Genomic DNA, 109,668 nt, shown 5'->3' on the forward strand with positions numbered 1-109,668 from the left:
TCCCGACCGGCGGCGGCCTCCAGGTCGGCGGCGACTGGTACGACATGATCCCGCTGCCCGGCGGCATCTCCCGCACGGAGCCCGGCGGCGGCCGCTTCGCCCTGGTCATCGGGGACGTCCAGGGCCATGACGTCCGGGCGGCCGGCCTGATGGGCCAGCTCCGCATCGCCCTGCGCGCCTACGCCGCCGAGGGCCACCGCCCCGACGCGGTCCTCTCCCGCGCCTCCCGCTTCCTCAACGGCATGACGTACGGCGTCGACGACCCCTCCGACATGCGCTTCGCGACCTGCCTGTACGTCGAGGTCGACCCGGTGACCGGGGTCCTGGAAGTGGCCCGGGCGGGCCATCCCGACCCGGCGACCCGCAAGGCCGACGGCACGGTCCTGGCCCGCCGCACGGCCGGCGGCCTCCCGCTGGGCATCGACCCGGACGCCGACTACCCCACGACCCGGATCGTCCTGGAACCCGGCGAAACGCTGCTGCTGTGCACCGACGGACTGATCGAGACCGGCGGCCACGACTTCGAGACCGGCTGGAAACGCATCCGCTCCATCCTGGAGAGCCACGACGGCGACCTGGAGGAACTCGCCGACGCCCTGGTCCAGGCCGTCCACGGCCCCTCCTCCCACCACACCACCGGCCCCCTCGCCGACCGCCGCGAGGACGACATCGCGGTCCTGCTGCTGTGCCGGCAGGGCGGGGCCTGCGGCGGGGACACGGCCGTCGCGGCACCGGTGGTCCGCCGCACCATGCTCTCCGTCGCCCAGGCCGAACCCGAACGGATCGGGGTGGCCCGCCAGCAGCTGCGCGAACTGCTGCACGACTGGCCCTCCGCCGACCAGGTCGACTCGGCGGTCCTGCTGCTGTCCGAGATGCTCACCAACGTCCTGGTCCACACCGACGCGGACGCCCTGCTGCTCGCCGAGGTCCGCGGTGAGGCGGGCGAGCGCCGGATGCGCATCGAGGTCACCGACACCAGCGACGACCTCCCGCACCAGCGCCGACCCGGCGAACTGGCCTCCTCGGGCCGCGGCGTGATGCTGATCGAACTCCTCGCCGACGCGTGGGGCGTGGACCCCCGGGGCGAGGGCAAGAGCATCTGGTTCGAGCTGTACGAGTAGCCCGGTGGCACGCGCGTGAAAAGGCCCGAAGCCGCCATCCCGACGTGCGGCTTCGGGCCTTTCCCGCCCTACTGGTCCTCGCGGCCCTTACAGGCCGCCCTCCGACATCCCGTGCACGGCGGGGATCGTCCCCAGCCGTCCCTTCTGGAAGTCGTCGAACGCCTGCTGGAGCTCCTCGCGGGTGTTCATGACGAACGGGCCGTAGTGGGCCATCGGTTCACGGATCGGCTCTCCGCCGAGGAGGACGACCTCCATGTCCGGCGTGTTGGAGTCCTGCTTCTCGTCCGCGCGGACGGTCAGCGAGCCGCCGGCCCCGAAGACCGCCGTCTGGCCCAGGTGGATCGGACGGCGCTCCGCGCCCACCGCACCGCGTCCCGCCAGCACGTACGCCAGTCCGTTGAAGTCCTCACGCCAGGGCAGCGTGATCTCCGCGCCCGGCGCCAGCGTGGCGTGGATCATGGTGATCGGGGTGTGGGTGATACCGGGACCCTGGTGGCCGTCCAGCTCACCGGCGATGACACGGAGCAGCGCGCCGCCGTCGGGCGTCGACAGCAGCTGCACGTTGCCGCCCCGGATGTCCTGGTACCGAGGCGCCATCATCTTGTCCTTGGCAGGCAGGTTCACCCACAGCTGGAGGCCGTGGAAGAGACCGCCGGACATGACGAGCGCCTCCGGCGGGGCCTCGATGTGGAGCAGCCCCGAACCGGCCGTCATCCACTGGGTGTCGCCGTTGGTGATGGTGCCGCCGCCGCCCTGCGAGTCCTGGTGGTCGAAGATCCCGTCGATGATGTAGGTGACGGTCTCGAAGCCCCGGTGCGGATGCCAGGGCGTGCCCTTCGGCTCGCCGGGCGCGTACTCCACCTCACCCATCTGGTCCATCATGATGAACGGGTCGAGATGGCGGTAATGGATCCCGGCGAACGCCCGGCGGACCGGGAATCCCTCTCCCTCGAAGCCACTCGGCGCGGTCGTCACGCCGAGGACGGGACGGGCCACCGCGTCCGCCGTCGCGGCCACGCGCGGCAGGGTCAGCGGGTTGTCGACAGTCACTGCAGGCATGTCGGTACCTCCTTGTGGATCGAGTTTAGTTGAGCGTTGAACTTTCTGCCACCCCAACGACAGAAGCCCGGAGGGAATTCCCTCCGGGCGTTCCGTACGGCCGTTCCGTGTCAGTTGCTGAAGTACAGGTACTTCCATGCCCCGTACGTCGTCGAGTTCACGGTGTCGCCGGAGGAGCCGTTGACGTACACCGACCGCATCCGCGCCCGGATGCCGGACTCACCGGCCGCCGGGAGCGTGACGGCCGACTTTCCGTTCGAGCCGATCGGGAAGTACTCCGAGTCCGCCGAGTACCAGGTGCCCTGGTAGTAGACCTGGAGGTCGAAGCGCTGCTCGCGGCCCGGGTAGTAGGTCATCGTCGTGGTGAGCAGCGGGTCGGTGTTCTTGTGGAACCAGTAGTACGAGGTCGAGCCGATCTTGGCAGTCTTGTAGTGCTTGGAGACGGCCGTGGAGATCTTGACCCGGGCGTACGCCGTGGACGCCACCGTCCTCGGCTTGTAGCGGGCGTCGCCCGAGAAGACCGCGGTGACCTTCGTGTCGCGGGTCATGTCGACCACGGCGGAGATGTTGCCGTCGGCGTTGACCGTGCCGGTCTTGATCAGCTTCTTGGGCTTGTCGCCGCCGAAGGGGTCGGCGTAGATCGAGACCGAACGGTTCTTGTACGTCGTGCCCAGGTGGGCGGTGAACCGGACGTCGGTGCCGTAGTTGTACAGCTTGCCGTTGTTGTTCAGGCTCAGCGAGGTGGCCGCGCGGGAGACCTCGACGCTGTCGGAGGCGGTGACCGCGGTGTGCGTGGCGTCGCCCGCGTACTTCACCGTGTACGTCACCTTGCCGCCGGCCGGCGGGGTGTTGCTGAAGGAGTACGTGCCGTCGGCCTTCACCGTGACGGCCGGCAGCGCCTTCCCGCTCGGGCTCTCCAGGTCGGTGCGGGTGACCGAGAGCCGGGCCCCGGCGGGCAGCGGCACCGTCGCCGAGAGCTTGCCGGTGACGGTGAGCGCCTTGGCGCGGGTGGCGGTGGCGGGCGCGTTGACCGTGAGGGTGGGGACGTAGAGGTTGGGGTCGGTGAGCACCTTGACCGTCCAGCCGGTGCTGCCCGCGACGAGGGCGAAGACCCGGGAGGAGTCGCCGGCCCAGACCACGTCGGCCGCGGGCTGGGTGCCGGTGCTGTAGGTGCGGACCGGCTGCGTGGCGTTCGGCCGGTAGATCGCGACCTTGGTGCCGGTGACCTGGGCGATCAGGCCGCTGCGTCCGACGTCCGCCTGCTGCCCGGCCGGGTAGGCGCCGGCCTTGGTGAGGGCGCCGTTCGCGTAGGCGTGCCGGTCGGTGCCGTTGACGAGCACCTGGTCGTCGCCGGCGACGAGGTCGATGTCGCCGACGCCGTCGTTCAGGGCGTACGAGTCGTCGTTCCAGGCGATCACCTTGGGCGTGCCGCTCGACACGTCGAGGACGGCCTCGGTGCCCGTGGAGTCCCCGGTCTCGCCGACGGCCAGCAGGCCCGGCCGCAGCGGGTCGGTGTCCAGCAGGGCCTGCCCCCACAGCCCGACCCCCGTTCCCTCGGTCGGGATCTGGGTCAGCGCCACCGGGTCGGCGCCGGTCGCCGGGTCGACCGCCGGGTCGACCGAGCCCAGGTCGCCGTCCCACTGGTCGCCGTAGGAGAACCAGACCTTGCCCCCGGCGAAGGCCACGTGGCGTGGGCCGGTGCCGGTGGCGACCGGGTAGCGGGCCTTGACCTGGAGGTCGGCCGCGTTCAGGGCGACGATCTCGTGGCTGGCGGGCAGGGCCGCGTAGAGGGTGGCGCCGTCGTCGGAGACGGCGAGGTCGCCGGCGTTGTCGAGGCCCGAGGCCTGTGCGACGAGGGTGCCGTTGTAGTCGGTGGCCAGGATCTGGCCGTCGGCCTGGTCGCTGACGAAGACCCGCCGGAGGGCGTCGTCCACGACGAGGCCCCCGGGGCTGGTGACCACGGCGGAGGCGGCCGACGCGGTGCCGGCCGCGGCGACGCCGAGCGCCACCGAGCTGAACATGACCGCGAGCGCCGTCGCGGTCGAGGTGCTGCGCATGCGCACAGTGATGAACCCCCACAGAGAATCCCGGGGATGCCGGGAGAGCTGAAGCGCCGCGCGGCGTCCGGACGCGAACCGCTGGAAGGCGGTGGCGTGCGGGGCGCGGCTGCCGTAGGGAACTCTATGGCATGACAGTGACAATCGAACGGGGTTTTCGCCTCGTGACGCGACGGCTACCCGTACATCCGCCGCATCGCGAACTCGACCATCTGCTCCACGGCCTTCGCGTCGAAGACGATCCGGTGCTCGCCCTCCATGTCGAGGACGAAGCCGTAGCCCGTCGGCAGCAGGTCGAGGACCTCGGCGCCGGTGATCACGAAGTACTTGGACTCCTTGCCCGCGTACCGCCGCAGCTCCTTGAGGGTGGTGAACATGGGGATCACCGGCTGCTGGGTGTTGTGCAGGGCGAGGAACCCGGGGTTGTCGCCGCGTGGGCAGTAGACCTTGGACGTGGCGAAGACCTGCTGGAAGTCCTCCGCCGTCAGCTGCCCGGTGGTGAAGGCCCGCACCGCGTCCGCGAGGGAGGGCGGGGACGGCTCGGGGTACAGCGGCGGCTGCTGGCCGTACCCGCCGCCGGCCATGGGCTGCTGCGGTGGGACGCCGTACTGCTGCTGGGCGCCGGCGTTCTGGTCGTAGCCGTACATGGGCGTAAGCGTACCGAGCAGGGCGCGGGCCGTGGGCGGCTACCGGCAACCGGGAAACCGACAGCGACCCGACAGCCGCCGGCTCTGGGCCCGCGGGGGCCGCCGCTCGTAGCGTCGGTGCATGCGCCGACACCACGACGACGAGAGCCACGAGCACGACAGAGGGCTCTCCTACGACCTTCCCGTCCTCGCCCGCCGGCGGATGATCCGGCTCATGGCGGGAGCGGGGGTGGGGGCGGCCCTGGTGCCCCTGGCGGGCTGCACCGCCGACGCCACCTCCTCCGCGGCGGCGGACTGCGCGACGGTCCCCGAGGAGACCGCCGGCCCCTACCCCGGCGACGGTTCGAACGGCGTGAACGTACTGAAGGAGAGCGGGGTCGTCCGCGGCGACATCACCCGCAGCTTCGGCGACTCCGCGGGCGGCACCGCCGAGGGCGTGCCCCTGACGCTCACGCTCACGGTGATGGACGCGGCCTCCGGCTGCGGGACCCCGAAGAAGGGGGCCGCGGTCTATGTCTGGCACTGCGACCGGGAGGGCGGCTACTCCCTCTACACCGAGGGCGTCACCGACGAGAACTACCTGCGCGGCGTCCAGGAGACCGACGAGAAAGGGCAGGTCAATTTCACCAGCGTCTTCCCCGGCTGTTACACCGGCCGCTGGCCGCACATCCACTTCGAGGTCTACGGCAGCCTCCGGGACGCGACGCGTGCCACCGCGATCACGAACACGTCGCAGCTGGCGCTCCCGAAGGACGTCTGCGAGACGGTGTACGCCACCGAAGGCTACGAGCGCAGCGTGACCAACCTCGGCCGGCTCTCGCTGGAGTCGGACATGGTCTTCAGGGACGGCCACGACCAGCAGCTCGCGGCGGTGGAGGGAAGCGTCGGGGAGGGGTACACCGCGACGCTGACCGTCACGGTGTGAACCGTCACAGATGGCGGGATCGGGGTTGCGGCTTATTACCGACGGGTAGCATCATCGTAGCTACTTGTTGGTACGTGAACTAGCGCGAGGAACCAAGTGCCTCGCCGAACTCTTAACGGAGCCGTCGCCATGGGGCACTACAAGTCGAATCTGCGCGACATCGAGTTCAACCTCTTCGAAGTACTGGGCCGCGACAAGCTGTACGGCACCGGCCCCTTCGCGGAGATGGACGTCGACACCGCGAAGAGCATCCTGGAGGAGCTGACCCGCCTCTCGGAGAACGAGCTGGCGGAGTCCTTCGCGGACGCCGACCGCAACCCGCCGGTCTTCGACCCCGAGACGAACACCGCGCCGGTACCGGCCTCCTTCAAGAAGAGCTACAAGGCCTTCATGGACTCCGAGTACTGGCGGCTCGGCCTGCCCGAGGAGATCGGCGGCACCACCGCGCCCCGCTCCCTCATCTGGGCCTACGCGGAGCTGATCCTCGGCGCCAACCCGGCCGTGTGGATGTACTCCTCCGGCCCGGCCTTCGCGGGCATCCTCTTCGACGAGGGCAACGACGTGCAGAAGCACATCGCGAAGATCGCCGTGGAGAAGCAGTGGGGCTCCACCATGGTCCTCACCGAGCCGGACGCCGGCTCGGACGTGGGCGCCGGCCGCACCAAGGCGGTCCAGCAGGAGGACGGCTCCTGGCACATCGAGGGCGTCAAGCGCTTCATCACGTCCGGTGAGCACGACATGGAGGAGAACATCCTCCACTACGTCCTCGCGCGTCCCGAGGGCGCCGGTCCCGGCACCAAGGGGCTGTCCCTCTTCCTCGTCCCCAAGTACCTCTTCGACTTCGAGACCGGCGAGCTGGGCGAGCGCAACGGCGTCTACGCCACCAACGTCGAGCACAAGATGGGCCTGAAGGCCTCCAACACCTGCGAGATGACCTTCGGCGACCGCCACCCCGCCAAGGGCTGGCTGATCGGCGACAAGCACGACGGCATCCGTCAGATGTTCCGCATCATCGAGTTCGCCCGCATGATGGTCGGCACGAAGGCGATCTCCACGCTCTCCACCGGCTACCTGAACGCGCTGGAGTACGCCAAGGAGCGCGTCCAGGGCCCGGACCTGGCCAACTTCATGGACAAGACCGCGCCCAAGGTCACCATCACCCACCACCCCGATGTACGCCGCTCGCTGATGACGCAGAAGGCGTACGCGGAGGGCATGCGCGCCCTGGTGATGTACACCGCGGCCCTCCAGGACGAGATCCAGGTCAAGGAGGCGGCCGGCGAGGACGTCTCCACCGAGAACGCCCTCAACGACCTGCTCCTGCCGATCGTGAAGGGCTACGGCTCCGAGAAGGCCTACGAGCTGCTCGCCCAGTCCCTCCAGACCTTCGGCGGCTCCGGATTCCTCCAGGAGTACCCGATCGAGCAGTACATCCGGGACTCCAAGATCGACACCCTGTACGAGGGCACCACCGCGATCCAGGGCCAGGACTTCTTCTTCCGGAAGATCGTCCGCAACCAGGGCGCCGCGCTGAACTCCCTCGCCGAGGACATCAAGAAGTTCCTGGCGCTCGGCACCGGCGGCGAGGAGCTCGCGGGCGCCCGTGAGCACCTGGCCAAGGCGGCCGTCGAGCTGGAGGCCATCGTCGGCCTGATGCTGACCGACCTCGCGGCCACCGAGCAGGACGTCAAGAACATCTACAAGGTGGGCCTCAACACCACCCGCCTGCTGATGGCCTCCGGTGACGTCGTCGTCGGCTACCTGCTCCTCAAGGGCGCCGCGATCGCCGCCGAGAAGCTGGAGACGGCGTCGGCCAAGGACAAGTCCTTCTACACCGGCAAGATCGCCGCGGCGAAGTTCTTCGCGGCCAACGTCCTGCCCGGCGTGACCCTGGCCCGCAAGGTCGCCGAGGGCGTCGAGCTGGACCTGATGGACCTGGACGAGGCCGCGTTCTAGGACACACCAGTACAGCTGCACACCGTCCTCGTGAGAGCCCGCTCCCATCGCCGGGAGTGGGCTCTCGTACGTCGTTAAGGTGAACCCATGAGCGCACCCCACCGCCTCGACCGCGGCCACACCGACGACCTCATGACCTTCCTGGCGGCGAGCCCCACGCCGTACCACGCCGTGGCGAACGCCGCCGAGCGGCTGGAGAAGGCAGGCTTCCGCCAGGTCTCGGAGACGGACGCCTGGGACGGGTCGAGCGGCGGCAAGTACGTGCTGCGCGGCGGCGCGATCATCGCCTGGTACGTCCCCGAGAGCGCGGCGCCCCACACGCCGTACCGCATCGTCGGCGCGCACACCGACTCCCCGAACCTGCGGGTCAAGCCGCTGCCGGACAGCGGGGCGCACGGCTGGCGCCAGGTCGCCGTGGAGATCTACGGCGGTCCCCTGATGAACTCCTGGCTGGACCGCGACCTGGGCCTGGCCGGCCGGCTGACCCTGCGGGACGGTTCGACGCGGCTGGTGAACGTGGACCGGCCGCTGCTGAGGGTGCCCCAGCTCGCCATCCACCTGGACCGCGCGGTGTCGTCGGACGGGCTCAAGCTCGACAAGCAGCGGCACCTCCAGCCCGTCTGGGGTCTCGGCGACGACGTGCGCGACGGTGACCTGATCGCCTTCCTGGAGGAGGAACTGGGGCTCGGCGCGGGCGAGGTGACCGGCTGGGACCTGATGACGCACTCCGTGGAGGCGCCCGCCTACCTGGGCCGGGACAAGGAGCTGGTGGCCGGGCCCCGGATGGACAACCTGCTGTCCGTGCACGCGGGCGTGGCCGCCCTGGCCGCGGTCTCCTCCGGTGAACTGCCGTACATCCCCGTCCTCGCCGCCTTCGACCACGAGGAGAACGGTTCGCAGTCGGACACCGGCGCGGACGGCCCGCTGCTCGGCGGGGTCCTGGAGCGCTCGGTGTTCGCGCGCGGCGGGTCGTACGAGGACCGGGCGCGGGCCTTCGCGGGGACGGTCTGTCTGTCCTCCGACACCGGGCACGCCGTGCACCCCAACTACGCGGAACGGCACGACCCGACGCACCACCCGCGGGTCAACGGCGGCCCGATCCTCAAGGTCAACGTCAACAACCGCTACGCCACGGACGGTTCGGGCCGGGCCGTGTGGGCCGCCGCCTGCGAGAGGGCGGGCGTGCCCTTCCAGTCCTTCGTGTCCAACAACTCCATGCCCTGCGGCACGACCATCGGCCCGATCACCGCGGCCCGGCACGGCATCAAGACCGTCGACATCGGTGTGGCGATCCTCTCGATGCACAGCGTCCGGGAGTTGTGCGGCGCGGACGACCCGCATCTGCTGGCGAACGCTCTGGTGGCCTTCCTCGAAGGGTAGTTCGGGGAAGTGGGGGTACCCGGGATTCCGGACCGGAACTACCGGACCGGACAGGGAGGCGACACTCATGGGCCTCGGCGGGTGCATCATCCTCATCGCCGTGGGAGCAATCCTCACGTTCGCCACCGACTGGCACATGCAGGGGGTCAACCTCGACCTGGTCGGTGTGATCCTGATGATCGTGGGGCTGATCGGTGTGACGACGTTCAGCAGCATCGCCCGGCGCCGGCGCGTGGTGGTACCGCCCACGACGTCGACGGTCGTCGAGGAGCGGCGGGACGGATACTCCGACGGATACGGCGTGTAAGGGACATCAGGCAGGCGGGCGGACGCACAGGGCGACGACGGACAACCGTGAGCAATCCGTAATCACGATTGCCTTGTCCGCTTGTGTGGAAATAGTGAAAACTCGGGAGTCTTGAGAGCCCGGGGGGTCTGCAGTGCCGGGCGTGACCCACCAGCACTCCCGGGGGCTCCCCGTGCTCCACTCCACGACGACACTCACGGCGCACCCTCCGGGATCACCGCGCCCCCACCGGCATGCCGCCCGCCGCGCCCACGCCGCCCCCGACGAACTCGACGGCCCCACACGCCTGGTCGCGCTGATACCGGCCCACAACGAACAGGACCGCATCGCCGACGCGATCCAGGGCCTGTGGCGGCAGACCCGGCGCCCCGACCTGATCGTCGTGGTCGCCGACAACTGCACCGACGCCACCGCCGAGATCGCCGTGGCGCACGGCGCCCAGGTCTTCGCCACCGAGGACAACACGCACAAGAAGGCCGGTGCCCTCAACCAGGCCATCGCCTGGGTGCTGCCCCATCTCGAGGACCGCGACCTGCTGTTGGTGCAGGATGCCGACACCGTGCTCAACCCCTGGTTCAGCGAGACGGCCATCGGCACCTTCAACCGCAAGGTCGGCGCCGTCGGCGGGGTCTTCTACGGCGAGGACGGCGGCGGTCTGCTCGGACTGCTCCAGCGCATGGAGTTCCACCGCTACGCCTGGGAGCTGGAGCGCACCGGCGGCAAGGCCCAGGTGCTCACCGGCACCGGCACCATGTTCCGTGCCCGCGTCCTGCGCGAGGTGCGCGCGGCCCGCCTCGAGGGGCGGATCGGCGGCGGACACGCCTACTACAGCCTCGCCTCGCTCACCGAGGACGACGAGATGACCAAGGCGGTCAAGACCCTCGGCTACCGGGCCATGTCCCCGGCCGGCTGCGAGGTCACCACCGAGGTCATGCCCACCCTGGGCAAGCTCTGGCACCAGCGGCTGCGCTGGCAGCGCGGCGCCCTGGAGAACCTGCGCGACTACGGCTGGACACGTGTCACCGCCCGCTACTTCATGCAGCAGCTCCTCATGGGCTTCGGCGCGCTGTCCTTCCTGGTCTATCTGACCTACATGGTCACCTACACCACGCTGTACGGCTGGCCCGGCTTCTCGCCCTTCTGGACGGCCATCGGGCTGGTCTTCGTGGTCGAGAAGACGGTCTCCGTGCGCAGGGCGGGTCCACGTGCCGTGCTGGTGGCGGCGCTGATGATCCCGGAGATGCTCTACGACCTTTTTCAGCACGCCGTCTACTTCACCTCGCTGTGGGGCCTGTTGCGCCGCAGCGAGGAGAAGTGGGTGGCTACGTAACCCTCATGGAAACCCACACAGGAGAAGCGCGATGTACGGAAGAGTGATCGGCGCCGGTACCACCGGGGCCGGAGGCGCCACGCTGGCGGCGACCGGGCTGTGGCTCAACAGCATGGCGATGGTGGTGGCCGCGACGACGTTGGTGGCGGCGGGAGTCGCCCTGTTCAAGCTGGTCCCGCGCAGGCGGTAGGCCGTCGGACGGGTCACCGGTGCAGCGCGTGGCCCGTCGTCGCGTCCACATGGGCCGGGATCTCGTCGTGGCGGTCGCCGACCGTCGAGGTGCCGGTCGGTTCGAGCAGCAGGATGTCGGTCGGGACGGGGGCGTACGGCTTGTGTTCGACGCCCCGGGGGACCGTGAAGACGGACAGCCTCGGCAGCACGACCGTGCGCTCGCCGGCCGGTTCCCGCAGCGAGATGTGCAGCTCGCCCTCCAGGACCAGGAAGAACTCGTCGGTGTCGTCGTGGACGTGCCAGAGGTGCTCGCCCTCGACGTGCGTGACGCGCACGTCGTAGTCGTTGACGGCGGTGACGATACGGGGACTCCACTGCTCGGTGAAGGAGGCCAGCGCGGCGGGCAGGGAGACGGGTTCGGTTGTCATGACGTCATCGTGCGGGCGCCGCGGCCGCCGTACGAGTGCTAGAAATCGCACATGGCGCAAGAATCCTCTCACCGCGTCGTCCTGCTGGTCGACGAGAACTCCAACCCGTTCGAAATGAGCTGCGCCATCGAGGTCTTCGGGCTGCGGCGGCCGGAACTGGGGCGGGAGCTGTACGACTTCACCCTGTGCGCCGCCGGGCCGAGCACCCGGATGCGGGACGGCTTCTTCACCCTGACCGGGGTCGCCGGTCTGGAGGCGGCGGACGAGGCGGACACGCTGATCGTGCCGAACCGGCCCGACACCGACACCCCGCGCTCGCCCCGCGTCCTGGACGCCGTCCGACGGGCACACGCGCGTGGCGCCCGGCTCGTCGGTTTCTGCTCGGGCGCCTTCACCCTGGCGGAGGCCGGGCTGCTGGACGGGCGGCGGGCCTCCTGTCACTGGATGTGGGCCGACTCCTTCCGGGCCCGCTTCCCGCGCGTCCGGCTCGAACCCGACGTCCTCTTCGTCGACGACGGCGACATCCTCACCGCGTCCGGCAGCGCCTCGGCGCTCGATCTGGGGCTGCACCTCGTCCGCCGGGACCACGGCGCCGAGATCGCCAACCACGTCTCCCGCAGGCTCGTCTTCGCCGCCCACCGCGACGGCGGACAGCGGCAGTTCGTGGAACGGCCCGTGCCCGATGTACGGGACGAGTCGCTTGGCCCGCTGCTCGCCTGGGCGCAGGAACGGCTGGGGGAGCCGCTGACCGTGGCCGGCCTGGCGACCCGCGCCGCCGTCTCCCCCGCGACCCTGCACCGCCGCTTCCAGGCCCAGCTCGGTACGACTCCGCTCGCGTGGCTGACGGGGGAGCGGGTGGCACTGGCGTGCCGGCTCATCGAGCGGGGGGAGGAACGGCTGGACGTGGTGGCCGCGAGGAGCGGTCTGGGGACCGCCGCGAACCTCCGCGCGCGCGTGCGGCGCGAGACGGGACTCAGCCCGTCGGCCTATCGACGGCGTTTCGGGACCGGCGCCGGGGAAGCGGTAACGGCATGAGATTCCTCGTACGCGACCGGCTGCTCGGCATCGGTGACGACTACTGGATCGAGGACGACCGGGGCAACAAGGTCTTCCTCGTCGACGGCAAGGCCATGCGGGTCCGGGACACCTTCGAGCTGAAGGACACCCAGGGGCGGGTCCTGATCGACATCCGCCAGAAGATGTTCGCCCTGCGCGACACGATGGTGATCGAGCGGGACGGCGAGCCGCTGGCGAAGATCAAGCGGAAACGCCTGTCGCTGCTGCGCAACCACTACCGGGTGGCCCTCGCCGACGGCAGCACCGAACTCGACGTCAGCGGCAAGATCCTCGACCGGGAGTTCGCCGTCGAGTACGACGGTGAGCTGCTCGCGGTGGTCTCACGGCGCCGGCTGCACGTCCGGGAGACCTACGGCGTCGACATCGTCCGGGACGACGCGGATCCGGCGCTGCTCATCGCGGTGGCGGTGTGCGTGATCCACCTCGCCGAGAAGGAGCGGGAGGACGACTGAGCCGGCGCCCCGGAGGATCAGAGCACCCGGTCCTTCAGGGCCGGGAACTGCTCCCTCGTCACGGCCACCTTCCCGGGGTCGAACTCCACCGTGAGGACCTCCTCGCCGGCGCCCGCCTCCGCGAGGACCTCGCCCCACGGATCCACCACGATCGAGTGACCGGCCTGCGGAACTCGCGCGTGCGTCCCGGCCGTTCCACAAGCGAGCACGAACGCCTGGTTCTCGACCGCCCGCGCCCGGGCCAGCAGCGTCCAGTGCGCCCGGCGGCGCTCCGGCCAGCCCGCCGGGATCACCAGGGTCTCGGCGCCCGCGTCGACGAGACCGCGGAAGAGTTCGGGGAAGCGGAGGTCGTAGCAGGTGGCGAGGCCGACGGTCGTCTCCGGCAGACGGACCGTCACCAGGTCCTCGCCGCGGCCCATCAGGACGGCCTCGCCCTTGTCGAAGCCGAAGCGGTGGATCTTGCGGTAGGAGGCGGCCTGTTCGCCGGAGGGGGAGAAGAGGAGGGAGGTGTTGTAGAGGGTGCCGTCAGGGGCCCGCTCGGGGATCGAGCCCGCGTGCAGCCACACGCCCGCGTCGCTCGCGGCCTTCGCCATGACCTCGTGGGTCGGCCCGTGCAGCGGCTCGGCCTCGCTCGCGAACTCCTCGAAGGCGAACGCCCCGGTGGTCCACAGTTCCGGCAGCACGACGAGGTCGGCTCCGGCCTGGTCCCGTACCAGTGACGCCACGCGCCGCCGACGCGATTCGACCGATTCGCCCTCATCCACGGCGATCTGGATCAAAGAGGCGCGCACACTACCACCGTCCTGGCATTCGAGCCGTCCCTTACGGGCCTACGATCGTCACACGAAAGCACTGCCGGGGTGCCTCACAGCAGCGTAACTTAGCGTTCCAAGACACCCGCCGACAGCCACCACTCCACTGGCAACGCCGCCATCACCAGCCCGTGCTCCGACCGCCGAGGGGTCCCGTTCCGTGAGTCTGCATCCCACCCTCCAGCCCTACGCCGACGCCTGGACCCACTCCATCGACGCGATATCCGAGCTGGTGACCCCCCTCGTCGAGGGGGAGTGGAATCGCCGTACGCCCTGCCCGGGCTGGTCGGTGCGGGATGTGGTGTCCCATGTCATCGGGCTGGACTGCGAGATGCTGGGCGACCCGCGCCCCATCCACACCCTCCCCCGCGACCTCTTCCACGTCACCAACGACCACCAGCGGTACATGGAGATGCAGGTCGACGTTCGCCGCCACCACACGGCGCCGGAGATGACCTCCGAGCTGGAGTACGTCATCATCCGCCGCAACCGCCAGCTGCGGAACGAGTCCCGCGACCCCGGCACCAAGGTGCGCGGCCCGCTCGGAACCGAACTGACGCTCGCGGACTCCATGCGCCAGCACGCCTTCGACGTCTGGGTGCACGAGCAGGACCTGCGCACCGCCCTCGGCCGGCCCGGCAACCTCGACTCCCCCGGCGCGCACATCGCCCGGGACATCCTCCTCGACGCGCTGCCCGACATAGTGGCCGTCAAGGCCGACGCGCCCCGCAGTTCGGCGATCGTCTTCGACGTGCACGGCCCCGTCGAGTTCCTGCGCACGATAAGGGTCGACATCCAGGGCCGCGGCACGCTGGAGACCGCCCCCGCGCTCGGCCCCGCCGCCACGCTCAGCCTCGACTGGGAGACCTATGTGCGCCTGGCCTGCGGCCGGGTGACCCCGGAGGCGGTGGCGGACCGCGTGAAGGCGGAGGGCGACCCGGAACTGACGTCGGCGATCCTGCGCAACTTCACGGTGACGCGGTAGGAATCGGGTGCGCGTGACCCGCGTGGCTACGCGGGGACGTGCACCGTCTCCACCCGGCTCGCCACCAGCCGCTCCCGCTCCCTGCGCGCCGCCCGCCCGCGCAGCCGCAGGATCTGGCTGACGCCGAGCGCCTGGAGCACGAAGACGGAGGAGAAGGCGACGGTGTAGTCGTCGCCGGTCGCGTCCAGGAGCACACCGACGGCGAACAGGGTGGTCATCGACGCGACGAAGCCGCCCATGTTGGTGATGCCGGAGGCGGTGCCCTGCCGCTCCGGCGGGTTCGCCGGGCGCGCGAAGTCGAAGCCGAGCATCGACGCGGGACCGCAGGAACCGAGCACCACGCACAGCACGATCAGCAGCCACATCGGGGCCCGCTCGCCGGGGTAGGCCAGCGTGGCCGCCCACAGCAGCGCCGTCGCGCCCACGGTGCCGAGCGCCAGCGGCAGCCGTGCGCCGTGGTGCCGGGCGACGACCTGGCCGTAGACCAGGCCGACGACCATGTTGGACAGCACGACGAGAGTGAGCAGTTCGCCCGCCACCGCCCGGGAGAGCCCCTGCGCCTCGACGAGGAAGGGCAGGCCCCACAGCAGCAGGAACACCATCGCCGGGAACTGGGTCGTGAAGTGCACCCACAGCCCGAGGCGGGTGCCGGGTTCCCGCCAGGACGCGGCGATCTGGCGCCGTACGTAGGCCGCTCCCTGGTGCGGGAACGGTTCCGGCTCGTGGCCTTCCGGGTGGTCCTTGAGGAAGAGCAGCAGCAGGACCAGGACGACGACTCCCGCGAGCGAGCTGCCCGCGAACGCGGCCGTCCAGCCGACGCCGTGCAGCAGCCGGGCCAGGACCAGCGTGGAGACCAGGTTGCCCGCCATGCCGGCGAGCCCGGCGAGCTGCGCGACCAGCGGTCCGCGCCGGGCCGGGAACCAGCGGGTGCCGAGCCGCAGCACGCTGATGAAGGTCATCGCGTCGCCGCAGCCGAGCAGGGCGCGCGAGGCGAGGGCGGTGCCGTACGACGGTGAGAACGCGAAGCCGAGCTGCCCCGCCGTGAAGAGCACCACGCCGAGCGTCAGCACCTTCTTGGTGCCGAGCCGGTCGACCAGCAGGCCGACGGGGATCTGCATGCCGGCGTAGACGAGGAGCTGGAGGATCGAGAAGGTCGACAGGGCCGAGGCGTTCACATGGAAGCGGTCGGCCGCGTCGAGGCCGGCGACCCCGAGGGACGTACGGAAGATGACGGCGACGAAGTAGACCGAGACGCCGATGCCCCACACGGCCATCGCACGCCGGCCGCCCGGTGGGTCGCCCGGGAGAGGGGACCTGCTCATCGGACCTCCCCCCGGGCCAGGTGGGAGAACCACTCGACGTGTCCGTGGATCAGGCCCACGACCGCCTCCGCGTCGCCGGAGCGCAGTGCCTGAAGGATCTGCTCGTGCTCGACGAGGGTCTTGGTGATGCGGTCCGGGTGGGCGTGCATCACGGCGACGCCCATCCTGAGCTGACGGTCGCGGAGCTGGTCGTAGAGCCGGCTGAGGATCTCGTTGCCGCCGCTGCGGACGATCTCCGCGTGGAAGCAGCGGTCGGTGACGGCGGCGCCGGCCAGGTCCCCGGCGGCGGCCTGCTCCTTCTGCCGCGCCAGCAGCTCCTCGAGGCGCGCGATGAGCTGCGGGGACGCCGGTACGGCCTTGCGGGCGGCGTGTCCCTCGACGAGCTGCCGGGTCTCGACGACGTCGGCGATCTCCTGGGCGGAGACGGGCAGGACCAGCGCTCCCTTTTTCGGGTAAAGCTTGATCAGCCCCTCGACCTCGAGACGCAGCAGCGCCTCTCGCACGGGCGTACGGGAAACTCCGACGGCCTCACCGAGCTCGCCCTCGGTGAGCAGGGTCCCGCCCTCGTAACGGCGGTCCAGGACGCCCTGCTTGACGTGGGCGTAGACGCGGTCGGCGGCGGGAGGCTGTTTCACGGCCAGGCTCATGCCGACAGCATAGATACAACACGTACGCATGAAGGACCGCCGTCCAGCATGCGGTCCCCTCTGTATCAACGGTGTCACAGAAGCACGACCCGCCTCATCCGGCGCACAACCATTCGTGCTAGATACGTGTCACAGACATGCGGCTCGCATTCTTTTCTCCCATCAACTTGGCCGCATCTCAGGGGCATTCGACGTAATCGGGGTATTTCAGTTGATTACCGCCATCATCGGCACCAAGGGCAGCCGCTTCCGCAAGGCCGCCGCGGTCAGTGTCACCGCAGGCGCCGTGCTCGCGTCCGGAGCCTTCGCCGCGGCACCCGCGCAGGCTGTCACCGCGCCTTCGATCGTGGCCAAGGGCGGCTACGTGATGAACAACGCGAACGGCAAGACGCTGTACACCAAGGCGGCGGACACCAAGCGTTCCACGGGCTCCACCACGAAGATCATGACCGCGAAGGTCGTGCTGGCGCAGTCGAACCTGAACCTGGACAAGAAGGTCACGATCCAGAAGGCGTACAGCGACTACGTCGTCGCCAACAACGCCTCGCAGGCCCACCTCATCGTCGGCGACAAGGTCACCGTCCGTCAGCTGCTGTACGGGCTGATGCTGCCGTCGGGCTGCGACGCCGCGTACGCGCTGGCCGACACGTACGGCACCGGCTCGACGCGGGCCGCGCGCGTGAAGTCCTTCATCAGCAAGATGAACAGGGCCGCCACGTCGCTCGGTCTGACGCACACGCACTTCGACTCGTTCGACGGCATCGGCAACGGCAACAACTACTCGACGCCGCGTGACCTGACGAAGATCGCCAGCAGCGCGATGAAGAGCGCCACGTTCCGCGCGGTCGTGAAGACGAAGAAGTACACGGCGAAGACCATCACCAAGACGGGCTCCACCCGCACGATGGCGGCGTGGACCAACACGAACGGGCTGCTCAGCAGCTACAGCGGCACCATCGGCGTGAAGACCGGCTCCGGCCCCGAGGCCAAGTACTGCCTCGTCTTCGCCGCCACCCGCAACGGCAAGACCGTCATCGGCACGGTCCTCGCCTCCACCTCGATCCCCAACCGCGAGGCGGACGCGAAGAAGCTCATGAACTACGGCTTCTCGACCATCTGACATCGCCTGCCACGAAGGGGCCCGTCGCCTGTGGGCGACGGGCCCCTTCGTCGCGGTGGACGAGGACCGCGGGTCACGCCCAGGTGATGAGTTTCTTCGGCTGTTCCAGGATCGCTGCGACGTCGGCGAGGACCTTGGAGCCCAACTCCCCGTCGATCAGACGGTGGTCGAAGCTGAGGGCCAGGGTGGTGACCTGGCGGGGCTTGACCTTGCCCTTGTGGACCCAGGGCTGGAGCTTGATCGCGCCGACGGCGAGGATCGCGGACTCGCCGGGCGGCAGGATCGGGGTGCCGGTGTCGACGCCGAAGACGCCGACGTTGGTGATGGTCACCGTGCCGCCCTGCATCGCGGCCGGCGAGGTGCGGCCCTCCTTCGCGGTGGCCACCAACTCACCCAGTGCCTCGGCCAGTTGCGGGAGCGTCTTGGCGTCTGCGTCCTTGATGTTCGGGACGATCAGGCCGCGCGGGGTGGCCGCGGCGATGCCCAGGTTGACGTAGTGCTTGAGGACGATCTCCTGGTTGGCCTCGTCCCAGGACGCGTTGACGTCCGGGTTCCGCTTGATCGCCACCAGGAGGGCCTTGGCGATCAGCAGGAGCGGGTTCACGCGCAGGCCCGCGAAGTCCTTGTCGTGCTTGAGCTCCTCGACCAGCTTGAGGGTGCGGGTGACGTCCACCGTCACGAACTCGGTGACGTGCGGGGCGGTGAACGCCGAGCCGACCATCGCCTGGGCGGTGGCCTTGCGGACGCCCTTGACGGGGATACGGGTCTCGCGGGCCGCGTCGTACGAGGCGGCGGGCGCCGCCGGCACCGCCGGGGCCTGCGTGACCGGCACCGGGGCCGGTTCGGCGGGCGTGGGTGCCTGGGTCGGGGTGGCCGCCGCGTGGACGTCCTCGCGGGTGATGATGCCGTCCGGGCCGGACGGGACCACCTGGGTCAGGTCGACGCCCAGGTCCTTGGCCAGCTTGCGGACCGGGGGCTTGGCCAGCGGGCGGGACTGCGCCTCCACCGGGGCCGGCCCATGGCCGTTCAGCTCGCTCGGCACGGCCGGCGCCGCCTGCTGGAGCGGCACCTCGGGGCCCTTGCGAGGGCGCCGCTTGGTGGAGGAGGCGGCCACGCCGTAGCCGACCAGGACCGGCTGGCGGCCCTGCGGCTTCTTCTCGTCAGCGGCGTCGGCCACCGGAGCCTCGGCCTCGGCCACCGGGGCCTGCACGGCCTCGGCAGGAGCCTCAGCCTGCGCCGCCCCGCCGCTCACGTCGATCGCGATGATCGACGTGCCCACGTCCACCGTGGTGCCCTCGGGGAAGTGCAGGTCGCGCACCACCCCGTCGTAGGGGATGGGCAGTTCGACGGCCGCCTTGGCCGTCTCGACCTCGCACACCACCTGCCCGTCGGTGACCGTGTCACCGACCTGGACGTACCACTTGAGGATCTCCGCCTCGGTCAGACCCTCGCCCACGTCGGGCATCTTGAACTCGCGTACGGACGTGTCCGTCATCGTCGTCACGGCCCTCTCCTCAGTACGCCAGAGCGCGGTCGACGGCATCCAGTACCCGGTCCAGACCCGGCAGGTACTCCTCCTCCAGGCGGGCCGGCGGATAGGGGGCGTGGTAGCCGCCCACCCGCAGCACCGGCGCCTCCAGGTGGTAGAAGCACCGCTCGGTGATCCGGGCGGCGATCTCCGCGCCGGAGCCGAAGAACACCGGCGCCTCGTGCACCACGACCAGACGGCGGGTCTTCTCCACGGAGGCCTGGATGGTGTCGAAGTCCAGGGGGGAGACCGAGCGCAGGTCCACCACCTCCAGGTTCTTGCCCTCCTCGGCGGCCGCGTCGGCGACCTCCTGGCACAGCTTGACCATCGGGCCGTAGGCGACCAGGGTCAGGTCGCTGCCCTCACGGACCACCCGCGCCTTGTGCAGCGGGCCGGGGATGGCCTCGGTGTTGACGTCGCCCTTGTCCCAGTAGCGGCGCTTGGGCTCGAAGAAGATCACCGGGTCGTCGCTCTGGATGGCCTGCTGCATCATCCAATAGGCGTCCGACGCGTTCGACGGCGAGACCACCTTCAGCCCCGCCACGTGCGCGAACAGCGCCTCCGGGGACTCCGAGTGGTGCTCGACGGCGCCGATGCCGCCGCCGTAGGGGATGCGCACGACGACCGGCATCTTGACCTTGCCCAGCGAGCGGGCGTGCATCTTGGCCAGCTGGGTGACGATCTGGTCGTAGGCCGGGAACACGAAGCCGTCGAACTGGATCTCCACCACGGGCCGGTAGCCGCGCAGCGCCAGCCCGATCGCGGTGCCCACGATGCCGGACTCCGCGAGCGGGGTGTCGATGACCCGGTCCTCGCCGAAGTCCTTCTGCAGGCCGTCGGTGACGCGGAAGACGCCGCCGAGCTTGCCGACGTCCTCGCCCATCACCAGGACCTTGGGGTCGGCGTCCAGAGCCCGGCGCAGCGACTCGTTGATCGCCTTGGCCAGGGCCATGTTCTTGAACGTCACAGTCTCCGCCGCCATGATCAGGCCCCTTCCCCGTCCGCGAACGACGCCTGGTAGGCGGCGAACGCGGCCCGCTCCTCGTCGACGAGCGCGTGCCCGTCCGCATACGCGTGCTCGAAGAGCGCGAAACGATCCGGGTCCGGCATCGCACGCACCACCTCACGCACTCGCCTGCCCAACGCCTCGGACTCCGCCTCCAGTTCCGCGAAGAATCCCTCGTCCGCGTGGTTTGAGGCCTCCAGGTACCGGCGCAGGCGCAGGATCGGGTCCTTCGCCTCCCACGCCTCGCGCTCCTCGTCGGCCCGGTACTTGCTCGGGTCGTCGGAGGTGGTGTGGGCGCCCATCCGGTACGTGTACGCCTCGACGAGCGTCGGCCCCTCACCCGCGCGGGCCCGCTCCAGCGCCCACTTGGTGACGGCCAGCGAGGCGAGCACGTCGTTGCCGTCGACCCGGACGCCCGGGAAGCCGAAGCCCTGCGCGCGCTGGTAGAGCGGGACGCGGGTCTGCTTCTCGGTCGGCTCGGAGATGGCCCACTGGTTGTTCTGGCAGAAGAACACCACCGGGGCGTTGTAGACCGCGGAGAAGGTGAACGATTCGGCCACGTCGCCCTGGCTGGAGGCGCCGTCGCCGAAGTACGCGATGACCGCGGAGTCGGCGCCGTCCTTGGCGATGCCCATCGCGTAGCCCGTGGCGTGCAGGGTCTGGGAGCCGATGACGATCGTGTAGAGGTGGAAGTTGTTGCTGTTCGGGTCCCAGCCGCCGTTGTTCACCCCGCGGAACATGCCGAGCAGGTTGGTCGGATCGACCCCGCGGCACCAGGCCACGCCGTGCTCGCGGTAGGTGGGGAAGACGTAGTCGTCGTCGCGCAGCGCCCGTCCCGAACCGATCTGGGCGGCCTCCTGGCCGAGCAGCGAGGCCCACAGGCCCAGTTCGCCCTGGCGCTGGAGGGAGGTGGCCTCGGCGTCGAAACGACGGGTGAGCACCATGTCGCGGTACAGGCCGCGGAGCTCTTCGGGGGTGATGTCGGCGACGTACTTGTCGTACTCCGCGTTCTTGACGCGCTTGCCCTCGGGCGTCAGCAGCTGAACCAGTTCGGGCTTGGTGCTCGGGGACTTCCTCGTCCCGGCGCTGCGTCGCGGCTTGCGCGCGGCAGTGCTCTCCACGGTCACGTGTGCTCCTCCGTCGGTCCGGCCCCCGGGGTTGCCGGGTGTACCAGTGCGGCTCACCTGTTGCCGACACCCGTGCACGGGGTGGGTGCCACTCGGCCGGAACAGGCGTGACAGGTGCCCCGGCGAGCGCCCTGCAAGAATCACGTTACCCAGTGCTCCACATTTCTGTGAAACCCCCTTTGACCTGGGATTTTGCTTGGATTTCCAAGTAAATCGAAAAAGGCCCGAAGGGATGCTGGTCACAGCCTTGCAGGAGGCCGGAGCAACGGCACGTTATCCCGTCTACCCAGGTCACCGGAAGAGTTTTCGTGTCCGACTTGCCGAGGGCGCGAAGAATGAAAAGTCAGGGCATTCCGCTTCGGCGCGACACTTCGAGGACGTCCCCATGACCGAAGGAGACCGAGCGCGACTTACTGTGGCGGTCTGTGACGTCCTGTGACAACGCCCAGCTCACGGCCCTGCCCGGTGCCCTAGCATCTGGCGCGTGCCGCGCTCTCCCGTACCACCCCTGATGCCTCACGCGCCCCCGCTGGGCGCCCTCCTCCGCCAGTACGCCGCCGGAACCGCCCTCGCCTGCGATCCGGTCGACCAAGGCCTCCTCAACCGCGGCTACCGGCTCCGTACGACCCGCGGCCGCTACTTCCTCAAGCACCACTTCGACCCCGAGACGGCCGCCCCCGAGTCCATCGCCCGCCAGCACCGCGCGACCCAGCGCCTGGCCGCCCTCGGCGTCCCGGTCGCCCCGCCCCTCCCCGTCCACGACGGCCGCACGGTCGCGGTCGTCGGCGGCCACGCCTACGCCCTGCACCCCTGGATCGAGGGCCGCCACCGCCACGGCGCCCAGCTCACCGCCGAACAGTGCGGACGCCTCGGGGCCCTGCTGGGAGTGGTCCACGCGAGCCTGGAGCGGGTGATGCCGGTAGAGGGGGGCGAACGGGCGGAGAAGGGTGCGCCGACAGCCGGGGGCGCGCGCACCGGGGGATGCGCCGAGAAGCCGGACGCCGCTCATCGACCGCCCGACCGGGACACCGGGGCCGCGCCCCCTGACGCGAGCCCCGTCGACGCCGGTGCCGACCCCGCCGCCACCTTCGCCCTCATCGACGACCTCCTCGCGCGCGTACGCCGGCACCGGCCCGCCGACTCCTTCGACGAGCTGGCCCGGCACCGGCTCCTGGAGCGGCGCGCGCTGCTCGAACAGCACAGGGGACGGCGGCCTCCGCACGGCGGGCCGGTGGGCTGGGTGCACGGGGACTTCCACCCCTTCAACCTGCTCTACAAGGGCGACGCTCCCGCCGCGATCGTCGACTGGGACCGGCTCGGCGTGAAGCCCCGCGCCGAGGAGGCCGTACGCGCCGCCGCGATCTTCTTCGTACGGCCCGCGGGGACGCTCGACCTGCCGAAGGTGCGGGCGTACGCGCGCGCGTACCGGCGTACGGCGGGCGCCGCGCCCTCGGAGCTCGCGGCGGCCGTGCACCGGGTGTGGTGGGAGCGCCTCAACGACTTCTGGATGCTGCGCTGGCACTACGAGCGCGGCGACACCCGCGCGGACCCGCAGTTCCCGGCGGCCTCGGCGCTGGTGGTGTGGTGGACGCGGGAGTACGACGCGGTGTGCGACGCGTTCGTGGACTGACGTCCCGGAGGTGCTGCGACGAGCACGCGCGCGTGAGGTCGGTTCCGGGCTCACGCGCGCGAGGACTCAGGAGTCGCCGCCCCCGCCGCCGTCGGTGACGCCGCCGACGACTCCGTCGCCGGTCGGCTCCGCCGTGTTCGTGGGCTGTGCCGTGTCCGTGGGCTCCGCCGAGTCCGTCGGTTCCGTCGCCGTCTCGGACGGCTGCGTCGCCGAGGGCGAAGGCGTGTAGGAGGGCGTGTACGACGGCGTGTAGGACGGCGTGTAGCCGGAGCCGCCCGAGCTGCCGCTGTCGTCCGTGGACGTGTCGGTCTCCTGGCTCGTCGCCTCGTCGCTCGGCGTCTCGCTGGGCGACGGGTCGTCGGTGGTCTGCGAGGTGGTCGGCGACACGGAGGTGCCGGTGCCGCCACCGTCTCCGCCACCGCCCCCGCCGTTGAGCGCCAGGGCGACGCCCGCCGCGACGGCGATCACCGCGAGAACGGCGAGGATCCACAGCTTGCCGCGGCCGCTGCCGCGGTTGCCGTGCCCCTCGAAGCCGCCGTCGTCCCCGCCGCCGTAGCCGCCCGGCAGGATCGGCTGGGGGATCTGGGTGGTGCCGGAGGCGGCACCGGGGTGCGGAAGCACACTGGTGCTCGCGAAGCCCGCGACCGGCGCTCCGCGGCCGTCGTGCGCCGTCACCGGGCCGGTGTTCCAGGTGCCGGTGTGGCCGCCCTGGTCGTACAGCATCTGCAGGCCGTACTGGACGAGCCCGCGCATCTCCTCGGCGGTCTGGAAACGGTCGTCCGGTTCCTTGGCGAGCGAGCGCATGACCAGGCCGTCGAGCTCCGGCGGGACGGAGTCGGAGACCTGCGACGGGGGCGTCGGGATGTCCTGGACGTGCTGGTAGACCACCGACAGCGGGGTCTCGCCGGTGAACGGGGGCCGCAGCGCGAGGAGTTCGTAGAGGAGACAGCCCGTCGCGTACAGGTCGGAGCGGTGGTCGACCGCCTTGCCGAGAGCCTGCTCCGGGGAGAGGTACTGCGGGGTGCCCATGACCATGCCGGTCTGGGTCATCGTCGTGGACGCGCCGTGCAGGGCGCGGGCGATGCCGAAGTCCATGACCTTGACCGCGCCGTTGTGCGTGATGATCACGTTGGCGGGCTTGATGTCACGGTGCACGATGCCGTGCTGGTGCGAGTAGGCGAGCGCCTCCAGGACACCGGAGACGATGATCAGGGCCTGCTCGGGCCCGGGCGCCTCGGCGTTGAGCAGCAGGTCGCGGATCGTCCGCCCCTCGACGATCTCCATGACGATGTACGGCACCGACTGGCCGCCCACGAAGTCTTCGCCGGAGTCGTACACGGCGACGATCGCATGGTGGTTGAGGCCCGCCACGGACTGGGCCTCGCGCGTGAAGCGGGCCTTGGAGGTCGGGTCCTCGGCGAGGTCGGCCCGGAGCAGCTTGACCGCCACGGTGCGGCCGAGCCGTACGTCCTCGGCCGCGAACACCTCGGCCATACCGCCCCGGCCGAGTCTGCGGGTCAGCCGGTACCGGCCGTCCCCCACCAGTCCGCCGTTACCCCACAGCTCCGGCGCATCTGACATTCCGCCGCCAGTCGCCTCGGGGTCGGACGGGCCCTGAGCGCGCTGCTGCTGTGCCATCGGTCCTCGCCGTCGTTTCTGCCCGCGGTGCGCGCGGTGTTGTTACGGTCTCCGTCGGCCACGCTACAGCCTTCGCGCAAGCCGCCGGTCCGGGATGAGCCCGGGGACCGGCCCGAGACGGACCGGCCATCAAACCTGTACTACGTCTCGGCGTGCAAATTCTGTGTACCGGCCGTAGGGCAGCTGTAACGCCTGCGCCACCTTTCTTTCGCGTACGGTCACGGAACGGGCACCTCGCCGACGCGTCGCCTCCGCGGGAGCGGGCGGGCCGTCGCGGCACCCCGTGGCCAAGGTCACGTCGGCCGATCCGCAGGTCACCGACCCGGACCCAGGCCCGCGAGGCAAGAGAACCCGAACGAGCGCTTCCGGGCGGGGACGTGAAAGGGCCCGGCAGCGTCGGCTGTCGGGCCCTTCTGCGTCGGGGAGTTACAGGTACGGTCCGCCCGAGCGGCCGCCCGCGCGCGGGTCGATGCCGTCCTCACCGCCGCCTACGCCCGGCGGGAGGGCGCGGCGCATCTGTTCCAGCTGGGCCCGCGCGGCCATCTGCTGGGCGAACAGGGTGGTCTGGATCCCGTGGAACAGGCCCTCGAGCCAGCCCACCAACTGGGCCTGCGCGATACGCAGTTCCGCGTCGCTCGGGGTCGACTCCTCGTTGAAGGGCAGGGAGAGCCGCTCCAGCTCCTCCACGAGCTCGGGGGCGAGTCCGTCCTCCAGCTCCTTCACCGAGCTGTGGTGGATCTCCTTGAGCCGGGCCCGGCTGGCCTCGTCGAGGGGAGCCGCGCGCACCTCTTCGAGCAGCTGCTTGATCATGCTGCCGATCCGCATGACCTTCGCGGGCTGCTCGACCATCTCCGTGACCGGGACCTCGCGGGACTCGTCGTCACCCCCGCCGCCCAGTGCCATCCCGTCCTGGCCCACGACCAGGATCTGGGGACTTTCCGGCGAACCTTCGTTCCTCGGCATCTCCATGCCGCCATTCTCTCGCACCCGTACACCTCCTCAGTGGGGTGCCCCCGCTATGCGCTGATCCACCGCCCCGGAAGCAGTTCGCCCCCATGGCGTCACCCGGAATGCCGGTGTCCTACCTGAATGCCAGTCTTGTCCCGTGACTCCTTGGCTGCGCGCGACGGTACTGGCGATCGTGGTGGGCGCGAGCGCGACCACCGTGCCGCCCGTCGTACGCCACCAGGGGCACCAGGGGCCGCATCAGGGGTACGTCACCGAGCAGGCGTACGCCTCCGTCCGGCCCCACACCGACGCCGACGTACGGTCGGACCCGACACCGGTGCACACGGCCGCGATCGCTTCCGGCTCCGGCTTGCGGCCGGCTGCCCGGGCGCCGGGTGCGGCGGAGCGGCTGTCCGCCCCAGGGGTGCCGCCGATCATGCGGACCGACGCATCGAGCGGACCGTCACCGGGGCCGGCTCACCGGCCGTCGCACGGGGCGGGGCGGCCGTACGGCCCGGGGGTGCCGCCGATCATGCGGGCCGTCTCGTGGAGCGGACCGTCACCGGGGCCGGCTCACCGGCCGCCGCACGGGGCGGGGCGGCCGTCCGCCCCGGGGGTGCCGCCGGGTACACGGGCCGACTCGTCGAGCGGACTGGCAGCGGGGCCCGGCCACCGGCTCCTGCGCGGGGTGGAGCCGCCGCACTCCCCGGGGACCCCGACGACCGTGCGGGCCGTCTCTTGGAACGGGCCGTCGACCAGGTCGACTCCCCGGCCGCCGCACGGGACGAAACCGCCGTACGCCCCAGGAACCCCGCCGAACACGCAGGCCGGCCCGCGGAGCGCGTCGGCGCCGGTGCCGGACCGGGGGCGGGCCGGCACCGCGGTGCCCTCGCCGAACGCGTCGGCCTCGGCCTCAGGTCGCCCGGCGAGTCCCGTGCCGGCTCATGGGCCGCGCCGGGCCACGACCGACCCGGCGCCTTCGTCACCGGGCTCCCCGGCCGCCCATGGGCCGCACCGCGCCTCCCCCTCGGCCTCCCTCGCCCCCTCTCCTTCCGCCGCAACCCCCTCGCGGGCCGGGAGCAGAGCCGGTGAGGGGCGGGAGCGGCCCGGGCGGCGGGAGGAACCGGTACCGGAGGACGCGGACGTCGCCGACACCGGCAGCGGTGACGGCGACCTCACCGCCGTGTCCGAGCCGCCCCACGAGACCGCCGCCGCTCCGCCGCGGTCCGCGCAGCGGGCGCCGGCCCGGGCCAAGGTGTTCATCCTGCCGCTCGGCACCGGGCTGGTGCTGGTGGGGCTGGGGCTCGGGCTCGGCCTGTTCGCGCTGCGGGTGCGGCGCGGGTAGGGCCGGGGCGGAACGCCTACCGCGTGACCAGCAGGACCTTGCCGATGTGGCCGCTCTCCTCGACGACCCGGTGCGCGGCGGCCGCGTCGCTCATCGGCAGCTCGCGGTCGACGACGGGACGGATGTGCCCGGCGTCCAGCAGCGGCCACACATGCTCGCGCACGGCCGCCACGATCGCCGTCTTCTCGGCCGCTGGCCGTGCCCGCAGCGAGGTCGCGCTGATCGCGGCCCGCTTGCCCAGCAGCGTGCCGATGTTCAGCTCGCCCTTGACGCCGCCCTGCATGCCGATGATCGCGAGCCGTCCGTTGACGGCGAGGGCGTTGACGTTGCGGTCGAGGTACTTCGCGCCCATGTTGTCGAGGATGACATCGGCGCCCGCTCCGTCGGTGGCCTTCCTGACCTCCTCGACGAAGTCCTGTTCCCGGTAGTTGATCAGGATGTCCGCGCCGAGCTCGGCACAGCGTTCCAGCTTCTCGGGCGTGCCCGCGGTCACCGCGACCTTGGCGCCGACGGCCTTGGCGAGCTGGATCGCCATCGTGCCGATGCCGCTGGAACCGCCGTGCACGAGCAGGGTCTCGCCGGGGCGCAGGTGGGCGACCATGAAGACGTTCGACCAGACCGTGCAGACCACCTCGGGCAGCGCGGCCGCCCGCTTCACGTCGAGGCCCTTGGGCACGGGCAACAGCTGTCCGGCCGGTACGGCGACCTTCTCGGCGTATCCGCCGCCCGCGAGCAGCGCGCAGACCTCGTCGCCGACGGCCCAGCCGGAGACGCGGGGGCCGATCGCGGCGATCCGTCCGGAGCACTCCAGGCCGGGGTAGGGGGAGGCGCCGGGCGGGGGGTTGTAGAAGCCCTGCCGTTGCAGGATGTCGGCGCGGTTGACGGCTCCGGCCACCACCTCGACCAGCACCTCGCCCTCGCCGGCCTCGGCATCCGGGACCTCGCTCCAGACCAGCGCCTCGGGTCCACCGGGTTCGGGAATCGTGATCGCATACATGGGCCCGACGCTACTCCCAGCCGACGGTGACCCCCGCGACCCGGCCGTCCCCGAAATTCCCTGTGCGCGACCGATGAGTTCGCGCGACGGTAAAGGTCTCCCCATGCGTAGCCCAAGCACGCGGAAGGAACCCCGCCCATGAGCCAGCACACGTCATCCCTGGCGATCGAGACCGCGGGCCTCGTGAAGACGTTCGGCGAGACCAGGGCCGTCGACGGAGTGGACCTCGCGGTGCCGGCCGGCACGGTCTACGGCGTCCTCGGCCCGAACGGCGCCGGCAAGACCACCACCGTGAAGATGCTCGCCACCCTCCTGCGGCCCGACGGCGGCGAGGCCCACGTCTTCGGCCACGACGTCGTCCGCGAGGCCGACGAGGTCCGCGGCCGGGTCAGCCTCACCGGTCAGTACGCCTCCGTCGACGAGGACCTCACCGGCACCGAGAACCTGGTCCTGCTGGGCCGTCTCCTCGGCCACCACAAGAAGGCCGCACGCGTGCGTGCCGGGCAGTTGCTGGAGGCCTTCGGTCTCTCGGAGGCGGCCGGAAAGCAGGTCAAGCACTACTCGGGCGGCATGCGGCGCCGTATCGACATCGCCGCGTCCATTCTCAACACCCCCGAGCTGCTCTTCCTCGACGAGCCCACCACGGGTCTCGACCCGCGCAGCCGCAACCAGGTCTGGGACATCGTGCGCGCGGTCGTCGCCCAGGGCACCACGGTGCTGCTGACCACGCAGTATCTGGACGAGGCCGACCAGCTGGCCTCCCGGATCGCCGTCATCGACCACGGCCGGGTGATCGCCGAGGGCACCAAGGGCGAGCTGAAGGCGTCCGTGGGCGCCGGGACCGTACATCTGCGCCTGCGGGACGGCGGGCGGCGGCCGGAGGCGGCGGAGATCCTGCGGCGGGCCCTGGACGCCCAGGTGGAGCTGGAACCGGACTCGGTCGCGCTCACCGCCCGGCTCGGTTCCGCGGCCGGTGACACGGCCGCCGAACAGGCCTCCCGCGCGCTCGCCGAACTGGCCCGCACCGGCATCACCGTCGACAACTTCTCGCTGGGCCAGCCCAGCCTGGACGAGGTGTTCCTCGCCCTCACCGGACACCCCACCGACGGCACCGACGGCACCGACGACACCGACGCCGAGGAGATGGCGGCATGAGCACCGCGACACAGTCCCAGACCGGCGCAGCCCAGGACCTCGCCCCCGTCAGCACCGAGTCGCTGGCCGCGCTGCTCGTCGCCGGGGAGCGGCCGCCGCGGCCGAGCGCGCTGTCGGCCTCGCTGACCTTCGGCTGGCGGGCGATCCTCAAGATCAAGCACGTGCCGGAGCAGCTCTTCGACGTCACCGCGTTCCCGATCATGATGGTGCTGATGTACACGTACCTGTTCGGGGGCGCCCTGGCCGGGTCCCCGGAGGAGTACATCCAGTTCCTGCTGCCGGGCATCCTGGTGATGTCGGTCGTGATGATCACGATGTACACCGGCGTCTCGGTCAACACCGACATCGAGAAGGGCGTCTTCGACCGCTTCCGCTCGCTGCCCATCTGGCGGCCGGCGGTGATGGTCGGCTATCTGCTCGGCGACGCCCTGCGCTACACGATCGCGTCCGTGGTGATGCTCACCGTCGGCGTGATCCTCGGCTACCGCCCGGACGGCGGGGTCGGCGGTGTGGCCGCCGGGATCGCGCTGCTGGTCGTCTTCTCGTTCGCGTTCTCGTGGATCTGGACGATGTTCGGGCTGCTGCTGCGGACCGAGAAGTCGGTGATGGGCGTCAGCATGATGGTGATCTTCCCGCTGACCTTCCTCTCCAACGTCTTCGTCGATCCGAGGACCATGCCGGGCTGGCTCCAGGCCTTCGTCAACAACAGCCCGATCACCCATCTGTCCTCGGCCGTGCGCGAGCTGATGGCGGGCGACTGGCCCGCCGACGAGATCGCCTGGTCGCTGGGGTGGGCGGGGCTGTTGGTCGCGGTCTTCGGCCCGGTCACCATGCGGCTGTACAACCGCAAGTGATCAACTCGACGGCATCGGGGGCAGCGGGCGGGCGTCGGGTGCCACCTGGGTGCCCGGCGACGCCCGCACGATCGTGATGAGACGGTCCGTCAGCTCCAGCGTCCCGACGGCCGGATCGTCGTAGCCGAGCACCCGGTGCCCGCGCACGACGCTGACCACCAGGTCGTCCGTCTCCCGTGGTTTCCGGCCCACCTCGGCCTTTATGACGGGCCGTTCGACGATGTCGAGCCCGCTGCCCTGCTGGATGAGGTCCTCCATCACCATGCCGGCCGCGGGGCTCAGCACCGACAGTCCGAGCAGCCGGCCGGCCGCGCTGGCGCTGGTGATGACCGCGTCCGCGCCGGACTGCTTGAGCAGCGGCGCGTTCTCCTCCTCGCGCACGGCGGCCACGATCTTCGCGCCCTTGTTGAGCTGGCGGGCCGTCAGCGTCACCAGGACCGCGGTGTCGTCGCGCTGGGTGGCGATGATGATCTTCCGGGCCCGGTGGACCTCGGCCCGCTTCAGCACCTCGCTGCGGGTGGCGTCCCCGATGACCCCCGCGTAGCCCTCGGCCGTCGCGGCGTCGATCACCTTGCTGCTGGGGTCGACCACGACGACCTGTTCCTTCTTCAGACCCGTCGCGCACACGGTCTGGATCGCCGACCGGCCCTTGGTTCCGAAGCCGACGACGACGGTGTGGTCGCGCAAGGTGGACCTCCAGCGGTTGAGTCGCCACTCCTCGCGGGTGCGCTCGGTGAGGACTTCGAGCGTGGTGCCGACCAGGATGATCAGAAACAGCACGCGCAGGGGCGTGATGACGAAGATGTTGGTGAGCCGGGCAGCGTCGCTGACCGGGGTGATGTCGCCGTATCCGGTGGTGGAGAGGGTCACGGTCGCGTAGTACCAGGCGTCCAGGAAGTCGACGGACTGGTCGGAGTTGTCGTTGTAGCCGTCGTGGTCGGCGTAGACGATCAGCGCGGTCGCCGTGAGGACCAGCAGAGCCATCAGCACCCGCTTGGCGACCTGGCGGAACGGGTGCTCCACGATCTTGCGCGGGAGCTTCACCTTGTGGGTCACGAGATGCTCGTCCGCCTGGCGGGCGATCGCGTCATGGCCCGGAAGTTTCACGTGAAACACACCCCGATCCCGGCGGACGCCCAGGGCAGATCGAGCAGTTCGGCCTCCTGACCCGGCCGGGAGCCCCCGGGCGGTACGACGGCGAGTGCGTCGGCGGCCGCGATGCCCCGCAGCATGGCCGGGCCGTTGTAGTGCAGCGGGACCGCGCTGTCACCGCGCAGGACGACCGGGACGAGCCGGGTGTCGTACGGGTGACCGTGGGCCTCGTCCCTCAGAGGCAGGGTGTACGGCTCCGGGGCCGGGCGGGCGGCCAGGGTGCGCAGCAGCGGTTCGGCGAGCGTGAGCAGGCCGGAGACGGCGGCCAGGGGGTTGCCCGGCAGCCCGACGAGGTGCTGGTTCTCCTTGGTGCGGGCCAGCAGCATGGGGTGGCCGGGGCGCACCTTGACGCCGTCGACCAGGAGCTCGGCGCCGATACGGGCGAGCACGGGGTGGACGTGGTCGACGGGTCCGGCCGCGGTGCCGCCGGTCGTGACGATCACGTCGGCGCCGGAGCCGGTGACCGCTTTGTGCAGGGCGTCGGCGGAGTCACCGAGCCGTCGTACGCCGATGACCTCGGCGCCGAGTGCGCGCAGCCAGGGCGGGAGCATCGGCCCGAGCGCGTCCCGGATGAGACCGTCGCGGGGAGCCCCCTCCGTGAGCAACTCGTCCCCGAGGACGAGGACTTCGACGCGGGGGCGGGGAACGGCGGTGAGGGTGTCGTACCCGGCGGCCGCGGCGAGGCCGAGGACGGCCGGGGTGACCAGGGTGCCGGGCGGCAGGAGCTGGTCGCCGCTGCGGCACTCCTGGCCGCGCGGGCGGATGTCCTGGCCGGGCACGACGGCCCGGGTGGCGTGCAGCCGGCCCTTCTCGTCCAGGCGCCCGTGCTCGCTGCGCAGGACGGCGGTGGTGTCCGGGGGGATGCGGGCGCCGGTGGCGATCCGGAACGCCTCGCCGTCGGTGAGGGGCGCCGGCTCGGCGTGCCCGGCCAGCACGCCCTCGTCCCGTACGGCCCAGGGGCCGGGGCCGGCGACCGCCCAGCCGTCCATGGCCGAGGTGTCGAAGGAGGGCAGGTCGGTGAGGGCGTCGAGAGGGGCGGCCAGGGTGAGGCCCAGGGCGTCGTCGAGCCGTACGGAGACGGGGGCGCGGCGGGCGCCTCGGGTGACCGCGCGGGCGGCCCGGGCGGCGGTGGCGCGGGCCTCGGGCCAGGGGGTCGCCTTGTGGTGGGCGTCCGACCGGGATGCCGGGGCGGGGCCCTGGGGTGGGGGCGCGGGAGGGCGATGACCGCCGGGGTGCGCGGGGCCGTTGTCTTCTCTCACCAGGGCCAGGGCCTCCTCGACGTCGAGATCGTCGGCGTCTTCGGTGTGCCCGGTGGGGTCGCCGGTGCGCACGGACCGGGCCGTCATCCGGCGTCCGGGCGGGTGCCGGAGTCCCCGTCGGGCGCGGCTCCGGTCTTCTCGTCGGCCTCGTCGGCCTCGTCCGCCCAGCGCAGGGCCAGGGCCGCGGCCTTGCGGGAGGCCTCGGCGACCGCCTCGGGGCCGCCGCCCGCCTGTGCGGCGGCATAGCCGACCAGGAAGGTGGTCAGCGGTGCCGCGGGCCTCGCCACGCCGTGCGCGGCGTCACGGGCCAGGTCGAGCAGCACGCCGGTGTCGACGTCGATGTCGATGCCCAGCTCGTCCTTGACTGCGGAAATCCATTCATCCAACACGTGCCCATGCTCCCTGATGCGTGCCCTGGCGGTGGCGATGTCGTCCCAGGTGTCGCAGTCGAAGGACGCGACGGGGTCGGGGACGCGGGTGAGGTCGAGCGCGGCGGTCAGCCGGCGCAGCGGAAGGCCGGTGAGGGCGCCGTGCTCCTTCGTGAGTGCGGCGAGTTCGTTGCGCAGCGAGGGTGTGCGGTACGCGGCCACCAGCGGCTGGTCGCGGCCGTCGGCGTCGGTGAGCAGCACGCCGTCGGCGCCGCCCGTGCGCAGGACGGTCAGCAGCAGCCGCGCGGTGGCCTCCTGGAGGAAGGGCAGGTCGGCGGAGAGCACCAGGACATACCGCGCCGTGGTGTGCCCGAGTCCCGCGTCCAGGGCGGCCAGCGGGCCGCCGCCGGGCGGGTCCTCGCGGGCCCAGGTCACCGGCCGGGCGGTGGGGCGGGGATCGGCGACGACGACGGTGGTGGCCGCGTCCGGGCAGGCGGCCAGGACGCGGTCGAGCAGGGCGCGTCCGCCCACCCGCACTCCGGGCTTGTCGGCGCCGCCGAGCCGCCGGGCAGCGCCTCCGGCGAGCACGACCACGTCGTACACGGTGCCGGCGCCTGCGGCGGGCGGGGGCTCGTACGAGGTCACCCCCTGAGTATGCGTGCCGTCGCGATCACAGGGAACGTGCGGCGGGGCCGCGATCACGGGGTGCGGGTGTTCTGTCCCCGGCCCAGCTCGCGGTCCCTCCCGGTCACGGTCCCGGTCGCGGCTGCCGCGGTCACAGGGTGCGCAGCAGCACCGCCGGTTGTTCCACGCAGTCCGCCACGTACCGCAGGAAGCCGCCCGCGGTGCCGCCGTCGCACACCCGGTGGTCGAAGGTGAGCGAGAGCTGGACGACCTGGCGCACCGCCAGCTCGCCCTCGTGCACCCATGGCTTGGGGACGATGCGGCCGACGCCGAGCATGGCGGCCTCGGGGTGGTTGATGATCGGCGTGGAGCCGTCGACGCCGAACACGCCGTAGTTGTTCAACGTGAAGGTGCCGCCGGTGAGTTCCGCGGGGGTGAGGGTGCCGGTGCGGGCCGCCTCGGTGAGCCGGGCGAACTCCGCCGACAGCGACTCGGCGTCCCGGCTGTGCGCGTCCTTCACGACCGGTACGACCAGTCCGCGCTCGGTCTGCGCGGCGAACCCCAGGTGGACGGCGTCCAGTCGCACGATCTCCCTGGCCGCCGTGTCCACGGTGGAGTTGAGTTCGGGGAAACGGGCGAGGGCGGCGGTGCAGATGCGGGCGAGCAGCGCGAGCAGGGAGATCTTCGGACCACCGGTCGCGTTCATCGCGGCACGCGCCCGCATGAGTTCCGTCGCGTCCGCGTCCACCCAGCAGGTGGCGTCGGGAATCTCGCTCCGGCTGCGGGACAGCTTGTCGGCGACCGCGCCTCGGACGCCCTTGAGGGGGACACGGGTCCCCGCGGGGGGCGTCGCCGGCGTTGCGCGGGCTGCCGCCGGGGTTTGCGGTGTGAGGGCCGGTGCCGGTGCCTGTGTCTGTACCGGTGCCTGCGCCTGCGCCGGGCGCCCCGGTGAGGCGGCGGCACGCAGCGCGTACTCGACGTCCGCCCGCAGGATCAGTCCGTCGGGGCCGGAGCCGGTGAGTTCCCTCAGGTCGAGGCCGTTCTCGCGGGCGAGACGGCGGACCAGCGGGGAGATCACGGGGACGGGTCCCTCGACCACCTCGGCGGGCGCCGACCGGCCGTTCACCTCCACGGCGACCTGCTGCTCCCGCCGCACCCTGCGCCGGCGCGCGGGCGCCTCCGAGGTGCCGTACCCCACGAGGACGTTCCCCGAGCTCTCGGCCCGCGCATCCGCGTCGGAGGCCGGTGCTCCCACCGCGACCGTGATGAGCGGTGACCCCACCGGGAGTTCGCTGCCCTCCTCGCCGAAGCGGGCCGTGACGACACCGGCGTAGGGGCAGGGGACGTCGACCATCGCCTTGGCCGTCTCGACCTCGACGACCGGCTGGTCGACCGCGACGACGTCGCCGACCTCCACCAGCCAGCGGACGATCTCCGCCTCGGTCAGGCCCTCGCCGAGATCCGGCAGCCTGAACTCCAGCACCTGCGCCATCAGCTCTCCGCCTCCCACTGAAGACGCCCCACGGCGTCCAGGATCCGGTCCACGCCGGGCAGGTGATGACGCTCCAGCATCGGCGGCGGATACGGGATGTCGAACCCGGCCACACGCAGCACCGGCGCCTCCAGATGATGGAAGCAGCGCTCCGTGACCCGGGCCGCGATCTCCCCGCCCGGCCCCCCGAACCCACCCGACTCGTGCACGACGACCGCCCGCCCGGTCCGCCGTACCGAGGCGGAGACCGTGTCGTCGTCGAACGGCACCAGTGAGCGCAGGTCGACGACTTCGAGGTCCCACCCCTCCTCGCGCGCGGCCTCGGCGGCTTCGAGGCACACGGGTACGGACGGGCCGTACGTGATGAGTGTGGCGCTCCGGCCGGGGCGCCGCACCACCGCGCGGCCTATCGGTTCAACGGTCTGCGGGTCGTCCGGGTTCCAGGAGTCCTTCGACCAGTACAGCCGCTTGGGTTCCAGGACGACGACCGGGTCGTCGGAGGCGATGGCGGCGCGCAGCAGTCCGTAGGCGTCGGCGACGGTCGCGGGCGTCACGACATGGAGCCCCGGGGTCGCCATGTAGTACGCCTCGGAGGCGTCGCTGTGGTGCTCGACGCCGCCGATTCCGCCGCCGTAGGGGACCCGGATGGTGATCGGGAGCGGCATCGCCCCGCGCGTGCGGTTGCGCATCTTCGCCACATGGCTGATCAGCTGTTCGAACGCCGGGTAGGCGAAGGCGTCGAACTGCATCTCCACGACCGGCCGCAGCCCGTACATCGCCATGCCGACGGCCGTGCCGAGGATGCCCGCCTCGGCGAGCGGGGTGTCCGTGCAGCGGTCCTCGCCGAACTCCTTGGCCAGTCCGTCGGTGACCCGGAAGACACCGCCGAGGGTGCCGACGTCCTCGCCCATGACGTGCACGGTGGGGTCGGCCGCCATCGCGTCGCGCAGCGCGCGCGTGAGAGCCTGCGCCATGGTGGCCGGCTTGAGGGCGACGGTGGTCATCGGTGCGTCCCCCCGTGGGAGTCGTGCTCGGCCTCGAGCTCGGCACGCAACTGGGCCTGCTGCTCGCGCAGTTGCGGGGTGGGCTCGGCGTAGACGTGGGCGAACAGGTCCATGGGGTCGAGGACCGGGTCCTGGTTCATGCGCTCACGCAGCCCTGCCGCGAACTCCTCAGCGTCCTCGCGTACGGCCTCGATGCCGGCCTCGTCGATCAGGCCTCGCTCGGTCAGTTCGTGCTCCAGGAGGGCGATCGGGTCGTGTCCGCGCCAGGTCTCGACCTCGGCCTCGCCGCGGTAGCGGGTCGCGTCGTCGGCGTTGGTGTGGGCGTCCACGCGGTAGGTGATCGCCTCCACCAGGGTGGGCCCGCCGCCCGCGCGCGCGTGCCGTACGGCGGCGCTGAGGACCTCGTGCACGGCGGCCGCGTCGTTGCCGTCGACCAGGCGCCCTGGCATGCCGTAGCCGACGGCCTTGTGGGCCAGGGAGGGGGCCGCGGTCTGCTTGGCGAGCGGGACGGAGATCGCGAAGCCGTTGTTCTGGACCAGGAAGACGACCGGGGCCTGCCAGACCGCGGCGAAGTTCAGCGCCTCGTGGAAGTCGCCCTCGCTGGTGCCGCCGTCGCCGACCATGGCGAGCGCGACCACGTCGTCGCCCTTCAGGCGGGCCGCGTGCGCGAGGCCGACCGCGTGCGGGAGCTGGGTGGCGAGGGGGGTGCACAGGGGGGCCACCCGGCGCTCGCGCGGGTCGTAGCCGGTGTGCCAGTCGCCGCGCAGGAGGGTGAGCGCCTGGACGGGGTCCAGGCCGCGGGCGACGGCGGCGAGGGTGTCGCGGTAGCTGGGGAAGAGCCAGTCACGCTTCTGCAGGGCCAGCGCGGCGGCGACCTCGCAGGCCTCCTGGCCGGTGCTGGAGGGGTAGACGGCGAGCCGGCCCTGCTTGGTGAGGGCGGTGGCCTGCGTGTTGTAGCGGCGGCCGCGGACCAGCTCGGCGTACAGCCGGCGCAGCAGGTTCGGGTCGGCCTGCGCGGCCGCGTCGGTGCCGAGGACGCGATGGGGTTCCGCGTCGGGCAGCAGGGGCGCGGGGTCCGTGCGGGGCTGCCAGGCGGGCGGCGGCGATGGCCGATACGCGCCCCGCTGCTCCATGACCGTCATGACGGCACCTCCTCGTGGGAGCGGCTGGTGGCGCACCACGGGTGTGAGGCGCCTCACCTACCGATTGTTCGGTCGTCGGCACATTTTGGCTACAGGCCCCCTCAGGCTGTGGACAAACGGTTCTCCACCGCCTGAGATGGACGCAGTACGTCCATGGTAGGGAGGCGGGGGGACATGGCACCTGAACAAATGGCCGAAGGCACGGAGGGCGGTGTCCCCCTTCCGCCCCCGCGTCCGCTCGACGCCATCGATCAGGACATCCTCCAGATGCTCCAGGCGGACGGCCGCGCGTCGATACGGTCGGTCGCCGAGCGGGTGCACGTCTCGCGCGCCAACGCCTACGCACGCATCAACCGCCTCGTCGAGGACGGCGTCATCCGCGGCTTCGGCGCCCGCGTCAACCACGAGCGCGCGGGACAGGGCACCTCGGCGTACATCACCCTGAAGATCGTCCAGAACTCCTGGCGCACGGTCCGCGAACAGCTCAGACAGCTGCCCGGGGCTTCGCACATCGCGCTGGTCGGCGGTGATTTCGACGTCCTGCTCCTGGTCCACACCCCGGACAACAGATCCCTGCGCGAACTGGTCCTCACCCGCCTCCAGGCCATCCCGGAGGTCCTCAGCACCCGCACCCTGCTGGTCTTCGAGGAGGAGGACCTGGAACCGCAGGGCTGACCCCCTCGGCCGAGCAGATGCGACCGGGAACGAACCCGCCTGCCGGAGGCCGGGCGACCGGCCGGGGCCGAGCCGTCGTGCTTGACGACAGCGGTCGGCGGCCGCCGGCACGTGTGGGTGAGAGCTCCTGCAGCCGTCCCCGGCGGTGAGCGGCCCGCGGGCAAGGGGCTTCCGGACGATCTCGCCGCCCTACGGGCAGCGGGGCCGGGCCTGCGCGAGGGGGCCGTCGCCACTGCTGCTGTCAGGACGCCCTGCGCAGACCCCCGAAGATCAACTGAGCCACCGCGTCCGCCACTTCGCGTTGGTTCATGCCACGGCCGTCCGGGCGGTACCACTCCACGATGGAGTTGATCATGCCGAAGACCAGCCGGGTCGCGAGGCGCACCTCCACGTCACGGCGTACGTCACCGTCCGCCGCGGCCGCCTTCAGGAGCTCGGCGACCCGGTGGTCGAAGTCGCGGCGGCGCTCCAGGGCCCACCGCTCGGTGCCCGTGTTGCCGCGCACCCGCAGCAGCAGGGTCACGTACGGCAGCTCGGCGATCAGCACCTCGACCATGCGCCGCACCACGTACTCCAGGCGGTCACAGGCGCGGCCCACGCGCGCGTGCTCCTCGTCGAGGATCCCGAAGAGGCCGTCCAGGGCCCGGCTGACGGCCCGGCGCAGGAGCTCCTCCTTGCCGGAGACGTGGTGGTAGATCGACGACTTGGAGATACCGGCGGCCTTGGAGAGGTGCTCCATGGAGGTGCCGTCGTAGCCGCGCTCGTTGAAGACCTGGACGGCGACGGACAGCAGCGTCTCCGGGGTGTACGTGTCGCGCTTGGCGGTCGTCATGAGGTGCTGCCCTCCCGCTTGTCGGAGGCGTACGCGTGCCGGTACAGCGCGAGCGAGGGCGCGTACCGTCCGGACGGGTCGCGCAGGTGCAGGTCGTCGAGGAGGGCGTAGGCCCAGTTGCGGCCGAGCCTGCGGCTCCACTCGAAGGGACCGAGCGGGTAGTTGACCCCGAGCCGCATGGCGGTGTCGATGTCCTCCTTGGTGGCCACGCCCTTGGCGACGGCGTCGTGCGCGAGGTCGACGATGCGGGCGACCGTACGGGCGACGATCATGCCGGGCACGTCCCCGATGACGCTGACGTCCTTGCCGAGCGCCTGGAAGAGCCCGACGGCCTCGCCGAGGGTCTGCTGCGAGGTGTCCTGGGAGGCGGACAGCGCGATACGGGTGGCCCTGCGGTAGTCGAGCGCGAGGTCGAAGTAGACGACGTCCCGGAACTCCACCGAGGTCTGCCCGTCGGCGAGCGCGAGCTGCCCGCCGCTCGGCAGGACCAGCCGGGTGCCGTGGTCCTCCTCGTCCTCGCGGACCTGGATGCCCGCCTCGCGGATCAGCGCGAGCAGTTCGGACGCGGGGCCCAGATCGCCCTCCGCGACGACGTAGGCGGGCGCCTGGGCCGGCTCCGCGGTGTGCGGCTCGTCGCGCTCGGCGCCGTCGGTGTAGTCGTACCAGCCCTGCCCGCTCTTGCGGCCGAGCCGGCCCGACTCGACCAGGCGCTGCTGGGCCAGGGAGGGCGTGAAGCGCACGTCCTGGAAGAAGGCACGCCACACGGAGTGCGTCACGGACTCGTTGACGTCCTGGCCGATCAGATCGGTCAGTTCGAACGCGCCCATCTTGAAGCCGCCGCACTCGCGCAGCACCGCGTCGATGGTGGCGGGCTCGGCGCCCTGGGCCTCGTAGACCGCGAACGCCTCGGCGTAGAAGGGCCGTGCGATGCGGTTGACGATGAAGCCGGGGGTGTCGGCGCAGGCGACCGGTGTCTTGCCCCACGCGCGTGCCGTCTCGTACGCGCGCGTGGCCGACGAGACCTCGGTGGCGAACCCGGAGACGACCTCGACGAGCGGCAGCAGGGGCGCCGGGTTGAAGAAGTGCAGGCCGACGAAGCGGCCCGGGTGGCGCAGGGCGCCGGCGATGGCCGTCACCGACAGGGAGGAGGTGTTGGTGGCGAGCAGACAGTCCTCGCCGACGATGTCCTCGATCGCGCGGAACAGCTCCTGCTTGACGTCCAGCCGCTCCAGGACGGCCTCGACGACCAGCGTGCAGTCCGCGAGATCGGTGAGCCGCTCGGCGGCGACCAGGCGGGCGCGTGCCGCGTCCCGGTCGGCGGCGGTGAGCCGGTCCTTCTCGACGAGCCGGTCAAGGCGGGCGCCGATCGCGTCGGCAGCCTCCAGGGCGCGGCCGGGGACGGCGTCGTAGAGCCGCACGGGGTGTCCGGCGACCAGCGCGACCTGGGCGATGCCCTGGCCCATGGTGCCGGTGCCGACGACGGCCACGGGGCTGCTGAGGTCGAGTGCTGTCATGTGCGCGATCCTCCCGCACGGGGTTTTCCACAGATGCGGCGGACCCCCTTGTCCCGACCGATCGTTCGGTTACTCTAACCCTGTCTGGCTGTTCCTGCCCATGTTTCTGCCCAGGTCATGAGCTCGACGAAGAGTTCGAAAGACGAGGAGTTGGTCCCGCATGGCCGCCGAACTGACCGCCCACCAGCTGATCGCCGAGCACCGGCCCACCCTCGACCAGGCGCTGGAAGCGATCCGCACGCGCGCGTACTGGTCCCCGCACCCGGAGCACCCCAAGGCCTACGGGGAGCACGGCAGCCTGGACATGGCGGCGGGCAAGGCCGCCTTCGACGCCCTGCTCGGCACCCGCCTCGACCTCGGCCAGCCCGGCACGGACGACTGGGTGGGCGGGGAGGTCTCGCCGTACGGCATCGAGCTGGGCGTCGAGTACCCGCACGCGGACATCGACGTGCTGCTGACCGCGATGAAGGCGGGCCAGAAGGCGTGGCGGGACGCGGGCGCGGAGATCCGCGCGGTGGTGTGCCTGGAGATCCTCAAGCGGATCAGCGACCGGACCCACGAGTTCGCGCACGCGGTCATGCACACCAGCGGCCAGGCCTTCATGATGGCGTTCCAGGCGGGCGGCCCGCACGCCCAGGACCGCGGCCTTGAGGCGGTGGCGTACGCGTACGTGGAGCAGGTCCGCACCCCCGACACCGCGGAGTGGACCAAGCCGCAGGGCAAGCGCGACCCGCTCGCCCTCACCAAGCAGTTCACGCCGGTCCCGCGCGGGATCGGCCTGGTCATCGGCTGCAACACCTTCCCGACGTGGAACGGCTATCCGGGCCTGTTCGCCTCCCTGGCCACCGGCAACGCGGTCCTGGTGAAGCCGCACCCGCGCGCGGTGCTGCCGCTCGCGCTCACGGTCCAGGTCGCTCGGGACGTCCTCGGCGAGGCCGGCTTCGACCCGAACCTGGTCGCGCTCGCCGCCGAGCGCCCCGGCGAGGGCATCGCGAAGGCCCTGGCCACCCGCCCGGAGATCCGGATCATCGACTACACCGGCTCGACGGAGTTCGGCGACTGGCTGGAGGCCAACGCCCGCCAGGCGCAGGTCTACACGGAGAAGGCCGGCGTCAACTCGGTGCTCGTGGAGTCGGCCGCCGACTACAAGGGGATGCTCTCCAACCTGGCGTTCTCCCTGTCCCTGTACAGCGGCCAGATGTGCACCACCCCGCAGAACCTGCTGATCCCCCGCGACGGCATCCGCACCGACGAGGGCCCCAAGACCTTCGACGAAGTGGTCGCCGACATCGCCCGCGCGGTCGACGCCCTCCTCGGCGACGACGCACGGGCGAACGCGCTGCTGGGCGCGATCGTCAACCCGGACGTGAAGACGCGTCTGGAGGCCGCGGCCGGCCTGGGCGAAGTCGCCCTGGCCTCGCGGGAGATCGCCAACCCGGAGTTCCCGGGCGCGGTCGTGCGCACACCCGTCGTCGTCAAGCTGGACGGTGCCAAGCCGGACGACGAGGCCGCCTACATGAGCGAGTGCTTCGGGCCCGTCTCCTTCGCCGTCGCGGTCGACTCGCCCGCCGACGCGGTGGAGCTGCTGCGCCGCACCATCCGCGAGAAGGGCGCGATGACGGTCGGCGCGTACACCACCGACGAGGAGGTCGAGCAGACCGTCCAGGAGGTCTGTCTGGAGGAGGCGGCGCAGCTGTCGCTGAACCTCGTCGGCGGGGTGTACGTCAACCAGACGGCCGCGTTCTCCGACTTCCACGGCTCCGGAGGCAACCCGGCGGCCAACTCCGCGCTGTGCGACGGGGCGTTCGTCGCCAACCGGTTCCGGGTGGTCGAGGTGCGCCGGGAGGCCTAGGAGCCGCCGAGACTCCAGTGGTAGAGGGTCATCGCGACGCTCGTCGCCAGGTTGTAGCTGGAGACCTGGGGGCGCATCGGGAGGGCGACCAGGTGGTCGGCACGCGCGCGCAGTTCGGGCGAGAGCCCGCTGCGCTCCGAGCCGAAGGCGAGGACGGCGTCGTCCGGGAGCTTCACGCCCCGGATGTCGTCGCCCTCAGGGTCCAGGGCGAACACCGGCCCCGGTGGCAGCTCGGCGACCGTCAGCCGCTCCACCGCGGTCGCGAAGTGCAGGCCCGCCCCACCGCGCACGACCGTCGGATGCCAGGGGTCGAGCGTGCCCGTGGTGACCACCCCGGTCGCCCCGAAGCCCGCGGCGAGGCGGATCACGGCGCCCGCGTTGCCGAGGTTGCGCGGATTGTCGAGGACCACCACAGGGGCGGTGCGCGGTGTGTGCGCCAGCTTCTCGAGATGGGCGGTCCGGGGCGGCCGTACGGCGAGAGCCGCGACCGCCGTGGGATGCGGGCGCGGCACGAGGGACGCGTACACCGGCTCCGGGACCCGCGTCAGCAGCGCGTCCAGAGCGTCCCGTACGTCCGGAGCCAGCTCCTCGGCCAGGGCGAGCGCGGCACCCCGGTCGACGGCGACCGCCACCGGAACCTCGGCCCCGAAGCGCAGGGCGTGCTTGAGGGCGTGGAAGCCGTCGAGCAGCACGGAGGTGTCGGCGAGCCGGTGCCACAGGCTCACGGGGCCGGGCTCGGGGGCGGGGGCGGTCATGCGGGGAAGCCTACGTGGCGGTGATCCGGGTTCTCGGGGTCGCCGGGGTCGGCTCCGGGGCCGCCCCCGGGGTGCGACGGCTTCGCGGGCTCCCGCTCCTTCGGCCCGCCCCGCCACCTGGGCCGCCGTTGCTCTCCTGGACCGCTCTGCCCCTCAGGACCATGTTGCCCATTAGGAGCACGTTGCCCTTTCGGACCACGCTGCCCCGGCACCCGGGCGCCCGCCCCGCCCCCGCCTCTCAGCCGTGCCCACAGCCGCCCCCGCGCGCGCGTGAGCAGATCGCCGAGTCGCCGCAGGAACGACGTCGGCAGGAAGACCGAGTCGGCGGCGATCATCGCGAGCGAGAAGAACGGCAGCCCGAGGACGACCGCGATCACCGCGTGCTCGGTGATCATGGCTGCCAGCAGGACGTTCTTGACCCGTCGGTTGAACAGCGTGAACGGGAAGGCGACCTGCACGGCGACCGTGCCGTAGGTCACCAGCATCACCATGACACCGTTCGCCGACAGCAGGTCGGCGAGGGCGGGCCACGGCGAGAAGGAGTCCAGGTGGAGGGGGTAGTAGACGGCGGTGCCGTCCTGCCAGCGGGAGCCCTGGATCTTGTACCAGCCCGCCGTCGCGTAGATGAGACAGGCCTCGGCCATGATCACGAGCAGGGCGCCGTTGTGGATGATGCTGGCGACCACGTCGAGCAGGACGCGCGGCTGCCCGGACCGGGCGAACCGTCCGACCGCCCACCACAGGGCCTGTGTCAGCCACAGGGCCCACAGGAGCGCCGGGACGACCCAGTCGCCGTTCAGCCTGTCCAGGAAGGCCGCCGCCACCAGCACGAGCCCGAGGACGCCCCACAGGGCGGGCCCGGCCCGGTCCACGACGTGCTCTCCACGCGCGCGTGCCTCCCGTGCGCGGCGGGCCCGCCGCTCGTCCAGCGACCAGACCTGGCCGCAGCGCGTGAAGACGAGGTAGATGCACATCAGGTGCAGGACGTTGTCGCCGCCGTCGCCCATGAAGATGCTGCGGTTCTGGAGCGAGAGCACGCCGACCATGAAGAGCGCGGACATCGCGCGCGTGCGCCAGCCGAGCAGCAGCAGAAGGCTCGCCACGGCGGCGAGCACATAGACCGTCTCGAACCAGAACTGACCGTCCGACCACATCAGGACCGTGAACGCCCCGTTGATCGAGACCAGCTGCTCGGCGAGGTTCCAGCTCCACGGACCGTCAGGGCCGTACAGCTCCTGGCGGTGCGGGAACTCACGCAGCAGGAACAGCAGCCAGGTCGCGCTGAACCCGATGCGGACCATGGCGGTCTGGTAGGGGCCGAGGGCGGACTCGGTGACGCGGGCGATGCCGGTCGACACGGCCAGGGCGAATCGGTTCACCGAAGGCTCCCCTCGGTGTCGTCCGCCGTCACGGCCCACCAGGGCAGCTCGCGGTAGACCGGCCGCACCGAGATCTTCTCCTCGCTCCACCGGGGCGGAGGCACGTTGCTGGTCCTGGAGCGGACCTGGACGCTCACGAGGACGCCGCCCCGCGCGGTCACGTGGTCGCGCGCCAGGCGCAGCACCACGACACGGCGCAGATACGTCTCGGACAGGGTGCCGCGCAGGCCGACCGGCCGGTTGTCGGCACCGTGCGTGGCGACGAAGAGGTCCCAGGAGCGGCGCAGCTCGTTCTGCTGGGTGTGGCTGGGCAGCAGATTGCCGTCGATGGCCCGGCCGTCCTGGGCGGACAGGTCGTACCAGCCGGTCGTACGGCTGCCGCCGTCGGCGCTCCGTATCCGTGCCCGGACCTGCACCGCGATGTCCTGCTGGAGGGGGTTGGGTGCGAAGAGCTTCCAGTTCTGCTCGAACTCCGGGTAGATCCAGTCGTCGACCGCCCTGCCGTGCTGCTTGGTCACCGTGTTCTGCGGCGCGACGTGCAGGAACACCATCCCGATGTGCACACAGACGGCGACGGCCACGACGGCGAGGGCCAGGGCGACCCCGGCCTGATAGCGAAGGGAGAGCGCGGCGACCCCGGTGCGGGGGCCCGGGTCACGGTCGGGGGCGGGGGCCGGGATCGAGGCGGCCGGGCGTATCGCGGCGGGCTCGGCATCCGGCGCGGGGGCCGGCGCTCGCGACTCGGTGGGCGCTCCAGGCTCACCTGGCACTTCCGGTCCGTGTGACCCGCCGGGCCCCTCCGGCTCAGGGGCATCGCCCGGCTCGCTCGGGGCGTCCGGCCGTCGCCGGGCGTCCGAGCCTCCGTCGTACGCGTCCATTCCGCCCCGCTCCCGATCCCGGTCCGTCCACCGCCATCCGGCCGCAGGGCGGCGGCGCCCGGTGGCCGGCGCCCGCACCCGCCTCGCCGCGGTGGCTCGCACCGGCACGGTACTCAGGCCCGACCGTCCCGCACAGCCCCTTCCGACCAGGCACCGCCGTGGCCGTGCTCACTCCCGGCCCGGTTTTCCACAGGAGGTCGCGGGGGGTCGCGTGGGTTTTCCACAGCGGTTGACACCTTACGGCGCCCGGCACACCATGGAATCGCACGAACCGAACGATCGGTCGGGAGCAGGTTCCGGCGGAGCCCAGGTCGAGGGGGCCTCATGGCGACAGCAGCCGCGCACCAGACGGCGAGCACACAGGCGTACGGCGCTCAGGGCGCCGTCGACGACACCACCGCGTACCAGAGCGTCTTCGACGCCGCCGTGGCCGCCGACGAGCGCATCGAGCCGCGCGACTGGATGCCCGACGCCTATCGCGCGACCCTGGTCCGCCAGATCGCGCAGCACGCCCACTCCGAGATCATCGGCATGCAGCCGGAGGCGAACTGGATCACGCGCGCGCCCTCCCTGCGCCGCAAGGCCATCCTGATGGCCAAGGTCCAGGACGAGGCGGGGCACGGCCTCTACCTCTACAGCGCGGCGGAAACCCTCGGCACCGGCCGTGACGAGCTCCTCGACAAGCTCCACTCCGGCCGCCAGAAGTACTCCTCGATCTTCAACTACCCGACCCTTACCTGGGCGGACGTCGGCGCGATCGGCTGGCTGGTGGACGGCGCCGCGATCACCAACCAGGTCCCCCTGTGCCGCTGCTCCTACGGCCCGTACGCCCGCGCGATGGTCCGTATCTGCAAGGAGGAGTCCTTCCACCAGCGCCAGGGATACGAGCTGCTGCTGGCGCTGAGCAACGGCACGGCCGAGCAGCACGCGATGGCCCAGCACGCGGTGGACCGCTGGTGGTGGCCGTCCCTGATGATGTTCGGCCCGCCCGACGACGAGTCCGCGCACTCCGCGCAGTCGATGGCCTGGAAGATCAAGCGCCATTCCAACGACGAACTGCGCCAGCGCTTCGTGGACATCTGCGTCCCCCAGGCCGAGTCCCTGGGCCTCACCCTCCCCGACCCGGACCTGCGGTGGAACGAGGAGCGGGGGCACCACGACTTCGGCCCGATCGACTGGACGGAGTTCAAGGAGGTCCTCAAGGGCAACGGGCCGTGCAACGAACAGCGGATCACCCAGCGCCGCCGCGCCCACGAGGAGGGCGCCTGGGTGCGGGAGGCGGCCGCGGCCCACGCGGCGAAGCACACAGCCGTGAAGCACACAGCCGTGAAGCAGACAGCGGTGCAGCACACCGGCGAGACAGGAGCGACGCGCGCATGACGAACACCGACTGGCCCCTGTGGGAGGTCTTCGTGCGCTCGCGCCGCGGACTGTCCCACACCCACGCCGGCAGCCTGCACGCCCCGGACGCGGAGTTCGCCCTGCGCAACGCCCGCGATCTGTACACCCGGCGCGGCGAGGGCGTCTCCATCTGGGTCGTGCCCTCATCCGCGATCACCGCCTCCTCGCCCGACGAGAAGGACCCGTTCTTCGAGCCGTCCGCCGACAAGCCGTACCGGCACCCGACGTTCTACGAGATCCCGGAGGGGGTGAAGCACCTGTGACCGCACCCGAGACGACCACCGCCCCCACGCCCTCCCCGGTCCACACGGCCGCCGCCCTGGCCCTCGGTGACGACGCGCTGGTGCTCTCGCACCGCCTGGGCGAGTGGGCCGGTCACGCCCCCGTCCTGGAGGAGGAGGTCGCCCTGGCCAACATCGCCCTGGACCTGCTCGGCCAGGCCCGGGTGCTGCTGTCCATGGCCGGCGACGAGGACGACCTGGCGTATCTGCGCGAGGAGCGCGCCTTCCGCAACCTCCAGCTGGTGGAGCAGCCGAACGGCGACTTCGCCCACACCATCGTCCGCCAGCTCTACTTCTCCACCTACCAGCACCTGCTCTACGCCGAACTGGCCGCGGGCGGCGGCCCCTTCGCCCCGCTCGCCGCGAAGGCCGTCAAGGAGGTCGCCTACCACCGCGACCACGCCGAGCAGTGGGCCCTGCGGCTCGGCGACGGCACCGAGGAGAGCCACGCGCGGATGCTGCGGGCGTGCGAGGCGCTGTGGCGGTTCACCGGCGAGATGTTCCAGCCGGTCGACGGGGTGGACGTCGACGGGGAGCGCATGGAGGCCGCCTGGCTCACCTCCGTGGGGGAGGTCCTGCGCCGGGCCACCCTGTCCGTCCCCGAAGGGCCGCGCACGGGCGCCTGGGCCGCCGGAGCGGGACGGCAGGGCCTGCACACCGAGTCCTTCGGGCGGATGCTCGCCGAGATGCAGCACCTGCACCGCAGTCACCCGGGGGCGTCATGGTGACGCTCACCCCGCTGGAGACCGAGCTGTTCGCCCTCGCCGGTTCGGTGCCCGACCCCGAGCTGCCCGTGCTCACCCTGCGCGAGCTGGGCGTGCTGCGCGCGGTGCGTGTCCGGGGCGCGGACTCGGTCGAGGTGGAACTGACCCCGACGTACACCGGCTGCCCGGCGATCGAGGCGATGTCCCTGGACATAGAGCGGGTGCTGCGCGAACACGGCGTGCGGGAGGTCACCGTCCGCACAGTCCTCGCGCCCGCCTGGTCGACCGACGACATCACGGCCGAAGGGCGCCGCAAGCTGAGGGAGTTCGGCATCGCGCCACCCCGCGCCGTGGCGGCGTCCGGGCCGGTCGCGGTGGGTCTCGGGCCGACGCGGACGCTCGACACGCAGGCCGAAGCCGTGCTCTGCCCGCACTGCGGTTCCGCGGAGACCGAACTGCTCAGCCGGTTCTCCTCCACCGCGTGCAAGGCACTGCGGCGCTGCCTGGACTGCCGTGAACCCTTCGACCACTTCAAGGAGTTGTGATGGCCCGCTTCCACCCGCTCCCGGTGGCCGCGGTCGACCGGCTCACCGACGACTCCGTGGCACTGACGCTCACCGTGCCGCCCGAGCTGCGCGAGGAGTACCGGCACACCGCGGGCCAGCATCTCGCCCTGCGCCGCACGGCCGACGGCAAGGAGATACGCCGTACCTACTCGATCTGCTCCCCGGCCCCGGACGCCCGGGGTCCTCGTGAACTGCGGGTCGGGGTGCGGCTGGTGGAGGGCGGCGCTTTCTCGACGTACGCGCTCAAGGAGATCAACGTCGGTGACGAGCTGGAGGTGATGACCCCGGCGGGCCGGTTCACCCTCGACCCGGCGCCCGGTCTGTACGCGGCGATCGTCGGCGGCAGTGGCATCACCCCTGTGCTGTCGATCGTGGCGACGCTGCTGGCGCGCGAGCCGGAGGCCCGGTTCTGTCTGATCCGCAGCGACCGCACCTCCGCGTCCACGATGTTCCTGGAGGAGGTCGCCGACCTGAAGGACCGCCACCCCGAGCGGTTCCAGCTGGTCACGGTGCTCTCCCGGGAGGAGCAGCAGGCGGGGCTGCCGTCCGGGCGGCTCGACCGGGAGCGGCTGACCGGGCTGCTGCCGGCGCTGCTGCCGGTGGACCGGGTGGCGGGGTGGTTCCTGTGCGGGCCGTTCGGACTGGTGCAGGGCGCGGAGAAGGCGTTGCGGGAGCTCGGGGTCGCCCGTACCCGGATCCACGAGGAGATCTTCCACGTGGACGCGGCCGCCCCCGCCCCGAAGGTCCCCGCGCCCGCGCACAGCACGGTGACCGCGCGGCTCGACGGACGTGGTGGCAGCTGGCCCGTCCAGGACGGTGAGTCGCTGCTGGAGACGGTGCTGCGCAACCGGCCCGACGCGCCCTACGCCTGCAAGGGCGGGGTGTGCGGAACCTGCCGGGCCTTCCTGGTCTCCGGCGAGGTGCGCATGGACCGCAACTTCGCGCTGGAGCCGGAGGAGACACAGGCGGGCTATGTGCTGGCCTGCCAGTCGCATCCGGTGACGGAGAAGGTGGAGCTGGACTTCGACAGGTAGGCCGGCGGGAGCCCGTTCCCTTCTTCTAGAACCTGTTCTATCTTGACGGACCGTCAGATATGGACGGTCGGATCAGGGCCGTCAGATCAGCGACCGGATCTGCCGACCCGTCGGAAGGACAGGGACCGTGGACTTCACCTTCAGCGAGGAGCAGCAGGCGGCGGCCGAGGCGGCCCGGGGGGTGTTCGCCGATGTGGCGCCGGACGCGGTGCCCTCTCCGGCGCTGACCCCGGGTGCCGTGGCCGACGAGTTCGACCGCACCCTGTGGGCCAGGCTCGCCGGGGCGGACCTGCTCAGCCTGCTCGTGGCGCCGGAGTACGGCGGGGCGGGGCTGGACGCGGTCGCGCTGTGCCTGGTGCTGCGCGAGTCGGCGAAGGTGCTGGCGCGGGTGCCGCTGCTGGAGAACAGCGCGGCCATGGCGGCCGTACAGGCCTACGGCGGCCCGGAGTTGCGGTCGGGTCTGCTGGAGCGGGCCGGGCGCGGGGAGGTCGTGCTGACCGTCGCCGCGAGCGGTCGCACCGGGCACGACCCGGCCGAACTCGCCGTCACCGCACGGCAGGAGGAGGGGGAGGGCGCCGGCTGGGTCCTGGACGGGGTGCAGACGGCGGTGCCGTGGGCGTACGACGCCGACTTCGTCCTGGTACCGGCGCACACGGCCGCGGGCCGGACCGTCCTCGCGCTGGTGCCCCGGAGTCATGACGGGGTCGCGCTCGGCGAGCAGTTCTCCACCAGCGGGGAACGGCTGGGCGAGCTGCGGCTGGAGTCGGTGCGGATCGCCGCGCGGGACGTGATCGACGTCGAGGGCGCGTGGGAGTGGCTGCGGGACCTGCTGACGACGGGGACGTGCGCGCTGGCGCTCGGGCTGGGCGAGCGGGTGCTGCGGATGAGCAGCGAATACACCAGCAAGCGGGAGCAGTTCGGCTTCCCGGTCGCCACGTTCCAGGCCGTCGCGGTGCAGGCAGCCGACCGTTACATCGACCTGCGCGCGATGGAGGTCACCCTGTGGCAGGCCGCCTGGCGGATCGCCTCGGCGGCGCCGGGCGCGCTGCCGGTCGCGGGGGACGTCGCCGTGGCGAAGATCTGGGCCTCGGAGGGGGTACGACGGGTGGTGCAGACGGCACAGCATCTGCACGGCGGGTTCGGCGCCGACGTCGACTACCCCCTGCACCGGTACCACGCCTGGGCCAAGCATCTGGAGCTCTCACTCGGGCCTGCGGCGGCGCACGAGGAGGCGCTGGGGGACCTGCTGGCGGCGCATTCCCTGGGGTGAGGTGCGATCTGGTGGGCGGCGCGGGGCGGCCCGCGCTGGACGCGCGCGGTGTCCGCCGCGACCCTCGCGGCGGGCGAGCCGGCCCGCCGTGCGAGCCGTTATGACCGCAACCCGGGCGGCCAGGACCCTGAGCCTGCTTCGCGATCCTCAGCAAGGCCCTCGCCGCACCCGCCGCCCGCGACCGCCGAAGGCTAGAGCACGAAGCCCGGGCGGCCGTCGTCGGTCACCACGGGGCGGCCCACCTCGGCCCACAGCTGCATGCCGCCGTCGACGTTCACGGCGTCGATGCCCTGCTGGGCCAGGTACATGGTGACCTGGGCCGAGCGGCCGCCGGACCGGCAGATCACGTGGACCCGGCCGTCCTGCGGGGCGGCCTCGGTCAGCTCGCCGTAGCGGGCCACGAAGTCACTGATGGGGATGTGCAGCGCCCCTTCGGCATGACCCGCCTGCCACTCGTCGTCCTCGCGGACGTCCAGCAGGAAATCGTCGTCCTTGAGGTCCGTGACCTGGACCGTGGGCACACCAGCACCGAAATTCATGGACCCGACGCTACCCGACGCCCCGGGGACGCGGCCCGGTCACTCCTGCGCGAGCAGCTCCGCGAGCTCCGCCTCGCGCGTGGAGACGTCGGCCAGGAGCTTCTCGGCGATCTCCTCCAGGAGGCGGTCCGGATCGTCCGGTGCCATCCGGAGCATCGAACCGATCGCGCTCTCCTCCAGCTCCCGGGCGACCACGGAGAGCAGTTCCTTGCGCTGCGCGAGCCATTCCAGGCGGGCGTAGAGCTCCTCGCTGGGGGTGGGGCCCTGCTCCGGCGGCTTGGGCCCGGCGGCCCACTCCTCGGACAGTTCCCGCAGGAGCGGCTCGTCGCCGCGGGAGTAGGCCGCGTTGACCCGGGTGATGAACTCCTCGCGCCGCGCCCGCTCGGTGTCGTCCTGGGCGAGGTCCGGGTGGGCCTTGCGGGCGAGCTCGCGGTAGAGCTTGCGGGCCTCGTCGCTGGGGCGCACCCGCTGCGGGGGCCGCACCGGCTGCTCGTTGAGCATCGCGACGGCTTCCGGGAACAGTCCCTCCCCGTCCATCCAGCCGTGGAACAGTTCCTCGACGCCGGGCATCGGCAGCACCCGGGCGCGGGCCTCCTCCGCCTTGCGCAGATCCTCGGGGTCGCCGCTGCGGGCGGCCCGGATCTCCGCGATCTGCGCGTCCAGCTCGTCGAGGCGGGTGTACATGGGGCCGAGCTTCTGGTGGTGCAGGCGGGAGAAGTTCTCCACCTCGATGCGGAAGGTCTCCACCGCGATCTCGTACTCGATGAGCGCCTGCTCCGCGGCCCGCACGGCCCGCTCCAGCCGCGCGGTGCCCGCGTCGGCTGTGCCGGGGGGGTCGGTTTCCGGGGACGTCATCCGGACAGCGTAGCCGTGTGGGGGCGGGGGGAGCGCCCTCCGGGGTGCCGGGCCAGGCGATCGGGCGGGTACACGGCGGGTACGGGTGGCGTGGTGGCTGGTCACGCCCCGCAGCGAAGCCGCCCCATGGACACAGCCCCGCACAGGCCCGCACCCCTTGGCGGTGGGTGCGGGCACGCCGGTCACCATGCTCCCGGCCTCCTCACACCCCTGTCTCCGCCGCCACCCTGCCCGCCCGGATCCCCGCCACCAGCTCCCCGTGGTCCGCCTCCGTCCGGTCCGCGTAGGTGACCGCGAAGGTGGCGATGGCCTCGTCGAGTTCGTCGTTCTTGCCGCAATAGCCGGCGACGAGGCGGGGGTCGGCGCTGTGGGAGTGGGCGCGGGCCAGGAGGGCGCCGGTCATACGGCCGTAGTCGTCTATCTGGTCGGCGGACAGGGCGGCCGGATCGACGCTGCCCTTGCGGTTGCGGAACTGGCGGACCTGGAAGGGACGGCCCTCGACGGTGGTCCAGCCCAGGAGGATGTCGCTGACGACCTGCATCCGCTTCTGGCCGAGGACCACCCGGCGGCCCTCGTGGTCGACCGGCGGGACGTCGAAGCCCGCGGTGACCAGGTGGGGCAGCAGGGCCGAGGCCCGCGCCTCCTTGACCTGGAGGACCAGCGGCTCACCGCGGTGGTCCAGCAGCAGGACCACGTAGGAGCGCGTGCCCACGCTGCCCGTGCCGACGACGCGGAACGCCACGTCGTGCACCGCGTGCCGGGCCAGCAGCGGGTGGCGGTCCTCCGAGAGCGTGGTCAGGTAGTGCTCCAGGGACGCGGCCACCGCCGCGGCCTCCTCGTCGGGCACCCGGCGCAGCACCGGCGGGGCGTCCACGAAGCGGCGGCCGCCGTCCTCGGTGAGCTCCGTCGACCTCGCCGCGAAACGCCCACTGGTGTTGGCCCGCGCCTTCTCCGAGACCCGCTCCAGCGTGCCGACCAGGTCATGGGCGTCGGTGTGGGAGACGAGCTCCTCGTCCGCGATCGCGTTCCACGCGTCCAGCACCGGGAGCTTGGCCAGCAGCCGCATGGTGCGCCGGTACGCGCCCACCGCCCCGTGCGCGGCCGCACGGCAGGTGTCCTCGTCGGCGCCGATCTCTCTGCCCGCGAGGACCAGGGAGGCGGCGAGCCGCTTGAGGTCCCACTCCCAGGGGCCGTACACCGTCTCGTCGAAGTCGTTCAGGTCGATGACGAGGCCGCCGCGGGCGTCGCCGTACAGGCCGAAGTTCGCCGCGTGCGCGTCGCCGCAGATCTGGGCGCGGATCCTGGTCATCGGGGTGCGGGCCAGGTCGTACGCCATCAGGCCCGCCGAGCCGCGCAGGAAGGCGAACGGTGTGGCCGCCATCCGGCCCACCCGGATCGGCGTGAGCTCGGGAAGGCGCCCCAGGCTCGACTCCTCGACCGCCTCGACGGCGCCGGGCCGGGAGATGTCGAGGTCGAGCGCGGCATGGGAACTGCGCGGCACGCTCTCCCGCAGGGCCTTGCCCTGCTTCTTGGGCGAGCCCTCCACGGGCCACTGGGCGAAGCCGCGCACCAGGGGCCGCCGGGCCGCCTCGCGCGCCTCGGCGCCCTCGTCGGACGACGCCCCCGCCCTCGCCTCCACACCGGCCTCGGTCACAGCGACCGCCTCCCCCGTGACTCGCACGAACATCAACTCGTGCTGACCGTACAACCACCAGCCGAAACGCGTCAGACCCTGTGGAAAACCCCACGGCTGTGGAAAGCCCGGAAACCCGGAGGAACGGCGCGCCTCACGCCCGCAGGTACGCCAGCACCGCCAGCACGCGCCGATGTGTCTCCTCCGCCGGCGGGAGGTCCAGCTTGGTGAGGATGCCGCCGATGTGCTTGCCGACCGCCGCCTCGGAGACCACCAGGTCCCGCGCGATCGCCCCGTTGGACTTCCCCTCGGCGATCAGCGCGAGGACCTCACGCTCGCGCGGGGTGAGCCGCTCCAGCGGATCGCGGCGGCGGCGCAGCAACTGCCGTACGACTTCGGGGTCCACCACCGTGCCGCCGTCCGCGACCTCGCACAGCGCGTCGACGAACTGCTCGACCTGGCCGACCCGGTCCTTGAGGAGATAGCCGACCCCCGTGCCGTCTCCGGAGTCGAGGAGTTCGGAGGCGTACGTCCGCTGCACGTACTGGCTGAGGACCAGCACCGGCAGTCCGGGGCGCCGCTCCCGCAGCCGGACCGCCGCGTGCAGCCCCTCGTCCTGGAAACCGGGCGGCATACGGACGTCCGTCACCACGATGTCCGGGCTGTGCTCCTCGGCCGCGACCAGCAGGGCCTCGGCGTCACCTACCGCCGCGACGACCTCGTGGCCGCACCTGCCGAGCAGGCCGATGAGCCCCTCGCGCAGCAGCACACTGTCCTCGGCCAGCACTATCCGCAGTGATCGGCCCGCGCCGTCACCCCGCTCGTCCCGCCCGCCTCGGCCAACTCGGTCACCTCGCAAGGGAACTCCACACGCAACAGGGTCGGACCGCCCGGCGGACTGGACAGGGAGAGTGTGCCATCCAGGACCGACACCCGGTCGGCGAGTCCGGTCAGCCCGCTGCCCGCCGAGGCGTCCGCGCCGCCGCGGCCATCGTCCCGCACCTCCAGCAGCAGCCGTCCGCGGGAGTGGCCGCCACGGACCTCGGCCCGGTCCGCCCCGCTGTGCTTGGCGACGTTGGCGAGGGCTTCGCAGACCACGAAGTAGGCGGCCGCCTCCACCGCCTGGTCCAGCCGCCCCTGCACCGACAGATCGACGTCGACCGGGACGACGGAACGGTCCGCGGCGTCGGCGACGGCGGCGGCCAGGCCGTAGTCGGTGAGGACCTGGGGGTGGATGCCCCGGATGAGCTCGCGCAGTTCGGCCAGGGCCTGGCCCGCCTCGTCGTGGGCCTTGGCGAGCTGGTCGGCGAGCGGTCCGGGCGGGGTGTCGAGGCGGGCCAGGCCGAGCGTCATCGTCAGGGCGACCAGGCGTTGTTGGGCGCCGTCGTGCAGATCGCGTTCGATGCGCCGGCGTTCCGCCTCGAAGGCGTCCACCAACCGCAGGCGGGAACGGCTCAGTTCGACCACCCTGGCGTCCAGGTCGCTGTCGCGGGAGGCGATCAGCAGCCGTGTCAGCCCTGCCCGGGCACCCGCCACGACGCCCAGCGTGTACAGGCCCGCCGCGAGAAGCAGCAGCCCGAGTACGGCCACCGCGAAGGCCGTCGGCCAGGTGGTGACCGTCCACTGCTTGAGCACCTTCGCCTCCCGGCCGTCCCCGACCGTGGCCATCAGCAGGGGGGCGGCGGCCATGGAGAGGGGGAAGAGCAGGGCGACGGTGAGCGCGAGGGCGTCGACCGGCCAGAGCAGCCCGGCGAACAGCAGGGCGTACCCGAGTTCGCGCCAGGTCGCCTGCTCCCTCAGACGGGTCGTCAGCCAGGCCCGCAGACCCGTGGCAGCGGGCTCCCGGTGCGGATCGGGCAGCGGGTCCGCGCCGAGGAGGCGCAGCCGCTGCCGTTCCATCCGGGCGACCACGACACCGGACAGCGCCAGCATGACGAGCAACGGCAGTCCCACGAGTACGGCGGTGAGCGCCCCGCCGGCCACCGCCAGCGTCACGAGCCCCACCAGCACGACCGCGCCGGCCACCGCACCGGTCAGCAGATAGCCGGCCGAGCGCCAGGGCCACGCCGACAGCAGGAAGCCCGGCCGGGACATGGCCTGCCACACATTCCGAGGATGCATGCGGATCACCGTAGAAGCGCCGCGCGGGGCGGGCCATGGGCCAGGACGGAGGAGTCGGGGTATGGCCGGCCCTACCCCAGGTGTCGGTCCTGCCGCACTGCGCCCGAGCCCCTGCGAACGGTTTCGTGGAACCACCGAGGACACCGGACGCCACGACCCGTGTCCGGACACGACGACATCTGACGAGCGGGGAACCCATGACCACCGACGCCATCAGCCTGCGATCCGTCAGCAGGACGTACGGCAGGGCGCAGGGCAGGACATACGGCAGGACGCGCAACGGCGACGGCAGACGCGCCTCACCCGACGACACCGCCGTGACCGCGCTCGACGACGTCACCCTCGCCTTCCCCCGCGGCACCTTCACCGCCGTCATGGGCCCTTCCGGCTCCGGCAAGTCGACCCTGTTGCAGTGTGCCGCGGGCCTTGACCGGCCCACCTCGGGCTCGGTCACCCTGGGCGGCACCGAGCTGACCCCACTCAGCGAGACCAGGCTGACCCTGCTGCGGCGTGAGCGCATCGGGTTCGTCTTCCAGGCGTTCAACCTGCTGCCCTCCCTCACCGCCGAGCAGAACGTCGCCCTGCCGCTCAGGCTGGCCGGCCGACGGGTACCGAAGGCCCGGATCCGCGAGGTGCTCCAGCAGGTCGGTCTCGCCGAGCGCGCCCGGCACCGGCCCACCGAGCTGTCCGGCGGCCAGCAGCAGCGCGTCGCCCTGGCCCGTGCCCTGGTCACCCGCCCCGAGGTCCTCTTCGCCGACGAACCGACCGGTGCCCTGGACTCACAGACCGGCCGCCAGGTACTGACCCTGCTGCGCACCATGGTCGACGGCGAGGGCCAGACCGTCGTCATGGTCACCCACGACCCGGTGGCCGCGTCCTACGCCGACCGCGTGGTCTTCCTGGTCGACGGCCGGGTCAACGGCGAACTCGTCGGCGCCGGCACCCACGACATCGCCACGCACATGACCAAGCTGGAAGCGGCTCCACCCGTCCGGCCGGCCGCCCCGCCCGCACCCGGCACACAGCCCGGTTCGGAGGGCCAGCCGTGCTGACCCTCACCCTCCGCACTCTCCGCACCCGCTGGTCCACCTTCCTCGGCACCTTCGTCGCCCTCTGTCTCGGCGTCGCCCTGCTCTCCGTGATGGGCCTGACCCTCGCCTCCTCGCTGGACGCACCGGAGCGACAGCCCGAGCGGTTCGCCACAGCACCGGTCGTCGTCCAGGGCCAGAACACGCTGAGCGTGCCGGCCTCGGTCGGCGCCCATGTTTCACGTGAAACACGCAGACTCGCCCACCCCCGCGCGGTCCCCGAGGCCACCGTGGCCACGCTGCACAGGCTCGGCACGGTCATCCCGGACCGCACCTTCCCGGTCCGTACCGAGGCCGGCCCCCACGAGCTCGTCGGCCACCCCTGGTCCACCGCCGCCTTCGCCCCGTACGAGATCACCGAGGGCCGCGCTCCCCGCACCGCGGACGAAGTGGTCGCCACCGGTGACTGGACGCACCCCGGCGACCGGCTGCGCACCGACCACGGCACCGTACGAGTCGTCGGCACCGTCCCCGCCCGGGAGTTCGAGACCGCCCTCTTCTACACCGACGCCCGCGCCGCCGAGCTGTCCCCGAAGAGCACGCAGCTGGTGGTGGAGGCGGACGCGCACGACGTCCGAGAAGCGGTAGCGGGCGAATCCGTGCAGGTCCTCACCGGCAGCGCCCGCCGGCTCGCCGACCCCGACCCGGGCCGCGACCGGGAGGCCCTCACCGCGATGAACGCCCTGTTCGGCACCGCCGGCGGAGTCACCGCCTTCGTGTCGGTGTTCGTCGTGGCGTCCACCTTCGCCTTCGCGGTCACCCAGCGGCGCCGCGAGTTCGGCCTGCTGCGCACCGCGGGAGCCACGCCCGGCCAGATCCGCCGGACGGTGTGCGCGGAGGCCCTGCTGGTCGGCGTGCTCGCCTCTGCCAGCGGCTGTGCGCTCGGCGCGTACGGCGCCCCACGCCTTGCCGCCCGGGTGGTCGACGCCGGTCTCGCACCGGACTGGTTCACCATCGGCGACGCCACGTGGCCGTACCACGTGGCCTTTTGGACGGGTCTGCTCGTCGCCCTGCTCGGTGTGATCGCCGCGTCCTGGCGGGCGGGCCGCACCGGCCCCGCCCAAGCGCTGCGCGAGGCCTCCGTGGACGCCGGAGCGATGACGTGGGGCCGCCTGCTGTCCGGTTCCGGACTCCTGCTGACCGCCGCGGTGACGCTGGCCCTGGCCCTGGTCACCGACCCGGGCGAGCTGCTGCACCGCAAGACCTACGTCAGCCGTCCGATGCTGCTGATCACCGCGGTCGCGCTGCTCGCGCCGGTCCTGGTGCGTCCACTGACCCGGCTGCTCGCCTGGCTGCCGGCCCGACTGCCCGGCGCGGGCGGGATGCTGGTGCGGGAGAACGCCGCCGCGGGAGTCCGCCGTACCGCGGCCGTCGCGGCTCCCGTCCTGGTCACGGTCGCCCTCACGGGCTCACTGCTCGGCGCGACCGCCACTCTGAACGAGGCGAGGGCCACCGAGTCGCGCGAGCGGACCACGGCCGACTACGTGGTCGTGCCGGCCGGGGACACCGGGCCTGCCACGGGCAAAGGCTCCACCGGCGATTCCGGCCCGGCCGGAGGCGGTCGCCCTGCCGACGCCCCGGGCTTCGACGCGCGGACCCTCCAGAACCTCCGCGCCATCCCCAGCACCACGATCTCCGCGAGCTCGTCGAGCGCCGTCTACGTCCTGGAGGACGGCGTGGCCCTCATCAAGTCGCAGGCCCGCGCCGCCGAGCCCGCACCGCTCGCGGCGACCGCCGACCTCCCCCTGGCCGCCGGAAAGGTCGGCGACCTCGACGACGGGTCGATCATCGTCAACGAGGAGTGGGAGCGGCACACCGTGGGGCAGACCGTGGACGTGTGGCTCGGCGACGGCACCAGGAAGGCACTGCGGATCGCCGCGGTGATGACTACCGGCACCGGTGACAACGGCGTCTACGTCACCCCGGCCAACGCCCCCGGCGCCCACGTCGACCGCGTGGACGTCGCCCTCGCCGGCGGCGCCGACCCCGCTGTCGTGGCCGGTGCGCTGCGCAGGGCGGGCGGGCACGTCCTCACCAGGGACCAGTGGCTGCGGGCGACTCACCCCGGCACCGACCCGACCACCGGCTACGGGTTTCTCCTGGTCCTCGGAATCGCCCTGCTCTACACCGGGATCTCCCTGGCCAACACGATGGTCATGGCGACCTCGGACCGGGTACGCGACCTCGCCGTGCTCCGTCTGGCCGGGGCCACCCGCCGGCAGATCCTGCGGCTGGTCGGCGCCGAGGCCCTGACGGTCGTGGCGGTGGGCGGGCTGCTCGGACTCCTGGTCGCCGCACTCAACCTGGCCGGGATGCAGGGAGCGCTCGCCCTGCTGTCGGTGCACGCTCCGCTGCGGATCCCGTGGCCGCAGCTCGGCGCGGTCACCGGCGCCTGCGCGCTCCTCGCCGTGGTGTTCTCGGTCGCCCCGGCCGCCTGGGCGACGCGTCTCGGGGCACTGGAACCGGCCGGCACGAGGCAGTGAGAGCGGCCTCACGGCGTGCGCCGCACCGCGCCCTGGAGGGACCCCAAGTCGCCCCAGGGGTGCACGGCTTGGGCGGGCTGCCACTGGTCGTCGGCGCACACTCTCGGCCATCGACTCAAGCAGTGCTAGTTTGTGTCCTCAGGGAACCCGAGTGGACGCGAGTGATCACATGACGGACCGAGCTCCCCGTAGCACCGCTGGACAGAGACCACGGCGGCGCGCCGCCCAGAACCTGTGGGGCGACACCCCCGCCGAACCGCAGCTCAACCGTGGCGAGATCGTGCGTGCCTCGCTCGATCTACTGGCCGACCAGGGGTACGAGGCGTTCAGCATGCGCAAGCTGGCGACCACGCTCGACGTCAAGAACCCGTCGCTGTACTGGCACGTCCAGAGCAAGGACGATCTGTTCGACCTCGTGGCCGACGCGATCGTGGGCGATTGCCGGCTGCCGGAGCCCGGTGGGCCCGAGGAGTGGTCGGAGCAACTCGCCGAAGTCGCCCGGAACTTCCGGACGGCGATCCTCGGCCACTCGGCTGCCACGCCGCTCCTGACCGGACGGCCGCTGCTCGGGCCCCACGGACTGCGGCTCGCCGATCACGTCATCGGCACCATGCGCCGTGCCGGCTTCGACGACCGCACCGCCGGATACGGCTATCTGCTGCTCACCTACTACGTCATCGGGTTCGTCAGTCAGGAGACCGCCTTCGGTCCCGGCGAAGTCGGCGAGGCCCGGCTGCAGTTCATGCAGCAGGCGCTCAGCGAACTGAGTGACGAGACGTTCCCCAACATCGCGGCGATCCGCGACACGCTGATGGAGCGCGGCCTGGACGACCGGTTCGAGCTTGGTCTGCGGGGGCTGCTGAAAGGTCTCGCCGAGGAGTTGCACAAGGCGTAGGCACCGAGGGCCGACGCTCGGGTGCCCCGCGATCCGCACCGCTCGGGTGGATCACGGGGCACCTGTGCTGTCCGGCGCGCTACGACCTCATGGCCTGGCGTCCTTGGCGGCGAGGGCCACATCGCCGTCGGAGTCCAGGTCGAAGATCGGCCGAAGCGAGTTGAGCCCGGAGATGAGAGTGACGAAGTCCTTGCGCGGGAAGAAGAGCTTCCCCGGGTCCACCAGCGCCTGCGCGTACTCGTAGTACGCCTCCCGGTCGAGACCGGCGTCGTAGAAGAAGCGGACGAACGACACGATGTCCGCCAGGAAGTCCCGGTACGAGCGTTCGTACCGCTCGGCCAGGGCGGTCTCGAGTTCCGGCTTCTGCAGCACCCTGTCGATCATCTCGGCCGAGGCGGAGGCGGCCAGCATCGCCAGCGTCACGCCGGTCGAGAAGAGCGGATCGACGAAAGCGGCCGCGTCCCCGACCAGGGTCCAGCCCGGGCCCGTGAACTGCTCGCAGGTGTACGACCAGTCGCGGGCCGAGCGGTGGGCACTGGTCCGGGAGGCACCCTTGAGCAGGCGCTTCACATGGGTGGACTCCTCGATCTTGGCCTCGAACAGTTCGGGCAGTCCGAGGCCGCTCCTGGACGCCTCGTCGGAGGGCGTCACGAAGCCGACGCTGTGCGTTCCGTCGAAGATCGGGATGTACCAGAACCAGCCGCCGGGCACGTGCTCGATGAAGATGTTGCCCGCCTCGTCACCGGTGAGGCTCTCGCCGTCCTGGAAGTACGTCCACACCGCCACGTTCCGCAGGTCCTCGTTCCACTCCACACCGGTCAGGCCGCGGCCCAGGACACGGGCCTGCCCCGAGGCGTCGATGACATGCCGCGAGCGGACTTCGTGCTCTTCGCCCCCGCGCTGCGAGTAGCGGAGCCCCACCACACGGCCGTCCTCGACGACGGGGCTCTTGACGACGGCCTCTTCCCGTACGCACGCCCCCAGTTCGCGGGCGCGCGTCAGGACGAGAGCGTCGAAGTCGGCGCGGCGGACGTTGTAGGAGTGGGTGAACTCCGGCTTTCCCTCCGCGAACTTGAACGTCCAGCGGCCGTCCTGGCCCCAGACCAGGCTCCCGCCGAACTTCTTGACGAAGCCGAGGTCCTCGACCCGCTCGCGGATGCCGAGTTCCTCCAGGACGACGACGCAGCCGGTGATGAGGGACTCGCCGATGTGGTAGCGCGGGAACTTCTCGCGTTCGAGGACGAGAACCCGGTGTCCTCGCCCAGCGAGCAGGCCGGCGGCCGAAGCACCGGCGGGTCCCCCGCCGATGACGACTACGTCGAATTCCTCGGTGGCCGGTTCATGACTGGGCATGGCGTATTCCCCTTTTCCCGGCCGGTTTCACGGCCGTAAGGACACTCACTGCTTGGTCCATCCGTGACACTCCTTTGCACAGAATCCCCCTGGCCTCTCAGAAGGTGATATGGGAACGGTGAAGAGACCGGCCGCGGCCCGGAGGAACGGCTCTTCAGTAGTTCCTCAGCGAGCTCAAAGAGCATCCGGAGATTCTGGAGACGTCCGGATTTCCCGTTCCACTCGAGGGGTTCACCCATGACGGCAACGATCACGAAGAAGGCCGGCCTGTTCACGATCATCAACGTGGCGACGACGACTCCCGAGAACCAGTCGACCCTGTTCGAGGCCGTCTCCGGGCTCGCGGACCGTATGAAGAACTCGCCCGGGTTCGTGTCGGCCAGCGTCCACCGGAGCCACGACGGCACCCGGATCATCGGCTACGCGCAGTGGGAGAGCAAGGAACACTTCGAGGCGATGCGGGCGAGGACGGATCTGGGCGACGGGTTCAAGGTGGTCCGCGAACTCACCAGCGATTTCCTCCCGATCACCTGCCAGGTCGCGTACACACACGACGGCGAGTGACGAAGGGCCCGCTCCGCTACTGACAGGCGGAACAGCGTACGGCTGCGGTCCGGACGAGTCGGAGAATCCCGTTGATTCTCCACATCGTCCGGACCGCAGCCGTATGCGCGTTTCCCCACGTGCCTTGTTGGATTTCCCCTTCTCGCGCCGTGCAGGAAAGAATCCGGGAACGAAGCAGCCCCCGGGGCGGGGGATGTACCCGGGGGCTGCCGTCCGTGCCGGGAGCGATCTCAGGCGGAGACCGTCCCGAGGTCGGGAATTCCGAGGTCGATGTTCGGCGTGTCGATACCGCCGTCGACCTCCAGCAGTTTCCCCGTCACGTACGACGAGGCCGGCGAGGCGAGATAGACGACGGCATCGGCGACGTCCTCGGGGCGGCCGGCCCGCCGCATCGGCGTGGCCTGTTCGAGCCGGCCCCGCAGGGCGTCGTCCTGCATCACAAAACGCAGGTTGTCGGTGGCGATGGAGCCGGGCACGACGCCGTTCACCCGGATCCTCGGAGCCAGGTCCCGGGCGGCCAGCCTGGTGTACTGGGCCAGCGCCGCCTTCGCCATGCCGTACGAGAGGAAACCGCGGGCTCCCACCCGGCCGACCGTCGAGCAGATGTTGACCACCGCGCCGGATCGCCCGGGGCCGAGCAGGTGCGGGACGGCCGCGCGGGTGAGCGTGTGGGCGGTGGCGACGTTGAGACGCATCGCCTCTTCCAGGTCGGTCCAGTCGGTCTCCAGGAAGGGCTTGATCGTCGCGGACCCGACGTTGTTGACGATCACGTCGAGACGTCCGAGCTCGTCCGCCACTGTCGTGGGCAACCCCGCCACGAACTCCAGGTCGTCCAGGTCGGCGGCGATCGCGTACGCGCGTCGGCCGGTCGCCGCGATCTCCTCGGCCACCTTCTTGAGGCTGTCCTCCGAGCGGGCCACGACGGCGACATCGGCACCCGCCCGGGCGAGGGCGACGGCGGTGGCCGCCCCGATTCCGCGACCGGCACCGGTGACGATCGCCACCTGGCCGTCGAGGGATGATCCGTGCTGTCCCACGGTCAGACTCCTTCCTTCGCGATCGGCGCACTCTCCGCCGCGGCCCTCGTGGCCGGCGTCCGGACGAACAGCACCGTGACGAGAGCGCCGGCCAGGGCGAGGCCGGCTGCCACGTACATCAGGTGGTTGAGGCCGGTGAGGAACGCGTCGTGCGCGACGCGGACGACGGTTTCGCGCACCGCCTCGTCGAGCGCACCGGCCACACTCGTGATCCTGCCCTCCGAGGCCACGTCGGCGAGTTGGTCGACCGGAACGCGCTGCCCGGCCAGCGCCCGCGACAGGGAGGAGTGGACCTGGGACTGGATCAGCGCGCCGTAGACGGCGATGGCGAGGGTCATGCCCACCTGGTTGGCGGTGGTGTTCACACCCGCGGCCATGCCGAGCCGACGGGCGTCGGCCACTTCCATGGCCAGTGCTCCCAGCGCCGGAAGCGCGAGACCCAGACCGAAACCGACGGCGATCATGCCGGGAACGAGTTCACGCACACCGTCGTCGGCGCCGATCCCGTGCATCATGATCAGGCCCGTGCCGATGAGCAGCAGCCCGACGGTCGGAAGCACCCGCGCGGGCAGCCGGTCCATGAACGTGCCGGCCACCGGACCGGCCAGCAGGATCGGGATGTTGACCGTCAGGAAGCACAGGCCCACCTTCATCGGCGAGTAACCGAGCTGGTTCTGGAAGTACAGCGACAGGTAGACGAGGAGTCCGAAGAAGCTGGCGTTGGTACAGAACGTGGCGATCTGCGTGGCGCTGAAGGTGCCGCTCCGGAACAGCGTCAGATCGAGCATCGGGTCCGGATGCCGGCGCTCGATGAGCAGGAAGGCCACCAGCGCCACCGCGGCTGTCGAGAGCATGACGAGCACCCGGGTGCTGGACCAGCCGTAACTCTCGCCCCGCAGCAGCGCGAACGTCAGCAGGAAGAGCGCGACGGTGAGCGTGACCAGGCCGCCCGTGTCCATCTTCTGCACCGTCCGGAGATCCACCTGGCGGGGGATCTTGATCCAGGCGATGGCCATGACGGCGATGACCACGGGGACGTTGATGAAGAAGATCCACCGCCAGTTCAGCGACGAGACCAGGGCGCCGCCGAGCAATGGGCTGATCACGACGACGGCACCGGCGGCCGACCCCCGGATCCCGAAGGCGGTGCCCCGCGCCTTGCCCTCGTAGCACTGGGCGATCAGGGCGAGCGTGGTCGCGAAGATGACCGATCCGGCGGCACCCTGCACCGCCCGCGCGGCGATCAGAAAGCCCGCGTCGCCTGCCAGGCCACAGGCCACCGAGGCCGCGCCGAAGGCCAGCACACCGCCCATGAACATCTGCCGGCGCCCCAGGCGGTCACCCAGGAAGCCCGAGGTCAGCTGGAAGCACGCGAGCGTGAGCGTGAACGCGTTGAGGATCCACTGGGCGTCCGTGAGGCTCGCGTGCAGATCCCGCTGCATGTCCGGCAGTGCGACCACGACGACGGTGGTGTCCAGCATCAGCATCGTCACTGCCAGCACGATCGCGATCAGCGGCCACCACCCCTGGGGCGCCTCCGCTCGTTTGGGATCCGTCACCGGTCCCGCGCCGACAGGCGAACCCTGCACGGTCATGGCCCTCACACCCTCCAGATCGCCTAGCAATGCTAGGTGGAGACTAGCAGCAGTAGACATTCCCTGGCAATGCTAGGGAACATCTCCCGTGGGGAGCGCGGGAGAGGCGAGATCCGCGGCCGCCGCGTCGTCCCGCGCCGTCGACGAGACCGCGGCCGGCTTGCGGGAACGGCTCCACCGGCGCATGGCGGGCCGCTCGACGAACCCGTGGATCGCGGCGGAGAGCGCCAGCGTGACCCCCAGGAGCAGCAGCTGAATGGCCACCGCCGTCCCCGTGCTCCACGTCCGGTCGAACCCGAAGGCGAGGTGCCCGAAGTAGAGGACGAGGAAGTGGACCAGGTACATCGCGAACGAGATCTCACCCAGCCACACCATGAGGCGGCCGCGGAACGGGCTGCCGCTCGCCCGGCAGTCGGCGACCGCGGCGGCGGGGATGACCAGCGCGAGCCCCACCACGGTGGGTGCCACCATGGCGTACGGAGACGGTGTGAGGTGCCACTGCAGGAAGCATCCCCCCAGCAGCACGGCGACCGCGGGCGCCAGACCCAGCCCGATCCAGCGGTCGGACATGACGATCCGCGCCATCAGGATCCCCAGCAGGAACTCGAGCATCCGGACCGGCGGCAGGGTGTAGACGCCCCAGTAGTCCCAGACCGACATGGGCAGGAACGGCGTCCGTGGAGTGTCCGGCAACAGCACCCTGGACAGCAACGGGACGCAGACGATGGCACCGACGACGCCGCCGGCGCAGGCCCACAGCCTCTTCGCCGGAATGGCGCTCACCCATCGCAGCAGCCAGGGGAAGCTCAGGTAGAACAGCAGCTCGCAGCTGAGCGACCAGCTCGGCACGTGCAGGGCGTCGATGACCTCGACGTCGGGAATCCAGGCGTGGACCAGGAACAGGCTGGGCACCGTTTTGGCCACCGTCGCGCCTTCGCCGGCCGGCTGCCCCGGCACCAGCACGAGCAGCAGCGCCAAGGCCCAGACCACCAGGTGGTTGGGGCCGACCTTCGCGATCCGGCGCCGCCAGAAGTGTCGGGGGCTGTCACCGGCTCGCGCCGACCACGTGAGCACGAATCCGCTGAGGACGAAGAAGAACGACACCCCCAGCCAGCCGGAGCCCGCACCGATGCGGAACAGCGACATGCTCAGGTGCATGTCCTGGTAGAAGCCCTGGATCGTCGCGTGGCAGAAGAAGACCAGCAAGGCCGCGATGAACCGCATACCGGTCAGCGACGGCAACCGGGAGGACCCGGGGTGGATCTGTGTGGCCACGGCCATCACCCTCTCGTCGGTCGATGAGAGGGCACAGTCTTCGGGGCGCCGGTGAAGAGGGGCTCGGAATCCGCTCAGGCCCCGAAGGGGCGGCGGCCGGCGAAACGTGAGGCCACGAAGAGAACCATGTCGTTGGCCTCCCGCTCACCCACGGTGACGCGTACGCCGTTGCCGGGGAACTCGCGGACCACGACATGGAGTTGGGCACAGGCCCGCCCGAAGTCCTCGGTCGCGGGACCCAGTGGCAGCCACAGGAAGTTGGCCTGGCTCATCGGGACTTCCCACCCCTGTGCGCGCAGTGCGCGGGCCATACGATCCCGCTCCCGGCCCAGGACGCGGACCCGGTGGTCCAGCTCGCTCTGCGCGGCCAGCGATACGGTGGCGGCGATCTGCGCCGGCCCGCTCACCGCGAACGGAAGCGCGGCCCGGCGGGCGGCGTCGGCGAGCCGGGGGGCGGCCAGCGCGAATCCCACGCGCAGTGCGGCCAGTCCGTACGCATGCGAGAAGGTGCGCACCACGGACACGTTCGAGCGCCCCCGCGCGAGGCCCACCCCGTCAGCCACGGATTCGCCGGCATCCGCTCCGGCCCCGCCCGCATCGGTGACGAACTCGCGATACCGCTCGTCGACCAGCACGAGGACACCGGGAGGCATCATGTCCAGGAAGTCCAGCAGCGAGCGGTGGCTCATGGTCGTGCCGGTCAGGTCGTTCGGGCTGCCGACCACGACCACACGGGTCCTGCCGGTGACCGCGGCGGCCAGTGCGTCCAGGTCCTGGACCGGGCCCGCGAACGGAACCTCCACGAGCCGCGCCCCGCTCCGCTCCAGCAGCGCCGACGCCCCCGGGGAGGGACCGGAGCAGACGACTTCGTCACCGGGCCCGACAGCGGCCCGCAACAGCATCTGGGTCACCGCGGCCCCGCCGGGCCCGACGACCACATGTGTGGAGGGCACCGAGAAGCGTCGCGCGAGGGCTTCCGCGAGACCCGCGCCGCTGGGATCCGGATAGCGGTTGAGCCGCTCGACCGCGTCGAGCACCGATGCCATCACCCCTGGCAGCGGGGCGAAGGGAACCTCGGTACGGTCGGCCCGGTAGGTGTCCGCCCTGCCCGGCTCGCCACGGCCCCGCCTTCCGCCCGGCCCGCCCGTGGACCAGGTACTCGCGTCTGTCATGTCGGCTCCATAACGTGGGCAGCCAAAAGGCCGTCGATGTCACACTCGGCACCGTCATGGTGACGGCGTGCACTGACAAAGTGCTGACATCGGGACGCCGCGAGCGAGGCGCCGCGGGCCTTATCGGCCCACTAGGAAGCCTTTATCGCGGGGTCCGTTCCCTGCCGTAGCGTCCGGTGACATGACGATGCCTCAACACACCGCCATGACCAAGAGCTGGCGGATCGGTGAGATGACGGTGCATCAGGTGGCGGAGGTGCCGCTCCGCGGTTTCGGCCGCTGGCTGCTGCCGCAGGCGACACCCGAGGTCGTGGCCGAGACCCCTTGGCTGCACCCTTCGCACGCCGACGCGGAGGGCCAGCTTCTCGGCTCCGTCAACGCCTTCGCGGTCGAGATCGGCGGCCGGCGCGTGCTCGTGGACACGGCCGTGGGTAACGACAAGTCGCGTCCCTTCCCGGCATGGGACCACCTGACCACCCCGTTCATGGAAGCGCTCGCGGCCGTCGGGTTCACCCCCGAGAACGTCGACCTGGTCATCAACACGCACTTTCACGCCGACCATGTGGGCTGGAACACCCGGCTCGTGGGCGACACCTGGCAGCCCACCTTCACGAACGCGCGCTACGTGTCGTCCCAGGCCGAGCACGACTACTGGGCCGGCATCGAACTGTCCGACGACGAACGCGAGATGTTCCAGGACTCCATCGAACCGGTCCGGGCCTCCGGCCGGCTCACGCCCGTGGAGGTCCCCGCGGACGGCACCGTGGTCACGCCCGGGGTGCGGCTCCTGCCGGCGCCGGGACACACACCCGGACAGACTCTGGTCCGGCTGGAGAGCGGCGGCCGGTCCGCCGTCATCTCGGCCGACTGCATGCACCATCCGGTGCAGTTCGTGCGCACGGCCATGTGCAGCACCGTCGACGTCGACCCGGACCAGGCCACCCGGACCCGCCAGGCGCTCTTCTCCGAACTGGCCAAGGACGACACCGTCCTGTTCGGCAGCCACTTCGACGGGACCGTGGCCGGACTCGTACAGCGCGACGGGGACTCCTACCGGTTCAGCCCCGTCGATCCCTCCGTGTAAGGCGGTCACGACGACCGCCGCGCACACGCCGGACCCGCCGCGCCGCGCCCTGAAGCACAGGACGACGGCGTGGCGGGCGTTTCCGTGTCACCACGACGCCCTCAGGCCGCCCCCAGACTGCGGCCGGTGGACGCGCGCCCGGTCAGATCGTGCAGATCGGACGCCTCGCGGCACCGCTCCAGGGTGAAGAGGCGGACGAGGTCCGGAAGGAGGTAGGCGTTCGTCCTCCCCGAGGAGTCGTCCATGATGAGCAGGCGCGCGTCGTAGATACGCTGCAGAAGCGATTCTGCATACGATGTGTCCACCTCGAGAAGGCCGGCCGCGTCGGCTGCGGAGAACGTCCGGCCCTCCTCCCGGCCGAGCAGATGCAGAAGAAGCTTCGCCTCGGCGTCCAGCTTCACGTAGCTCCTTTCGAACCTGGCGCGGACATCGACCCCGGCGGAAGACATCTCGCTCAGCCGGGTCCTTTCCTCGCTCAGACGCTCGACGAGCTTTTCCAGTGAGAGGTTCCCGGAATGAGCCAGCTTTCCGGCTATCGCTCTCACGGCCGCAGGAAGGTTTCCGCAGGAAGCCACGATGGAACGGACCAGGAGTCGCTCCTTGTCACTGCGCGGCATTCCGGCGATCCGGACGAAGAGCTCGAACGCCTCATCGCTCTCCAGGGGACGCAGTTCAACGTTCTGAATTCCGCTCAGACCATAGAGGGGTGAATTCCTGGTGACAATGACCATGCACTGCGGACCGCCGGGCAGAAGTGGCCTGACCTGATCCTCGTAGGCAACGTCGTCCAGCAGGATCAGGACCTTGCGATCGGCACACCAGCTGCGGAACAGCTGGCTGCGCGACTCCTGCTTCGCCGGAATCTGACTGGGGCTGAATCCGACAGCGAAAAGGAATTCACCGAGAGTGTCCCGGGGATCCACCACCTCACCGGTCGGCGAGGTCAGCTGGGTGAAGAACTGACCGTCCGGAAAGCGGCGGCGCAGCCGGTGGGCAAGCCTTATCGCCGTCGTCGTCTTTCCGACTCCGCCCATTCCCGTCACCGAGATCACGGGCGGCGCCTGTCCACCTCCGCCCGGATGCGCCAGAGACTCCGCCCGGGAGAGCACGAAGTCCCGGGCCACGAAGTCCGGGATGTCGGCCGGCAGCTGCGCCGGAACCGCGAGGACGGTGTGCTGACCCGGGGCCGCCTCGGCCGAGGCGTCGAGCGCGGGATCCGCCGCCAGCAGCGCCCGCTCCAGCTTCTGGATGACGCGGGACGGATCGATGCCCAGCTCCTCGGCGAGTGCCGACCGCAGGCGGCGGTAGATGTCGAGCGCCTCGTGGCGGCGGCCGGAGCGGTGCAGGGCGACCATGAGTTTGGCGTGCAGCCCCTCGTGCAGTGGATGGATGACGGTGAGCGACTGCAGCTCCCGGATGGCGTCGAGGGCGCGTCCGGCCTTGAGGTACGCCTCGATCCGCAGCTCGGTGGCCTGGGTCCGGGTCTCCTCCAGCTTCGCCGCGTAGGCCTCCAGCCAGTGGCCCTTCTGCACGTCGCACAGCGCCGACGCCCGCCAGACGGAGAGTGCGGCGCCCAGGGCCTTGAGGGCGCGGTCGTAGTCGCCCTGCAGAAAGGCGTCGCGGCCCGCGTGGAAGGCCCGCTCGAACACCGGGACGTCGACGCACTCGGCCGGCACCGAGAGCTGGTATCCGGAAGGCTCCGTGATGAGGGAGATCTCGTCTCCCTTGACGCCGCTGCCTATCCCCAGGAGTTTGCGCAGTTGATAGATGTACGTCTGGATAGTGGCCATGGCCGTCATGGGCGGATCGCCCATCCAGAGTTCATCGACGAACTGACTGGTCGGCACTATCTTGTTCTGTGACACCAACAAGAGAGCCAGAATTGTGCGCAGTTTGGGCGGGAGGGAGATCCTTTCCTCCTGCGCGACAGTCACCTCAAGATTACCGAGCAGCCCAAATTGCATGACACGCTCCCCCGTTCCCGTTGGAAGCCGCGGCCAAGTCCCGTGCCACCACGGCTAGGATACCGACGTGAAATTGCGTACGGACCCACCGAGCAATGGGCGCAAATAGCCGAGCAGGCACGCATCACACTGCGCCCCTAGCACTGCTCGATACGATAGCAGCGGAACCATATATTCCCCTGCGGCCATTGAGGTTTTGCTAGCCCTTTGCCTCCGCCCCCTCTCCTTCCTTTGCCGTGCGGGTAGCGGCGCATTGGAATTGTTCAGAAGTCAACATGGGGCAGGTAGTCGACCACGGGCATGGAAACGGCCACCATCAGCGGGTGATGGTGGCCTTCGCGCTGCTCACCGCAGGTACCGGCGCCCGATCGTGCGGGGCTCCCGGCCTGCTCAATGCCCGTTGAGCGTCCGCGGACCGCCGCCACGGCCCGCGTCGGCGTTCCGCGAGGAGCAGGGGACAGGAGGGTCCACCCGCTCGCCGGGCACCTCCTGCTCGACCCGCACCCGCCGCATCGTCGCCCGTAGCAACGGAGGTGCCATGAGCGAGGTCGCGATGGCCACCAGGACCACGATGGTGTAGACGGCGGAGCTCAGCACGCCCAGGCGCAGCCCCACCATCGCGATGACCACCTCGATGACGCCTCTGGCGTTCATGCCCGCCCCCAGCGCCAGCCCCTCCCAGTGGCCCAGCCGGCCGAGCCGGGCGCCCACGTAGGCCCCGGCGAACTTGCCCGCGACGGCGACGCACAGCACGGCGAGGCCGGTGAGGAGGACGACGGGCTCGGTCAGGGCGGTCAGATCGATGCGCAGCCCCGCGGTCGCGAAGAACAGGGGTGCCAAGACCGTCATCGTCGTCGTGCGCACCGCGGCCAGCCGCTCGGACGACAGTCCTGTGGAGCCCCCGACCACCATGCCGCCCATGAACGCCCCGAACACCGCCTCCAGACCCATCGCCTGGGTCGCGCCCGCTGAGAGCAGGATGACGGCCACCGCACAGGCCGGCCCGGTGTCCGCGCGCGGCGTGCCCTCGCCGCCGCGCAGCCACCGGCGCACGAACGGCCGGGCCATCGCCGCGACCAGCACGACGGTCGCGACCCACAGGACGGACACCACCGCGGTCTGCGCCCGCGCCCCGTGCGTCGCCAGTCCCGACAGCACCGAGAGCAGGATCCATCCCACGATGTCGTCGACCAGAACCGCGCAGAGGATCAGCCGGCCTATCTCGTGGCGGAGCAGTCCGAGCTCCGCCAGCGTCTTGGCGATGACCGGGATCGCGCTGATCCCCATGGCCACGCCCAGGAACAGGGCGAAGACGGAACGGTCGGCGCTCGCGGGCACCAGCGAGTCCGGCACGAGCAGCCCCGCGCAGATGCCAAGACCCGTGGGAATGACGACGCCCGCCACGCTCACGCTGACCGCGGAAACGGCCCGGCGGCGTATCAGTCCGAGATCGAGCCCGGCTCCTGTGAGCCCGACCAGCAGCAGCACCCCGATCTGACCGCTCGCGTCGAGCAGATGCTGCTGGGCGGGGTCCCGCGGCAGCAGCCAGTCCGCCACACCGGGTGCGAGGTGCGCGAGAACCGACGGGCCGAGCAGCACGCCCGTGCACAGTTCGCCGACCACGTTCGGCAGCCCGAAGCGCGCCGCCAGCCGCCCCATGAGCACGGCGAGAAGGATCAGGCATCCCACCTGAAGGATAAAGACGAGCAGTTGATGAGAGGCGATCGGGGGCACCGGATCGACGACAGCCAGCACAACGTCTCCAGAGGTCCGAGCAAGTGGGTCAGGCCCCGTGCGACGCGCGGGGGGTTTCGTGCTCCTGGGCGAGCACGGCGATCACCTCGGCCGTCCGTTCCAGGTGGAAGAAGTGGCCGCCGTCGATCAGGCAGAGCCGGAAACCGGCCCCCGCCAGCTCGCGCCACCGGATCATCACCTCCGGGCCGGCCACCGGGTCGTGCCGGCCGGCCAGGGCGATCAGGGGAACGGGCACCTTCGCCCGGCGGGGGAACCGGTAGTCCGCCAGCCAGCCGAGATCGGCACGCAGGACACGCGCGATCCGCTCGCGCAGCTTCCGGTGCGCCAGGACGGCGTCCGGCGTGCCTCCCAGGACACCCATCCGGTCGACGATCGCGTCGTCGTCGAGCGCGGCCCACTCGGTGATCCAGTGGCACTCCCGGTCGGGTGGGACGCTCCCGCCGACGACGAGCCGCAGCGGGAGCCGCGCCCCGCGCCGTGCCAGCTCGCGCACGGCCTCCAGGGCCAGCACACCGCCCATGCTGTGCCCGTAGAGACTGTACGGACGGCCACCGGCCCGGCGGATCACAGCGGTGGCCACCTCCTCCGGATCGAAGCCGGGATCCTCCCGGATCCGGTTCTCACGGCCGGGCAACAGAACCGGCTCGACCGCGATCCGGGGCGGGAACGCCTCGCGCCACGCGGAGTACGTCAGGCCCCCGCCCCCCGCGTGGGGAAGGCAGAACAGCAGCTCGTCGGCGTCCGGACGGGCCTCGGCAGCGGCGAACCACGCTCCCGGCTCCGCTCGCGCGGTCATCCGTGTCCCCGCTCACGTACCGTCATGGGTGTACGCCAGTTCGCAGAACACCGAGTCGATCTCGGCCAGTTCCCGGCAGCGCCGGAAGTGGTCCTGGACGCTGGGGTGGCGCTGCATGGCCTCGAACTCCTCCTTGCTGCGCCACTGCGCGTAGTTGACGACACGGATCCCGTCCTCGCTGAGGTGCACGTTGGCCGAGACGAATCCGGGGAAACGCCGGATGACGTCCGTGACGTCGACGATTTCGTCGTACATCCGCTGCTGGTCCTCGGCCCTGACGCGGAACATGTTGACCAGGGTGTAGTAGCCGTCGGACAGCGAAATGCGTCCCATGGTCGAGCCTCTCTCCCTCACATCGACGAACCGCGCACCACCAGCGCGGAGTTGAAGCCCCCGGCGCCGCGCGCCACGATCAGCGCCGCACGGATCGGCAGGGTTCTGCCCGCGCCCGCGACGACGTCGACGTCGTACTCCTCGGGTACGTCGGTCACGTTCGCGGCGGCGGGGATCACGCCCTCGCGGATCATCAGCAGTGCCGCCAGCACGTCGAGCGGCGCGCCGCCCGAGTACAGCCGGCCCGTCGTCGCCTTCGGCACCGCCACCGGGACCCCCTTCGGGCCGAAGACCTCGGTGATCGCCGCCGCCTCCAGGGCGTCGAGCTCGGGTGTCCCCTGGGCGTCGGCGACGACGACGCCGATGTCGCGCGGGCCCAGCCCGGCCTCGAAGAGCGCGTTGGTGATCGCCCGGGCGAGAGCGGGCGGCCGCCCCGACCCGGGGGCGGGATCGAACGTGGCCGCGTAACCGGCGATCTCCCCGTACGGCGCCCGGACTCCGCGCTCGCGAGCGGCGGACGCCTCCTCCAGGACGAGGAACGCGCCCCCCTCGCCGGGAACGTAACCGGACGCGGCCCGGTCGAAGGGCAGGTAGCACCGGTCGGGGTCGCTCTCCTCGCTCAGCAGCCCGTTGGGGATCTGGGCGGTGAGCCCCCAGGGACTCAGGGGTGCGTCCACACCGCCGGTCAGGGCCACACGCAAGGTGCCGCCGCGCAGCTGGCGACAGGCCGCGCCCAGCGCGTCCAGGCCTCCGGCCTGCTCCGTGACGACGACGGAGCCATGGCCGCGCAGCCCGTGGCGTATCGAGATCTGGCCGGTGTTCACCGCGTAGAACCAGGCGAACGACTGGTACGCGCTGACACGGTGCGGTCCCTCGCTCCAGAGCTTCTGCAACTCGTGCTGACCGAACTCGAACCCGCCGCAGCCGTTGGCGGTGATGACACCCGCGTCGTAGGCGCCGAGCTCGGCGGGGTCGATCCCGGCGTCCTCCAGTGCCCAGGCCGCCGCGGCCAGGGCGAACTGGGTGCTGCGGTCGGTCTGCGGGCGCAGGCGGGACGGTACGTGCGCCCGCAGGTCGAAGTCGGACACCTCGCCGCCGACCGTGACCGGGTAGCGGGACACGTCGAAACGGCTCAGCCTGCCCAGCCCGCTGCGACCGTCCACGACCGCCTTCCAGTAGGCGTCGACCCCCAGGCCGTTCGGGGCGACGGCGCCCGCTCCGGTGACGACGATCATGACGTCTCCGCTCGTCGCAGGATGGCGGCGCTCTGGAATCCGCCGAAGCCGCTGCCCACGGTGAGCGCCACGTCGACGGCGGTCTCACGGGCGACAAGCGGGACGTAGTCCAGATCGCACTCGGGATCGGGCTCGTGCAGATTGGCCGTCGGGGGGACGACCCCGTGCTCGACGGCCAGTGCGCACGCGGCGATCTCGATCGAGCCGACCGATCCGAGCGCGTGGCCGATCATCGACTTGATCGAGCTGACAGGAACGTCGTAGGCGGCCGCCCCGAGCGCGTCCTTGAAGGCCGCGGTCTCGTGGAGGTCGTTCTGCCGGGTGCCGGAGCCATGGGCGTTGATGTAGTCGAAGTCCTCCGGGGCGGCACAGGCCTGGGCCATCGCCGCCCGGATCGCCTCGGCCATCTCGCGGCCGTCGGGGCGCAGTCCCGTCATGTGGTACGCGTTGCAGCGGGTGGCGAACCCGGCCAGCTCGGCGTACATGTGAGCGCCGCGTCGCCGCGCGTGCTCGTACTCCTCCAGGACGAAGATTGCCGCGCCCTCGCCGAGTGCGAACCCGTTACGGGTCCGGTCGAACGGGCGGCACGCACCCGCCGGATCGTGGTTGTCCGGCGACGTGGCACGCAGAGCGTCGAAGCAGGCGTAGGTGATGGGTGACAGGGGGGCGTCCGAGGCTCCCGTGATCATCACGTCCGCCGAGCCGTCACGGATCAGGTCGAGCGCGTAGCCGACCGCGTCCAGGCCGGAGGTGCAACCGGTCGACACCACCGCGGCCGGCCCCTCGGCTCCGGCCGCCCAGGCCACCTCGCGGGCCAGCGGCGTCGGGACGAAGAAGTCGAAGAGGTGACCGGCCGCCAGCGTGTGGTCGACCAGCCAGTCCCGCCCGTGCGAGCTGACCTTGGCGTACTGGGTCTCCAGTCCCGTCGTGCAGCCGACCGCGCTGCCCAGGCTGACACCGGCCCGCTCGGGAACCGGGACACCACCGGCGAATCCGCTGTCCTCGAGGGCCTCCCGCAGCCCGGCGAGAGCGAACTGCACCATCCGGTCCAGACCGTCGGCCTGGTCGGGCCGCAGCCCGGCCGCCAGCGGATCGAAGTCCACCTCGCCGGCGATCCTCGACCGGTAGCGGCTCGCGTCGAAGTGGGTGACGGCCCGCGTGGCGGACCGCCCGGACGTGATCTGCTCCCAGAACGGCTTGGTTCCCACGCCCCCTGGGGCGATGACGCCGATTCCGGTGATAACCGCTTTGCGCATGGTCATTTCCCTACGGAGGGAGGTGCACCGCCGGGGTTGGGCGCCGGCTCGACCTCGACGTGGCCTTCTTCGGGGCTCGGTGCGAGCGGCGCCATCTGGAACACGACCAGCGCCGGCACGCTCCCCTCGTTGGTGATGCGGTGGGTGGTGGACTTGGGCACCATCGCCGCCTCGCACCGTTCCAGACGCAGTTCCTCGTCGTCGGCCAGCAGCGTCACGGCGCCCTCCGCGACGAAGACGAACTCCTCCGAATGCGGGTGGAAGTGCGCAGCGATGAACTCGCCGGGCTCCAGCGTCATGGCGCCCAGGAACCCGGCGCTGGCACCGACCGACGCCGGGGTGAGCAAGGGCCAGATGCCGCCGCCGAGCCTGCGGCTCGGGGTCACGTCCTTCATCGAAACCTTCGTCAGAGCGGACATGGCTCGACTCCTCAGCTCTCTCGCCAGTGGTAGAACTCCTCGGCCCGGGTGTCGGCGACCGTGCGGCACTCCGGGGAGAAGGGGCTGAGGTAGTCGGCGAGACGGTCCCTGGTCTCGACGAACAGCGGATCGGTGCGGGCCGAGAGGATGCGGTCGGCGAGATCGCCCTCCAGGTCCGGCCTCGCCTCCACCATGTGGACGTACAGACCGCGGAACCGGTACAGGGTCCGCGTCGCGACACCGATCCGCCGGGGGAGTCCCGTGCGGTCGTGCGCCTCCCAGACGGCGGACACCTTCTCGGCGTCCTCCGGCCTCATACGGTCGATGAACATCACGCGCTGCATGTGCTCTCTCCTTGGGTGTGGGCTTGCACGGACCGCCTCAGGAGACGGATTCCGCGAGGGCCCGTCGGTCGACCTTGCCGTTGGCGTTGAGCGGCAGCTCCGACCGGTGCGTCACCGATCTCGGCAGCATGTGCGGGGGCAGACGCTCGCGAAGCCCCTTGAGGATCAGGTCGCCGTCGGACCGCTCGCCCGTGAAGACGGCGTGCAGGGTGGTCGCTCCGTCCTCCCGGTGTGCGGGCACCACGACGGCGTCGCGCACTCCGGGCCAGGCGCGGATCGCGCACTCGATCTCACCGAGTTCGACCCGGTACCCCTGGACCTTCACCTGGTGGTCCAGCCGGCCCAGGTGGAGCAGGCCCCACCGGGTCCGGCGCACGAGATCGCCCGTCCGGTACCAGAGGTCCGCGGGGGGCGGATCGGCGTCCTCGCGCACCGCCGCACGTGATCCGTCGAAGGCCACGAACCGGCCGACGTTGTCCTCGGCCGCCAGATAGCCGTCGAAGCGCTGCGGGCCGCGCACGCACAACTCGCCCTCGTCCGCCGGGCGGCCCGACTCGTCGACGACGAGAGCCTCGTGCCCTGGGTAGAGCTCGCCGATCGGCACCGTCCCGTTGGCCGGCGCCGGCCAGTCGCGCGGTTCCGGGCCGAGCCGGTACTGCGCGCAGCTCAGGGTCAGTTCGGTCGGTCCGTACAGGTTCTCGACCACGCTGTTCGGCGCCGCCTCCTGCCAGCCACGGGCCTGGTCGAGGGTGAGCTGCTCCCCGCAGAACAGGCTCCATCGCAGCTCCGGCATGGATCCTGCCGGCAGCCGCCCGAGTCGCGCCGCGACGGAGACCACCGCGGGCACGGAGAACCAGTGGGTGATCCGCCGTCCGGCCACGAAGCGGACCGGAGCCAGCAGTTCCGCCCGGCTGGGCACCACGACCGTGGCCCCCGAGCACCAGGAGGCGAAGAGGTCGAAGACGGACAGGTCGAAGGTGAGGTCGAAGGTCTGCGACAGCCGGCATCCCGGTCCGAGGTCGTACCGGGCGATGACGTGGTCCAGATACGCCAGCACGTTCCGGTGCGCGATCGGCACCCCCTTGGGTGTGCCGGTCGAGCCCGAGGTGAACAGCAGATAGGCGGTGCTCGCGCAGGCGCCGGGCGCACCGGCCCGAGGTTCCCGGCCGGACCGTTCCAGCCGGTCGAGCGCCGCGTCGTCCAGTTCGAGGACCGGAACGTTGACCGGAGCCCCCGGTGACTGCGCGAGGACCGCCTCCGCTCCGGCGGCCGCCACCGTCCAGGTGGTGCGCTCGGCGGGGAAGCCCGGATTGAGCGGCACCGTGACGGCTCCCAGCCGCTGGGCGGCGAGGTAGCCGACGTAGGCGGACACATGACGCGCCGCCAGCAGACCGACGGCCCCGGGCACCCGCCCGACGGTACGGACGAGCTCGTCGGCCACCGCTCCCGCCAGCGCGTCCAGTCGGCGGTAGGAGTAGCTCTGCCCGTCCACCTCGAGCGCGGTCTCGTCCGGGTGACGGCGTACGACCGCCGCGAACCGCGCATACAGTGTGGTGTGTTCGTCCATGGCGTGGTGATCAGGCAGCCGCGGCGGCGCGCTCGATCTTCTCCTTGATCACCTGCATCTGGATCGCCGTGTTGTCGTTGATCCGCTTGGTGATGCCGGCGTCGTCGAAGGGCGCCGTCGGCTTGGCCTCGAACTCCTGACGCCAGCGCATCCGGGTGCCCCGGCCCTCCCCGGCGAAGTCCCAGTAGATGCGCATGTACTCGAACGGGCCCGTCTCCACACGGTGCGCCCGTACGGTCTTCGCCTCGTCGTCGCGGGTGCGCTCGCTCACCCAGCTCCACACGGTGCCGTCGGGGTCGGGCACCATCGTGAGCCGGAAGCGGACCGTGCTTCCCTCCTCGTGCAGCACGTCGACCGCCGCGTACTCGGTGAACAGCTGGGGCCAGGAGCGCAGGTCGTTCGTGAGCCGCCAGGTCAGGTCGAGCGGCGCGTCGATGTACACGGAGTTGTCCGTCGAGGAGGCCATCAGCCTTCGCCTTCCAGGGAGTTGATGTGGTGGAGGATCTGGTCGAGGGTCATGGCCGGACTGTCCTCGGGCAGGGTCCTGCCGAACTCGTCCTCCAGGACCTTGTCCAGCTCGATCACCCCGATCGAGTCGACACCCAGGTCGGTGAGGGTGGAGCCGCCGCCGATGGCATCGCGGTCGAGTCCGATGTGGGTGGCGAGGATCCGGTAGAGCTGCTCGCGTGAAACGGTCACCGTCGGCATGGGCGTGCCTCCGTGGCGGGGTGGCGGAAAGGGACGGGGCGTCGGACGCGCCGGGTCACAGCGGCCTGCACTCGAGCAGCGTCCAGTGGTAGATCGGCTCCGAGAGCAGTTCGAACCGGGCCTCGGCGAACAGCGCCTTCCAGTCGTCGAGGGTGCGTTCCCGGCCGCCGTGCAGGACGAGCATGTCGAGGTCGAGGAACTTGCCGTGGTCCCAGGCGTTGCCCGGGTCGAGGACGGAGTCGACGACGAGCAGCCGGGCGGCGGTGTCGTCTCCGATGGCCTCCCGGACCCGGCGCAGCACCAGGCCCGCCTCGTCGTCGGGCAGATCGTGCAGGACCGCCTTGATGAAGTAGCAGTCGTAGGAGTCCGGGATGGGCGCGGTCAGCAGGTTGCCGGCCTGAACCGTCACGCGGTCGGCCACGTCGTGCTCTGCGAGCACCTTCCGGGCTTTCTCCGCCATCCAGGGCAGGTCCAGGAGATGACCGGTCGCCTCCGGGTTCTGCCGGAGGACCTGGGCGAGGAAGAATCCGTCGCCGCCCCCGAGGTCGGCGATGCGGCCGAACCGGCCGAGGTCCCACTGCTTGAGCTCGTCCGCGACGAACTGCCGGCTCCAGTGCGACATGAAGGAGTCGTAGTACGCGTCGGTCTCGGGGTTCTGCTGGAGGTACTCGACGAAGGACATGCCGAAGACCTGAGGGAACGCCGGCTCACCGGTGCGCAGGCTGTGCATGAGTCCCGCGTAGGGCTTCTGGGTCAGCGCCGTCCGGTTGTACTTCGTCAGCGGCAGCACCCCGTCGGGGTTGCCGGCCCTCAGTCCGTCGGCCAGCGGAGTCAGATTCCACACCCGCGAAGGACCTTCGGCGAAGAGCCCCACGGAGGCGGCGCAGCGCAGGAGGCGGTGCAACGAGAGGGCATGCGTGCCGGTCCGCTCGGCCAGGGTCTCCACGGGCAGCGGACCGTCCGCGAGGACGTCCGCGACCTCGAGCTCGACCAGCGCCTCGACGATCCGCGAGAGCCGCCCGGAACAGGCCAGCAGGATCAGATGCTGGGCATGCAGGTCATCGGGAATCGGGTTCACCAGTTCTTTCCCACCACTCTCCACTATTTCCGCCTCCTGTCATTTCTCACGAATAACCACATTGATCGCTTCCAGTACTTCACGGGGCGTTCGGAAAGTACCCATCGTGTCGTCGGACAGGTCTATTCCGTACTGGTTCTTTATTTGACTGACCACCTCGAGAAGGGCGACCGAGTCGTATCCGAGATTCCCGAATATAACGTCGATGACATCCCCGTCGAGAGCCCCGTCCTCCGCCTCTCCGGCATAGGTCTTGGTGAGGACGATCAAGTCCTCCAAGGTCAGTTCCCGCATGTCACCCAAGCTCCAGCACCGCGGATCGGACTGTCAAGAGTATTCAGCGATTAGTCAGCGATCCTTTAGGACGGCCACCGGGAACTGGCCCCCTATTACTTCCTCAGCGTTTTTTCAGAACGCCAGGAAATCCTGCGGACAACAGTGATCGAGTAGGACAAGGATGCGGCCATGTCAGATGTCCAGGTTCCTGTGATGATTGTCGGCGGCGGCCTGTCCGGGCTCGCCGCCGCGCTCTTTCTTCGCCAGCAGGGTGTCGATTGCCTCGTCGTCGAACGGAATACGACGACGTCACAGCTGCTGCGCTCCACCCACGTCAGCCCCCGCACGATGGAGCTGTTCCGCACGGTCGGCATCCAGCAGGCGGTGTGGGACGCGGCGGAGAAGGTGGTGTCCGGCTCGTACTGGTCGCGCACGGACCTTCCGCCGCGCCATCTGCCCCGGGCCATCCTGCGGGCCGGCTCCCTCGCCGACGTGGTCGCGGGCAAGGTCGGCGTGATGGAGGAAGGCACCAACGAGTTCACCGACATCGGGCCGGTCGAGCCGGTCTGGTGCGGGCAGGACCGCGTCGAGCCCATCATGCTGAAGGAGGCCGTCGACCGCGGCGCGCAGATCCGCTTCAACACCGAGATGCTGCGCTACGAGCACGACACCACAGGGATCACCGCCGTGATCCGGGACCGCGGCACCGGCGCCGAGTCGACGGTCCGCGCTCAGTACCTCATCGCCGCCGACGGGGCCGGCGGTACGGTCCGCACCGGGCTCGGCATCGGCAGGAGCGGCAACGGGACCGTCGGACATGTGCTGAACGTGCTGTTCAAGGCGGACATCGACGCGATTCTCGGCGGCCGCCGGTTCCTCATCCTGTACCTGTCCCACCGCGAGGCCCCCGGCATGCTGTTCAAGCTCGACGACGAGCGGTGGATCTTCGGGCTGTTCTGCGGCGCGGAGGAGATCGAGGACGGCCGGATCAGCCACGAGGAGTGCGTCGAGCTGATCCGGAAGTCCACCGGCGTGCCCGATCTGGAGATCGACGTCGACATGACGATGGGCTGGTGGATGGCGCACGAGATCGTCGACGGCTACCGCTCCGACCGGGTCTTCCTCGTCGGCGACGCCTGCCATGTGCTGCCCCCGACCGGCGGCTTCGGCGCCAACGCCGGTGTCCAGGACTCGAACAACCTTGCCTGGAAGCTGGCCGGGGTCCTGAAGGGGTGGGCAGGTCCGGACCTCCTCGACACCTACGAGGCCGAGCGCCGCCCCGTCGGCCGGGCGACCGCGGACCAGGCATGGATGCGGCACATGCGCTGGAGTGCCCCGCACGACGCCACGGTGCACGACGAGCGCGACCAGACCGTGGTGACCACCGCCTACCGGTACACGTCGGCGGCGGTGCTGGGCGAGCCCTTCGACGAGGTGCTGGGCCACGACCTGGTCATCGACGGGCGTCCCGGCATGCGCGTACCGCACGTCTGGGTGACCCGGGACGGCGAGCGGATCTCCACGGTCGACCTGCCGGGCGACGCCTTCGTCCTGCTGGCCGGAGCGAACGGACAGGCCTGGACCGCTGCGGCGCGTGCGGCAGCGGATCGTCTGGGCATCCCGCTGCGCGCCTACCGCGTCGCCGCGGACGGCGACCTGGTCGATCCGGACGACGCGTTCGGCAAGGCCGCCGGAATCGGCCGGGACGGCGCCCTGCTCGTGCGGCCCGACGGATTCGTGGGCTGGCGGACCGAGGACGCCCCGGTCGCGGAGACGGCGCCCGAGCCGGAGCAGACCCCGGAGCAGACCATGGAGACCGTCCTGTCGCTCATCACTGCCCGCGCGAACACGACAACCGAATGACATCCGAGGAGCAGGCATGCGAGCAGTAGGAATCAGGGCTTTCGGAGGTCCGGAGAAGCTCTCCGTTCTCGACCTCCCGGTTCCGGAGCCCGGCCCGGGGCAGGTACGCGTCCGCGTGGCGGCGGCGGCGGTGCACAACTTCGACACGGTGGCACGCACCGGACGGCTCGGCCCGCTGCTGCCCGAGCGGGACCACTACGTGTTCGGCTGGGACATGTCCGGCGTGGTCGACGCGGTCGGCCGCTCCGTGGACGGCTTCGCCGTGGGCGACGCCGTCGTCGGCATCTCGGACTGGCTGGAGACGTTCACCGGCACGCAGGCCGAGTACGTCGTGCTCGATGCCCGCGCTCTCGCGCCCGCCCCCCGCAGCTGCGGGCTGATCGACGCGGCCGCCCTCCCGGTCAACGCGCTGACGGCCCTCCAGGCCCTGGACCGGCTGGATCTGAAGGAGGGCCGGACGCTGGCGGTGACCGGAGCGGGCGGCGCCGTGGGCGGCTACGCCATCGAGCTGGCGCGGGAACGGGGGCTGCACACCGTCGGCCTCTGCTCGGAGCGGGACAAGGAGTTCGTCACCGAACGCGGCGCCGTGTACGTTCCGCGGTCCGACGACCCCGTCGAGGCGCTGCGTTCCGCGGCCCCGGAAGGTATCGACGGGCTCCTCGACGCGGCCGCCATAGGACCGGACATGCTGGCCGCCGTCCGCGACGGAGGGGCGTTCGCCGGCCTGACCCCGCCCAAGACTCCCCGGCCCGAGCGCGGCATCGACGTACACCAGATCCATATGCACAGCGACGGCCCGCAACTGCGTGAGCTGGTGTCCCTCGTGGACCGGGGCCGTATGACACTGCGCCCGCCCCAGGTCTTCGGCTTCGACCAGGCCGCCCAGGCGCACGAACTGCTCTCCGGGGGAGGTGTGCGAGGGCGCTTGCTGCTCGTCCCATAAGCCCCTGGGCGCCCCTCGCCCCTCGCACCGCCCGCACGGCCGAGGCCGCCGCGAATCCTCGCGGCGGCCTTCCGCATGCCCGAAGAACCGCCACCTAGCATTGCTAAGGATAGACTAGCGGCGCTAGACTACACCTAGCGGCGCTAGCCACAGCATGGCCCGTGGAGCGCGCCGACACTCCTGAAGCGAGGTGTTGAGCCATGGAGGACGACCTGCGGTTCAGGCTGCTCGGGCCAGTGGAGGCCCAGTGGCAGGAACGGCTTCTCCCGCTGGGGGGAATCAAACAGCGCACCGCCTTGGCCGTCTTCCTGCTGCAGCCGAGCACCGTCATCCGGCTGGACGAGGTCGTCCAGGCGGTCTGGGGCCCCGACGCCTCCAGCTCTCTGCGCAACGCGGCGCAGGCCCACATCTCCAGGATCAGGCGTTCCCTGGCGCGCTGCCCCGGCGCCGAGCTGCGCACCCGGTCCGCCGGCTACGTGCTGGAGATCGACCCGGACTGTGTCGACCTGCACCGCTTCCGGCACCTCGTCACCCGAGCCAGGGCCGTGGGTTCACCGGCCCTGTACCGAGAGGCCCTGCACCTGTGGCGCGGACACCCCCTGGCGAACACCGAATCGAAATGGCTCCTGGAGCAGGCTGCCACCGGCCTGGAAGAGGAATATCTCGTCGCCGTCGACGGCTGGGCCGAGACAGAATTGAGAGCGGGAAACCACCACATCGTCCTCACCGTTCTGCCGAAGCTGGCAAAGGAACACTGTCTTCGCGAGAGCTTCCACGAATTACTGATCACCGCCCTTTGCCAGGCCGGCCGGCAGGCAGAAGCTCTTCTCGCCTATCAGGAAATACGGCGGCGACTTGCCACGGAACTCGGCGTCGAACCCGGTGCCAGACTGCAACGCCTCTTCGCCGAGGCCCTGCACTCGGGCGATCCCCTGGCCGTGATTTCTTCCGCATCCCACGCTCCCTGCCGGACCTGACCGCTTCCTCAGCGAATCCTGATGGGCCGGCTCCACCATGAAGTCATGGCCCTATGGGAGGAGCAGGCGATGGAAAAGGCGCGTCCGGCCGAAACGGACCTCGAGTTCATCATGGGTGTTGCCACCGGATTCTGGCGGGCCAGGGTTCTGTTCAGCGCCGTTGAATTCGGTCTCTTCACCAAGCTGGCCACAGGCCCCCGCAGCGGAGCGGAGCTCAGCGAGGAACTGGGCCTCGACCCGCGCGCGAGCCAGGACTTCCTCGATGCCCTCGTGGCGCTCGGACTCGTCCGTCGTTCCGACGGCAGGTACGAGAACTCCGAGGCCGCCGACCGCCTGCTGAACAAGAAGCAGGACACGTACCTGGGCGGCTTCCTCACCTTCATGGGACGTGCGCTCTACCCGGCCTGGGGCCAGCTGAGCGAGCTGCTGAGGACCGGCGAGATCCAGGAGGGATTCGACTCGTTCGGGGAGTTCTACCGGGACCGCGACCGGGTCCGGGGCTTCATGGCCGCCATGGACAGCGCGTCCGCCGTCGTGACGGACCAGCTCATCCAGCGCTTCGACTGGGGCCGGTACTCCTCCGTCCTCGACCTCGGCGGCGCACGCGGGAACCTGGTCGCCACCATCGTCAAGGCACACCCCCACCTCACGGGCGCCTGCTTCGACCTCCCGCCCGTGAGGCCGCTCTTCGACGAGCACATGGAAAATCTCGGAATGTCGGACAAGGTGACCTTCCACGGCGGCGACTTCCGGAAGGACCCCCTGCCGTCGGCGGATGTCATGGTGTTCGGCCATGTGCTGCACGACTGGGACGAGGATTCCCGCCGACTGCTGGTGCGCAGGGCCTTCGAAGCCCTCAACCCCGGCGGCACGCTGCTCATCTACGACGAGATCATCGACGACGACCGTTCCGGCCCCACGCACAGCCTGCTCATGAGCCTCAACATGAAGCTCGTTCGCTCGGGCGCGGCGGAGTACACCGCGGCCGAGGCACACGCCTGGCTGACCGCCGCCGGCTTCGCCGAGGTCCGAGTCGAGGAGCTCACGGCGACCGAACGTCTGCTCGTGGCGCAGAAGAAATGACACGCGGACTGCTCGATGTGGCGGTCAAGGCCGGGAACATCGCGTTCTTCTGCCTGGCCGCGCTCGGTCGGCAGTGGATCACCCCCATGTCGCCCGTGCCACCGTCACTCGCGCTCACGACGCCGGTCGCGACCGGCTACCGGCCGGGCACGCCGAACCGAGCACCGGTGACATCGGAGGGGAGCCCCTGACATGACCGCCGTGCAGGAGATCGCCCGCGGGGCCGTGGAGCCGGCGGACGCGCGGGGCCGTGTGGCCGAGCTGCACGTCCTGCGCGCGCAGGCACTGGACGGCCCGGGTGAGCGCGCCACCGAAGCCCAGCGCGCGAAGGGGAAGCTGACCGCCCGGGAGCGCATCGAGCTGCTCCTGGACGCGGGTTCCTTCCAGGAGGTCGAGCAGCTGCGGCGGCACCGGGCGACCGGGTTCGGCCTGGAGGCCAAGAAGCCGTACACCGACGGTGTCATCACCGGCTGGGGCACGGTGGAGGGCCGGACGGTCTTCGTCTACGCCCATGACTTCCGCATCTTCGGCGGCGCGCTGGGCGAGGCCCACGCCACGAAGATCCACAAGATCATGGACATGGCCATCGCGGCCGGAGCGCCCCTGGTGTCGCTGAACGACGGCGCCGGGGCCCGCATCCAGGAGGGCGTCTCCGCCCTCGCGGGCTACGGCGGCATCTTCCAGCGCAACACCAAGGCATCCGGCGTCATCCCGCAGATCTCCGTGATGCTCGGCCCGTGCGCGGGCGGGGCGGCGTACTCGCCGGCCCTGACGGACTTCGTGTTCATGGTCCGTGAGATCTCGCAGATGTTCATCACAGGACCGGACGTCGTCAAGGCGGTCACCGGCGAGGAGATCACCCAGAACGGCCTCGGCGGCGCGGACGTGCACGCCGAGACCTCCGGCGTCTGCCACTTCGCCTACGACGACGAGGAGACGTGCCTCGCCGAGGTGCGATACCTGCTCTCGCTGCTGCCGCAGAACAACCGCGAGAACCCGCCGCGGGTGCGCTGCACGGACGCCGTCGACCGCCGCGGCGACATGCTCCTGGACGCGGTGCCGGCGGACGGCAGCCGGCCGTACGACATGGCCGAGGTCATCGAGGAGATCGTCGACGACGGCGAGTACCTGGAGGTCCACGAGCGCTGGGCCCGCAACATCGTCTGCGCGCTGGCCCGCCTGGACGGCCAGGTCGTCGGCATCGTCGCCAACCAGCCGCAGAACCTCGCCGGTGTCCTGGACATCGAGGCGAGCGAGAAGGCGGCGCGTTTCGTCCAGATGTGCGACGCCTTCAACATCCCGATCGTGACGCTGCTGGACGTGCCGGGCTTCCTGCCCGGGGTGGACCAGGAGCACGGCGGGATCATCCGGCACGGCGCCAAGCTGCTGTACGCCTACTGCAACGCCACCGTGCCGAGGATCTCGGTGATCCTGCGCAAGGCGTACGGCGGTGCGTACATCGTCATGGACAGCCAGTCGATCGGCGCCGACCTGACGTACGCCTGGCCGACGAACGAGATCGCCGTGATGGGCGCGGAAGGTGCCGCCAACGTGATCTTCCGCCGTCAGATCGCTGCGGCGGAAGACCCCGAAGCCATGCGGGCCCGCGTCGTCAAGGAGTACAAGTCCGAGCTCATGCACCCCTACTACGCGGCCGAGCGGGGCCTGGTGGACGACGTGATCGACCCCGCCGAGACCCGCGAGGTCCTCATCCGGTCCCTGGCGATGCTCCGTACGAAGCACGCCGACATACCGTCCCGCAAGCACGGCAACCCGCCCCAGTGAGAACCGAGTTGGGAGCAGCCATGCCCACCGAGCGTGAAGGTTCCCCGCGGCCCCCGACGGACCCCGTCTCCTCCCCCGAGCCAGTGGTGCGGGTGACGCGCGGTCTCGCCGGGCCCGAGGAACTCGCCGCGATCACCACGATCCTGCTCTCCCGCGTGGCGCAGGGCCGGCCGGAAGACGGCGCCCTCACCCCGCACAGAGCGCCGGCGTGGTGCCGTCCACACCCCCGCAACCACTTCCGCGCGCCCCACAGTTGGCAGAACACGCTGCTGTGAGGCCTGCCATACGTCCGAGCCGTCCCAGACGAACAGGGGGTCTCGCCATTCGCCGGTCCTCGCCGCGCACACGCCCGAGCCGCTCGGGGCGCCCCCGAAGCGCGGCGGTCGAGCTCGCGATCATCGACGCCACTCTCTCCCTCCTCGTCGAGGTCGGCCCGGACGGCTTCTCGGTGGCAACCGTGTCCGAGCGAGCCGGTGTCGGCAAGGCCACGATCTACCGAAGGTGGCGCACCAAGGACGAGCTGCTGCTCGCGGCGATCCGCTCGCTCCGAGGCACGATGCCCGAACCGCCGGACTCCTCGGACCTGCGCGAAGCCCTGCTCCAGTGTCTGAAGGGGATGCAGCGCATGCACGACGATCCCCGCTACGTCCACCTCGCGGCCCACCTCTGCGGAGCGGCCGACACCCACGCGGAGCTCTACGCCGAGTACATGGACCAGGCGATCCGGCCGCGTCGCGACATCGCACGCGCCGTGGTGCAGAGGGGTCTCGGAGCCGGCCTCCTCAACCGCGACGCGGACCCGGAGATCGTGCTGGACCTCCTCTTCGGTCCGGTGCTGATCCGGTGCATGGGTGCGTCAGGGATGCGCGGAACCCCTGAGCAGGCCGAGGTGGATCCGGAAGCCCTTGTGGACCACGTCCTGCGCGGCCTCCTGCCCCGCTGACCGGCGCGTGTAAGAACTGTCACACCCCATGTCGTCCACCTGGACATACAGAAACGGGCTGATCGTTTTCCAGGGAGCGGGTCGGGGTGATCTCAATGGCGTACAAGTCAGTGCGGAAGAACCAGTCGGATGTCGATCGGTGAGCGGTCGGACGAGGGGACCTCGATGTTCAGGCGGTCGTGTTCCAGACGCAGCCGGACACCCCAGTGCCCCTGGTACCGGAGGGAGAACCCGTACGACGACAGTTCGGGCAGCGGCACCGGGTCGAGCCACAGGGCGCCCGCGCGGGTCTCCAGGCCGGTCTCCGGTGGTGCCTCCCTGGAGGTCTGCGATGTCCCCGCGCAAGGCCTCCTGGCAGTACGTCCAGGCCTCCGCGCGCCGCGCCCGGGCCAGCACCCAGCCGTGCACCAGGCCGCTGAGGGTGGAGCCGTGGCTGGTGCGGGCCAGGTAGTGGTCGACCGTGCGACGCCATGTCTCCTCGTCCAACCGGTAGCCCAGCCGCCCGAAGAGAGACTGGAGTTCGGCCGGTGAGAAGAGGTGGCCGAGCATCAGGACGTCGTGCCCAGGTAGTGCACGTCGTCCGCCGCGCACTCCGGAAGTGCTCCACGGGTGGCGAGGTATCCGTTGCCCAGGGTGCACAGCGAAGGGCAGCTCCGCGAGGTCGTGTACGACGAGGGCGAACCCACATGCGGCTGCGGGCACGCGGGCGGTGACGTTCCGCGGCACGGCTGCGATCACCTCGTGGGGCCGGACGGTCATTGCTGTTCCTCTCCCGAGGGGGCAAGGACAACGGTCACATCAGCTGTGGGACGACCGCCACCGGGCAGTGCGCGTGGTGCAGCAGGACGTGGCTCACCCGGCCGAGCTGGAGACCGAAGTGGCCCTGCCTGCGGCGCGCCCCGATGATCACGAGGTCGGCGGCGGCGGAGCGGTCCACGAGGATCCTGCGTGCGGGGCCTTCGACGGTGGTGCGGCGCAGACGGACGTCCGGATGTTCGGCCACGGCATCGCGCAGTAGTTCGTCGAGCTGGGCCGAGGCCTGCTCCTCGTGCCGATGCGTGGGTTCCTCGGCGAGGGCGGGGTGGTCGGCGCCCTCGTGCGCGGGGCAGCGCCAGGCGCGCACGGCATCGAGAGTGCACCCACGCGCCGCGGCCTCCTGGAAGGCGAAGCGCACGGCCTCACCACCGGCGGCCGGATCTCCCGCACCGAGCAGGATCCGCTCGTGCGTGCCTGCCAGGCCCGCCTTGTCGCCCCGGACCACGATCACCGGGCAGTGCGCCCGGGCCGCCACGGCAAGGCCGACCGAACCGAGCAGCAGTCCCTGCAGCTCACCGCGGCCGCGTGCGCCGGTCACCAGCGCGAGGGCGTTGCTGCCCGCACGCAGGAGGGCGTCAGCCGCTTCGGCGGGGACGATGTCGGTGGACACCTTCACACCCGCGTCGCGCCGTTCGGCACGTTCGGCCGCCGAGGCGACGATGTGCTCGGCCAGCACTTGCTCCGTGGGGGGTTCCTGTCCGGTCGACGGCAGAGCCCCCTCGTATCGCTCCCAGAGGGAGGCGTACACCAGTAGCAGAGGCACGTCGCGGCGGGCGGCTTCGTCCACCGCCCAGTCGACGGCCAGCAGACTCGCATCGGATCCGTCGACGCCCACGACCAGGGGGAGTGTCATCGTCGTCACCGCCTTCCGTCAGGCTGCCTCGCCGGACAGCCAGGGCTCTCCTCTCACGGTCCCACTCGTTGGTGGGCCGCATGAGGGGCGGGTGGGCCCTCTGCCTGGGACGTTCGGCCCATGCCGGGGGTTCAGGTGGTTAGAGCGGCCCCCGGGCATCGGCGGCCGCAGGCTCGACGGCGGCCGCCGAGTGATCCGATCAAGGTGACGGAATCCTCGGGTCGCGGCCCGAATCGCCTTCGCAGGAGGCCCTTTGAGGCTCGCCGGGCCGGGCCAGCGGTGCGCGCACGACGGCCGGCAGCGGCACGTCTCCGCCCCCACCCCCACCCCCACCATGCAGAGCTACGCCCCGTTCGGATTCGGCACCCACCACACCAACCTGGTGCCGCCGTCGGCCGGCCTGCTCAACTCCATCGTCCCGCCCAGCTGTTCGGCACGTTCCGCCATATTGAGCAGCCCGCTGCGGCGCCCGTCGGGAGAGATGCCGGTGCCGTTGTCCGTGACGGTGAGGCGGACCTGGCGGGAGTCGGCCGTGAGGGCGACGTCGGCGCGCCCGGCGTGGGCGTGCCGGGCGATGTTGGTCAGTGCCTCGGAGAGCACGGCCACCACGTGCTCGGCGATCTCCCGCGGTACGTCGGTGTCGACCAGCCCCTCCAGTCGCACGCTGGGTGCGAAGCCCAGGACCGGAGCCGCCTCGCCCGCGATCCGCACCACACGAGCCCGGAGACCGGTCCCGTCGGTGCCCTCGCGTGAGCGCAGGCCGAAGATGGTCGATCTGATGATCTTGATGGTCTCGTCGAGGTCGTCCACCGCTCGCACGACGCGCTCGGACGCCTCGGGGTGTTCGATGAACCGGCCCGCGCTCTGCAGGGTCATGCCGGTGGCGAACAGCCGCTGGATGGCCAGGTCGTGCAGGTCCCGGGCGATCCGGTCGCGGTCCTTGAGAACCGCGACCTCCTCCGCGTCCTGACGTCGTTCCGCGAGTTCCATCGCGACGGCGGCCTGCGCGGCGAAGGCCTGGAGGGTTTCGGTCTCTGTCGGGGAGAACTCCGGTCTGCCGGAACCGCGCGCCAGCAGGAGCACGCCTCGGACTCCTTCTTCGCTCGTGCCGATGGGCACGGCCACGGCGGGACCGAGGCCCTGGAAGCGAGGGGGCTCCGGAGAGATCCGATCGTCGTGGGAGACGTCCGCGCTGACCGCCGGGGCGGCGCTCGAGAAGGCCAGCCCCATCAAGGTCCTGTCCAGGCGCAGCACGAGCCCCTGGTGCGCCTTGGCGTCCATCCCGACGGCGATCTCCACGGCGAGTGACCCGGTGTCCTCCATGGGCAGCGCGACCGCGGACAGTGCCGATCCGGTGATCTCGGCGGCCCGCTCGGCGATCTGGCCGAGCACCTCGGTGCGCCCTCCGCCGGACATCAGGCTGTGCGTGATCTCGGCGTTCGCCCGCAGCCAGCGTTCCCGGAGCCGGGACTGCTCGTAGAGGCGGGCGTTGTCGATGGCGACGCCCGCGGCCACGGCCAGGGTCGACAGGACCGATTCGTCCTCCTGGTCGAACTGCGCCCCTCCACGTTTCTCGGTGAGGTACAGGTTGCCGAAGATCTGGTCGCGCACCCGGATGGGGACGCCGAGGAAGGTGTTCATCGGCGGGTGGTTGGGCGGGAAGCCGTACGAGGCCGGGTGCTCGGAGATCTTCGTCAGCCGCAGCGGCTCGGGATGGCTGATCAGCTCGCCGAGGATGCCGTGGCCCTCGGGGAAGGGGCCGATCCGGGTGATCTGTTCCTCGGTGACCCCGATCGTGTGGAAGGCGGACAGCCGCCTGCCGTCCGGACCGATCACGCCGAGCGCCGCGTACTCGGCGTCGACCAGCGCCGCCGCGGCTTCGACGATGCCGTACAGCGCCTGTTCCAGATCCAGCTCCCGGCCGACCGAGAGCACCGCTTCCAACAGGCTGTGCACCCGGTCCCGGGTGCCACGGGCGGCGTCCAGCCGCGCCTGCAGTTCCTCAAGCAGTTCGTCCAGCTGCAGATGCGGCAGTCGTACGCGGGCCGCCTGAGGCTCTTCGGGGCTTGCCACCAGCGCCTCCTCCGATCCCTCGGGCAGGCTGACACCAGCCGCTTCAGTTACGGGCCACGCTACCGGCCGACGGCGGGTGACGACATGGGTTCGGCCCCGGCGGCAGCGGGCCCGGCGGCCGCCTCCCCCGTGAACCGACGCTTGACGGGCGCCTGCCTTCACCCCACCGACGCACAGGGCCGTTCGGCCCTGCGAAGGGGACGGACAGCACCTGCCGGGCACGCCGGCGCCGTTCGACGCTGGGGCTGTGTCGTGACCGAAGTGCGGAACCGAGCCCGTCGCCCCGAGGAGTGCAGCGTCATGGTCCATTACGTGTACGACTTCCGAGAGGGCCGCAGGGACATGGCGGACCTGCTGGGCGGCAAGGGCGCCAACCTGGCCGAGATGACCCGCCTGGGCCTGCCGGTCCCGCCGGGCTTCACCGTGACCACCGACGCCTGCCGGGCCTTCCTCGCGACCGGCGCCGAGCCGGAGGGCATGTCGGCCGAAATCTCCCGGCACCTGACCGCGCTGGAGGACTCCGCGGGGCGCCGCCTGGGCCAGCGGGACGATCCGCTGCTGGTGTCGGTCCGGTCCGGGGCGCGGTTCTCCATGCCCGGCATGATGGAGACCGTCCTGGACATCGGCCTGAACGACGATTCCGTCCTGGGCCTCGCCAAGACGTCCGGCAGTGATCGCTTCGCCTGGGACTCCTACCGCCGACTCGTTCAGATGTTCGGCAGTACGGTCCTGGGCGTCGACGCAGCCGTGTTCGACGAGGCCATGACCCTGCTCAAGGAGGCCCGCGAGGCCCCCGACGACCTGCATCTCGACGCCCACGACCTGGCCGGCCTGGTGGAGACGTACAAGCGGCTGATCCTCGACCAGACGGGCCATGCGTTCCCCCAGTCGCCCGCCGAACAACTGCGGCTCGCGATCCTCGCGGTGTTCCGGTCCTGGAACGGCGAGCGCGCCCGCCTCTACCGCCGGCGCGAGCACATCCCCGACGATCTGGGCACGGCGGTCACCGTGCAGCGCATGGTGTACGGCAACCTCGGCGCCGACTCCGGCAGCGGCGTCGCCTTCACCCGTGACCCGGCCACCGGGCGGCCCGGCCTGTACGGCGACTACCTGGCCAACGCCCAGGGCGAGGACGTCGTCGCCGGTATCCGCAACACCGTGCCGTTGACGGACCTGGAGCGGCTGGACCCGGACTCCTACCGGCGGCTGCGCGACCACATGGAGCGCCTGGAACGGCACTACCGCGACCTGTGCGACATCGAGTTCACCATCGAACGCGGCACGCTGTGGATGCTGCAGACCCGGGTCGGCAAGCGCACCGCCGAAGCCGCGTTCGCCATAGCCGCCGAACTGGTGGAGGAAGGCCAGATCACTCCGCAGGAGGCGCTGGCCCGGGTGAGCGGGGACGGTCTGGCCCGGCTGATGTTCCCCCGCTTCGACACCGGCGCCACCGGCGAGGCACTCGCCCACGGCCTCCCTGCCTCCCCGGGTGCGGCGGTCGGCGCGGCCGTGTTCGACTCCGCCGAGGCCGTACGGCGGGCCGCCACCGGCCAGAAAGTGGTGCTCGTCCGCCAGGAGACCACCCCCGACGACCTCCCCGGCATGGTCGCCGCCGAAGCCGTGCTGACCAGCCGGGGCGGAAAGACGAGCCACGCGGCCGTCGTGGCCCGCGGTATGGGCAAGGTCTGTGTGTGCGGGGCCGAGGAACTCACCGTGGACACCGCGGCCCGGCGCTGCACCACCCGCGCCGGGGTCGTCGTCGAGGAAGGCACGGTCATCTCCGTGGACGGTTCCGCCGGAACCGTGTACGCGGGCGCGGTTCCGCTCGTCGCCTCCGAGGCGATGCGGTACCTGGAGACCGGCGAGCAGTCCGAAGGCGTCGTGGCCGCGGTGGCCGCCGCCCTCGAACAGGCCGACTCCGTAAGGCGGTTGGAGGTGCGGGCCAATGCCGACACCCCCGAGGACGCGCGGCGCGCCCGCCGGTTCGGGGCGCAGGGCATCGGGCTGTGCCGCACCGAGCACATGTTCCTCGGCGAGCGCCGCAAGCTGGTCGAGGACATGATCCTGGCCCGGAACGACGCCGAGCGCGAGCGGGCGCTGGCGGCTCTTCTGCCGCTGCAGCGACAGGACTTCGTCGGCATCCTGGAGGCGATGGACGGCCTGCCCGTCACCATCCGGCTGCTGGACCCGCCGCTGCACGAGTTCCTGCCCGACCGCACCGAACTCGCCGTACGCATCGCCACCGCGGAGGCCCGCGGCCGGCAACCGGAGACGCACGAGGTGGAGTTGCTCGACGCGGTGAACCGCATGCACGAGGAGAACCCGATGCTGGGCCTGCGGGGCGTGCGCCTGGGACTGGTGGTTCCGGGTCTGGTCGCCATGCAGGTACGAGCCGTCGCCGAGGCCGTCGTGACCCGTACGCGGGCCGGTGGCGCACCACGCGCCGAGATCATGGTGCCGCTCGTCGGCGCTGTGGAGGAACTGCGCATCGAGCGCGCGGAGGTGGAGCGGGTGCTCGCAGAGGTCTCCGAGGAGTCCGGCGTCCCCGTGCGGTGCCCGGTCGGCACGATGATCGAACTGCCCCGCGCCGCGCTCACCGCCGGCCGGATCGCCGAGGAGGCGGAGTTCTTCTCCTTCGGTACGAACGACCTGACCCAGACCACCTGGGGCTTCTCCCGCGACGACGTCGAGGCGGCCTTCTTCTCCGCCTACCTCGACAAGGGCGTCTTCCCTGCCTCGCCCTTCGAGACCATCGACCGTGACGGTGTGGGCCGCCTGGTCCGGATCGCCGTCGACGAAGGCCGGGCCACGCGCCCCGACCTGAAGATCGGCGTCTGCGGCGAACACGGCGGCGACCCCGAGTCCGTCCACTTCTTCCACGCCGCAGGCCTGGACTACGTCTCCTGCTCGCCGTTCCGGGTCCCGGTGGCCCGGCTGGAAGCAGGTCGGGCCGCTCTGCCCGCGAGCGAGGCCAGTGACAGCCGATGAGGCCGCCGGGGCCGATACCAGGGCCCATCGGCCCTACGAAGGGGTCGCGGTCCGGGGGACAGTGAACTCAAGGAGCGGCCCGATCCCCCGCGGTGTCGCTCCGGCCGTATCCCGACCCAGCAGTGAGCAGCACACCCTCGAACGCACGCCAACGGAAGCCCGTCATGGACCAGGACAACAATCACCGGCCGACCACGGTGGAACCACGCCGCCGCGTCGAACTCGACAGTGTCGAGGCGCTTCGCCTGCTGGGCAGCGTTTCTCTGGGGCGGATCGTCTTCACCCAGCACGCCCTGCCGACCGTCCGCCCGGTCAACCACGTCCTGGACGGCGGTGACATCGTCATCCGCACCCACGAGGCCGCGGCCCTGACCTCGCACGCCCGGCAGAACGACGGCCCCGGCGTCGTCGTCGCCTACGAGGCCGACGACATCGCCCCGGACACCCATCTGGGCTGGAGCGTGGTGGTGACGGGATACGCCCGCCTGGTGACCGACCCCGGTGAGCTGGCCCGGTATCAGGGGATGGTGCGCCCGTGGACGGAAGGGACCATGGACCAGGCGATTCGCATCCACCCGGACCTGGTCGCCGGCGTCCTGCTCACCGCGGACGGCCGCCCGGGCGAGGTCTGAACCACGCTCGGGCGGCCCGTTTGAACGGGGGGGAAGGGGCGTTCACCGGGTGGGGACGACGAGCACAGGGCAGTGCGAGCGGTGCAGGAGGGCGTGGGTGACCGCTCCGAGCAGTACGTCACGGCGGTCGGCGTCCGGTCGGTCGCCGCGTACGACGAGCAGAGGACTGCGCGTGTGCGCGGCAGGGCAGGCTCCGGCTCGTCACCGAGAACGGCGGTTTCCTGCGGGTTCTCCGCGCCGCCGGCCTTGGCGGGGTGTTCGAGCTGGGCACCCACCTGCCGCCTCCCGGGCCGAACGGCCCTGTTCCCGGCCAGGAACCGGTCCCGAGCGGCCCTGGAATGCCGACTTCTCGGCCCATGTGACCGTCCGCCCAGGACTGCCACCTTCGAAGGAGTGACGACTGGAGGAGGTGCGGAGGCATGGACGGCGACAAGCCCGCGCAGCAGAAGCGGTTCTGGCGCTGGCGGAGCAATCCGCTGCGACGCCACGACGACATCGTCGAGGCCTGGCTCGTACTGGCCGTGTGGGCGGTCGTCGCGGTGGGCGGCACGGCCGCCGGCCTGGTGACCGCGCACGCCACCTACGAGACGCTCGCACAGCAGCGTGCCGAGCGGCACTCCGTCCGAGCCGTCCTCCTCACCGATGCGTCCGAGCGCGCCTCATCGCTCCGCTCGTCGAGCGACCATGCCCTGGCCGGCGTCCGCTGGACGGCACGCGACGGCTCCGTCCGCACCGACCGCACCCTCGTCGACACCGGCCTGCGGGCCGGAAGCCATGTGGTGCTCTGGCAGGACGACCAGAGCCGCCTGGTCACCCGACCCCCGAGCCCCACGGAGGCCACGGTCGAGGCAGGTGTCCTGGGTGCCCTCGCCGGGCTCGCCTTCGCCGGCCCCGTTTGCGCCCTGGGAGCTGTCACACGATGGCGGCTGGACCTGCGGCGCATCGAAGCGTGGGGCAGGGAGTGGGACCTCGCGGGTCCGCAGTGGGGGCACAGGACCACCTGAAGGCACTGTCCGTCGTCCACTCGAGAAAGGGCCAACCTCATGGAGCACGTCATCGTTGCCCGCACCGACCGCCCGGAACGTGCCGGGGCAGTGGTCCGATGGGCGGAGCCGGAGGCGAAGCTTCTCGTGGCCGGCACCCCGGATGCCGGCCTGGGGGACTTCGCATGTCCTGTCGTCTTCGTACCGACCGCTCCCTTTCCCGAGCGTCCCGGCGCCGAGGTCGTGCTCGCCGTGAACGCCCGCGAACCCGCTGAGGCGGCCGTCGACTTCGCCTTCGACGCCGCCCGGGTGCGGGGCGTACGGCTGCGGGCGGTGCACGCCTGGCGATTCCCCTCCTGCTCGGCCGAACTGCCCTTCGGCGTACCGGAGGAGGACCGCGGGGCCGGGGAGGACCACGAGGTGCAACTGCTGGCCGACGTACTGCGGCCGTGGCGGAAGAAGTACCCGCAGGTGCCCGTACTGGAAGACGTCCGGCTGCTGCCTCCGGCACAGGCCCTGCTCCAACGGTCCGCGAGCGCTGGGCTGATGGTCGTGGGCCGGCGGCCCGGCGGCACACCAGGAGCGGTCACGCGGGTGCTCCTGCGAGAGTCCCTGTGCCCGGTCGCCGTCGTGCCCGCATAGGCCGGTTCGCCCTCCTCACGTCTCACGTGCCGTCAACTCGCCTGCTATGCCCCCTGCCCAGGTCTCGATCTGGGTGAAGTCCCGGAAGTCCCCGCCCTTTCCGGAGCGCAGGATCATCCCGGCCACCCATCCCTTCGCACCTTCCTCGAGGCAGCCGCCGAAGGTGACGTGTCCGTTCGCGTCCAGCTCCGTCATGGCCTTCCGCACGCCGGGCACGGGCGGGATGTCCCGCTCGGCGGCCGAGGCGTCGAGCGGCCCGCTGCTGAAGAGCCAGAGCGGGCGTTCGGCGAGACCTCGGCGGTGCCGACGGACGAAGCGGCGGGCGTCCTTGTGCCAGCGTCCGGCGTACAGACCGCCGCCGACCACGACGGCGTCGTACGGGGACACGCTCGTCACGGAGCGGGCGGGCAGTGCCTCCACTGTCAGACCGTCCTTGCGCAGGACCTCGGCGACGGCTTCGGCTATCTGTGCGGTCGAGCCGTTCGTCGTTCCGTAGGTCACCAGTACCTTGCCTGTCTTGCCTGTCTTGCCGGTCATGGTGGTCCGCCTCCTCTCACAGCTTGCGCAGCCAGTCGTCGGCCACACCGTGCAGTGCCTGCTCGTCGGGCCGGAGCCGTCCGTCGTCCAGGAGCCAGGTGAGGTTGTCGACCACGGCGACCACGCCGTCGATCTGTCGGGTCATGGAGACGGCGATCTCCGTCTCGCTCTTGCGCTCCATCTGGCCGGTGAGGGTGACGACCCCTTCCGTCACGGAGACGTCGATGCTGCGGGGCGGCACCCACAAGGCGCGAACCAGTACCTCCTGGACGACCTGTTCGCGGATCTCCGGGTCCGGCCGCAGGAAGACCTGGAGCAGGTCGCGGCGGGTGACGATGCCGACGAGCCGGTGTTCCTCGTCGAGGACGGGCAGCCGCTCCACGCGCCGCTGGGCCATCGTCCGGGCGGCCTCGACGATGCTGTCGTCGGCGTGCACGGTGACCGGCGGCTCGGTCATCAGCCGGCCGGCCGTACGCGCCTCGGCCTTCCCGGCCTGCTGCCGGGCACTGCGCGTCAGCGCCGGGAGCCACCGACGGCGCGGGGGGCCGAAGGGATCAGGGGTGGCCGCCTGGCGCACCACGAGGTCCGTTTCGGAGATGACGCCGATCACCTTGTCGTCCTCGTCGACGACCGGAAGTCCGCTGATGTGGTGGTCGGCGAGCAGCCGCGCCACCTCCTTGAACGGGGTCCCGTACGTGGCCCGGACGACGTCACTCGTCATCACGGAGCCGACCTTGTCGTGCTTCATGGCTGGTCCTCCTCAGCGAAGTCGGCGCAGATAGGGGTCGTGGGGCCGGCGCGGCAGCAGGCGGACACGTGCGTCGAGCACGGTGACCTGACCCGCAGCCGCGAGGACCGGGTTGAAGTCGGCCTCCGCGAGCTGCGGCAGATCTGCGGCCATCCGGGACAGCCGCAGCAGCAGGTGTTCCAGGGCTTCGAGGTCGACAGGGGCGCTGCCGTGCCCGCCGAACAGCAGGGGGGCGCAGCGCGGGGACGTGATCAGGTCGTGCACGTCGTGGTCGGTGAGCGGGGCGAGCCGGGCCGCGTGGTCCGCGAGCACTTCGGTGGCCGTACCGCCGAGGCCGAACAGGACCAGTGGCCCGAAGACCTCGTCCTGGACGACACCCGCGAACAGTTCGGTGCCGCGGGCGGCGAGCGGCTGTACGACCACCCCGGTCATCAGCCCGGCGAACCGCGTCTCCAAGTCGCGGAACGCGGACCGAACTTGGGAGTCACCCCGCAGGTCGAGGTGGACCGCGTGCTGCTGCGTCTTGTGCACGAGCCCCGGCCAATGGGCCTTCATGACCACCCGGCCGTCGAAGCCGCGCAGCCGGTCGGCCGCGAGGACGGCGTCCTCCTCGGTCTCCGCCCAGCCCCAGGGAATCTGGGGGATGCCGTAGCAGGACAGGAGTGCGGCGCAGGTGCGCGGGTCGAGCCGGCCGCCGTCCGGATGCGCCCGCAGATGGTCATCGACGATGGTGTGCGCGCGCCGGGTGTCGACGCCCGGGAGCTCGGGCACGGTGCCCGCAGGACGGGCGAGCCAGGCAGCGCGACGGGCGGCGTGGGCCAATGCGCGGGCAGCAGCGTGCGGTTCGGCGTAGGAGGGGATGGTGGCGCCGTCCGCTGCGGGCAGCAGCTCGACCGGCAGGGCCTGTCCCAGGCGTACGACGGCGACCGGCCGGGCCCGGTGTCCGGGTGCTCGGGTGAGTGCCCGTACCAGGTCGTCGCCGGTCGCCTCGGCGACCGCGGTGGGGACCAGGGCCACCAGTACGGCGTCGATGCCCGCGCTTGCCATGAGCCGGTCCACGCAGTCGCCGAGCTGTTCCTCCGTCACCGCGGCGGTGGCGTCGACCGGGTTGCCGATCGAGGCGCCGTCGGGGAGTACGGCGAGGAGCCCGTCGATCACTGCGGGGGTGAACGGCGGCAGGGCGAGCCCGGCCTCCGCGCAGGCGTCCGCCGCCAGGACTCCGGCGCCGCCGGCATTGGTGACGACGGCGACCCGAGAGCCCTCCGGCAGCGGCTGGGAGTGCAACAGGGCGGCGGTTTCCAGGAGTTCACCGACCGACCGGGTCGCCGTGATCCCGGCCTGCGTGAACAGGGCCTGGCGGGTCATGGTGTGCGTCGCGGCGGCCGCGCTGTGCGAGGCGGCGGCACGGCGTCCGGCGTCCGTGCGGCCGGCGTCGACGGTGAGCACCGGCATCCGGCGGGTCACCCGGCGGGCGGTACGGGAGAAGGCACGCGGATTGCCGAAGGACTCCAGGTGCAGAAGAGCGAGGTCGGTGCGGCCGTCGCTCTCCCACCACTGGAGCATGTCGTTGCCGCTGACGTCGTACTTGTCGCCGAGGGAGACGAACGAGGAGACGCCGATACCGAGCCGGGACAGCCCGTCCAGCAGGGCGATGCCGACACCACCGGACTGCACGGCGACTCCCGCCGTGCCGGGGCGCGGGTGATCCGCCGCGAACGTGGCGTCCAGGCCCAGTCCGGGGTCGGTGTTGGAGATACCCAGGCAGTTCGGCCCGACGAGACGCATGCCGTGGGTACGGCAGGCGGACAGCAGGGCCCGGGCCTGGTCGGCGTCCAGCCCCGCGGTGACGACCAGGAGGGCTCGTACGCCCGCCTTGCCGCATTCCTCGGCGGTCGCCGGGATCGCGGCGGCGGGTACGGCGAGCACCGCGAGGTCGGGAGTCCTGGGAAGGGAGCTGATCGCCGGGTGACACGGCACCCCCAGGATCGAGTGCGCCGCGGGGTTCACCGCGAACAGACGGCCGGCGTAGCCACCGGTGTGCAGATGGTGGAGGATCGCCCGGCCGACCGACCCGGGTGTGCGTCCGGCGCCGACGACCGCGACGGCCTTCGGCCGCAGCACGGGCTGGAGACTGGCCACGTCGGCGGAGCGGCCGCGGGACTCCACGGCCGACAGATAGGCGTCGTCCTCGTCGAGCGCGACCGTGCAGCGCACCTCCGGGCCCTCGAAGTGCCGGGCGGTGCGCAGACCGAGGTCGGCGAAGAGCCGGAGCACCTCGTGGTTCTCGCTGAGCGCGTCCGCGGTGAAGGTGGTGATGCCGTCCGCGCGGGCCGCGGAGACCAGGTGCTCGACGAGCAGGGTGCCCACACCCCGGTGGTGCAGCCCGTCGGCCACGGCGATGGAGATCTCCGCGGCGTCCTTGTCGTCGCCCGTGTCGTACTCGGCGAGGCCGATCACCCGGCCCTGGGTCTCCGCCAGCAGGGCGCGGTAGCCGGAGCGGGCCGGGGCACAGGCGCGGTCGGCGGCCAGCGCGGCCGAGTGTCGGCTCGCCGCGAAGAACCTGAGCCGCAGGTTCTCCGGGGACATCTCCTCGTAGAGCCCTTCCAGCTGATCGTGGTCTCCGGGCACCACGGGGCGGATGCACACGGTGGTGCCGTCCGCGAGCAGGGCGTGGACCGGGGACCGGTTGAGCACGTCGTCCGTCATGGGGGATCTCCTCCAAGCCTCTCGGCACTTCGAGCATCCAGCGGATCGTGGCCGGTTCCCATGGGCTGTCCGGGGTGCTCCGGGGGGCCGGTCGGCCCAACGTTTCCGCTGGTCGTCCCCTCCAGGACGTGTCAGTCGTCGGCGACGAGGGCCGTGAGATCGAGCAGCCGGTTGGTGTAGCCCCACTCGTTGTCGTACCAGCCGAAGACCTTGACGAGCGTGCCGTTGGCCTGGGTGAGAGCCGGGTCGAAGATCGGCGAGGTCGGTGAGGGAACCGTCCTCGACCGGAACACGGACCGCGATCCCGTCCAGCGCCCCGGCCAGCTCCGGCAGCACGAGCCCGACGGCGCGCGCGGCGCCCGTACTGGTCGGGATGATGCTCAGCGCCGCCGAGCGGGCCCGGCGCAGGTCCTTGTGCGGGCCGTCGATCAGGGCCTGGTCGTTGGTGTAGCCGTGGATGGTGGTCATCATGCCGCGGTCGATGCCGAAGACCTCGTGCAGCACCTTCACCATCGGGGCGACGCAGTTGGTGGTGCAGGAGGCGGCCGAACGATCCGGTCCTGGCTGCGGTCGTACGTCGTGTCGTTGACGCCCATCACGATGGTGGCGTCCGCGTTCTTGCCGGGCGCGGACAGCAGCACGGTGTGAGCGCCGGCCTTCAGGTGCAGGGCGGCCGGATCGCGTTCGGCGCTGACGGCGATGCGCCTGCCGTCGACGGTGATCGAGCTGTCGTCGTGGAGGACCTCGCGTCCGATGTGTCCGAACGTGGAGTCGTACTCCAGGAGGTGGGCCAGGGTGGCGGGCGAGGTGATGTCGTTGATGGCGACCACCTCGACGTCCTGGGTGCCCGCTTCGGCGCGGTCGAGTGCCGCGCGGAGACAGGAGCGGCCGATGCGACCGAAGCCGTTGATGCCGACCCGTACGGTCATGGCGGTGAACTCCTTTGCGGGAAGCGGCTTTCAGGCGCTCCAGGTCCAGTCGGCGACCTCGGGCAGGTCGGTGCCGTGTTCGCGGATCCAGGCGTGGTGCCGGGTGCGGGCGTCGGCCATCTCCTGTCGTACGGCGGCGGCGCGGACGGCGAGTCCGGGGACGCGGTCGATGACGTCCATGACGAGGCGGTAGCGGTCGAGGTCGTTGCGGACGACCATGTCGAAGGGTGTGGTCGTGGTGCCGGACTCCTTGTAGCCGCGTACGTGCAGGTTGGCGTGACCGGTGCGGCGGTACGCGAGGCGGTGGATGAGCCAGGGGTAGCCGTGGTAGGCGAAGATGACCGGCTTGTCGGTGGTGAACAGCCCGTCGTACTCGAAGTCGCTCATCCCGTGCGGGTGTTCCTAACGCGGCAGCAGCCTGGTCATGTCGACGACGTTGACCACACGGACGGCGAGCTGCGGCAGGTGGCGACGCAGCAACTGCGCGGCGGCCAGCACCTCCTGGGTGGGCACGTCGCCGGCGCAGGCGAGCACCACGTCCGGTTCGCCGCCGTTCTCCGTACCCGCCCAGTCCCAGATCGCGGCTTCAGGGGCTCGGCCTTGGGCATGAGTGGCTCCGGAAGTCATCGGTACGGGTGATCGGGACGGTGGCGTTGGCAGCGCGTCTCCGAGCAGCGGGCCGCCGCGCTCAGGCCTGTTCGGGCACGATCGCGACCGGGCAGGCGGAGTGGTGCAGTACCCCATGGGCCACCCGGCCCAGTTGGAGCCCGAACTGGCGTGGATGGCGCCTGGCCCCGAGGATCAGGAGGTCGGCGTGGTGCGAGGCCTCCACCAGCACGGTCCGGGCGGGACCCTCGACGGTGCGCCGGCGCAGTTCGACATCGGCGGGGGCGTCCTGGAGTGCCAGGTCCAGGGCCTCGACGGCCTGCTGTGCGTGCAGCCGGGCGGGCTCTCCGGCGAGCAGCGGGTGGTCGGTGCTCTCGTGCGCGGGGCACCGCCAGGCCCGTACGGCTTCCACCGGCACCGCGCGCCGCCGCGCCTCCTCGAAGGCGAAGCCCAGGGTCGTCCTCTCGCCCACCCCGACGACGATGCGGCCGTGCCGTCCGGACCGGGCCTGGTTGTCGTGGCTGCCCCGGACGACGATCACCGGGCAGTGCGCGTGCCCGGCCACGGTCAGGCTCACGGAGCCCAGCAGGGCCTCGGTCATGCCGCCGCGGCCGCGGGTGCCGGTCACCAGTGCGCAGGCGTTGCGGCTCTCGCGGACCAGCGCGTACTCGGGCTCCTCGAAGACGACCTCCGAGGTCACCTTCAGGTCCGGGTGGCGGGTGCCGGCGCGCCGGACGGCATCCCGGACGATGTCCTGCGGCAGCACCCCTCCGGCGGGCTTGCCGAGGTCGTGGGCGAGAGCGGCCCCCTCGTAGCGTTCCCACAGGCAGGCGTTCACGATCCGCAGCGGCACGCTCCGGAGGACGGCCTCGTCGGACGCCCAGTCGACGGCCCGCAGACTCGGCTCGGAGCCGTCGACACCGACGACCACCGGGAGATCCTTCGACATCGTGCTCACCGCCCCGCACCGAGATCGAAGACGATCCTGGCCCTGACCTGCCCGCGCAGCACGTCCTCGATGGACTCGTTCACGGAGGCGAGCGGGCGGGTCTCGGAGATGACCCGGGTGCGGCCGGCCGCGTGCAGCTGAAAGACCTCTGCGAGGTCCTGCCGGGTGCCCACGATCGAACCGATCACGCTCGTGCCGTTCAGGACCGTGTCGAAGATCGGGACCTGGATCGTGCCGTGCGCGGGCAGAGCGACCATGACGAGCTTGCCACCGCGCCGCAGCCCGGAGTTGACCGCGGTGAACGCCTCCTCGTTCACGGCCAGGGCGATCGCCGCGTGGGCTCCGCCGTACCGCTTGAGGGCCTCGCCCACGTCGTCCTTGCGGGCGTCGATCACCAGGTCCGCGCCGAGTTCGGCGGCGAGTTCGAGCTTCTCGTCGGTGACGTCGATCGCCGCGACCTGCGCTCCGGCGATCTTCGCGTACTGCACCGCGAGGTGCCCGAGTCCGCCGACGCCGGAGATCGCGACGAGTTGCGTGGGCCGCACGCCGGCCACCTTCAGGGCCTTGTACGTGGTCACGCCGGCGCAGGTCAGCGGGGCGGCGTCGACGGCGGTGACGCCGTGCGGCACCGGCTGGGCGAAGTCGGCCCAGGCCAGCATCTTCTCGGCGTAGCCGCCGTCGCAGCCGTAGCCGGTGTTGATCTGCCGCTCGCACAGCGTCTCCCAGCCGGACAGGCAGTGCTCGCACCGCCCGCAGGCCTTGCCCAGCCAGGGCACGGCGACCCGCTGTCCGACGGACAGGTGGGCGACCCCCGCGCCGAGCTTTTCGACCAGGCCCACGCCCTCGTGGCCGGGCACGAAGGGCGGGTTCGGCTTGACGGGCCAGTCGCCGCGGGCGGCGTGGATGTCGGTGTGGCAGAGCCCGGAGGCTTCGACACGGACCCGGACCTGGCCGGGGCCGGGTTCGGGGTCGGGGCGTTCCTCGATGACCAGGGGCTCGCCGAAGGCTCGTACGACCGCTGCCTTCATGGTTCAACTCCTCAGATCTTCTACGTCAGTTGTGCGGGACGACAGCGACGGGCGCGGTGGAGTGGTGCAGGACGGCGTGGGTGACGGGGCCGATGTGGGCGCCGAGCGCGGCGCGGCGGATCCGGCGGCCCACCACGACCAGGGAGGCCTCACGGGAGGCGTCGACGAGGTGGTTGCCGGGGCTGCCGTAGGAGGACTCCTCGGTGACCTCGACGTCCGGGAACTTCTTGTGCCACGGCCGCAGGACCTCCGCCAGGGTGGTGGCCTCGCGCCGGGCCAGTTCTCCGTGGAGTTCCAGGTCGACGGAGAGCCCATAGGCGTAGTACGGCGGCGGGTTCCAGGCGTGGACCACCCGCAGGGAGGTGCTCCGGCGGGCGGCGGCCGCGAACGCGAACTCGATCAGCTCCTCGTCCGGGCTCTCGACGTCGAGGCCGAGGACGACGGGCCGGAACGGGGTGGCGGCGGACGGGATGCCGGCCGGGTCCATCTCGTGCTCGTCGGCGGCCTGCTCACCGGCCCGGACCAGGACGACCGGCCGTTCGGCGTGGGCCACGGCCGACAGAGCGACGGAGCCGACCATGAATCCACCGATCCCGCTCAGACCGCGCGAGCCCAGCACCAGCAGCTCGGCGTCCTTCGCCGCGTCCGCCAGCGTGTCGGCGGGATGGCCGGACAGCTGCTCGGTGGCGACGTCGAGGCCCGGGTGGCGCAGACGGACACCTTCGGCCGCCTCGCGGGGAATCCTCTCGGCCCAGTGCTGATGGGTCTCGGCGCCCAGAAGCGGCGCCTGTGCCATGGGGGCCGGCACCGGCTCCCAGACATGCACCAGCTTCAGTGGCAGTCCGAGCAACTGTGCCTCGCGGGCCGCCCACTCGGCCGCCGCGCGGCTCTCACTCGAGCCGTCGAGACCGACGGTGACGGTGCGGGTCATGATCTCCACCTCCTGAATCGGGGGTTTTCCCAATTCGAGCTTCGTCTTCGGATGAGGCCCGTGGCAGGGGCCGCAGGTCCCTGCCACGGGCCGACCGGCCCAGGCCCGCCTTGGCGCGGCGGACCCTCGCTTGCCCTTGATGGGGCCCGCCGCGCCTCCCGCTGTCACCGCAGCCGGCGGCTGTGGCGGACCAGCGGGAGCCTGGCGCAGAACTTGCCGAGGCCGAAGGTGTCGCCGGCAGAGGCGGCGGCCAGGGCGATCAGGACGACCGCGTAGACGAGGTGGTAGCCGGCGAAGGGGTTCGTCGACATGCTCGGTGAGCCGTCGGAGAGGTGCTGGGCGGGCGGCCACTCGGCGACCCACATCAGCGCCATCATCGCGGTGCCGGCCACGGCCGCGAACCGCATCGCCACACCGGCGATGAGCGCGACACCGATCCCGAGCAGACCGAGCATGAACAGCCAGTCCGCCCACGGGTCCCCGGCCCAGGTCGGTGAGCCGCCGTCGATCCAGCCCTTGCCGGACCGGGTCGCGTAGCCGAAGCCGAAGGTCTTGTCGAGGAAGGCCCACAGGAAGACGAACCCGGTGAGCAGGCGCAGGGACGCGAGGACGTAGGCCTGCGCGGTGCGCGTGGCGCTGAGTGCCGACACGGCGGACTCGGATGCGGAGGCGGTCCGGTTCCTGCGGAAGGACGGCAGGTGGAAGCCGGAGCTCCGGTGAGGGTGCTCGTGCACGGCCATGGTGGTGATCCCTTCAAGGAGGGTGAGTCCGTTCGGTGTCTGTCGCCCCTCACTGCCGTCTCGTGCGGCGGTGGCCGGCGGATGCCGAAGGTCCGCGGGTGCAGGGCTGAACGGCCCTGTGCTCAGGGGCCGTTGGGGTGCATGCTCGGCCTTCGACGCGACAGGCGAGGCTCATCTGTCGCGAGGGGGTGCCTGTCGGGGGATCCTGAGACCGATCGAACGGAGAAGGGCGGCGCATGTCGCGGGACGCGGACAGAAAAGCTCCTGGGTGGCGTGACCTCGTGCCCGGAGCCGTCGCCCTCCTCGGATACCGGCGCACCTGGCTGAGGGGCGATCTGCTGGCCGGTGTCACCGTGGCCGCGTACCTGGTGCCTCAGGTCATGGCGTACGCGGGGGTGGCAGGGCTCCCGCCGGTCGCCGGGCTGTGGGCGATCCTGCCCGCCCTCGCTCTGTACGCGCTCTTCGGCTCCTCGCGCCTGCTCTCCGTCGGTCCCGAGTCCACGACCGCGCTGATGACCGCCACCGTGGTCGCCCCGCTGGCCGCCGGCAGTCCGGCGCGCTACGCCGCCCTGGCGGCCACGCTCGCCGTCACGGTCGGACTGCTGTGCCTGCTGGCACGGGCCGTACGGCTCGGCTTCCTCGCGGACCTGCTCTCCCGACCGGTCCTGATCGGGTACCTGACGGGCGTGGCTCTGATCATGATGGTCGACCAACTGCCCAAGCTCACCGGCGTGCAGACGACCGGCTCGGAGTTCTTCCCCCAACTCTGGTCCTTCGTACGGCACGTGGCCGGCGCGCACACGGCCACCGTCGCCCTCTCCGCCGCCGTGCTCGCGTTCCTGTTCACGGTGTCGCGATACGTCCGTGCCGTGCCCGGCCCGCTCCTTGCCGTGGTCCTCACCACGGTCGCCGTGGTCTCCCTCGACCTCGACGAGCGGTACGGCGTCAAGGTGATCGGCGAGGTCCCGTCGGGCCTGCCCACCCTCGCGTGGCCGGATCCGGGCGAGCTGCCCCGACTCGTACTGCCCGCGCTGGGGGTGCTCATCGTCGCCTACACCGACTTCATCCTCACCGCGCGGGCGTTCACCGGACAGGGCGACGACGGCCCCGAGCTGGACGCCAACCAGGAGTTCCTGGCACTGGGCGCGGCCAACCTCGGCTCCGGTGTCCTGCACGGCTTCCCTGTCAGCAGCAGCGCCAGCCGCACCGCACTCGCCTCCTCGGCGGGCGGCCGCAGCCAGGCGTACTCCCTGGTCGCCGGGGCCGCGGTCCTCGCGGTCCTGCTCTTCCTCAGTCCGCTGCTCAGCCGCACACCGTCCGCCGTACTGGGCGCGCTCGTCGTCTACGCCGCCGTCCGCATGATCGACCTCGCGGGTTTCCGGCGCCTCGCGTCCTTCCGCCGCCGCGAACTCCTGCTCGCCCTCGGCTGCCTGGCCGGCGTGCTCGCCCTGGACATCCTCTACGGCGTGCTCGTCGCCGTCGGTCTGTCGGTGGCCGAGCTGCTGACCCGAGTGGCGCGCCCGCACGACGCCGTCGAGGGAGTGGTGCCCGGGGTCGCCGGCATGCACGACGTCGACGACTACCCGCAGGCCCGCACGATCCCCGGCCTACTGGTCTACCGCTATGACTCGCCACTGTTCTTCGCCAACGCGGCCGACTTCCACCGCCGCGCCCTCGCCGCCGTCGACGAACAGACCGCCCCCGTCCGCTGGTTCGTCCTCAACACCGAGGCCAACGTCGAGGTCGACATCACCGCCCTCGACGCGGTCGACGCACTCCGCCGTGAACTCACCGGCCGTGGCGTCGTGTTCGCCCTGGCCCGGGTCAAGCAGGACCTCCTGGACGACCTGGAGGCGTACGGCCTGGCGGACTCCGTGGGTCCGGATCTGATCTTCCCGACCCTGCCGACGGCAGTGGCGGCGTACCGTCACTGGCTCACGGCCAACACCGGTTAGCCCTTGTCGCGGGGGCTCGTTTCCCTCCGCAGGCCCTGACCGGTGCGGCTCGCCACCTGACCGACCGCTTCACACCCGTTCGGCAGGCCATCAAGCCATGCGCGCGGAACCTCGCCCGTACCCGCTCGACCGCATCCCGTGCCGGGGTCGGCTCCACGGACTCCGAGTCGTCCGTCCAGCCGGGCACCAGAACGTACCTGATCCACATCCGGACACCGAGCCGGTCGAGACGGTTGGCGAAGTTCAGGGTGGGCGTGAGTTCACCGCCGGTAAGACGCCGGTAGGCTGGCGGTGGCCTCCGCCCTTGGCACCACTCGGTTCAGTGGTGCACCAGGGTCCGGCGCGGCCGGTCGGCCCAGTGAGGCGCCGTGGCCGTGCGGTCGTCGGTCTGCCGACGCTGCCGACGGCGCTCCTGGAGCCGTACGACCAGCGTGTCGAGCGCGGCACTCACCACACCCTCATGGAACAGCCGAGTCGGCGTGGCCGCAGCGTGCCGCAGGTCCCCTTGCCGGAGCCGAGTGGCCCGGCCCATGGACCGGGTGGCCCATGGTCTGCCGCCCGGCGTCGGACGGACGCTGGGCATGGCCGTTCCTACATCCCGTCGGGAGGCACGCCATGATCACCACCCCCACGCCCAGCATGCTGCGCGCCCTGCCGGCCGAGCACCGGCACCGGCTCATGCGCGTCGCCCGCGAGGTCTCCTTCCCGCAAGGGGCGCGCCTGTTCGAGGAAGGCGGCAGGGCCGACCGGTTCTGGATCGTGCGCACCGGCACCGTCGAGCTCGACATGCACGTGCCCGGTCGCCGCGCGGCCGTCATCGAGACGCTCCGGCACAACGAGCTCGTCGGGTGGTCCTGGCTGTTCACCCCCCATGTCTGGCACTTGGGAGCCGAGGCGACGACCCCGGTACGGGCGTACGAGTTCGACGCCACGGCCGTTCGCCTGATGTGCCAGGAGGACCCGGCCATGGGCAACGCCGTCGCCCAGTGGGTCGGTGGTGTGCTGGCCCACCGCCTGCGCTCCGCCCGTACGCGATTGCTGGACCTGTACGCCCCGTACGGCGCGGGCAGCCACGTCTGACCGCTCACACGGGCCTGAGCGACACGAGAGGGAGCCACCATGCACGGCACCCCGCACATCGTCAGCGACGTCATGACCCACACGGTCGCCGCCGTCGGCCGCAAGGCCACCTTCACCGAGATCGTGCGGCTGATGCAGGACTGGAGAGTCAGCGCCCTGCCCGTGCTCGAGGGCGAGGGGCGCGTGGTCGGCCTCGTCTCCGAGGCCGACCTCCTGCCCAAGGAGGAGTTCCGCGACAGCGACCCCGACCGCTACACGCAGCTGCGCCGCCTGTCCGACCTGGCGAAGGCCGGCGCGGTCACCGCGGAGGAACTGATGACCTCCCCGGCGCTCACCACCCGCCCGGACGCCACCCTTGCCCAGGCCGCCCGGACCATGGCGCACTCCAGGGTCAAGCGGCTGCCGGTCGTGAACGAGCTGGGCATGCTGGAGGGCATCGTCAGCAGGGCCGATCTGCTCAAGGTGTTCCTGCGTGGTGACGAGGAGATCGAGGAGGAGGTCCGCCGCGAGGTGGTGGCCTACCTCTTCCCCCCGCCGGGCTCGGCGATCCGAGTCCGGGTGCACGACGGCGTGGTGAAGCTCGCCGGGCGCGTCCGGGACACGTCCCTGATCCCCGTGGCCGCCCGTCTGGTACGTGCTGTGGAGGGCGTGGTGGACGTGGAATTCGAGCTGGCCGGCCGTGAGCAGTCCGCCGGTTCCCCGGACGCCCAGGCCGCAGAGCCGGGGAAATCCGCTCCCGCTCGGTGATTCGAGACCTGGCCGTACCCACAGCCGTCAGGTGTCCGGAGGATGTGCGGTACGCGGAGGTGGATGCTCGGTGAGCCACCCGCGCCCCACGGTCACATCGGTCGACCCCTCTGGCAGCAGGGGCCATCAGGAGATGCGCACGGGGCCGGTGAGGGCACGTTTCGACGCCGAGCGGGGCCGGTCGGCCCTGGTGCATCACGGGAACCCGCAGCCCGTCCGCCACCGACGACCGTTGTCACCCGAGGCCGCCGACTATGCCCAGGTCAACTCGCCCGTGGTGGGGACGAGGGAATCGAGGACGTCGAAGACGTCGTCTGCCGTGTCGATGACGCTCGTGTTCGGTCTGGTGGCGTACTCGCGCGCCCATTCATGCGTCATGGGAGAACGCATCAGGAAGACGCGGCGACCACGACCGTGGCCAGGCTGTATCCGCTCAACTGGGAAATGACCAGCCCTCTCTCAGCGATCTCCTGTTGCAGACGAGCATTCGGCGCAGGGTA

Annotated in this window: 105 protein-coding genes and 4 pseudogenes (2 of these 109 cut by a window edge); 43 read left to right on the forward strand and 66 right to left on the reverse strand. The window is 71.2% G+C overall.

The annotated features are described in order from the left end of the window. Positions 1 to 1,121, forward strand: the 3' portion of a protein-coding gene (locus ACFYZ8_RS32510; RefSeq protein ID WP_359033228.1) for a SpoIIE family protein phosphatase. It extends 1,009 nt beyond the left edge of the window; 1,121 of the gene's 2,130 nt are visible here — the last part of the coding sequence; its start codon lies off the left edge, out of view; its stop codon occupies positions 1,119 to 1,121. Positions 1,122 to 1,208: 87 nt separating this feature from the next. Here ACFYZ8_RS32510 and ACFYZ8_RS32515 read toward each other — a convergent pair whose 3' ends face one another. The 3 genes from ACFYZ8_RS32515 to ACFYZ8_RS32525 form a co-directional block, all read right to left on the reverse strand. Continuing rightward, the gene (locus ACFYZ8_RS32515) at positions 1,209 to 2,180 is read right to left on the reverse strand and encodes a pirin family protein (RefSeq protein ID WP_388538896.1); all 972 of its coding nucleotides are present in this window, start codon (positions 2,178 to 2,180) and stop codon (positions 1,209 to 1,211) included. 110 nt (positions 2,181 to 2,290) lie between these two features. After that, positions 2,291 to 4,237, reverse strand: coding sequence for an Ig-like domain repeat protein (locus ACFYZ8_RS32520; protein ID WP_388538898.1), 1,947 nt, complete (start codon positions 4,235 to 4,237; stop codon positions 2,291 to 2,293). Positions 4,238 to 4,413: 176 nt separating this feature from the next. After that, positions 4,414 to 4,884: an SseB family protein gene (locus ACFYZ8_RS32525; protein ID WP_359033222.1), complete on the reverse strand. Its 471-nt coding sequence runs from the start codon at positions 4,882 to 4,884 to the stop codon at positions 4,414 to 4,416. A gap of 121 nt (positions 4,885 to 5,005) precedes the next feature. On the opposite strand from ACFYZ8_RS32525, the gene ACFYZ8_RS32530 reads away from it, so the two are divergent. The 6 genes from ACFYZ8_RS32530 (at position 5,006) to ACFYZ8_RS32555 (ending at position 10,972) form a co-directional block, all read left to right on the forward strand. Next, complete coding sequence (locus tag ACFYZ8_RS32530; RefSeq protein ID WP_388538900.1) at positions 5,006 to 5,809, forward strand: intradiol ring-cleavage dioxygenase; 804 nt, start codon at positions 5,006 to 5,008, stop codon at positions 5,807 to 5,809. A 129-nt stretch (positions 5,810 to 5,938) separates the two neighbouring features. Beyond that, on the forward strand, positions 5,939 to 7,765 hold the full coding sequence (locus ACFYZ8_RS32535) for an acyl-CoA dehydrogenase (RefSeq protein WP_388538901.1): 1,827 nt from the start codon (positions 5,939 to 5,941) through the stop codon (positions 7,763 to 7,765). An 87-nt stretch (positions 7,766 to 7,852) separates the two neighbouring features. After that, entirely contained in the window at positions 7,853 to 9,145 is a 1,293-nt protein-coding gene (locus ACFYZ8_RS32540) for a M18 family aminopeptidase (protein ID WP_388538903.1), read from the forward strand. Positions 9,146 to 9,212: 67 nt separating this feature from the next. Then, the gene (locus ACFYZ8_RS32545; RefSeq protein WP_020119420.1) at positions 9,213 to 9,452 is read left to right on the forward strand and encodes a DUF6458 family protein; all 240 of its coding nucleotides are present in this window, start codon (positions 9,213 to 9,215) and stop codon (positions 9,450 to 9,452) included. 133 nt (positions 9,453 to 9,585) lie between these two features. After that, positions 9,586 to 10,782: a glycosyltransferase gene (locus ACFYZ8_RS32550; protein WP_388538904.1), complete on the forward strand. Its 1,197-nt coding sequence runs from the start codon at positions 9,586 to 9,588 to the stop codon at positions 10,780 to 10,782. Between the two features lie 31 nt (positions 10,783 to 10,813). Continuing rightward, positions 10,814 to 10,972: a hypothetical protein gene (locus ACFYZ8_RS32555; protein ID WP_359033212.1), complete on the forward strand. Its 159-nt coding sequence runs from the start codon at positions 10,814 to 10,816 to the stop codon at positions 10,970 to 10,972. Between the two features lie 13 nt (positions 10,973 to 10,985). Here the strand turns inward: ACFYZ8_RS32555 and ACFYZ8_RS32560 are convergent, their stop codons facing one another. Continuing rightward, the gene (locus tag ACFYZ8_RS32560; RefSeq protein WP_359033210.1) at positions 10,986 to 11,381 is read right to left on the reverse strand and encodes a cupin domain-containing protein; all 396 of its coding nucleotides are present in this window, start codon (positions 11,379 to 11,381) and stop codon (positions 10,986 to 10,988) included. Positions 11,382 to 11,432: 51 nt separating this feature from the next. Between ACFYZ8_RS32560 and ACFYZ8_RS32565 the strand changes: the two genes are divergently transcribed. Together ACFYZ8_RS32565 and ACFYZ8_RS32570 are read left to right on the forward strand one after the other, a co-directional pair. Next, a complete protein-coding gene (locus ACFYZ8_RS32565) occupies positions 11,433 to 12,416 on the forward strand; it encodes a GlxA family transcriptional regulator (RefSeq protein ID WP_388538906.1) in 984 nt (327 codons plus the stop codon). Beyond that, the gene (locus tag ACFYZ8_RS32570) at positions 12,413 to 12,910 is read left to right on the forward strand and encodes an LURP-one-related/scramblase family protein (protein ID WP_388538909.1); all 498 of its coding nucleotides are present in this window, start codon (positions 12,413 to 12,415) and stop codon (positions 12,908 to 12,910) included. Before ACFYZ8_RS32565 ends, ACFYZ8_RS32570 begins: the two co-directional genes overlap by 4 nt. Before the next feature lie 17 nt (positions 12,911 to 12,927). Here ACFYZ8_RS32570 and ACFYZ8_RS32575 read toward each other — a convergent pair whose 3' ends face one another. Beyond that, positions 12,928 to 13,701: a carbon-nitrogen family hydrolase gene (locus tag ACFYZ8_RS32575; protein ID WP_388538912.1), complete on the reverse strand. Its 774-nt coding sequence runs from the start codon at positions 13,699 to 13,701 to the stop codon at positions 12,928 to 12,930. Between the two features lie 181 nt (positions 13,702 to 13,882). On the opposite strand from ACFYZ8_RS32575, the gene ACFYZ8_RS32580 reads away from it, so the two are divergent. Then, complete coding sequence (locus ACFYZ8_RS32580) at positions 13,883 to 14,707, forward strand: maleylpyruvate isomerase family mycothiol-dependent enzyme (protein ID WP_388538915.1); 825 nt, start codon at positions 13,883 to 13,885, stop codon at positions 14,705 to 14,707. A gap of 26 nt (positions 14,708 to 14,733) precedes the next feature. Here the strand turns inward: ACFYZ8_RS32580 and ACFYZ8_RS32585 are convergent, their stop codons facing one another. Then, on the reverse strand, positions 14,734 to 16,029 hold the full coding sequence (locus ACFYZ8_RS32585) for a nitrate/nitrite transporter (protein WP_388538918.1): 1,296 nt from the start codon (positions 16,027 to 16,029) through the stop codon (positions 14,734 to 14,736). Continuing rightward, entirely contained in the window at positions 16,026 to 16,676 is a 651-nt protein-coding gene (locus ACFYZ8_RS32590; RefSeq protein ID WP_359033198.1) for a GntR family transcriptional regulator, read from the reverse strand. The genes ACFYZ8_RS32585 and ACFYZ8_RS32590 overlap by 4 nt, the downstream gene beginning before the upstream one ends. Before the next feature lie 211 nt (positions 16,677 to 16,887). Between ACFYZ8_RS32590 and ACFYZ8_RS32595 the strand changes: the two genes are divergently transcribed. Beyond that, positions 16,888 to 17,796, forward strand: a complete 909-nt coding sequence (locus ACFYZ8_RS32595; RefSeq protein WP_388538921.1) for a D-alanyl-D-alanine carboxypeptidase family protein — start codon at positions 16,888 to 16,890, stop codon at positions 17,794 to 17,796. Between the two features lie 73 nt (positions 17,797 to 17,869). Here the strand turns inward: ACFYZ8_RS32595 and ACFYZ8_RS32600 are convergent, their stop codons facing one another. The 3 genes from ACFYZ8_RS32600 to pdhA (ACFYZ8_RS32610) are packed head-to-tail and all read right to left on the reverse strand — an operon-like array spanning position 17,870 to position 21,457. Then, positions 17,870 to 19,300 (reverse strand): dihydrolipoamide acetyltransferase family protein, encoded by a 1,431-nt coding sequence (locus ACFYZ8_RS32600; protein WP_388538924.1) that lies wholly within the window; start codon positions 19,298 to 19,300, stop codon positions 17,870 to 17,872. Between the two features lie 10 nt (positions 19,301 to 19,310). Beyond that, a complete protein-coding gene (locus tag ACFYZ8_RS32605) occupies positions 19,311 to 20,306 on the reverse strand; it encodes an alpha-ketoacid dehydrogenase subunit beta (RefSeq protein WP_388538926.1) in 996 nt (331 codons plus the stop codon). A 2-nt stretch (positions 20,307 to 20,308) separates the two neighbouring features. Beyond that, on the reverse strand, positions 20,309 to 21,457 hold the full coding sequence (gene pdhA, locus ACFYZ8_RS32610) for a pyruvate dehydrogenase (acetyl-transferring) E1 component subunit alpha (RefSeq protein WP_359033188.1): 1,149 nt from the start codon (positions 21,455 to 21,457) through the stop codon (positions 20,309 to 20,311). Between the two features lie 511 nt (positions 21,458 to 21,968). Here pdhA (ACFYZ8_RS32610) and ACFYZ8_RS32615 point away from each other — a divergent pair. Beyond that, the gene (locus ACFYZ8_RS32615) at positions 21,969 to 23,087 is read left to right on the forward strand and encodes a phosphotransferase (RefSeq protein ID WP_388539101.1); all 1,119 of its coding nucleotides are present in this window, start codon (positions 21,969 to 21,971) and stop codon (positions 23,085 to 23,087) included. A gap of 66 nt (positions 23,088 to 23,153) precedes the next feature. Here ACFYZ8_RS32615 and ACFYZ8_RS32620 read toward each other — a convergent pair whose 3' ends face one another. The 4 genes from ACFYZ8_RS32620 to ACFYZ8_RS32635 form a co-directional block, all read right to left on the reverse strand. Beyond that, entirely contained in the window at positions 23,154 to 24,725 is a 1,572-nt protein-coding gene (locus ACFYZ8_RS32620; protein ID WP_388538929.1) for a protein kinase, read from the reverse strand. A 426-nt stretch (positions 24,726 to 25,151) separates the two neighbouring features. Next, a complete protein-coding gene (locus tag ACFYZ8_RS32625; RefSeq protein ID WP_359033182.1) occupies positions 25,152 to 25,694 on the reverse strand; it encodes a bacterial proteasome activator family protein in 543 nt (180 codons plus the stop codon). A gap of 237 nt (positions 25,695 to 25,931) precedes the next feature. Further along, positions 25,932 to 26,111, reverse strand: coding sequence for a hypothetical protein (locus ACFYZ8_RS32630; RefSeq protein ID WP_388538932.1), 180 nt, complete (start codon positions 26,109 to 26,111; stop codon positions 25,932 to 25,934). Positions 26,112 to 26,246: 135 nt separating this feature from the next. Next, positions 26,247 to 26,552: a hypothetical protein gene (locus tag ACFYZ8_RS32635; protein WP_388538935.1), complete on the reverse strand. Its 306-nt coding sequence runs from the start codon at positions 26,550 to 26,552 to the stop codon at positions 26,247 to 26,249. 55 nt (positions 26,553 to 26,607) lie between these two features. On the opposite strand from ACFYZ8_RS32635, the gene ACFYZ8_RS32640 reads away from it, so the two are divergent. Continuing rightward, positions 26,608 to 27,018 carry a hypothetical protein gene (locus ACFYZ8_RS32640; protein WP_388538936.1) on the forward strand — a complete coding sequence of 137 codons (411 nt, stop codon included), beginning with the start codon at positions 26,608 to 26,610 and terminating at the stop codon, positions 27,016 to 27,018. A gap of 16 nt (positions 27,019 to 27,034) precedes the next feature. Here the strand turns inward: ACFYZ8_RS32640 and ACFYZ8_RS32645 are convergent, their stop codons facing one another. Next, on the reverse strand, positions 27,035 to 28,015 hold the full coding sequence (locus ACFYZ8_RS32645) for an NAD(P)H-quinone oxidoreductase (protein WP_388538939.1): 981 nt from the start codon (positions 28,013 to 28,015) through the stop codon (positions 27,035 to 27,037). A 138-nt stretch (positions 28,016 to 28,153) separates the two neighbouring features. Between ACFYZ8_RS32645 and ACFYZ8_RS32650 the strand changes: the two genes are divergently transcribed. Then, the gene (locus ACFYZ8_RS32650) at positions 28,154 to 29,170 is read left to right on the forward strand and encodes an ATP-binding cassette domain-containing protein (protein WP_388538941.1); all 1,017 of its coding nucleotides are present in this window, start codon (positions 28,154 to 28,156) and stop codon (positions 29,168 to 29,170) included. Next, a complete protein-coding gene (locus ACFYZ8_RS32655; RefSeq protein ID WP_388538944.1) occupies positions 29,167 to 30,024 on the forward strand; it encodes an ABC transporter permease in 858 nt (285 codons plus the stop codon). The genes ACFYZ8_RS32650 and ACFYZ8_RS32655 overlap by 4 nt, the downstream gene beginning before the upstream one ends. Here ACFYZ8_RS32655 and ACFYZ8_RS32660 read toward each other — a convergent pair whose 3' ends face one another. The 6 genes from ACFYZ8_RS32660 to pdhA (ACFYZ8_RS32685) form a co-directional block, all read right to left on the reverse strand. Next, entirely contained in the window at positions 30,025 to 31,140 is a 1,116-nt protein-coding gene (locus ACFYZ8_RS32660; protein WP_388538947.1) for a potassium channel family protein, read from the reverse strand. It lies immediately after the preceding gene. Then, a complete protein-coding gene (locus ACFYZ8_RS32665) occupies positions 31,128 to 32,522 on the reverse strand; it encodes a molybdopterin molybdotransferase MoeA (RefSeq protein ID WP_388538949.1) in 1,395 nt (464 codons plus the stop codon). Before ACFYZ8_RS32665 ends, ACFYZ8_RS32660 begins: the two co-directional genes overlap by 13 nt. Continuing rightward, positions 32,519 to 33,448: an NTP transferase domain-containing protein gene (locus ACFYZ8_RS32670; protein WP_388538952.1), complete on the reverse strand. Its 930-nt coding sequence runs from the start codon at positions 33,446 to 33,448 to the stop codon at positions 32,519 to 32,521. The genes ACFYZ8_RS32665 and ACFYZ8_RS32670 overlap by 4 nt, the downstream gene beginning before the upstream one ends. 130 nt (positions 33,449 to 33,578) lie before the next feature. Next, complete coding sequence (locus tag ACFYZ8_RS32675) at positions 33,579 to 34,919, reverse strand: dihydrolipoamide acetyltransferase family protein (protein WP_388538955.1); 1,341 nt, start codon at positions 34,917 to 34,919, stop codon at positions 33,579 to 33,581. Next, a complete protein-coding gene (locus tag ACFYZ8_RS32680; RefSeq protein WP_388538957.1) occupies positions 34,919 to 35,923 on the reverse strand; it encodes an alpha-ketoacid dehydrogenase subunit beta in 1,005 nt (334 codons plus the stop codon). Before ACFYZ8_RS32680 ends, ACFYZ8_RS32675 begins: the two co-directional genes overlap by 1 nt. Beyond that, the gene (gene pdhA / locus ACFYZ8_RS32685; RefSeq protein WP_388538960.1) at positions 35,920 to 37,065 is read right to left on the reverse strand and encodes a pyruvate dehydrogenase (acetyl-transferring) E1 component subunit alpha; all 1,146 of its coding nucleotides are present in this window, start codon (positions 37,063 to 37,065) and stop codon (positions 35,920 to 35,922) included. Before pdhA (ACFYZ8_RS32685) ends, ACFYZ8_RS32680 begins: the two co-directional genes overlap by 4 nt. 174 nt (positions 37,066 to 37,239) lie before the next feature. Between pdhA (ACFYZ8_RS32685) and ACFYZ8_RS32690 the strand changes: the two genes are divergently transcribed. After that, on the forward strand, positions 37,240 to 37,740 hold the full coding sequence (locus tag ACFYZ8_RS32690) for an Lrp/AsnC family transcriptional regulator (RefSeq protein ID WP_388538963.1): 501 nt from the start codon (positions 37,240 to 37,242) through the stop codon (positions 37,738 to 37,740). 241 nt (positions 37,741 to 37,981) lie between these two features. Here ACFYZ8_RS32690 and ACFYZ8_RS32695 read toward each other — a convergent pair whose 3' ends face one another. Both ACFYZ8_RS32695 and ACFYZ8_RS32700 read right to left on the reverse strand, forming a co-directional pair. After that, the gene (locus tag ACFYZ8_RS32695; protein ID WP_388538965.1) at positions 37,982 to 38,572 is read right to left on the reverse strand and encodes a TetR/AcrR family transcriptional regulator; all 591 of its coding nucleotides are present in this window, start codon (positions 38,570 to 38,572) and stop codon (positions 37,982 to 37,984) included. Further along, on the reverse strand, positions 38,569 to 40,086 hold the full coding sequence (locus tag ACFYZ8_RS32700; protein ID WP_388538967.1) for a 3-hydroxyacyl-CoA dehydrogenase: 1,518 nt from the start codon (positions 40,084 to 40,086) through the stop codon (positions 38,569 to 38,571). Before ACFYZ8_RS32700 ends, ACFYZ8_RS32695 begins: the two co-directional genes overlap by 4 nt. A 160-nt stretch (positions 40,087 to 40,246) precedes the next feature. Here ACFYZ8_RS32700 and paaN point away from each other — a divergent pair, with 160 nt between their 5' ends. Beyond that, positions 40,247 to 41,938, forward strand: coding sequence for a phenylacetic acid degradation protein PaaN (gene paaN, locus ACFYZ8_RS32705; protein WP_388538969.1), 1,692 nt, complete (start codon positions 40,247 to 40,249; stop codon positions 41,936 to 41,938). Here paaN and ACFYZ8_RS32710 read toward each other — a convergent pair. From ACFYZ8_RS32710 to ACFYZ8_RS32720, 3 genes are read right to left on the reverse strand one after another with little or no spacing between them, the layout of a single operon-like run. Beyond that, positions 41,935 to 42,693 carry a TrmH family RNA methyltransferase gene (locus ACFYZ8_RS32710; protein WP_388538972.1) on the reverse strand — a complete coding sequence of 253 codons (759 nt, stop codon included), beginning with the start codon at positions 42,691 to 42,693 and terminating at the stop codon, positions 41,935 to 41,937. The two genes, paaN and ACFYZ8_RS32710, sit on opposite strands and share 4 nt — an antisense overlap. Beyond that, positions 42,690 to 44,072, reverse strand: a complete 1,383-nt coding sequence (locus tag ACFYZ8_RS32715) for an HTTM domain-containing protein (RefSeq protein WP_388538975.1) — start codon at positions 44,070 to 44,072, stop codon at positions 42,690 to 42,692. Before ACFYZ8_RS32715 ends, ACFYZ8_RS32710 begins: the two co-directional genes overlap by 4 nt. Beyond that, entirely contained in the window at positions 44,069 to 44,950 is an 882-nt protein-coding gene (locus ACFYZ8_RS32720) for a DUF5819 family protein (protein WP_359033145.1), read from the reverse strand. Before ACFYZ8_RS32720 ends, ACFYZ8_RS32715 begins: the two co-directional genes overlap by 4 nt. Positions 44,951 to 45,274: 324 nt before the next feature. Between ACFYZ8_RS32720 and paaA the strand changes: the two genes are divergently transcribed. From paaA to ACFYZ8_RS32750, 6 genes are all read left to right on the forward strand, one after another. Further along, positions 45,275 to 46,330, forward strand: a complete 1,056-nt coding sequence (gene paaA, locus ACFYZ8_RS32725) for a 1,2-phenylacetyl-CoA epoxidase subunit PaaA (RefSeq protein WP_388538978.1) — start codon at positions 45,275 to 45,277, stop codon at positions 46,328 to 46,330. After that, positions 46,327 to 46,614 (forward strand): 1,2-phenylacetyl-CoA epoxidase subunit PaaB, encoded by a 288-nt coding sequence (gene paaB, locus ACFYZ8_RS32730; RefSeq protein ID WP_054242083.1) that lies wholly within the window; start codon positions 46,327 to 46,329, stop codon positions 46,612 to 46,614. The genes paaA and paaB overlap by 4 nt, the downstream gene beginning before the upstream one ends. Then, positions 46,611 to 47,360 carry a 1,2-phenylacetyl-CoA epoxidase subunit PaaC gene (gene paaC, locus ACFYZ8_RS32735; protein ID WP_388538981.1) on the forward strand — a complete coding sequence of 250 codons (750 nt, stop codon included), beginning with the start codon at positions 46,611 to 46,613 and terminating at the stop codon, positions 47,358 to 47,360. The genes paaB and paaC overlap by 4 nt, the downstream gene beginning before the upstream one ends. Beyond that, positions 47,354 to 47,881 (forward strand): 1,2-phenylacetyl-CoA epoxidase subunit PaaD, encoded by a 528-nt coding sequence (gene paaD, locus ACFYZ8_RS32740; RefSeq protein ID WP_388538984.1) that lies wholly within the window; start codon positions 47,354 to 47,356, stop codon positions 47,879 to 47,881. Before paaC ends, paaD begins: the two co-directional genes overlap by 7 nt. Beyond that, a complete protein-coding gene (locus ACFYZ8_RS32745; protein ID WP_359033136.1) occupies positions 47,881 to 48,936 on the forward strand; it encodes a 2Fe-2S iron-sulfur cluster-binding protein in 1,056 nt (351 codons plus the stop codon). The genes paaD and ACFYZ8_RS32745 overlap by 1 nt, the downstream gene beginning before the upstream one ends. A 127-nt stretch (positions 48,937 to 49,063) precedes the next feature. After that, the gene (locus tag ACFYZ8_RS32750) at positions 49,064 to 50,206 is read left to right on the forward strand and encodes an acyl-CoA dehydrogenase family protein (protein ID WP_388538987.1); all 1,143 of its coding nucleotides are present in this window, start codon (positions 49,064 to 49,066) and stop codon (positions 50,204 to 50,206) included. Between the two features lie 191 nt (positions 50,207 to 50,397). Here the strand turns inward: ACFYZ8_RS32750 and ACFYZ8_RS32755 are convergent, their stop codons facing one another. The 5 genes from ACFYZ8_RS32755 to ACFYZ8_RS32775 all read right to left on the reverse strand — a co-directional run bounded on the left by ACFYZ8_RS32755 (position 50,398) and on the right by ACFYZ8_RS32775 (position 55,327). Then, positions 50,398 to 50,727 (reverse strand): rhodanese-like domain-containing protein, encoded by a 330-nt coding sequence (locus tag ACFYZ8_RS32755; protein WP_007383362.1) that lies wholly within the window; start codon positions 50,725 to 50,727, stop codon positions 50,398 to 50,400. A gap of 57 nt (positions 50,728 to 50,784) precedes the next feature. Continuing rightward, entirely contained in the window at positions 50,785 to 51,600 is an 816-nt protein-coding gene (locus ACFYZ8_RS32760; RefSeq protein ID WP_388538989.1) for a J domain-containing protein, read from the reverse strand. 202 nt (positions 51,601 to 51,802) lie between these two features. After that, positions 51,803 to 53,287 (reverse strand): DUF2252 domain-containing protein, encoded by a 1,485-nt coding sequence (locus ACFYZ8_RS32765; RefSeq protein ID WP_359033130.1) that lies wholly within the window; start codon positions 53,285 to 53,287, stop codon positions 51,803 to 51,805. Positions 53,288 to 53,387: 100 nt separating this feature from the next. Then, positions 53,388 to 54,020, reverse strand: a complete 633-nt coding sequence (locus tag ACFYZ8_RS32770) for a response regulator transcription factor (RefSeq protein ID WP_359033128.1) — start codon at positions 54,018 to 54,020, stop codon at positions 53,388 to 53,390. After that, complete coding sequence (locus ACFYZ8_RS32775; protein ID WP_388539103.1) at positions 54,020 to 55,327, reverse strand: sensor histidine kinase; 1,308 nt, start codon at positions 55,325 to 55,327, stop codon at positions 54,020 to 54,022. Before ACFYZ8_RS32775 ends, ACFYZ8_RS32770 begins: the two co-directional genes overlap by 1 nt. Before the next feature lie 224 nt (positions 55,328 to 55,551). Here ACFYZ8_RS32775 and ACFYZ8_RS32780 point away from each other — a divergent pair, with 224 nt between their 5' ends. The 3 genes from ACFYZ8_RS32780 (at position 55,552) to ACFYZ8_RS32790 (ending at position 59,820) form a co-directional block, all read left to right on the forward strand. Next, the gene (locus tag ACFYZ8_RS32780; protein ID WP_388538992.1) at positions 55,552 to 56,406 is read left to right on the forward strand and encodes an ABC transporter ATP-binding protein; all 855 of its coding nucleotides are present in this window, start codon (positions 55,552 to 55,554) and stop codon (positions 56,404 to 56,406) included. Beyond that, positions 56,400 to 58,925 (forward strand): ABC transporter permease, encoded by a 2,526-nt coding sequence (locus ACFYZ8_RS32785; RefSeq protein WP_388538995.1) that lies wholly within the window; start codon positions 56,400 to 56,402, stop codon positions 58,923 to 58,925. Before ACFYZ8_RS32780 ends, ACFYZ8_RS32785 begins: the two co-directional genes overlap by 7 nt. A 169-nt stretch (positions 58,926 to 59,094) precedes the next feature. Next, positions 59,095 to 59,820 (forward strand): TetR/AcrR family transcriptional regulator C-terminal domain-containing protein, encoded by a 726-nt coding sequence (locus ACFYZ8_RS32790; RefSeq protein ID WP_359033122.1) that lies wholly within the window; start codon positions 59,095 to 59,097, stop codon positions 59,818 to 59,820. A gap of 87 nt (positions 59,821 to 59,907) precedes the next feature. Here the strand turns inward: ACFYZ8_RS32790 and ACFYZ8_RS32795 are convergent, their stop codons facing one another. Beyond that, positions 59,908 to 61,173: an NAD(P)/FAD-dependent oxidoreductase gene (locus ACFYZ8_RS32795; RefSeq protein ID WP_359033120.1), complete on the reverse strand. Its 1,266-nt coding sequence runs from the start codon at positions 61,171 to 61,173 to the stop codon at positions 59,908 to 59,910. A 237-nt stretch (positions 61,174 to 61,410) separates the two neighbouring features. Between ACFYZ8_RS32795 and ACFYZ8_RS32800 the strand changes: the two genes are divergently transcribed. Beyond that, complete coding sequence (locus ACFYZ8_RS32800) at positions 61,411 to 61,737, forward strand: antibiotic biosynthesis monooxygenase family protein (RefSeq protein ID WP_359033118.1); 327 nt, start codon at positions 61,411 to 61,413, stop codon at positions 61,735 to 61,737. A gap of 230 nt (positions 61,738 to 61,967) precedes the next feature. On the opposite strand, the gene ACFYZ8_RS32805 is transcribed toward ACFYZ8_RS32800, so the two are convergent. The 4 genes from ACFYZ8_RS32805 to ACFYZ8_RS32820 form a co-directional block, all read right to left on the reverse strand. Beyond that, a complete protein-coding gene (locus ACFYZ8_RS32805; protein ID WP_388538999.1) occupies positions 61,968 to 62,774 on the reverse strand; it encodes an SDR family oxidoreductase in 807 nt (268 codons plus the stop codon). A gap of 2 nt (positions 62,775 to 62,776) precedes the next feature. Continuing rightward, positions 62,777 to 64,369, reverse strand: a complete 1,593-nt coding sequence (locus ACFYZ8_RS32810) for an MFS transporter (protein WP_388539002.1) — start codon at positions 64,367 to 64,369, stop codon at positions 62,777 to 62,779. Positions 64,370 to 64,441: 72 nt separating this feature from the next. Next, a complete protein-coding gene (locus ACFYZ8_RS32815) occupies positions 64,442 to 65,644 on the reverse strand; it encodes an acyltransferase family protein (protein WP_388539005.1) in 1,203 nt (400 codons plus the stop codon). Between the two features lie 74 nt (positions 65,645 to 65,718). Further along, complete coding sequence (locus ACFYZ8_RS32820) at positions 65,719 to 66,816, reverse strand: aminotransferase class I/II-fold pyridoxal phosphate-dependent enzyme (RefSeq protein WP_388539008.1); 1,098 nt, start codon at positions 66,814 to 66,816, stop codon at positions 65,719 to 65,721. Between the two features lie 181 nt (positions 66,817 to 66,997). On the opposite strand from ACFYZ8_RS32820, the gene ACFYZ8_RS32825 reads away from it, so the two are divergent. Continuing rightward, a complete protein-coding gene (locus ACFYZ8_RS32825) occupies positions 66,998 to 67,900 on the forward strand; it encodes an MBL fold metallo-hydrolase (RefSeq protein WP_388539011.1) in 903 nt (300 codons plus the stop codon). A gap of 101 nt (positions 67,901 to 68,001) precedes the next feature. On the opposite strand, the gene ACFYZ8_RS32830 is transcribed toward ACFYZ8_RS32825, so the two are convergent. From ACFYZ8_RS32830 to ACFYZ8_RS32890, 13 genes are all read right to left on the reverse strand, one after another. Further along, entirely contained in the window at positions 68,002 to 69,864 is a 1,863-nt protein-coding gene (locus ACFYZ8_RS32830) for a BTAD domain-containing putative transcriptional regulator (protein ID WP_359033106.1), read from the reverse strand. 390 nt (positions 69,865 to 70,254) lie between these two features. After that, positions 70,255 to 71,553 carry a cation:proton antiporter gene (locus ACFYZ8_RS32835; protein ID WP_359033104.1) on the reverse strand — a complete coding sequence of 433 codons (1,299 nt, stop codon included), beginning with the start codon at positions 71,551 to 71,553 and terminating at the stop codon, positions 70,255 to 70,257. Positions 71,554 to 71,647: 94 nt separating this feature from the next. After that, positions 71,648 to 72,415, reverse strand: a complete 768-nt coding sequence (locus ACFYZ8_RS32840) for an alpha/beta fold hydrolase (protein WP_359033102.1) — start codon at positions 72,413 to 72,415, stop codon at positions 71,648 to 71,650. 12 nt (positions 72,416 to 72,427) lie between these two features. Next, positions 72,428 to 72,748, reverse strand: a complete 321-nt coding sequence (locus ACFYZ8_RS32845; protein WP_359033100.1) for an antibiotic biosynthesis monooxygenase family protein — start codon at positions 72,746 to 72,748, stop codon at positions 72,428 to 72,430. A 17-nt stretch (positions 72,749 to 72,765) separates the two neighbouring features. Continuing rightward, positions 72,766 to 73,983, reverse strand: a complete 1,218-nt coding sequence (locus ACFYZ8_RS32850; protein ID WP_388539015.1) for a ketosynthase chain-length factor — start codon at positions 73,981 to 73,983, stop codon at positions 72,766 to 72,768. Beyond that, on the reverse strand, positions 73,980 to 75,239 hold the full coding sequence (locus ACFYZ8_RS32855) for a beta-ketoacyl-[acyl-carrier-protein] synthase family protein (RefSeq protein ID WP_388539017.1): 1,260 nt from the start codon (positions 75,237 to 75,239) through the stop codon (positions 73,980 to 73,982). The genes ACFYZ8_RS32850 and ACFYZ8_RS32855 overlap by 4 nt, the downstream gene beginning before the upstream one ends. Before the next feature lie 2 nt (positions 75,240 to 75,241). Beyond that, the gene (locus tag ACFYZ8_RS32860; RefSeq protein WP_359033094.1) at positions 75,242 to 75,658 is read right to left on the reverse strand and encodes a cupin domain-containing protein; all 417 of its coding nucleotides are present in this window, start codon (positions 75,656 to 75,658) and stop codon (positions 75,242 to 75,244) included. Positions 75,659 to 75,669: 11 nt separating this feature from the next. Beyond that, the gene (locus ACFYZ8_RS32865) at positions 75,670 to 76,002 is read right to left on the reverse strand and encodes a TcmI family type II polyketide cyclase (protein WP_388539020.1); all 333 of its coding nucleotides are present in this window, start codon (positions 76,000 to 76,002) and stop codon (positions 75,670 to 75,672) included. Positions 76,003 to 76,039: 37 nt separating this feature from the next. Next, positions 76,040 to 77,569, reverse strand: coding sequence for an AMP-binding protein (locus ACFYZ8_RS32870; RefSeq protein ID WP_388539023.1), 1,530 nt, complete (start codon positions 77,567 to 77,569; stop codon positions 76,040 to 76,042). Positions 77,570 to 77,579: 10 nt separating this feature from the next. Next, positions 77,580 to 78,035: an SRPBCC family protein gene (locus tag ACFYZ8_RS32875; RefSeq protein ID WP_359033088.1), complete on the reverse strand. Its 456-nt coding sequence runs from the start codon at positions 78,033 to 78,035 to the stop codon at positions 77,580 to 77,582. After that, complete coding sequence (locus ACFYZ8_RS32880; protein ID WP_359033086.1) at positions 78,035 to 78,277, reverse strand: acyl carrier protein; 243 nt, start codon at positions 78,275 to 78,277, stop codon at positions 78,035 to 78,037. The genes ACFYZ8_RS32875 and ACFYZ8_RS32880 overlap by 1 nt, the downstream gene beginning before the upstream one ends. 55 nt (positions 78,278 to 78,332) lie before the next feature. After that, the gene (locus ACFYZ8_RS32885; RefSeq protein WP_359033084.1) at positions 78,333 to 79,355 is read right to left on the reverse strand and encodes a methyltransferase; all 1,023 of its coding nucleotides are present in this window, start codon (positions 79,353 to 79,355) and stop codon (positions 78,333 to 78,335) included. A gap of 39 nt (positions 79,356 to 79,394) precedes the next feature. Next, positions 79,395 to 79,649 (reverse strand): acyl carrier protein, encoded by a 255-nt coding sequence (locus ACFYZ8_RS32890; RefSeq protein WP_359033082.1) that lies wholly within the window; start codon positions 79,647 to 79,649, stop codon positions 79,395 to 79,397. Positions 79,650 to 79,820: 171 nt separating this feature from the next. On the opposite strand from ACFYZ8_RS32890, the gene ACFYZ8_RS32895 reads away from it, so the two are divergent. From ACFYZ8_RS32895 to ACFYZ8_RS32930, 8 genes are all read left to right on the forward strand, one after another. Further along, positions 79,821 to 81,494 carry an FAD-dependent monooxygenase gene (locus tag ACFYZ8_RS32895; RefSeq protein ID WP_359033080.1) on the forward strand — a complete coding sequence of 558 codons (1,674 nt, stop codon included), beginning with the start codon at positions 79,821 to 79,823 and terminating at the stop codon, positions 81,492 to 81,494. 16 nt (positions 81,495 to 81,510) lie between these two features. Next, positions 81,511 to 82,437: an NADP-dependent oxidoreductase gene (locus ACFYZ8_RS32900; protein ID WP_359033078.1), complete on the forward strand. Its 927-nt coding sequence runs from the start codon at positions 81,511 to 81,513 to the stop codon at positions 82,435 to 82,437. A 200-nt stretch (positions 82,438 to 82,637) separates the two neighbouring features. Next, a complete protein-coding gene (locus ACFYZ8_RS32905; protein ID WP_359033076.1) occupies positions 82,638 to 83,414 on the forward strand; it encodes an AfsR/SARP family transcriptional regulator in 777 nt (258 codons plus the stop codon). Between the two features lie 45 nt (positions 83,415 to 83,459). Next, positions 83,460 to 84,497, forward strand: a complete 1,038-nt coding sequence (locus tag ACFYZ8_RS32910) for a methyltransferase (protein WP_359033074.1) — start codon at positions 83,460 to 83,462, stop codon at positions 84,495 to 84,497. Further along, the gene (locus ACFYZ8_RS32915; protein WP_359033072.1) at positions 84,494 to 84,688 is read left to right on the forward strand and encodes a hypothetical protein; all 195 of its coding nucleotides are present in this window, start codon (positions 84,494 to 84,496) and stop codon (positions 84,686 to 84,688) included. The genes ACFYZ8_RS32910 and ACFYZ8_RS32915 overlap by 4 nt, the downstream gene beginning before the upstream one ends. Before the next feature lies 1 nt (position 84,689). Beyond that, positions 84,690 to 86,282: an acyl-CoA carboxylase subunit beta gene (locus tag ACFYZ8_RS32920; RefSeq protein ID WP_388539034.1), complete on the forward strand. Its 1,593-nt coding sequence runs from the start codon at positions 84,690 to 84,692 to the stop codon at positions 86,280 to 86,282. A gap of 20 nt (positions 86,283 to 86,302) precedes the next feature. Beyond that, complete coding sequence (locus ACFYZ8_RS32925; RefSeq protein ID WP_359040213.1) at positions 86,303 to 86,557, forward strand: acyl-CoA carboxylase subunit epsilon; 255 nt, start codon at positions 86,303 to 86,305, stop codon at positions 86,555 to 86,557. Next, the gene (locus tag ACFYZ8_RS32930) at positions 86,554 to 87,225 is read left to right on the forward strand and encodes a TetR/AcrR family transcriptional regulator (RefSeq protein WP_388539037.1); all 672 of its coding nucleotides are present in this window, start codon (positions 86,554 to 86,556) and stop codon (positions 87,223 to 87,225) included. The genes ACFYZ8_RS32925 and ACFYZ8_RS32930 overlap by 4 nt, the downstream gene beginning before the upstream one ends. 107 nt (positions 87,226 to 87,332) lie before the next feature. Here the strand turns inward: ACFYZ8_RS32930 and ACFYZ8_RS32935 are convergent. The 3 genes and pseudogenes from ACFYZ8_RS32935 to ACFYZ8_RS32945 form a co-directional block, all read right to left on the reverse strand. Further along, positions 87,333 to 87,783: pseudogene (locus ACFYZ8_RS32935) on the reverse strand (glycosyl hydrolase family 65 protein); the annotation flags it as partial. 235 nt (positions 87,784 to 88,018) lie between these two features. Continuing rightward, complete coding sequence (locus ACFYZ8_RS32940) at positions 88,019 to 88,894, reverse strand: universal stress protein (RefSeq protein WP_388539040.1); 876 nt, start codon at positions 88,892 to 88,894, stop codon at positions 88,019 to 88,021. Positions 88,895 to 89,236: 342 nt separating this feature from the next. Then, the gene (locus ACFYZ8_RS32945) at positions 89,237 to 90,967 is read right to left on the reverse strand and encodes a GAF domain-containing protein (RefSeq protein WP_388539043.1); all 1,731 of its coding nucleotides are present in this window, start codon (positions 90,965 to 90,967) and stop codon (positions 89,237 to 89,239) included. 300 nt (positions 90,968 to 91,267) lie between these two features. Between ACFYZ8_RS32945 and ppdK the strand changes: the two genes are divergently transcribed. Beyond that, on the forward strand, positions 91,268 to 93,955 hold the full coding sequence (ppdK, locus tag ACFYZ8_RS32950; protein WP_388539046.1) for a pyruvate, phosphate dikinase: 2,688 nt from the start codon (positions 91,268 to 91,270) through the stop codon (positions 93,953 to 93,955). 164 nt (positions 93,956 to 94,119) lie between these two features. Beyond that, entirely contained in the window at positions 94,120 to 94,587 is a 468-nt protein-coding gene (locus ACFYZ8_RS32955) for a pyridoxamine 5'-phosphate oxidase family protein (protein WP_359040225.1), read from the forward strand. Between the two features lie 42 nt (positions 94,588 to 94,629). Here ACFYZ8_RS32955 and ACFYZ8_RS32960 read toward each other — a convergent pair whose 3' ends face one another. Then, positions 94,630 to 94,749: a universal stress protein gene (locus tag ACFYZ8_RS32960; protein ID WP_388539105.1), complete on the reverse strand. Its 120-nt coding sequence runs from the start codon at positions 94,747 to 94,749 to the stop codon at positions 94,630 to 94,632. A 257-nt stretch (positions 94,750 to 95,006) separates the two neighbouring features. Between ACFYZ8_RS32960 and ACFYZ8_RS32965 the strand changes: the two genes are divergently transcribed. Together ACFYZ8_RS32965 and ACFYZ8_RS32970 are read left to right on the forward strand one after the other, a co-directional pair. After that, positions 95,007 to 95,591: a hypothetical protein gene (locus tag ACFYZ8_RS32965; protein ID WP_388539049.1), complete on the forward strand. Its 585-nt coding sequence runs from the start codon at positions 95,007 to 95,009 to the stop codon at positions 95,589 to 95,591. A 39-nt stretch (positions 95,592 to 95,630) separates the two neighbouring features. Then, positions 95,631 to 96,212, forward strand: a complete 582-nt coding sequence (locus ACFYZ8_RS32970; protein ID WP_388539052.1) for a universal stress protein — start codon at positions 95,631 to 95,633, stop codon at positions 96,210 to 96,212. Between the two features lie 15 nt (positions 96,213 to 96,227). On the opposite strand, the gene ACFYZ8_RS32975 is transcribed toward ACFYZ8_RS32970, so the two are convergent. The 9 genes and pseudogenes from ACFYZ8_RS32975 to ACFYZ8_RS33015 form a co-directional block, all read right to left on the reverse strand. Further along, complete coding sequence (locus ACFYZ8_RS32975; RefSeq protein WP_359040230.1) at positions 96,228 to 96,749, reverse strand: flavodoxin domain-containing protein; 522 nt, start codon at positions 96,747 to 96,749, stop codon at positions 96,228 to 96,230. Between the two features lie 16 nt (positions 96,750 to 96,765). Further along, positions 96,766 to 97,497, reverse strand: coding sequence for a CBS domain-containing protein (locus ACFYZ8_RS32980; protein WP_359040232.1), 732 nt, complete (start codon positions 97,495 to 97,497; stop codon positions 96,766 to 96,768). A gap of 12 nt (positions 97,498 to 97,509) precedes the next feature. Continuing rightward, the gene (locus tag ACFYZ8_RS32985) at positions 97,510 to 100,203 is read right to left on the reverse strand and encodes a GNAT family N-acetyltransferase (RefSeq protein WP_388539055.1); all 2,694 of its coding nucleotides are present in this window, start codon (positions 100,201 to 100,203) and stop codon (positions 97,510 to 97,512) included. A gap of 131 nt (positions 100,204 to 100,334) precedes the next feature. Beyond that, a pseudogene (locus tag ACFYZ8_RS32990) lies at positions 100,335 to 101,132 on the reverse strand (type I glyceraldehyde-3-phosphate dehydrogenase). Positions 101,133 to 101,162: 30 nt separating this feature from the next. Next, a pseudogene (locus tag ACFYZ8_RS32995) lies at positions 101,163 to 101,717 on the reverse strand (phosphoketolase); the annotation flags it as partial. Positions 101,718 to 101,820: 103 nt separating this feature from the next. Continuing rightward, positions 101,821 to 102,687: a universal stress protein gene (locus ACFYZ8_RS33000; RefSeq protein WP_388539058.1), complete on the reverse strand. Its 867-nt coding sequence runs from the start codon at positions 102,685 to 102,687 to the stop codon at positions 101,821 to 101,823. A 5-nt stretch (positions 102,688 to 102,692) separates the two neighbouring features. Then, positions 102,693 to 103,715: a zinc-dependent alcohol dehydrogenase gene (locus tag ACFYZ8_RS33005; protein WP_388539061.1), complete on the reverse strand. Its 1,023-nt coding sequence runs from the start codon at positions 103,713 to 103,715 to the stop codon at positions 102,693 to 102,695. A gap of 25 nt (positions 103,716 to 103,740) precedes the next feature. Continuing rightward, entirely contained in the window at positions 103,741 to 104,646 is a 906-nt protein-coding gene (locus tag ACFYZ8_RS33010; RefSeq protein ID WP_388539064.1) for a universal stress protein, read from the reverse strand. A gap of 164 nt (positions 104,647 to 104,810) precedes the next feature. Beyond that, positions 104,811 to 105,386, reverse strand: coding sequence for a DoxX family membrane protein (locus tag ACFYZ8_RS33015; protein ID WP_389050171.1), 576 nt, complete (start codon positions 105,384 to 105,386; stop codon positions 104,811 to 104,813). 236 nt (positions 105,387 to 105,622) lie between these two features. Here ACFYZ8_RS33015 and ACFYZ8_RS33020 point away from each other — a divergent pair, with 236 nt between their 5' ends. Then, on the forward strand, positions 105,623 to 107,341 hold the full coding sequence (locus ACFYZ8_RS33020) for a SulP family inorganic anion transporter (RefSeq protein ID WP_388539069.1): 1,719 nt from the start codon (positions 105,623 to 105,625) through the stop codon (positions 107,339 to 107,341). 85 nt (positions 107,342 to 107,426) lie between these two features. Here the strand turns inward: ACFYZ8_RS33020 and ACFYZ8_RS33025 are convergent. Continuing rightward, a pseudogene (locus ACFYZ8_RS33025) lies at positions 107,427 to 107,624 on the reverse strand (pyruvate formate-lyase 1-activating enzyme); the annotation flags it as partial. 36 nt (positions 107,625 to 107,660) lie between these two features. Then, on the reverse strand, positions 107,661 to 107,924 hold the full coding sequence (locus ACFYZ8_RS33030; RefSeq protein WP_389050173.1) for a hypothetical protein: 264 nt from the start codon (positions 107,922 to 107,924) through the stop codon (positions 107,661 to 107,663). Between the two features lie 32 nt (positions 107,925 to 107,956). Here ACFYZ8_RS33030 and ACFYZ8_RS33035 point away from each other — a divergent pair, with 32 nt between their 5' ends. Beyond that, entirely contained in the window at positions 107,957 to 108,421 is a 465-nt protein-coding gene (locus tag ACFYZ8_RS33035; protein WP_359040246.1) for a cyclic nucleotide-binding domain-containing protein, read from the forward strand. 39 nt (positions 108,422 to 108,460) lie between these two features. Then, on the forward strand, positions 108,461 to 109,168 hold the full coding sequence (locus tag ACFYZ8_RS33040) for a CBS domain-containing protein (RefSeq protein WP_388539074.1): 708 nt from the start codon (positions 108,461 to 108,463) through the stop codon (positions 109,166 to 109,168). 252 nt (positions 109,169 to 109,420) lie between these two features. On the opposite strand, the gene ACFYZ8_RS33045 is transcribed toward ACFYZ8_RS33040, so the two are convergent. Further along, a complete protein-coding gene (locus ACFYZ8_RS33045) occupies positions 109,421 to 109,546 on the reverse strand; it encodes a hypothetical protein (protein WP_359040250.1) in 126 nt (41 codons plus the stop codon). A gap of 11 nt (positions 109,547 to 109,557) precedes the next feature. Beyond that, on the reverse strand, positions 109,558 to 109,668 hold the 3' end of the coding sequence (locus ACFYZ8_RS33050; protein WP_388539107.1) for a DNA-processing protein DprA. Its footprint extends 126 nt past the window's final position; 111 of the gene's 237 nt are visible here — the last part of the coding sequence; its start codon lies off the right edge, out of view; its stop codon occupies positions 109,558 to 109,560.

This window comes from Streptomyces sp. NPDC001668, from assembly GCF_042893155.1.
GTDB lineage: Bacteria > Actinomycetota > Actinomycetes > Streptomycetales > Streptomycetaceae > Streptomyces.

Coding starts and splice junctions, on each gene's coding strand:
- ACFYZ8_RS32515 (WP_388538896.1), bottom strand. CDS start 2,180: ATGCCTGCAGTGACTGTCGACAACCCGCTGACCCTGCCGCGCGTGGCC.
- ACFYZ8_RS32520 (WP_388538898.1), bottom strand. CDS start 4,237: ATGCGCAGCACCTCGACCGCGACGGCGCTCGCGGTCATGTTCAGCTCG.
- ACFYZ8_RS32525 (WP_359033222.1), bottom strand. CDS start 4,884: ATGTACGGCTACGACCAGAACGCCGGCGCCCAGCAGCAGTACGGCGTC.
- ACFYZ8_RS32530 (WP_388538900.1), top strand. CDS start 5,006: ATGCGCCGACACCACGACGACGAGAGCCACGAGCACGACAGAGGGCTC.
- ACFYZ8_RS32535 (WP_388538901.1), top strand. CDS start 5,939: ATGGGGCACTACAAGTCGAATCTGCGCGACATCGAGTTCAACCTCTTC.
- ACFYZ8_RS32540 (WP_388538903.1), top strand. CDS start 7,853: ATGAGCGCACCCCACCGCCTCGACCGCGGCCACACCGACGACCTCATG.
- ACFYZ8_RS32545 (WP_020119420.1), top strand. CDS start 9,213: ATGGGCCTCGGCGGGTGCATCATCCTCATCGCCGTGGGAGCAATCCTC.
- ACFYZ8_RS32555 (WP_359033212.1), top strand. CDS start 10,814: ATGTACGGAAGAGTGATCGGCGCCGGTACCACCGGGGCCGGAGGCGCC.
- ACFYZ8_RS32560 (WP_359033210.1), bottom strand. CDS start 11,381: ATGACAACCGAACCCGTCTCCCTGCCCGCCGCGCTGGCCTCCTTCACC.
- ACFYZ8_RS32565 (WP_388538906.1), top strand. CDS start 11,433: ATGGCGCAAGAATCCTCTCACCGCGTCGTCCTGCTGGTCGACGAGAAC.
- ACFYZ8_RS32570 (WP_388538909.1), top strand. CDS start 12,413: ATGAGATTCCTCGTACGCGACCGGCTGCTCGGCATCGGTGACGACTAC.
- ACFYZ8_RS32585 (WP_388538918.1), bottom strand. CDS start 16,029: ATGAGCAGGTCCCCTCTCCCGGGCGACCCACCGGGCGGCCGGCGTGCG.
- ACFYZ8_RS32590 (WP_359033198.1), bottom strand. CDS start 16,676: ATGAGCCTGGCCGTGAAACAGCCTCCCGCCGCCGACCGCGTCTACGCC.
- ACFYZ8_RS32605 (WP_388538926.1), bottom strand. CDS start 20,306: ATGGCGGCGGAGACTGTGACGTTCAAGAACATGGCCCTGGCCAAGGCG.
- ACFYZ8_RS32615 (WP_388539101.1), top strand. CDS start 21,969: ATGCCTCACGCGCCCCCGCTGGGCGCCCTCCTCCGCCAGTACGCCGCC.
- ACFYZ8_RS32620 (WP_388538929.1), bottom strand. CDS start 24,725: ATGGCACAGCAGCAGCGCGCTCAGGGCCCGTCCGACCCCGAGGCGACT.
- ACFYZ8_RS32625 (WP_359033182.1), bottom strand. CDS start 25,694: ATGGAGATGCCGAGGAACGAAGGTTCGCCGGAAAGTCCCCAGATCCTG.
- ACFYZ8_RS32630 (WP_388538932.1), bottom strand. CDS start 26,111: ATGATCGGCGGCACCCCTGGGGCGGACAGCCGCTCCGCCGCACCCGGC.
- ACFYZ8_RS32645 (WP_388538939.1), bottom strand. CDS start 28,015: ATGTATGCGATCACGATTCCCGAACCCGGTGGACCCGAGGCGCTGGTC.
- ACFYZ8_RS32650 (WP_388538941.1), top strand. CDS start 28,154: ATGAGCCAGCACACGTCATCCCTGGCGATCGAGACCGCGGGCCTCGTG.
- ACFYZ8_RS32655 (WP_388538944.1), top strand. CDS start 29,167: ATGAGCACCGCGACACAGTCCCAGACCGGCGCAGCCCAGGACCTCGCC.
- ACFYZ8_RS32665 (WP_388538949.1), bottom strand. CDS start 32,522: ATGACGGCCCGGTCCGTGCGCACCGGCGACCCCACCGGGCACACCGAA.
- ACFYZ8_RS32675 (WP_388538955.1), bottom strand. CDS start 34,919: ATGGCGCAGGTGCTGGAGTTCAGGCTGCCGGATCTCGGCGAGGGCCTG.
- ACFYZ8_RS32680 (WP_388538957.1), bottom strand. CDS start 35,923: ATGACCACCGTCGCCCTCAAGCCGGCCACCATGGCGCAGGCTCTCACG.
- pdhA (WP_388538960.1), bottom strand. CDS start 37,065: ATGACGGTCATGGAGCAGCGGGGCGCGTATCGGCCATCGCCGCCGCCC.
- ACFYZ8_RS32690 (WP_388538963.1), top strand. CDS start 37,240: ATGGCACCTGAACAAATGGCCGAAGGCACGGAGGGCGGTGTCCCCCTT.
- ACFYZ8_RS32695 (WP_388538965.1), bottom strand. CDS start 38,572: ATGACGACCGCCAAGCGCGACACGTACACCCCGGAGACGCTGCTGTCC.
- ACFYZ8_RS32700 (WP_388538967.1), bottom strand. CDS start 40,086: ATGACAGCACTCGACCTCAGCAGCCCCGTGGCCGTCGTCGGCACCGGC.
- paaN (WP_388538969.1), top strand. CDS start 40,247: ATGGCCGCCGAACTGACCGCCCACCAGCTGATCGCCGAGCACCGGCCC.
- ACFYZ8_RS32710 (WP_388538972.1), bottom strand. CDS start 42,693: ATGACCGCCCCCGCCCCCGAGCCCGGCCCCGTGAGCCTGTGGCACCGG.
- ACFYZ8_RS32720 (WP_359033145.1), bottom strand. CDS start 44,950: ATGGACGCGTACGACGGAGGCTCGGACGCCCGGCGACGGCCGGACGCC.
- paaA (WP_388538978.1), top strand. CDS start 45,275: ATGGCGACAGCAGCCGCGCACCAGACGGCGAGCACACAGGCGTACGGC.
- paaB (WP_054242083.1), top strand. CDS start 46,327: ATGACGAACACCGACTGGCCCCTGTGGGAGGTCTTCGTGCGCTCGCGC.
- paaD (WP_388538984.1), top strand. CDS start 47,354: ATGGTGACGCTCACCCCGCTGGAGACCGAGCTGTTCGCCCTCGCCGGT.
- ACFYZ8_RS32745 (WP_359033136.1), top strand. CDS start 47,881: ATGGCCCGCTTCCACCCGCTCCCGGTGGCCGCGGTCGACCGGCTCACC.
- ACFYZ8_RS32760 (WP_388538989.1), bottom strand. CDS start 51,600: ATGACGTCCCCGGAAACCGACCCCCCCGGCACAGCCGACGCGGGCACC.
- ACFYZ8_RS32765 (WP_359033130.1), bottom strand. CDS start 53,287: ATGTTCGTGCGAGTCACGGGGGAGGCGGTCGCTGTGACCGAGGCCGGT.
- ACFYZ8_RS32775 (WP_388539103.1), bottom strand. CDS start 55,327: ATGTCCCGGCCGGGCTTCCTGCTGTCGGCGTGGCCCTGGCGCTCGGCC.
- ACFYZ8_RS32780 (WP_388538992.1), top strand. CDS start 55,552: ATGACCACCGACGCCATCAGCCTGCGATCCGTCAGCAGGACGTACGGC.
- ACFYZ8_RS32790 (WP_359033122.1), top strand. CDS start 59,095: ATGACGGACCGAGCTCCCCGTAGCACCGCTGGACAGAGACCACGGCGG.
- ACFYZ8_RS32795 (WP_359033120.1), bottom strand. CDS start 61,173: ATGCCCAGTCATGAACCGGCCACCGAGGAATTCGACGTAGTCGTCATC.
- ACFYZ8_RS32800 (WP_359033118.1), top strand. CDS start 61,411: ATGACGGCAACGATCACGAAGAAGGCCGGCCTGTTCACGATCATCAAC.
- ACFYZ8_RS32810 (WP_388539002.1), bottom strand. CDS start 64,369: ATGACCGTGCAGGGTTCGCCTGTCGGCGCGGGACCGGTGACGGATCCC.
- ACFYZ8_RS32820 (WP_388539008.1), bottom strand. CDS start 66,816: ATGACAGACGCGAGTACCTGGTCCACGGGCGGGCCGGGCGGAAGGCGG.
- ACFYZ8_RS32825 (WP_388539011.1), top strand. CDS start 66,998: ATGACGATGCCTCAACACACCGCCATGACCAAGAGCTGGCGGATCGGT.
- ACFYZ8_RS32830 (WP_359033106.1), bottom strand. CDS start 69,864: ATGCAATTTGGGCTGCTCGGTAATCTTGAGGTGACTGTCGCGCAGGAG.
- ACFYZ8_RS32840 (WP_359033102.1), bottom strand. CDS start 72,415: ATGACCGCGCGAGCGGAGCCGGGAGCGTGGTTCGCCGCTGCCGAGGCC.
- ACFYZ8_RS32845 (WP_359033100.1), bottom strand. CDS start 72,748: ATGGGACGCATTTCGCTGTCCGACGGCTACTACACCCTGGTCAACATG.
- ACFYZ8_RS32850 (WP_388539015.1), bottom strand. CDS start 73,983: ATGATCGTCGTCACCGGAGCGGGCGCCGTCGCCCCGAACGGCCTGGGG.
- ACFYZ8_RS32855 (WP_388539017.1), bottom strand. CDS start 75,239: ATGCGCAAAGCGGTTATCACCGGAATCGGCGTCATCGCCCCAGGGGGC.
- ACFYZ8_RS32860 (WP_359033094.1), bottom strand. CDS start 75,658: ATGTCCGCTCTGACGAAGGTTTCGATGAAGGACGTGACCCCGAGCCGC.
- ACFYZ8_RS32865 (WP_388539020.1), bottom strand. CDS start 76,002: ATGCAGCGCGTGATGTTCATCGACCGTATGAGGCCGGAGGACGCCGAG.
- ACFYZ8_RS32870 (WP_388539023.1), bottom strand. CDS start 77,569: ATGGACGAACACACCACACTGTATGCGCGGTTCGCGGCGGTCGTACGC.
- ACFYZ8_RS32875 (WP_359033088.1), bottom strand. CDS start 78,035: ATGGCCTCCTCGACGGACAACTCCGTGTACATCGACGCGCCGCTCGAC.
- ACFYZ8_RS32880 (WP_359033086.1), bottom strand. CDS start 78,277: ATGCCGACGGTGACCGTTTCACGCGAGCAGCTCTACCGGATCCTCGCC.
- ACFYZ8_RS32890 (WP_359033082.1), bottom strand. CDS start 79,649: ATGCGGGAACTGACCTTGGAGGACTTGATCGTCCTCACCAAGACCTAT.
- ACFYZ8_RS32895 (WP_359033080.1), top strand. CDS start 79,821: ATGTCAGATGTCCAGGTTCCTGTGATGATTGTCGGCGGCGGCCTGTCC.
- ACFYZ8_RS32900 (WP_359033078.1), top strand. CDS start 81,511: ATGCGAGCAGTAGGAATCAGGGCTTTCGGAGGTCCGGAGAAGCTCTCC.
- ACFYZ8_RS32905 (WP_359033076.1), top strand. CDS start 82,638: ATGGAGGACGACCTGCGGTTCAGGCTGCTCGGGCCAGTGGAGGCCCAG.
- ACFYZ8_RS32910 (WP_359033074.1), top strand. CDS start 83,460: ATGGCCCTATGGGAGGAGCAGGCGATGGAAAAGGCGCGTCCGGCCGAA.
- ACFYZ8_RS32915 (WP_359033072.1), top strand. CDS start 84,494: ATGACACGCGGACTGCTCGATGTGGCGGTCAAGGCCGGGAACATCGCG.
- ACFYZ8_RS32920 (WP_388539034.1), top strand. CDS start 84,690: ATGACCGCCGTGCAGGAGATCGCCCGCGGGGCCGTGGAGCCGGCGGAC.
- ACFYZ8_RS32925 (WP_359040213.1), top strand. CDS start 86,303: ATGCCCACCGAGCGTGAAGGTTCCCCGCGGCCCCCGACGGACCCCGTC.
- ACFYZ8_RS32940 (WP_388539040.1), bottom strand. CDS start 88,894: ATGACACTCCCCCTGGTCGTGGGCGTCGACGGATCCGATGCGAGTCTG.
- ppdK (WP_388539046.1), top strand. CDS start 91,268: ATGGTCCATTACGTGTACGACTTCCGAGAGGGCCGCAGGGACATGGCG.
- ACFYZ8_RS32955 (WP_359040225.1), top strand. CDS start 94,120: ATGGACCAGGACAACAATCACCGGCCGACCACGGTGGAACCACGCCGC.
- ACFYZ8_RS32965 (WP_388539049.1), top strand. CDS start 95,007: ATGGACGGCGACAAGCCCGCGCAGCAGAAGCGGTTCTGGCGCTGGCGG.
- ACFYZ8_RS32970 (WP_388539052.1), top strand. CDS start 95,631: ATGGAGCACGTCATCGTTGCCCGCACCGACCGCCCGGAACGTGCCGGG.
- ACFYZ8_RS32975 (WP_359040230.1), bottom strand. CDS start 96,749: ATGACCGGCAAGACAGGCAAGACAGGCAAGGTACTGGTGACCTACGGA.
- ACFYZ8_RS32980 (WP_359040232.1), bottom strand. CDS start 97,497: ATGAAGCACGACAAGGTCGGCTCCGTGATGACGAGTGACGTCGTCCGG.
- ACFYZ8_RS32985 (WP_388539055.1), bottom strand. CDS start 100,203: ATGACGGACGACGTGCTCAACCGGTCCCCGGTCCACGCCCTGCTCGCG.
- ACFYZ8_RS33000 (WP_388539058.1), bottom strand. CDS start 102,687: ATGTCGAAGGATCTCCCGGTGGTCGTCGGTGTCGACGGCTCCGAGCCG.
- ACFYZ8_RS33005 (WP_388539061.1), bottom strand. CDS start 103,715: ATGAAGGCAGCGGTCGTACGAGCCTTCGGCGAGCCCCTGGTCATCGAG.
- ACFYZ8_RS33010 (WP_388539064.1), bottom strand. CDS start 104,646: ATGACCCGCACCGTCACCGTCGGTCTCGACGGCTCGAGTGAGAGCCGC.
- ACFYZ8_RS33015 (WP_389050171.1), bottom strand. CDS start 105,386: ATGGCCGTGCACGAGCACCCTCACCGGAGCTCCGGCTTCCACCTGCCG.
- ACFYZ8_RS33020 (WP_388539069.1), top strand. CDS start 105,623: ATGTCGCGGGACGCGGACAGAAAAGCTCCTGGGTGGCGTGACCTCGTG.
- ACFYZ8_RS33030 (WP_389050173.1), bottom strand. CDS start 107,924: ATGCCCAGCGTCCGTCCGACGCCGGGCGGCAGACCATGGGCCACCCGG.
- ACFYZ8_RS33035 (WP_359040246.1), top strand. CDS start 107,957: ATGATCACCACCCCCACGCCCAGCATGCTGCGCGCCCTGCCGGCCGAG.
- ACFYZ8_RS33040 (WP_388539074.1), top strand. CDS start 108,461: ATGCACGGCACCCCGCACATCGTCAGCGACGTCATGACCCACACGGTC.
- ACFYZ8_RS33045 (WP_359040250.1), bottom strand. CDS start 109,546: ATGACGCATGAATGGGCGCGCGAGTACGCCACCAGACCGAACACGAGC.